General features: G+C 74.7%; 111 protein-coding genes (1 of these 111 cut by a window edge). 70 read left to right on the forward strand and 41 right to left on the reverse strand.

The window, feature by feature from the left end; translation table 11 throughout:
• Positions 1-817, forward strand: an 817-nt coding sequence (gene truA, locus E4P43_RS00895) for a tRNA pseudouridine(38-40) synthase TruA (protein ID WP_135143539.1), incomplete at its 5' end; no start/stop codon positions are given.
• A gap of 10 nt (positions 818-827) precedes the next feature.
• Here the strand turns inward: truA and E4P43_RS00900 are convergent.
• Together E4P43_RS00900 and E4P43_RS00905 are read right to left on the reverse strand one after the other, a co-directional pair.
• Positions 828-1,493: an NAD(P)H-binding protein gene (locus tag E4P43_RS00900; protein ID WP_135143540.1), complete on the reverse strand. Its 666-nt coding sequence runs from the start codon at positions 1,491-1,493 to the stop codon at positions 828-830.
• A gap of 9 nt (positions 1,494-1,502) precedes the next feature.
• Positions 1,503-2,093: an NTP transferase domain-containing protein gene (locus E4P43_RS00905; protein ID WP_135143541.1), complete on the reverse strand. Its 591-nt coding sequence runs from the start codon at positions 2,091-2,093 to the stop codon at positions 1,503-1,505.
• Between the two features lie 42 nt (positions 2,094-2,135).
• On the opposite strand from E4P43_RS00905, the gene fdhD reads away from it, so the two are divergent.
• Positions 2,136-2,966, forward strand: a complete 831-nt coding sequence (gene fdhD / locus E4P43_RS00910) for a formate dehydrogenase accessory sulfurtransferase FdhD (RefSeq protein ID WP_135143542.1) — start codon at positions 2,136-2,138, stop codon at positions 2,964-2,966.
• Here the strand turns inward: fdhD and E4P43_RS00915 are convergent, their stop codons facing one another.
• From E4P43_RS00915 to glp, 3 genes are read right to left on the reverse strand one after another with little or no spacing between them, the layout of a single operon-like run.
• Entirely contained in the window at positions 2,967-3,461 is a 495-nt protein-coding gene (locus tag E4P43_RS00915) for a MogA/MoaB family molybdenum cofactor biosynthesis protein (RefSeq protein ID WP_135143543.1), read from the reverse strand.
• Positions 3,458-3,931, reverse strand: coding sequence for a cyclic pyranopterin monophosphate synthase MoaC (gene moaC, locus E4P43_RS00920; RefSeq protein ID WP_135143544.1), 474 nt, complete (start codon positions 3,929-3,931; stop codon positions 3,458-3,460). Before moaC ends, E4P43_RS00915 begins: the two co-directional genes overlap by 4 nt.
• Positions 3,928-5,130, reverse strand: a complete 1,203-nt coding sequence (gene glp, locus E4P43_RS00925; RefSeq protein WP_135143545.1) for a gephyrin-like molybdotransferase Glp — start codon at positions 5,128-5,130, stop codon at positions 3,928-3,930. Before glp ends, moaC begins: the two co-directional genes overlap by 4 nt.
• An 88-nt stretch (positions 5,131-5,218) precedes the next feature.
• Between glp and E4P43_RS00930 the strand changes: the two genes are divergently transcribed.
• The 12 genes from E4P43_RS00930 (at position 5,219) to E4P43_RS00985 (ending at position 15,943) form a co-directional block, all read left to right on the forward strand.
• Positions 5,219-5,704: a carbonic anhydrase gene (locus E4P43_RS00930; RefSeq protein WP_135143546.1), complete on the forward strand. Its 486-nt coding sequence runs from the start codon at positions 5,219-5,221 to the stop codon at positions 5,702-5,704.
• Between the two features lie 162 nt (positions 5,705-5,866).
• Positions 5,867-6,310, forward strand: a complete 444-nt coding sequence (gene rplM, locus E4P43_RS00935; protein ID WP_135143547.1) for a 50S ribosomal protein L13 — start codon at positions 5,867-5,869, stop codon at positions 6,308-6,310.
• Complete coding sequence (gene rpsI, locus E4P43_RS00940; RefSeq protein WP_135143548.1) at positions 6,307-6,726, forward strand: 30S ribosomal protein S9; 420 nt, start codon at positions 6,307-6,309, stop codon at positions 6,724-6,726. The genes rplM and rpsI overlap by 4 nt, the downstream gene beginning before the upstream one ends.
• 20 nt (positions 6,727-6,746) lie before the next feature.
• Positions 6,747-8,090 carry a phosphoglucosamine mutase gene (gene glmM / locus E4P43_RS00945; RefSeq protein WP_135143549.1) on the forward strand — a complete coding sequence of 448 codons (1,344 nt, stop codon included), beginning with the start codon at positions 6,747-6,749 and terminating at the stop codon, positions 8,088-8,090.
• Between the two features lie 130 nt (positions 8,091-8,220).
• Positions 8,221-10,083: a glutamine--fructose-6-phosphate transaminase (isomerizing) gene (gene glmS, locus E4P43_RS00950; RefSeq protein ID WP_135143550.1), complete on the forward strand. Its 1,863-nt coding sequence runs from the start codon at positions 8,221-8,223 to the stop codon at positions 10,081-10,083.
• An 85-nt stretch (positions 10,084-10,168) separates the two neighbouring features.
• The gene (locus E4P43_RS00955) at positions 10,169-10,555 is read left to right on the forward strand and encodes a holo-ACP synthase (RefSeq protein ID WP_135143551.1); all 387 of its coding nucleotides are present in this window, start codon (positions 10,169-10,171) and stop codon (positions 10,553-10,555) included.
• On the forward strand, positions 10,552-12,018 hold the full coding sequence (locus E4P43_RS00960; protein ID WP_135143552.1) for an NAD(P)H-hydrate dehydratase: 1,467 nt from the start codon (positions 10,552-10,554) through the stop codon (positions 12,016-12,018). Before E4P43_RS00955 ends, E4P43_RS00960 begins: the two co-directional genes overlap by 4 nt.
• Positions 12,015-13,151: an alanine racemase gene (gene alr / locus E4P43_RS00965; RefSeq protein WP_135143553.1), complete on the forward strand. Its 1,137-nt coding sequence runs from the start codon at positions 12,015-12,017 to the stop codon at positions 13,149-13,151. Before E4P43_RS00960 ends, alr begins: the two co-directional genes overlap by 4 nt.
• Positions 13,151-14,344, forward strand: coding sequence for an alpha/beta hydrolase (locus E4P43_RS00970; RefSeq protein WP_135143554.1), 1,194 nt, complete (start codon positions 13,151-13,153; stop codon positions 14,342-14,344). The genes alr and E4P43_RS00970 overlap by 1 nt, the downstream gene beginning before the upstream one ends.
• The gene (locus tag E4P43_RS00975) at positions 14,341-14,970 is read left to right on the forward strand and encodes a uracil-DNA glycosylase (protein ID WP_135143555.1); all 630 of its coding nucleotides are present in this window, start codon (positions 14,341-14,343) and stop codon (positions 14,968-14,970) included. Before E4P43_RS00970 ends, E4P43_RS00975 begins: the two co-directional genes overlap by 4 nt.
• Positions 14,967-15,422, forward strand: a complete 456-nt coding sequence (gene tsaE, locus E4P43_RS00980; RefSeq protein ID WP_135143556.1) for a tRNA (adenosine(37)-N6)-threonylcarbamoyltransferase complex ATPase subunit type 1 TsaE — start codon at positions 14,967-14,969, stop codon at positions 15,420-15,422. Before E4P43_RS00975 ends, tsaE begins: the two co-directional genes overlap by 4 nt.
• Complete coding sequence (locus E4P43_RS00985) at positions 15,419-15,943, forward strand: GNAT family N-acetyltransferase (RefSeq protein WP_135143557.1); 525 nt, start codon at positions 15,419-15,421, stop codon at positions 15,941-15,943. The genes tsaE and E4P43_RS00985 overlap by 4 nt, the downstream gene beginning before the upstream one ends.
• On the opposite strand, the gene E4P43_RS00990 is transcribed toward E4P43_RS00985, so the two are convergent.
• The gene (locus tag E4P43_RS00990; RefSeq protein WP_135143558.1) at positions 15,903-16,310 is read right to left on the reverse strand and encodes a GtrA family protein; all 408 of its coding nucleotides are present in this window, start codon (positions 16,308-16,310) and stop codon (positions 15,903-15,905) included. The genes E4P43_RS00985 and E4P43_RS00990 overlap by 41 nt on opposite strands.
• A gap of 87 nt (positions 16,311-16,397) precedes the next feature.
• Here E4P43_RS00990 and E4P43_RS00995 point away from each other — a divergent pair, with 87 nt between their 5' ends.
• The 5 genes from E4P43_RS00995 to E4P43_RS01015 all read left to right on the forward strand — a co-directional run bounded on the left by E4P43_RS00995 (position 16,398) and on the right by E4P43_RS01015 (position 19,538).
• The gene (locus E4P43_RS00995) at positions 16,398-16,811 is read left to right on the forward strand and encodes a PPOX class F420-dependent oxidoreductase (protein WP_135143559.1); all 414 of its coding nucleotides are present in this window, start codon (positions 16,398-16,400) and stop codon (positions 16,809-16,811) included.
• A 62-nt stretch (positions 16,812-16,873) separates the two neighbouring features.
• The gene (gene tsaB / locus E4P43_RS01000; RefSeq protein ID WP_135143560.1) at positions 16,874-17,509 is read left to right on the forward strand and encodes a tRNA (adenosine(37)-N6)-threonylcarbamoyltransferase complex dimerization subunit type 1 TsaB; all 636 of its coding nucleotides are present in this window, start codon (positions 16,874-16,876) and stop codon (positions 17,507-17,509) included.
• On the forward strand, positions 17,506-17,952 hold the full coding sequence (rimI, locus tag E4P43_RS01005) for a ribosomal protein S18-alanine N-acetyltransferase (protein WP_245158859.1): 447 nt from the start codon (positions 17,506-17,508) through the stop codon (positions 17,950-17,952). The genes tsaB and rimI overlap by 4 nt, the downstream gene beginning before the upstream one ends.
• On the forward strand, positions 17,949-18,986 hold the full coding sequence (gene tsaD / locus E4P43_RS01010; protein ID WP_135143561.1) for a tRNA (adenosine(37)-N6)-threonylcarbamoyltransferase complex transferase subunit TsaD: 1,038 nt from the start codon (positions 17,949-17,951) through the stop codon (positions 18,984-18,986). Before rimI ends, tsaD begins: the two co-directional genes overlap by 4 nt.
• A 3-nt stretch (positions 18,987-18,989) precedes the next feature.
• On the forward strand, positions 18,990-19,538 hold the full coding sequence (locus E4P43_RS01015; protein WP_209313662.1) for a GNAT family N-acetyltransferase: 549 nt from the start codon (positions 18,990-18,992) through the stop codon (positions 19,536-19,538).
• 84 nt (positions 19,539-19,622) lie between these two features.
• Here the strand turns inward: E4P43_RS01015 and E4P43_RS01020 are convergent, their stop codons facing one another.
• Positions 19,623-20,855 carry a class I SAM-dependent methyltransferase gene (locus E4P43_RS01020; protein ID WP_135143562.1) on the reverse strand — a complete coding sequence of 411 codons (1,233 nt, stop codon included), beginning with the start codon at positions 20,853-20,855 and terminating at the stop codon, positions 19,623-19,625.
• A gap of 211 nt (positions 20,856-21,066) precedes the next feature.
• On the opposite strand from E4P43_RS01020, the gene groES reads away from it, so the two are divergent.
• A complete protein-coding gene (groES, locus tag E4P43_RS01025; protein WP_014377938.1) occupies positions 21,067-21,375 on the forward strand; it encodes a co-chaperone GroES in 309 nt (102 codons plus the stop codon).
• Between the two features lie 169 nt (positions 21,376-21,544).
• Entirely contained in the window at positions 21,545-23,191 is a 1,647-nt protein-coding gene (gene groL / locus E4P43_RS01030) for a chaperonin GroEL (protein WP_135143563.1), read from the forward strand.
• Positions 23,192-23,272: 81 nt separating this feature from the next.
• On the opposite strand, the gene E4P43_RS01035 is transcribed toward groL, so the two are convergent.
• Positions 23,273-23,572, reverse strand: a complete 300-nt coding sequence (locus tag E4P43_RS01035; protein WP_104527703.1) for a WhiB family transcriptional regulator — start codon at positions 23,570-23,572, stop codon at positions 23,273-23,275.
• 373 nt (positions 23,573-23,945) lie between these two features.
• Here E4P43_RS01035 and E4P43_RS01040 point away from each other — a divergent pair, with 373 nt between their 5' ends.
• Positions 23,946-24,644, forward strand: coding sequence for a response regulator transcription factor (locus tag E4P43_RS01040; protein WP_167759016.1), 699 nt, complete (start codon positions 23,946-23,948; stop codon positions 24,642-24,644).
• A gap of 69 nt (positions 24,645-24,713) precedes the next feature.
• Here the strand turns inward: E4P43_RS01040 and E4P43_RS01045 are convergent, their stop codons facing one another.
• A complete protein-coding gene (locus tag E4P43_RS01045) occupies positions 24,714-25,112 on the reverse strand; it encodes a DUF5319 family protein (protein WP_135143565.1) in 399 nt (132 codons plus the stop codon).
• 142 nt (positions 25,113-25,254) lie between these two features.
• Here E4P43_RS01045 and guaB point away from each other — a divergent pair, with 142 nt between their 5' ends.
• The 3 genes from guaB to guaA are packed head-to-tail and all read left to right on the forward strand — an operon-like array spanning position 25,255 to position 29,479.
• Complete coding sequence (gene guaB / locus E4P43_RS01050) at positions 25,255-26,772, forward strand: IMP dehydrogenase (protein WP_135143566.1); 1,518 nt, start codon at positions 25,255-25,257, stop codon at positions 26,770-26,772.
• Between the two features lie 2 nt (positions 26,773-26,774).
• Positions 26,775-27,902, forward strand: a complete 1,128-nt coding sequence (locus E4P43_RS01055) for a GuaB3 family IMP dehydrogenase-related protein (protein ID WP_209313663.1) — start codon at positions 26,775-26,777, stop codon at positions 27,900-27,902.
• 14 nt (positions 27,903-27,916) lie between these two features.
• Positions 27,917-29,479 (forward strand): glutamine-hydrolyzing GMP synthase, encoded by a 1,563-nt coding sequence (gene guaA, locus E4P43_RS01060; RefSeq protein ID WP_209313664.1) that lies wholly within the window; start codon positions 27,917-27,919, stop codon positions 29,477-29,479.
• A gap of 108 nt (positions 29,480-29,587) precedes the next feature.
• Here guaA and E4P43_RS01065 read toward each other — a convergent pair whose 3' ends face one another.
• A complete protein-coding gene (locus E4P43_RS01065) occupies positions 29,588-30,274 on the reverse strand; it encodes a WYL domain-containing protein (RefSeq protein WP_135143568.1) in 687 nt (228 codons plus the stop codon).
• A gap of 62 nt (positions 30,275-30,336) precedes the next feature.
• Between E4P43_RS01065 and E4P43_RS01070 the strand changes: the two genes are divergently transcribed.
• Positions 30,337-30,924, forward strand: a complete 588-nt coding sequence (locus E4P43_RS01070; RefSeq protein WP_135143569.1) for a dienelactone hydrolase family protein — start codon at positions 30,337-30,339, stop codon at positions 30,922-30,924.
• Here the strand turns inward: E4P43_RS01070 and E4P43_RS01075 are convergent.
• From E4P43_RS01075 to E4P43_RS01085, 3 genes are all read right to left on the reverse strand, one after another.
• On the reverse strand, positions 30,911-31,693 hold the full coding sequence (locus E4P43_RS01075) for an META domain-containing protein (protein ID WP_135143570.1): 783 nt from the start codon (positions 31,691-31,693) through the stop codon (positions 30,911-30,913). The two genes, E4P43_RS01070 and E4P43_RS01075, sit on opposite strands and share 14 nt — an antisense overlap.
• Before the next feature lie 95 nt (positions 31,694-31,788).
• Positions 31,789-32,082 (reverse strand): hypothetical protein, encoded by a 294-nt coding sequence (locus tag E4P43_RS01080; protein ID WP_135143571.1) that lies wholly within the window; start codon positions 32,080-32,082, stop codon positions 31,789-31,791.
• Positions 32,075-33,004: a PspC domain-containing protein gene (locus E4P43_RS01085; RefSeq protein WP_135143572.1), complete on the reverse strand. Its 930-nt coding sequence runs from the start codon at positions 33,002-33,004 to the stop codon at positions 32,075-32,077. The genes E4P43_RS01080 and E4P43_RS01085 overlap by 8 nt, the downstream gene beginning before the upstream one ends.
• Before the next feature lie 123 nt (positions 33,005-33,127).
• On the opposite strand from E4P43_RS01085, the gene E4P43_RS01090 reads away from it, so the two are divergent.
• Both E4P43_RS01090 and E4P43_RS01095 read left to right on the forward strand, forming a co-directional pair.
• Positions 33,128-34,309, forward strand: a complete 1,182-nt coding sequence (locus E4P43_RS01090) for an ATP-binding protein (RefSeq protein ID WP_135143573.1) — start codon at positions 33,128-33,130, stop codon at positions 34,307-34,309.
• The gene (locus E4P43_RS01095; RefSeq protein WP_135143574.1) at positions 34,306-34,962 is read left to right on the forward strand and encodes a response regulator transcription factor; all 657 of its coding nucleotides are present in this window, start codon (positions 34,306-34,308) and stop codon (positions 34,960-34,962) included. Before E4P43_RS01090 ends, E4P43_RS01095 begins: the two co-directional genes overlap by 4 nt.
• On the opposite strand, the gene E4P43_RS01100 is transcribed toward E4P43_RS01095, so the two are convergent.
• The 5 genes from E4P43_RS01100 to E4P43_RS20115 form a co-directional block, all read right to left on the reverse strand.
• On the reverse strand, positions 34,963-35,262 hold the full coding sequence (locus tag E4P43_RS01100; RefSeq protein WP_135143575.1) for a hypothetical protein: 300 nt from the start codon (positions 35,260-35,262) through the stop codon (positions 34,963-34,965).
• 52 nt (positions 35,263-35,314) lie between these two features.
• Positions 35,315-36,697: an acetamidase/formamidase family protein gene (locus tag E4P43_RS01105; RefSeq protein ID WP_135143576.1), complete on the reverse strand. Its 1,383-nt coding sequence runs from the start codon at positions 36,695-36,697 to the stop codon at positions 35,315-35,317.
• A 113-nt stretch (positions 36,698-36,810) separates the two neighbouring features.
• Entirely contained in the window at positions 36,811-37,545 is a 735-nt protein-coding gene (locus E4P43_RS01110) for a PIG-L deacetylase family protein (protein WP_135143577.1), read from the reverse strand.
• Between the two features lie 37 nt (positions 37,546-37,582).
• Positions 37,583-38,482, reverse strand: a complete 900-nt coding sequence (locus E4P43_RS20110; RefSeq protein WP_245158860.1) for an RNA polymerase sigma-70 factor — start codon at positions 38,480-38,482, stop codon at positions 37,583-37,585.
• Positions 38,479-39,027, reverse strand: coding sequence for a carboxymuconolactone decarboxylase family protein (locus E4P43_RS20115; protein WP_209313665.1), 549 nt, complete (start codon positions 39,025-39,027; stop codon positions 38,479-38,481). Before E4P43_RS20115 ends, E4P43_RS20110 begins: the two co-directional genes overlap by 4 nt.
• Before the next feature lie 108 nt (positions 39,028-39,135).
• On the opposite strand from E4P43_RS20115, the gene E4P43_RS01120 reads away from it, so the two are divergent.
• Complete coding sequence (locus tag E4P43_RS01120; RefSeq protein ID WP_135143579.1) at positions 39,136-39,429, forward strand: hypothetical protein; 294 nt, start codon at positions 39,136-39,138, stop codon at positions 39,427-39,429.
• A gap of 33 nt (positions 39,430-39,462) precedes the next feature.
• Here the strand turns inward: E4P43_RS01120 and E4P43_RS01125 are convergent, their stop codons facing one another.
• Positions 39,463-39,738, reverse strand: coding sequence for a chorismate mutase (locus E4P43_RS01125; protein WP_135143580.1), 276 nt, complete (start codon positions 39,736-39,738; stop codon positions 39,463-39,465).
• 261 nt (positions 39,739-39,999) lie between these two features.
• Between E4P43_RS01125 and pcrA the strand changes: the two genes are divergently transcribed.
• A complete protein-coding gene (gene pcrA / locus E4P43_RS01130; RefSeq protein WP_135143581.1) occupies positions 40,000-42,300 on the forward strand; it encodes a DNA helicase PcrA in 2,301 nt (766 codons plus the stop codon).
• 30 nt (positions 42,301-42,330) lie between these two features.
• Here the strand turns inward: pcrA and E4P43_RS01135 are convergent, their stop codons facing one another.
• Positions 42,331-43,158 (reverse strand): M23 family metallopeptidase, encoded by an 828-nt coding sequence (locus E4P43_RS01135; protein WP_245158861.1) that lies wholly within the window; start codon positions 43,156-43,158, stop codon positions 42,331-42,333.
• Positions 43,159-43,389: 231 nt separating this feature from the next.
• Positions 43,390-44,283 (reverse strand): alpha/beta fold hydrolase, encoded by an 894-nt coding sequence (locus tag E4P43_RS01140; RefSeq protein ID WP_135143582.1) that lies wholly within the window; start codon positions 44,281-44,283, stop codon positions 43,390-43,392.
• A 184-nt stretch (positions 44,284-44,467) separates the two neighbouring features.
• Here E4P43_RS01140 and E4P43_RS01145 point away from each other — a divergent pair, with 184 nt between their 5' ends.
• Both E4P43_RS01145 and E4P43_RS01150 read left to right on the forward strand, forming a co-directional pair.
• Complete coding sequence (locus E4P43_RS01145; RefSeq protein ID WP_135143583.1) at positions 44,468-45,478, forward strand: hypothetical protein; 1,011 nt, start codon at positions 44,468-44,470, stop codon at positions 45,476-45,478.
• Positions 45,479-45,521: 43 nt separating this feature from the next.
• On the forward strand, positions 45,522-45,932 hold the full coding sequence (locus E4P43_RS01150; RefSeq protein WP_135143584.1) for a cobalamin B12-binding domain-containing protein: 411 nt from the start codon (positions 45,522-45,524) through the stop codon (positions 45,930-45,932).
• Between the two features lie 4 nt (positions 45,933-45,936).
• Here the strand turns inward: E4P43_RS01150 and E4P43_RS01155 are convergent, their stop codons facing one another.
• On the reverse strand, positions 45,937-47,838 hold the full coding sequence (locus tag E4P43_RS01155; RefSeq protein WP_167759010.1) for a CocE/NonD family hydrolase: 1,902 nt from the start codon (positions 47,836-47,838) through the stop codon (positions 45,937-45,939).
• Between the two features lie 148 nt (positions 47,839-47,986).
• On the opposite strand from E4P43_RS01155, the gene sucC reads away from it, so the two are divergent.
• The 7 genes from sucC to E4P43_RS01190 all read left to right on the forward strand — a co-directional run bounded on the left by sucC (position 47,987) and on the right by E4P43_RS01190 (position 55,440).
• Positions 47,987-49,147 carry an ADP-forming succinate--CoA ligase subunit beta gene (gene sucC, locus E4P43_RS01160; RefSeq protein ID WP_135143586.1) on the forward strand — a complete coding sequence of 387 codons (1,161 nt, stop codon included), beginning with the start codon at positions 47,987-47,989 and terminating at the stop codon, positions 49,145-49,147.
• Positions 49,148-49,175: 28 nt separating this feature from the next.
• Positions 49,176-50,054: a succinate--CoA ligase subunit alpha gene (sucD, locus tag E4P43_RS01165; protein WP_135143587.1), complete on the forward strand. Its 879-nt coding sequence runs from the start codon at positions 49,176-49,178 to the stop codon at positions 50,052-50,054.
• Positions 50,055-50,226: 172 nt separating this feature from the next.
• A complete protein-coding gene (locus E4P43_RS01170) occupies positions 50,227-51,333 on the forward strand; it encodes a hypothetical protein (RefSeq protein ID WP_135143588.1) in 1,107 nt (368 codons plus the stop codon).
• 74 nt (positions 51,334-51,407) lie between these two features.
• The gene (locus E4P43_RS01175; protein WP_135143589.1) at positions 51,408-52,604 is read left to right on the forward strand and encodes a DUF6350 family protein; all 1,197 of its coding nucleotides are present in this window, start codon (positions 51,408-51,410) and stop codon (positions 52,602-52,604) included.
• 48 nt (positions 52,605-52,652) lie between these two features.
• Complete coding sequence (gene purN, locus E4P43_RS01180; protein ID WP_135143590.1) at positions 52,653-53,255, forward strand: phosphoribosylglycinamide formyltransferase; 603 nt, start codon at positions 52,653-52,655, stop codon at positions 53,253-53,255.
• Positions 53,255-54,808, forward strand: coding sequence for a bifunctional phosphoribosylaminoimidazolecarboxamide formyltransferase/IMP cyclohydrolase (gene purH, locus E4P43_RS01185; RefSeq protein WP_135143591.1), 1,554 nt, complete (start codon positions 53,255-53,257; stop codon positions 54,806-54,808). The genes purN and purH overlap by 1 nt, the downstream gene beginning before the upstream one ends.
• Entirely contained in the window at positions 54,808-55,440 is a 633-nt protein-coding gene (locus E4P43_RS01190; protein ID WP_135143592.1) for a pentapeptide repeat-containing protein, read from the forward strand. The genes purH and E4P43_RS01190 overlap by 1 nt, the downstream gene beginning before the upstream one ends.
• A gap of 3 nt (positions 55,441-55,443) precedes the next feature.
• Here E4P43_RS01190 and E4P43_RS01195 read toward each other — a convergent pair whose 3' ends face one another.
• Positions 55,444-55,971 carry a hypothetical protein gene (locus E4P43_RS01195; RefSeq protein WP_135143593.1) on the reverse strand — a complete coding sequence of 176 codons (528 nt, stop codon included), beginning with the start codon at positions 55,969-55,971 and terminating at the stop codon, positions 55,444-55,446.
• A 71-nt stretch (positions 55,972-56,042) separates the two neighbouring features.
• On the opposite strand from E4P43_RS01195, the gene E4P43_RS01200 reads away from it, so the two are divergent.
• The 4 genes from E4P43_RS01200 to E4P43_RS01215 all read left to right on the forward strand — a co-directional run bounded on the left by E4P43_RS01200 (position 56,043) and on the right by E4P43_RS01215 (position 59,487).
• Positions 56,043-56,897, forward strand: a complete 855-nt coding sequence (locus E4P43_RS01200) for a bifunctional methylenetetrahydrofolate dehydrogenase/methenyltetrahydrofolate cyclohydrolase (protein ID WP_135143594.1) — start codon at positions 56,043-56,045, stop codon at positions 56,895-56,897.
• The gene (locus E4P43_RS01205; RefSeq protein WP_135143595.1) at positions 56,894-57,193 is read left to right on the forward strand and encodes a DUF3017 domain-containing protein; all 300 of its coding nucleotides are present in this window, start codon (positions 56,894-56,896) and stop codon (positions 57,191-57,193) included. The genes E4P43_RS01200 and E4P43_RS01205 overlap by 4 nt, the downstream gene beginning before the upstream one ends.
• Positions 57,194-57,236: 43 nt before the next feature.
• Positions 57,237-58,190 (forward strand): malate dehydrogenase, encoded by a 954-nt coding sequence (gene mdh / locus E4P43_RS01210; RefSeq protein WP_135143596.1) that lies wholly within the window; start codon positions 57,237-57,239, stop codon positions 58,188-58,190.
• 82 nt (positions 58,191-58,272) lie between these two features.
• Positions 58,273-59,487, forward strand: a complete 1,215-nt coding sequence (locus E4P43_RS01215; protein WP_135143597.1) for an NADP-dependent isocitrate dehydrogenase — start codon at positions 58,273-58,275, stop codon at positions 59,485-59,487.
• 106 nt (positions 59,488-59,593) lie between these two features.
• On the opposite strand, the gene E4P43_RS20350 is transcribed toward E4P43_RS01215, so the two are convergent.
• Positions 59,594-60,313, reverse strand: a complete 720-nt coding sequence (locus tag E4P43_RS20350; RefSeq protein WP_245158862.1) for a CAP domain-containing protein — start codon at positions 60,311-60,313, stop codon at positions 59,594-59,596.
• Between the two features lie 195 nt (positions 60,314-60,508).
• On the opposite strand from E4P43_RS20350, the gene E4P43_RS01225 reads away from it, so the two are divergent.
• Positions 60,509-61,837 (forward strand): hemolysin family protein, encoded by a 1,329-nt coding sequence (locus tag E4P43_RS01225; protein WP_135143598.1) that lies wholly within the window; start codon positions 60,509-60,511, stop codon positions 61,835-61,837.
• A gap of 15 nt (positions 61,838-61,852) precedes the next feature.
• On the opposite strand, the gene galE is transcribed toward E4P43_RS01225, so the two are convergent.
• Entirely contained in the window at positions 61,853-62,812 is a 960-nt protein-coding gene (gene galE, locus E4P43_RS01230) for a UDP-glucose 4-epimerase GalE (protein WP_135143599.1), read from the reverse strand.
• Positions 62,813-62,853: 41 nt separating this feature from the next.
• On the opposite strand from galE, the gene hisC reads away from it, so the two are divergent.
• The 4 genes from hisC to E4P43_RS01250 all read left to right on the forward strand — a co-directional run bounded on the left by hisC (position 62,854) and on the right by E4P43_RS01250 (position 66,677).
• Entirely contained in the window at positions 62,854-63,954 is a 1,101-nt protein-coding gene (gene hisC / locus E4P43_RS01235) for a histidinol-phosphate transaminase (RefSeq protein ID WP_209313666.1), read from the forward strand.
• A gap of 83 nt (positions 63,955-64,037) precedes the next feature.
• The gene (trpS, locus tag E4P43_RS01240) at positions 64,038-65,060 is read left to right on the forward strand and encodes a tryptophan--tRNA ligase (RefSeq protein ID WP_135143601.1); all 1,023 of its coding nucleotides are present in this window, start codon (positions 64,038-64,040) and stop codon (positions 65,058-65,060) included.
• A complete protein-coding gene (locus tag E4P43_RS01245) occupies positions 65,057-65,626 on the forward strand; it encodes a 2'-5' RNA ligase family protein (protein WP_135143602.1) in 570 nt (189 codons plus the stop codon). Before trpS ends, E4P43_RS01245 begins: the two co-directional genes overlap by 4 nt.
• Before the next feature lie 58 nt (positions 65,627-65,684).
• Positions 65,685-66,677: a YihY/virulence factor BrkB family protein gene (locus E4P43_RS01250; protein ID WP_245158863.1), complete on the forward strand. Its 993-nt coding sequence runs from the start codon at positions 65,685-65,687 to the stop codon at positions 66,675-66,677.
• Here the strand turns inward: E4P43_RS01250 and E4P43_RS01255 are convergent.
• Entirely contained in the window at positions 66,568-67,839 is a 1,272-nt protein-coding gene (locus E4P43_RS01255; RefSeq protein WP_135143603.1) for a serine hydrolase, read from the reverse strand. The genes E4P43_RS01250 and E4P43_RS01255 overlap by 110 nt on opposite strands.
• Positions 67,840-68,082: 243 nt before the next feature.
• Here E4P43_RS01255 and E4P43_RS01260 point away from each other — a divergent pair, with 243 nt between their 5' ends.
• From E4P43_RS01260 to E4P43_RS01310, 11 genes are all read left to right on the forward strand, one after another.
• Positions 68,083-69,132: a BMP family ABC transporter substrate-binding protein gene (locus E4P43_RS01260; RefSeq protein WP_245158864.1), complete on the forward strand. Its 1,050-nt coding sequence runs from the start codon at positions 68,083-68,085 to the stop codon at positions 69,130-69,132.
• 286 nt (positions 69,133-69,418) lie between these two features.
• Positions 69,419-70,999, forward strand: coding sequence for an ABC transporter ATP-binding protein (locus E4P43_RS01265; RefSeq protein WP_135143604.1), 1,581 nt, complete (start codon positions 69,419-69,421; stop codon positions 70,997-70,999).
• Complete coding sequence (locus tag E4P43_RS01270) at positions 70,996-72,231, forward strand: ABC transporter permease (protein WP_135143605.1); 1,236 nt, start codon at positions 70,996-70,998, stop codon at positions 72,229-72,231. The genes E4P43_RS01265 and E4P43_RS01270 overlap by 4 nt, the downstream gene beginning before the upstream one ends.
• Positions 72,228-73,508: an ABC transporter permease gene (locus E4P43_RS01275; RefSeq protein WP_135143606.1), complete on the forward strand. Its 1,281-nt coding sequence runs from the start codon at positions 72,228-72,230 to the stop codon at positions 73,506-73,508. Before E4P43_RS01270 ends, E4P43_RS01275 begins: the two co-directional genes overlap by 4 nt.
• On the forward strand, positions 73,508-73,921 hold the full coding sequence (locus E4P43_RS01280; RefSeq protein WP_135143607.1) for a cytidine deaminase: 414 nt from the start codon (positions 73,508-73,510) through the stop codon (positions 73,919-73,921). The genes E4P43_RS01275 and E4P43_RS01280 overlap by 1 nt, the downstream gene beginning before the upstream one ends.
• Positions 73,921-75,201, forward strand: coding sequence for a thymidine phosphorylase (locus E4P43_RS01285; protein ID WP_135143608.1), 1,281 nt, complete (start codon positions 73,921-73,923; stop codon positions 75,199-75,201). The genes E4P43_RS01280 and E4P43_RS01285 overlap by 1 nt, the downstream gene beginning before the upstream one ends.
• A gap of 62 nt (positions 75,202-75,263) precedes the next feature.
• Entirely contained in the window at positions 75,264-76,172 is a 909-nt protein-coding gene (locus E4P43_RS01290) for an ABC transporter ATP-binding protein (RefSeq protein WP_135143609.1), read from the forward strand.
• Positions 76,169-76,999 (forward strand): ABC transporter permease, encoded by an 831-nt coding sequence (locus tag E4P43_RS01295; RefSeq protein WP_135143610.1) that lies wholly within the window; start codon positions 76,169-76,171, stop codon positions 76,997-76,999. The genes E4P43_RS01290 and E4P43_RS01295 overlap by 4 nt, the downstream gene beginning before the upstream one ends.
• A 34-nt stretch (positions 77,000-77,033) precedes the next feature.
• Positions 77,034-78,104, forward strand: coding sequence for an adenosine deaminase (locus E4P43_RS01300; protein WP_135143611.1), 1,071 nt, complete (start codon positions 77,034-77,036; stop codon positions 78,102-78,104).
• 3 nt (positions 78,105-78,107) lie between these two features.
• Positions 78,108-78,809: an MgtC/SapB family protein gene (locus E4P43_RS01305; protein ID WP_245158865.1), complete on the forward strand. Its 702-nt coding sequence runs from the start codon at positions 78,108-78,110 to the stop codon at positions 78,807-78,809.
• Positions 78,810-79,153: 344 nt separating this feature from the next.
• Positions 79,154-80,608, forward strand: a complete 1,455-nt coding sequence (locus E4P43_RS01310; RefSeq protein WP_245158866.1) for a DEAD/DEAH box helicase — start codon at positions 79,154-79,156, stop codon at positions 80,606-80,608.
• A gap of 126 nt (positions 80,609-80,734) precedes the next feature.
• Here E4P43_RS01310 and E4P43_RS01315 read toward each other — a convergent pair whose 3' ends face one another.
• The 5 genes from E4P43_RS01315 to deoC all read right to left on the reverse strand — a co-directional run bounded on the left by E4P43_RS01315 (position 80,735) and on the right by deoC (position 87,025).
• On the reverse strand, positions 80,735-82,144 hold the full coding sequence (locus E4P43_RS01315; protein ID WP_135143613.1) for a hypothetical protein: 1,410 nt from the start codon (positions 82,142-82,144) through the stop codon (positions 80,735-80,737).
• 94 nt (positions 82,145-82,238) lie between these two features.
• Entirely contained in the window at positions 82,239-83,645 is a 1,407-nt protein-coding gene (gene lpdA / locus E4P43_RS01320) for a dihydrolipoyl dehydrogenase (RefSeq protein WP_135143614.1), read from the reverse strand.
• A gap of 67 nt (positions 83,646-83,712) precedes the next feature.
• Positions 83,713-84,585, reverse strand: coding sequence for an aldehyde dehydrogenase family protein (locus tag E4P43_RS01325; RefSeq protein ID WP_245158867.1), 873 nt, complete (start codon positions 84,583-84,585; stop codon positions 83,713-83,715).
• The gene (locus E4P43_RS01330; protein ID WP_135143615.1) at positions 84,582-86,024 is read right to left on the reverse strand and encodes an aldehyde dehydrogenase family protein; all 1,443 of its coding nucleotides are present in this window, start codon (positions 86,022-86,024) and stop codon (positions 84,582-84,584) included. Before E4P43_RS01330 ends, E4P43_RS01325 begins: the two co-directional genes overlap by 4 nt.
• Positions 86,025-86,029: 5 nt before the next feature.
• Entirely contained in the window at positions 86,030-87,025 is a 996-nt protein-coding gene (gene deoC, locus E4P43_RS01335) for a deoxyribose-phosphate aldolase (protein ID WP_245158868.1), read from the reverse strand.
• A 233-nt stretch (positions 87,026-87,258) separates the two neighbouring features.
• Between deoC and upp the strand changes: the two genes are divergently transcribed.
• Genes upp through E4P43_RS01350 form a run of 3 tightly spaced genes read left to right on the forward strand, consistent with a single transcriptional unit; the run spans position 87,259 to position 89,185 of the window.
• Positions 87,259-87,882, forward strand: a complete 624-nt coding sequence (upp, locus tag E4P43_RS01340) for a uracil phosphoribosyltransferase (RefSeq protein ID WP_135143616.1) — start codon at positions 87,259-87,261, stop codon at positions 87,880-87,882.
• Between the two features lie 14 nt (positions 87,883-87,896).
• Complete coding sequence (locus E4P43_RS01345; RefSeq protein ID WP_245158869.1) at positions 87,897-88,775, forward strand: Gfo/Idh/MocA family oxidoreductase; 879 nt, start codon at positions 87,897-87,899, stop codon at positions 88,773-88,775.
• On the forward strand, positions 88,772-89,185 hold the full coding sequence (locus E4P43_RS01350; RefSeq protein ID WP_167759011.1) for a DUF805 domain-containing protein: 414 nt from the start codon (positions 88,772-88,774) through the stop codon (positions 89,183-89,185). The genes E4P43_RS01345 and E4P43_RS01350 overlap by 4 nt, the downstream gene beginning before the upstream one ends.
• A 7-nt stretch (positions 89,186-89,192) precedes the next feature.
• Here E4P43_RS01350 and E4P43_RS01355 read toward each other — a convergent pair whose 3' ends face one another.
• The 4 genes from E4P43_RS01355 to E4P43_RS01370 are packed head-to-tail and all read right to left on the reverse strand — an operon-like array spanning position 89,193 to position 93,069.
• Entirely contained in the window at positions 89,193-89,756 is a 564-nt protein-coding gene (locus tag E4P43_RS01355; RefSeq protein ID WP_135143619.1) for a dihydrofolate reductase family protein, read from the reverse strand.
• Positions 89,757-89,816: 60 nt separating this feature from the next.
• Entirely contained in the window at positions 89,817-91,448 is a 1,632-nt protein-coding gene (locus E4P43_RS01360; protein ID WP_135143620.1) for a phospho-sugar mutase, read from the reverse strand.
• The gene (locus E4P43_RS01365; RefSeq protein WP_135143621.1) at positions 91,445-92,263 is read right to left on the reverse strand and encodes an NAD(P)-dependent oxidoreductase; all 819 of its coding nucleotides are present in this window, start codon (positions 92,261-92,263) and stop codon (positions 91,445-91,447) included. The genes E4P43_RS01360 and E4P43_RS01365 overlap by 4 nt, the downstream gene beginning before the upstream one ends.
• Complete coding sequence (locus tag E4P43_RS01370; RefSeq protein WP_209313667.1) at positions 92,260-93,069, reverse strand: purine-nucleoside phosphorylase; 810 nt, start codon at positions 93,067-93,069, stop codon at positions 92,260-92,262. The genes E4P43_RS01365 and E4P43_RS01370 overlap by 4 nt, the downstream gene beginning before the upstream one ends.
• 126 nt (positions 93,070-93,195) lie before the next feature.
• Here E4P43_RS01370 and E4P43_RS01375 point away from each other — a divergent pair, with 126 nt between their 5' ends.
• The 5 genes from E4P43_RS01375 to meaB are packed head-to-tail and all read left to right on the forward strand — an operon-like array spanning position 93,196 to position 100,834.
• Positions 93,196-94,359, forward strand: a complete 1,164-nt coding sequence (locus E4P43_RS01375; protein WP_135143622.1) for a glutamate--cysteine ligase — start codon at positions 93,196-93,198, stop codon at positions 94,357-94,359.
• The gene (locus E4P43_RS01380; protein WP_135143623.1) at positions 94,356-95,645 is read left to right on the forward strand and encodes an amidohydrolase; all 1,290 of its coding nucleotides are present in this window, start codon (positions 94,356-94,358) and stop codon (positions 95,643-95,645) included. The genes E4P43_RS01375 and E4P43_RS01380 overlap by 4 nt, the downstream gene beginning before the upstream one ends.
• The gene (locus E4P43_RS01385; protein WP_135143624.1) at positions 95,642-97,570 is read left to right on the forward strand and encodes a methylmalonyl-CoA mutase subunit beta; all 1,929 of its coding nucleotides are present in this window, start codon (positions 95,642-95,644) and stop codon (positions 97,568-97,570) included. Before E4P43_RS01380 ends, E4P43_RS01385 begins: the two co-directional genes overlap by 4 nt.
• Positions 97,567-99,774, forward strand: a complete 2,208-nt coding sequence (gene scpA, locus E4P43_RS01390) for a methylmalonyl-CoA mutase (protein ID WP_135143625.1) — start codon at positions 97,567-97,569, stop codon at positions 99,772-99,774. Before E4P43_RS01385 ends, scpA begins: the two co-directional genes overlap by 4 nt.
• 46 nt (positions 99,775-99,820) lie before the next feature.
• Entirely contained in the window at positions 99,821-100,834 is a 1,014-nt protein-coding gene (gene meaB / locus E4P43_RS01395) for a methylmalonyl Co-A mutase-associated GTPase MeaB (RefSeq protein ID WP_135143626.1), read from the forward strand.
• Positions 100,835-100,846: 12 nt separating this feature from the next.
• On the opposite strand, the gene E4P43_RS01400 is transcribed toward meaB, so the two are convergent.
• On the reverse strand, positions 100,847-101,302 hold the full coding sequence (locus tag E4P43_RS01400; protein ID WP_135143627.1) for a gamma-glutamylcyclotransferase family protein: 456 nt from the start codon (positions 101,300-101,302) through the stop codon (positions 100,847-100,849).
• A 113-nt stretch (positions 101,303-101,415) separates the two neighbouring features.
• Here E4P43_RS01400 and E4P43_RS01405 point away from each other — a divergent pair, with 113 nt between their 5' ends.
• From E4P43_RS01405 to E4P43_RS01415, 3 genes are all read left to right on the forward strand, one after another.
• On the forward strand, positions 101,416-102,819 hold the full coding sequence (locus E4P43_RS01405; RefSeq protein ID WP_135143628.1) for an NAD(P)H-quinone dehydrogenase: 1,404 nt from the start codon (positions 101,416-101,418) through the stop codon (positions 102,817-102,819).
• 120 nt (positions 102,820-102,939) lie between these two features.
• Positions 102,940-104,652 carry a reprolysin-like metallopeptidase gene (locus E4P43_RS01410; protein WP_135143629.1) on the forward strand — a complete coding sequence of 571 codons (1,713 nt, stop codon included), beginning with the start codon at positions 102,940-102,942 and terminating at the stop codon, positions 104,650-104,652.
• A 61-nt stretch (positions 104,653-104,713) separates the two neighbouring features.
• The gene (locus tag E4P43_RS01415) at positions 104,714-108,745 is read left to right on the forward strand and encodes a S8 family serine peptidase (RefSeq protein WP_167759012.1); all 4,032 of its coding nucleotides are present in this window, start codon (positions 104,714-104,716) and stop codon (positions 108,743-108,745) included.
• Between the two features lie 49 nt (positions 108,746-108,794).
• Here E4P43_RS01415 and E4P43_RS01420 read toward each other — a convergent pair whose 3' ends face one another.
• The 5 genes from E4P43_RS01420 to E4P43_RS01440 all read right to left on the reverse strand — a co-directional run.
• A complete protein-coding gene (locus E4P43_RS01420) occupies positions 108,795-110,552 on the reverse strand; it encodes an acetyl/propionyl/methylcrotonyl-CoA carboxylase subunit alpha (protein ID WP_135143631.1) in 1,758 nt (585 codons plus the stop codon).
• Between the two features lie 111 nt (positions 110,553-110,663).
• The gene (locus E4P43_RS01425) at positions 110,664-112,022 is read right to left on the reverse strand and encodes an acyltransferase (RefSeq protein WP_135143632.1); all 1,359 of its coding nucleotides are present in this window, start codon (positions 112,020-112,022) and stop codon (positions 110,664-110,666) included.
• Positions 112,023-112,165: 143 nt separating this feature from the next.
• Positions 112,166-112,768 (reverse strand): nucleoside triphosphate pyrophosphatase, encoded by a 603-nt coding sequence (locus E4P43_RS01430; RefSeq protein ID WP_245158871.1) that lies wholly within the window; start codon positions 112,766-112,768, stop codon positions 112,166-112,168.
• A 2-nt stretch (positions 112,769-112,770) separates the two neighbouring features.
• Complete coding sequence (locus E4P43_RS01435) at positions 112,771-112,995, reverse strand: acyl-CoA carboxylase subunit epsilon (protein ID WP_245158872.1); 225 nt, start codon at positions 112,993-112,995, stop codon at positions 112,771-112,773.
• Positions 112,992-113,386, reverse strand: the 3' end of a protein-coding gene (locus E4P43_RS01440) for an acyl-CoA carboxylase subunit beta (RefSeq protein ID WP_135143634.1). It continues 1,234 nt past the right edge of the window; the window shows 395 of its 1,629 coding nt (coding positions 1,235-1,629); the start codon falls outside the window, past its right edge; it ends in the stop codon at positions 112,992-112,994. The genes E4P43_RS01435 and E4P43_RS01440 overlap by 4 nt, the downstream gene beginning before the upstream one ends.

Here is a 113,386-nt window from a genome sequence, read left to right on the forward strand (position 1 = left end):
GCTCGTCCGTCTTCGTCTCGCGGTCCAGTACGACGGGACCGCCTTCCACGGGTGGGCGCGCCAGCCGTCCCTGCGCACGGTCCAGGAGGAGCTGGAGCGGGGGCTGGCCACCGTGCTGCGCCGACCCGTCGAGCTGACCGTCGCCGGGCGGACCGACGCGGGGGTGCACGCCACCGGTCAGGTCGTGCACTGCGACGTGCCCGCCCCGCTGTGGGAGGAGCAGGCCCCGAAGCTCCTCCGCAGGCTGCGCGGGGTCCTGCCCTCCGACGTCGCCGTGCGCGCGGTCACCGAGGCGCACCCGGACTTCGACGCCCGGTTCGGCGCGCTGGCCCGGCACTACGTCTACCGGCTCACCGACGAGCCGGCCGGCGCCCCTCCGCTGCGCAGGTCGGACACCGTCGCCTGGCCCCGGCGGCTGGACGCAGCCGCCATGGACCTGGCCGCGGGCCTGCTGCTGGGCGAGAACGACTTCGCCGCCTACTGCAAGCGGCGCGAGGGGGCCACGACCGTGCGCACGCTGCTGCGGCTCACCGTCGAGCGCCGGCGCGAGGACGACGGCGGCGAGGTGGTGCGCATCGACGCCTCGGCCGACGCCTTCTGCCACTCGATGGTCCGCAGCCTCGTCGGCGGGCTGGTCGCCGTGGGGGAGGGGCGCCGCCCGCTGGACTGGCCCGCGGGCCTGCTGAGCCGCACCGAGCGGGCCAGCGAGGTGCCGGTGGCCCCCGCCCACGGGCTGACGCTGGTCGCGGTCGACTACCCGGCCGACGACGAGCTCGCCGCCCGCACCCGCGTCACCCGCGCCCGCCGGGGCGAGTGACCGCTCGGGTTCACGGCAGGGAGCGCACCGCGTCGTCGATCGGGGTGTCGCCGGAGACCAGCTCCACCACGGCCCCGTCGCGGCCGGCGTCGAGGAGCGCGAGGAGGACCGCGGCGACGTCGTCCCGCGGGATGCTGCCGCGGTCGGCGTGCCGGGCCAGGGTCACCCGGCCGGTGCCCGGGTCGTCGGTGAGCCCGCCGGGACGGACCACCGTGACGGCGAGCGCCTCCCGCGCCAGCAGGTCCTGCTCGGCGGCCAGCTTCGCGCGCAGGTAGGCGGTGAAGACCTCGTCGACGCCGTCGGGCTGAGCGCCGTCGGCGACCAGGTCCACGCCCATCGACGACACCAGTACGTACCGGCGGACGCCGGCCCGCTCGGCGGCGTCGGCGAGCAGGACGGCGGCGGCGCGGTCGACGGTGTCCTTGCGGCCGGTGCCGCTGCCCGGGCCCGCCCCGGCGGCGAACACGACGGCGTCGGCGCCCGAGACCACCGCGGCCACGTCCTCGACGCCGGCCTGCTCCAGGTCCAGCACCGCCGGGGCCGTGCCGTCGGCCTCCAGGTCGGCCCGGTGGTCGGGGTTGCGGACGATCCCGGTGACGGAGTCCCCGCGGGCGGACAGCAGGCGGCCGAGGCGGCGGGCGATCTGGCCGTGGGCCCCGGCGATGACGATGCGCATGGGGGCGCCCTACCCGGGGCGCCGGGCGGCTACCTCCCGGGCGCTCGCCAGCTCCTCAGGTGTGTCGCAGTCCACCCACGGCGGCACGGAGCCGGGGGCGACGGGCGGACGGTGCCGGTCCACCTCCAGCCCGCCCAGCGCGTGGTGCAGCGCGGCCGGGGCCCCGGGGGCCGCCACGGCGCGGCGCAGGGCCGCCGTCCGCCAGACGCCGAGCAGCAGCTGGTCACGGCCGGTGTCGTCGACGACGAGCACGCCGTCGGCCCGCAGGCCCCGGCGCAGCTCGGTGACCAGCTGCGCGGTGAGGAAGGGCAGGTCGGCGGCGAGCACGGCGACGACGTCCGTGTCGACGGCGGCGAGCCCCGCCCGCAGCGCGGCGACCGGTCCGCCTCCGGGCGGCTCCTCCCGGACGACCACGACGCCCGGGGCCGTGGGCTGCGGGGGCCCGACCACCACCCGGAGCGCCGCGTCCGCCGCGGCGGCGAGGACGGCGGCCAGCATGGTGCGGCCACCGACGTCCAGCTGCGGCTTCGCCTGCCCGCCCAGCCGCGCGGCACGGCCGCCGGCCAGCACCACGGCCGAGTACGGCGGCAGATCCTCCATGCGCAGCACCGTAGGCCGCCGGGCCTGGGTACCGTCGCCCCCGTGGGACGAGTCACCAGCCGCACCCCGGTGCTGCGCATCCGCGGGCCGCAGCACACCACCCGGCCCGACACCGTGGCGGCCGAGGAGCCGCTGGAGATCCGGCTGGGCGGCACAGCGCTCGCCGTGACCATGCGGACGCCCGGCGACGACTTCGACCTGGTGCACGGCTTCCTGGCCACCGAGGGGGTCATCACCGGGGCCGCCGACGTGGCCGGCCTGCGGTACTGCGACTCGGTCGACGCCGACGGCCGCAACACCTACAACGTGGTGGACGTCGACCTCGCGCCCGGCGTGCCCGTCCCGGACACCGGCCTGGAGCGGAACTTCTACACGTCGAGCTCGTGCGGGGTCTGCGGCAAGGCGAGCATCGACGCGATCCGCACCAGGACGACCTTCGACGTCGCCTCCGACGGGGCGCGGCTGCCGCTGGAGGTGCTGCTGGCCCTGCCGGACCGGCTGCGGGCCGAGCAGCAGGTGTTCGAGAAGACCGGCGGGCTGCACGCCGCGGGCCTGTTCACCGCCGAGGGCGAGCTGGTGGCGCTGCGCGAGGACGTCGGCCGGCACAACGCGGTGGACAAGGTGGTCGGCGACGGCGTGCGCGCCGGTCGGCTGCCGCTGGCGGGGCACGTGCTCATGGTCAGCGGGCGGGCCAGCTTCGAGCTCACCCAGAAGGCGGCCATGGCCGGCATCCCGGTGCTCGCCGCCGTCTCGGCGCCGTCGTCCCTGGCGGTGGAGCTCGCCCGCGAGGTCGGCATCACCCTGGTCGGCTTCCTGCGCGGCGACGGGTGCAACGTCTACACGCACCAGGAGCGGATCGTCCTCCCGGACTGATCAGTGGTCGCCGCCGCGGAGCTGGCTGACCACGTGCGGCAGCAGCGGCCCGAGGACCGCCAGGCCGTCCTTCACGCCGCCGGTCGACCCCGGCAGGTTCACGATCAGCGTGCGCCCGGCCGTGCCGGCCAGCCCCCGAGAGAGGACCGCGGTCGGCACCCCGTTCTCGGCTCCGTACCGGCGGACCGCCTCGGCGATGCCCGGTGCCTCCCGGTCGAGGACCGCCCGGGTGGCCTCCGGGGTCACGTCGGTGGGGGACAGGCCGGTGCCGCCGGTCGTGACCACCAGGTCGACGCCCAGGTCGACGGCGTCCCGCAGCACCGCGGCCAGCTCCTCGACGTCGTCCGGGCGCACGTGCGGGCCCTCGACGGCGAAGCCGAGCTCGCGCAGCCCGGCCGCCAGAGCCTGGCCGCTGCGGTCCTCGTAGACGCCCGCGGAGGCCCGGTTCGACGCGGTGACGACGACGGCGCGCGCACCGGCCAGGGGGCTGCTCACCGGGTCCACTCGCCGCTCTTGCCGCCGGTCTTCCGCAGCAGCCGGACGTCGGTGACGCTCGCCCGCGGGTCCACCGCCTTGACCATGTCGATCATGGTCAGGCCGGCCACGGAGACCGCAGTCAGCGCCTCCATCTCCACCCCGGTCCGGTCGGCGGTGCGGGCGGTGGCGGTGATCTCCACGGCGTCGTCGGTGACCTCGATGTCCACGGTGACGCCGTGCAGGGCGATCGGGTGGCACAGCGGCACGAGGTCCGGGGTCCGCTTGGCCCCGGCGATGCCGGCGATCCGCGCGACGGCGACGGCGTCGCCCTTGGGCACGCCCTTCCCGCGGAGCAGGTCGACGACCTCGGCGCTGACCAGCACCCGGCCGGCCGCGGTCGCCTCGCGGGCGGTGACCTGCTTGGCGCTGACGTCGACCATGCGGGCGGCGCCGGTCTCGTCCACGTGCGTGAGCCGCGGTCCGGTCATTGCAGGGCTCCTTCGATCAGCACCACGTCGACGTGCGCGCCGGCGGGCAGTTCGGTGACGTCCTCGGGGACCACCACGAGGCAGTTGGCGCGGGCGAGGTGCGCCACCAGGTGCGAGCCGGGCCCGCCGACCTGGGAGACCTCGCCGCCGTCGTACCGGCCGCGCAGGAACTGGCGCCTGCCCGCCGGGGAGCGCAGCGGCCCGGAGAGGCGCGCGGGGGCCCGCAGCCGGTCGGGGAAGGCGTGCCCGAGCGCCCGGCGCAGGGCCGGGCGGACGAACACCTCGAAGGACACGAAGGAGCTGACCGGGTTGCCCGGCAGCGTCACGACCGGGACGCCGTCGACGGTGCCGGCGCCCTGGGGACCGCCGGGCTGCATCGCCACCTTGCCGAACTCGACGGTACCCAGGGTGCGGAAGGCGTCCTTGACGACCTCGTACGCGCCGGCGCTCACCCCGCCGCTGGTGACCAGCAGGTCGGCCGAGGCCAGCTCCGCCCGGACGGTGGTGAGGAACTGGTCGACGTCGTCGGGCACGAAGTGCAGGCGCCGGGGGACGCCGCCGGCCTCCTCGACAGCGGCGGCCAGCAGCGTCGAGTTCGACTCGTAGATCTGCCCCCGCTGCAGCGGCCGGCCCGGCTCGACCAGCTCGCTGCCGGTGGACAGGACCAGCACGCGGGGCCGGCGCCGGACGGTGAGCGCGGTGACCCCGACCGCCGCGGCCAGGCCCAGCTGCGCCGCGCCCAGCGGCGCCCCGGCGGACAGCGCGACGGTGCCCGCCGCGATGTCCTCACCGGCTCCGCGCAGGTGGCTGCCGACGGGTGGGCGGTCCCGGATCTCGACGACGTCGGTGCCGCCGTCGGTGAGCTCCACCGGGACGACGACGTCGGCACCCGGCGGCAGCGGGGCACCGGTCATGATGCGGTGCACGGTGCCGGGTGCGAGCGCCACGACGTCGCTGCGGCCGGCGGGGATGTCCTCGGCGACCGGCAGCCGCACGGGGCCGCCGTCGGGGCCGGCCAGCTCGGCCCAGCGGCCGGCGTACCCGTCCATCGCGGAGTTGTCGAAGCCGGGCAGCGGGACCTGCGCCACGACGTCGCGGGCCAGCACCCGCCCGTGCGCCTCGGCCAGCGGGACGGTCTCCTCCGGCATGGCCGGCAGCAGGGCGTTCACCACCGCCTGGTGTTCCTCGACCGTGCGCACCCGCCCATCCTGGCCGATCGTCCCTGCTGCCGGCCCGGCGGCCGCCGGTTACTGTCCCCGGGCACCGACGGAGAGACGGAGGACGGACGTGGCGGAGATCGACCGGATGCTCGAGGCGAACGCAGCCTGGGCGGCGAGGTTCCCGGGCAGCAAGCCGGTGCGCCCGGCCCGCAAGGTGGCCGTGGTGGCCTGCATGGACGCGCGCATCCCGCTGTTCGGCGTCCTCGGCCTGGAGGTCGGCGACGCGCACGTGATCCGCAACGCCGGCGGGGTCGTCACCGAGGACGTCATCCGGTCGCTCACCATCAGCCAGCACGCGCTGGGCACCCGGGAGATCGTCCTGGTGCACCACACCGAGTGCGGCCTGCAGGCCACCGACGACATCTCCTTCGCCGACGCGGTCGAGAAGGCCACCGGCCGGCGCCCGCCGTGGGCGGCCCGGGCCTTCACCGACGTCGACGACGACGTCCGCGAGTCGATCCGGCTCATCAAGGAGAGCCCCTACCTGCTCTCGCACGAGGTGCGCGGCACGGTCTACGACGTCGACACGGGGCTGGTCCGCGAGGTCGCCTGACCCCTGCCCGCCGGCGGCGGGAGGGCGAGATCGCCCGGCTGGTATCGTGAACGGCTGGCGCGCGCGAGCCGGCTGGTGCTGCGCGCGTCGACCCACGTCTCCCGTGCTCGGTGAGGCGAACCCACCAGCCACCCCGACGACGACGCAAGGAGTCGAGCGCCCGTGCGCACGTACACCCCCAAGCCCGGCGAGGTCGCCCGGGCCTGGCACGTCATCGACGCCACCGATGTGGTGCTCGGTCGACTGGCCAGCCAGACCGCGCAGCTGCTGCGCGGCAAGCACAAGCCCCAGTACGCCCCGCACGTCGACGTCGGCGACTTCGTCGTCATCGTCAACGCCGGCAAGGTCGCCCTGACCGGGTCGAAGCGGGACGACAAGCTCGCCTACCGGCACTCCGGTCACCCGGGTGGTCTCAAGACCATCAACGTGGGCGACCAGCTGCGCACGCACCCCGACCGCGTCATCGAGCGCGCGATCAAGGGCATGCTGCCGCACAACACCCTCGGTCGGCAGATGCTCAAGAAGCTCAAGGTCTACGCCGGCCCCGAGCACCCGCACGCCGCGCAGGCGCCCACGAACTACGAGATCAAGCAGGTGGCCCAGTGACCAGCGCACTGACCGTGACCGACGCCGACGGGCGTCCGATCCAGACCGTCGGCCGCCGCAAGGAGGCCATCGTCCGGGTGCGCCTCCTGCCCGGCACCGGCCAGTTCAAGCTCAACGGCCGCACCCTCGAGGAGTACTTCCCGAACAAGGTGCACCAGCAGCTCATCCGTGAGCCGTTCGTGACCCTCGAGAAGGCCGAGCAGTACGACGTCGTCGGCCTGCTCAAGGGTGGCGGCGTCACCGGCCAGGCCGGTGCCCTCCGCCTGGCGATCGCCCGCGCCCTCATCGAGGTCGAGGCCGAGGACCGCCCGGCCCTCAAGAAGGCCGGCTTCCTGACCCGTGACGCTCGCGTCAAGGAGCGCAAGAAGTACGGGCTCAAGAAGGCCCGCAAGGCTCCTCAGTACTCCAAGCGCTGACCGGCACGGCGGCGTCGTCCATGGGGGGGAGACTCTTCGGGACCGACGGCGTCCGGGGTCGGGCCAACTCCGACCTCACGCCGGAGCTGGCCCTCTCGGTGGCTCGTGCCGCCGCAGGCGTGCTCGCCGACCGCGACGGGGCCTCGCGTCCCGTCGCGGTCGTCGGCCGCGACCCCCGCGCCAGCGGGGAGATGCTCGAGGCCGCGGTCGTCGCGGGCCTCACGAGCGCCGGAGCCGAGGTGCTCCTGGCCGGCGTGGTCCCCACGCCGGCGCTGGCCTACCTGACCGGCCGCAGCGACGCCGACCTCGGCGTCATGATCTCGGCCAGCCACAACCCGATGCCCGACAACGGCATCAAGCTCTTCAGCCGGGGCGGGCACAAGCTCCCCGACGCCGTCGAGGCCGCCATCGAGCAGGCCGTCACCTCCGGCGTGACCGACGGGCACCGCCCGACCGGCGCCGCGATCGGCCGCGTCCAGGCGCTCACCGACGGCGTCGACTCCTACGTCGAGCACCTGCTGTCGACCGTGGACCGGCCGCTGTCCGGCCTCTCCGTGGTCGTCGACGGGGCGCACGGCGCCGCCGCCGGTGCCGCTCCCGAGGTCTACCGCCGTGCCGGGGCCACCGTCCACGCCATCGGCTGCGAGCCCGACGGCTGGAACATCAACGACGGCATCGGCTCGACCCACCTGGGCCCGCTCGTCAGCGCGGTGCGCGAGCACGGCGCGGACATCGGCATCGCCCACGACGGCGACGCCGACCGCTGCCTGGCCGTGACCGCCTCCGGCGAGGTCGTCGACGGCGACGCGATCCTGGCCATCTGCGCGCTGGCGCTGCACGAGCGCGGCGAACTGAGGTCCGACACCGTCGTGGCGACGGTGATGAGCAACCTGGGCTTCCACCACACGATGCGCGACGCAGGCATCGCCGTGCACACCACCGCCGTGGGCGACCGCTACGTGCTGGAGGCCCTCCGCGCGCGGGGGCTGAGCCTCGGCGGCGAGCAGAGCGGCCACCTCGTGTTCCTCGAGCACGCCACCACCGGCGACGGTCTGCTCACCGGCCTGTCCCTGCTCTCCCGCATGGCCGCGACCGGCTCCTCGCTGGCCGAGCTCGCCTCCGTCGTGCAGCGGCTCCCGCAGGTGCTCATCAACGTGCCCGTGCAGGACCGGCTCGCCGTCGCCGAGAGCGACGAGGTCGCCGCCGCGGTGAACGCGGTGGAGGAGGAGCTCGGCGACTCCGGCCGGGTGCTGCTGCGCCCGTCCGGGACCGAGCAGCTGGTGCGCGTCATGGTCGAGGCGCCCACGCAGGAGCAGGCCGACGCGGTCGCCCAGCGGCTGGCCGCCGTCGTCGCCGTCGTCTGACGGGCGGCGCCCGCGGTCCCGCGGGTGGCTGGTGGGCCGCGTGTGACGCAGGGCGAGCCGAGCAGCGCCCGGGGGGCCTGCGACGGCGTCGTTGACGGATCGGTCCGCCTCCGGCGGTATCCTCGGACCAATGTGCGGCATCGTGGGTTACGTCGGTCCGCAGGGCGCGCTTGACGTCGTCCTGGAAGGACTCCGGAGGCTGGAGTACCGCGGGTACGACTCGGCAGGCGTCGCCCTCCTCTCGGACGGTGAGCTGAGCACGGCCAAGAAGGCCGGCAAGCTGGCCAACCTGGAGAAGGAGCTCGCCGAGCAGCCGCTGCCGGCGGCCACCATCGGCATCGGCCACACGCGCTGGGCCACGCACGGCGGCCCGAGCGACCGGAACGCCCACCCGCACGTCTCCGCGGACGGCACCGTCGCGGTGATCCACAACGGCATCATCGAGAACTTCGCCGCGCTGCGCGCCGAGTGCGAGGCCTCGGGCATCGAGTTCTCGTCTGAGACCGACACCGAGGTCGTCGCCCACCTGCTCGCGGCGGTCTACGAGGCCACCCCCGAGGGCGAGGGCCGCCTCGCCGAGGCGATGCGCGGCGTCTGCCAGCGGCTGGAGGGCGCCTTCACCCTCGTCGCCACGCACGTCGCCGAGCCCGACACCCTCGTCGCCGCCCGCCGCAGCAGCCCCCTGGTCGTGGGCGTCGGCGACGGCGAGTACTTCCTGGGGTCCGACGTCGCCGCCTTCATCGGGCACACCCGCGAGGCCCGCGAGCTCGGCCAGGACCAGGTCGTGGAGATCGACCGCACCCGCGGCCTCACCGTGACCGGCTTCGACGGCACGCCCGCCGAGCCCAAGGCCTACACCGTCGACTGGGACGCCGCGGCCGCCGAGAAGGGCGGCTACGACTGGTTCATGCTCAAGGAGATCGCCGAGCAGCCCCAGGCCGTCGCCGACACGCTGCTCGGCCGCCTCGGGGAGAACGGCGAGCTGCTCCTGGACGAGGTCCGCCTCTCCGACGAGGAGCTGCGCGACATCGACAAGATCTTCGTCGTCTCGTGCGGGACCTCCTACCACGCGGGCCTGATCGCCAAGTACGCCATCGAGCACTGGACCCGGATCCCGGTCGAGGTCGAGGTGGCCAGCGAGTTCCGCTACCGCGACCCGGTGCTCGACCGCTCCACGCTCGTGATCGTCATCAGCCAGTCCGGCGAGACCATGGACACCCTGATGGCCCTGCGGCACGCCAAGGAGCAGAAGGCCCGCGTCCTGGCGATCTGCAACGCCAACGGGTCGACCATCCCGCGCGAGTCCGACGCGGTGCTCTACACGCACGCCGGCCCCGAGATCGCCGTCGCCTCCACCAAGGCCTTCCTCAGCCAGATCGTCGCCTGCTACCTGGTGGGGCTCTTCCTCGCCCAGGTGCGCGGCATCAAGTACGAGGACGAGATCGCCGCCATCGTCGACGACCTCCGCCGCCTGCCCGAGGCGGTGGAGAAGGTGCTCGAGCAGATGGAGCCGGTCCGCGCGCTGGGCCGCTCGCTGGCCGACGCGAACACGATCCTCTTCCTCGGCCGGCACGTCGGGTTCCCCGTCGCGCTCGAGGGCGCGCTCAAGCTCAAGGAGCTCGCCTACATCCACGCCGAGGGCTTCGCCGCCGGCGAGCTCAAGCACGGGCCGATCGCCGTCATCGACCAGGGGACGCCGGTCGTGGTGATCGTGCCCTCGCCGCGCAGCCGCAACTCGGTGCACGGCAAGGTGGTCTCCAACATCCAGGAGGTGCGCGCCCGCGGGGCCCGCACCATCGTGATCGCGGAGGAGGGCGACGAGGACGTCGTCCCCTACGCCGACCACCTGATCCGGGTGCCCCGCACGCCGACGCTGATGGCTCCGGTGGTCACCACCGTGCCGCTGCAGGTCCTCTCCTGCGAGATCGCGGACACCCGCGGCTTCGACGTCGACCAGCCGCGCAACCTGGCCAAGTCCGTCACCGTCGAGTAGCAGAAGGACCCCTCCGCCTCCCCCCAGCACTCGCTCCGCTCGCGCCGGGACCCCTGCGGAGGGGCCGTTCCATACACTCGCCCAGGTGATCATCGGTGTCGGGATCGACGTGGTGCCGGTGGAGCGGTTCGCGGAGTCGCTCACCCGGACGCCCGGGCTGCGCGACCGGCTGTTCACCGCGGCCGAGCAGCGCACGCCCGCGGGCAACCCCCGCAGCGGTGAGTCCCTAGCCGCCCGGTTCGCGGCCAAGGAGGCGCTGGCCAAGGCGCTCGGCGCGCCCGGTGACCTGCACTGGCACGACGCCGAGGTGACCGTCGGCGAGCACGGCCGGCCGCACCTGGAGGTGCGCGGCTCGGTGGCCGGGCGCGCGGCGCAGCTGGGCGTCACGTCGTGGCACGTCTCGCTCAGCCACGACGGCGGCATCGCCTCGGCCGTGGTCGTCGCCGAGGGCTTCCCGCGGGAGGCGTCGTGATCGGGCTGCACACCGCCGACGAGGTGCGGGCCGCGGAGGCGCCGCTGCTCGCCGCGCTCCCGGACGGCGCCCTCATGCAGCGCGCCGCGACCGGGCTGGCCACGGTCTGCCTGCGGCTGCTCGGCCGCCCCTACGGCGCCCGCGTCGCCCTGCTGGTGGGTGCCGGCGGCAACGGCGGGGACGCGCTGCACGCCGGCGCCCTGCTCGCCGGGCGCGGGGCCCGCGTCACCGCCGTCCTGCTCAGCCCCGAGCGGGCGCACGCCCCGGGGCTGGCCGCCCTCCGCCGGGCGGGGGGACGCACCGTCGCGCCCGACGACGCCGGGCCCTTGCTCGACCGGGCCGACCTCGTGCTCGACGGGATCGTGGGCATCGGCGGTTCCGGAGGCCTCCGCCCGTCCGCCGCGGCGCTCGTCGAGCGGGCGGCCGGCGGGCCCGCGCTCATGGTCGCCGTCGACGTGCCGAGCGGCGTCGACGCGGACACCGGCGCGGTCGAGGGCGCCGCCTTCCCGGCCACCCACACCGTCACCTTCGGCGCGGTGAAGCCCGGCCTCGTCGTCGGTGCCGGGCGCGCGCACGCCGGCGAGGTGCACCTGGTCGACATCGGGCTGGGGGAGCACCTCCGGCCCGCGCGGGCGTGGCAGCTGACCGACGCCGACGTCGCGGGCCGGCTGCCGGTGCCCGAGGCCGGTGACGACAAGTACTCGCAGGGCGTGGTCGGCGTCGTCGCCGGCTCGGCGACCTACCCGGGTGCCGGCGTGCTCTGCACCGGGGCGGCGCTGCGCACCCGGCCGGGGCTGGTGCGCTACGCGGGGACCGCCGCCGAGGGGGTCCGCGCCGCGTGGCCCGAGGCGATCGTCACCGAGGGGCGGCCCTCCGACGCCGGGCGGGTGCAGGCGTGGGTGGTCGGGCCCGGCACGGGCACCGACGACGACGCCCGCGGCGTGCTGGCCGAGGTGCTGGCCACCGACCTCCCGGTGCTGGTCGACGCCGACGCGCTGACCCTGCTCGCGCGCGAGCCCGACCTGGTCCGGCAGCGCGCCGCCGCCACCGTGCTGACCCCGCACGACCGCGAGTTCGCCCGGTTCGGTGCGGAGGTGGGCGAGGACCGCATCGGTGCGGCCCGGCGGCTGGCCGCCGACCTCGGCGCCGTCGTCCTGCTCAAGGGCGAGGCCACGGTCGTCGCGGACCCCCGCGGCACGGCGTTCGTCAACGCCACGGGTACCCCCTGGCTGGCCACGGCCGGCACGGGCGACGTGCTCTCGGGCATCACCGGCGCGCTGCTGGCCACCGACCTCCCCGCGGCCGAGGCGGCGGCCGTGGCGGCGCACGTGCACGGCCGGGCCGGGCAGCTGGCGGCCGCCGAGGGGCCGCTGATCGCCGGTGACCTGGTGCGGCACCTGCCCGCGGCGATCGACCGGGTGCGCGGTGGCCGTCCGGTGCGCCTGCCAGACTCGGGACCGTGACGAACGGGACCGGGGCCGAGATCGTCGTCGACCTCGACGCGATCGCGGCCAACACCGCTGCGCTCCGCGAGCGCGTGCGCCGGCCGCTGATGGCGGTCGTCAAGGCCGACGCCTACGGCCACGGGCTGGTCCCGGCGGCTCGGGCCGCGCTGGCCGGCGGCGCCGACCAGCTGGGGGTCACCGTCCTGGAGGAGGGGCTGGCGCTGCGCGCCGCCGGGGTCACCGCCCCCGTGCTGACCTGGCTGAACGGGCCGGGCGCCGACTACGCCGCCGCGCTCACCGCCGACCTCGAGGTCTCGGTGAACGCGGTCTGGGCGCTGGCCGAGGTCGTGGCCGCGGCCCGGGCCACCGGACGGCCCGCGCGGCTGCACCTGTTCGTCGACACCGGGCTGTCCCGGGAGGGCGCCACGGCTGCCGAGTGGCCCGGGCTGGTGGCCGCAGCCGTCCGCGCGCAGGCCGACGGCGACGTGACCGTCGTCGGGCTGTGGAGCCACATGGCCTACGCCGACGCGCCCACCCACCCCACCATCGGCGCCCAGGTGCGTGCGTTCGAGGAGGCGGTGGGCATCGCGCGCTCGGCCGGCCTCACCGACGCCCGACGGCACCTCGCCAACTCCGCGGCGACCGTGGCGCTGCCCGACACCTGGTTCGACATGGTGCGGCCCGGGGTCGCCGTCTACGGCCTGGACCCGCTGGGCGGGGACGCCGCCGCGCACGGGCTGCGACCGGCGATGACCGTGCGGGCGCGGGTCGCGCTGGCCAAGCGCGTGCCCGCGGGGTCCGGCGTCTCCTACGGCCACACGTACACGACGCCGGCCGAGACGACGCTGGCCCTGGTGCCGGTCGGCTACGCCGACGGGGTGCCGCGCGCCGGGGGGAACAGCGCGCCGGTCCTGGCGGCCGGCGCTCAGCGCACCATCGCCGGCCGGGTGTGCATGGACCAGTTCGTCGTCGACGTCGGCGACGCGGCGGTCGCGCCCGGCGACGAGGTGGTCCTGTGGGGGCCGGGCGACGGCGGTGAGCCGACGGCCCAGCAGTGGGCCGACGCCACCGGCACCATCCACTACGAGCTGGTCACCCGGATCGGGGGACGGTTCGCCCGCCGGTACGTCGGCTCGGCGGGGGCGGTCTGATGGCCCGCGGGGGAGCTCCGCACAAGCACCCGAAGGCCCGCAAGGCCGGGGTGGTCGGCGCCCTGCTGGGCCTGGCCGCGGCCGGCACCGCCACGGGCGTCGCGGTCAGCAAGATCGCCGCCCGCCGGGTGCGCGCCGCGGAGCTCGGGCCGGCGGCGGAGCTGCCGGAGAACCTCACCGAGGCGCAGCTGCGCGAGGTCGACCCCCTCGGCCTGGAGGCGCGGCCGGCCGACCGCACGGCGCTGGTGCAGACCGACGACCGCGTCCTGCTGGCCGTCGAGGAGATCGGGCCGCGCGACGCCCCGCTGACCGTCGTCTTCGTGCACGGCTACACCCTCTCCATGGCCTCCTGGGCCTTCCAGCGGCGCACCCTGGCCGCCGAGCTCGCCACGGAGAACGGCCACCGGCCGGACGCCCGCCTGGTGTTCTACGACCAGCGCGGCCACGGGGCCTCCGGCCGCGGCAGGCCGGAGAACTCGACGATCGAGCAGCTCGCCCGCGACCTGCTCGCGGTGCTCGACGCCCGGGTCCCGCGTGGGCCGGTGGTGCTGGTCGGCCACTCCATGGGCGGCATGACGGTCATGGGCCTGGCGGCGCTGCGGCCGGAGCTGTTCGGCAGCCGCGTGGTGGGGGCCGCGCTCGTCTCGACCTCCAGCGGCAACCTCGCCGACCTGAACTTCGGCCTCCCCGAGATGCTCACCCGGGTGCGGGCCGCCGTCCTGCCGGTCGCCGCGTGGACCATGCGGCACCGCCCGGCGTTCGCCGAGCGCACCCGGCGGGTGGCCGCGGAGCTGGTGTCGGTCGCGACGCGCTCGCTGTCGTTCGGCTCCTCCGACGTCGACCCGGCGCTGGGGCGCTACGTGGACGCGATGATCGCCGGCACCCCGGTCGACGTGATCGCGGAGTTCTACCCGGCGCTGGCCGGCCTGGACGAGACCGGCTCGCTCGAGCCGCTGCGCGCCGTCCCCACGCTGGTGCTCACCGGCGACCGGGACAAGATGATCCCCAAGGAGCACAGCGACCTGATCGCGGAGCGGCTCGGGCGGGCCGGCGAGGCCTCGTCCGAGTACGTGGTCGTCCCCGGGGCCGGCCACATGGTGCAGCTGGAGCGACCCGACGAGGTCAGCGCCGCGATCACCGCGCTGCTCCGCCGCGCCGGGGCAGGGCAGCGGTCCGGGAGGGCGCCCCGATGAGCCCGGTCGGTGCCGACCACGACGCCCGGACCGTCGCCGCCACCGCGGAGGCGGCCCCGGACTGGGCGGCGCTGGCCGCGGCGGCGCGGACGTGCGTGGCCTGCCCCGAGCTGGCCGCGACCCGGCAGCACGTCGTCGTCGGCGACGTGCCGGTGACCGGACGTCCCCGGCTCGTGCTGGTCGGGGAGGCGCCCGGGGCCACCGAGGACGAGACCGGCCGGCCGTTCGTCGGGAAGTCGGGTGCGCTGCTGGACCTGCTGCTCGCCGAGGCCGGGCTGGACCGGGCCGAGGCCGCCGTGCTGAACGTGGTCAAGTGCCGCCCGCCGGCGAACCGCACCCCGAAGGCCCCCGAGGTCGCGCGGTGCAGCGGCTGGCTGCGGCGCCAGCTGGACCTGCTCGGCGCGCCGGTCGTCGTGGCGCTCGGGCTGTCGTCGGCCAAGTGGTTCCTCGGCCCCCGGACCGTCCTCGCCTCCGTCCGCGGCCGGCCGCACGAGGTCGACGGCCGTGCCGTGTGGGCGACCTACCACCCGTCGGCGGCCATCCGGTTCGGGCCGAACGGGGCGCCGCGGGCAGGGCTGCTCGCCGACCTCACCGCCGTCGCAGCGACCCTGGAGGGAACCGCGTGAAGCGCGAGCACGTGCTGCCGACGCTCGCCGACACCCACGAGCTCGGCCGGCAGCTGGCCGAGCTGGCGCGCCCGGGGGACCTGCTGGTCCTGGTCGGGCCGCTGGGGGCGGGCAAGACCGCGCTGACCCAGGGCATCGGCGCCGGGCTGGGCGTGCGCGAGCCGGTGACGTCGCCGACGTTCGTCATCGCCCGGGCCCACCGCGACGGGCGCATCCCGCTCGTGCACGTCGACGCCTACCGGCTGGGCGGCCACGCCGACGTCGACGACCTCGACCTGGACGCCTCGACGGAGGAGTCGGTGACCGTCGTCGAGTGGGGGCAGGGCCTGGTCGAGCAGCTGGCCGACGAGCACCTCGAGGTGCGGCTGGACCGGCGGGAGGACGACGTCCGCACCGCCGTCCTGCTGCCGCACGGCCCCGGCTGGGAGCAGCGGCTCGGCGGAGGCGCGTGACCGCCCCGGCGGTGCGGGTGGACGTGGCGCGCCACCCGCGGGAGGACGGCGGGCTCGCCGCGCGGCTCTGGCGGCTGCAGCGGGCGGCCTACGCGGTGGAGGCGGCGCTGATCGGTGACGACCGGATCCCCGCGCTGCACGAGAGCGTCGACGACATGGTCTCCGCGCCGCTGCGCTGGGCGGTCGCCGAGGAGGACGGAGCCGTCCTCGGTGCCCTGGCCTGGGCGGAGTCGCCGGACGTGCTGCAGGTCGACCGGCTCGTCGTCGACCCGGCGGCGCACCGGCGCGGCGTGGGCCGGGCGCTGGTCGGCGTGCTCCTGGACCACGCCGCCGGCCGCGACGTCGTCGTCTCCACCGGCCGGGACAACGCTCCGGCCCGCGCGCTGTACGAGCGCGCCGGGTTCCGGCCGCGCGGGGACCGCGAGGTCCTCGCCGGGCTGTGGGTGACCGACTACCGCCGCGCGGGCCGGCCCACCGGGGTCACGCGCGGAAGACCACCAGCCGCAGCACCACGAAGTTGACCGCCGTCCCGAGCCCCTGCGAGAGCGCCCAGGCCAGCGTCACCCGCCACGAGGAGCCGGGCAGGGTGGCCAGGGCGAGGGCGTTGGTGGCCAGGATGACGACGAACGTGGTGCCGTAGAGCAGCGCGAACGACGCGGCCCGGCGGCGCCCGCCGGAGACCCCGAACGCCCACCGCCGGTTCAGCACGTACGCCGTCGTCGTGCCGGCCGCGAAGCTGATCGCGCGCGCCGCGTACGTGGGCAGGCCCAGGTGCAGCCCGAGCGTGTAGACGCCGAGGTCCACCAGGGCGCTCACCGCGCCCACGGCCGCGAACCGGACGAGCTGGCCGACCCACTCGGGGCGGCCGGGGCCGGTACCGCCGCTCATCGCCCACCCCGTCCGTTCCCGCGGCACCCGCTGCCGGTCGCCGCCAGCCTGCCGCATGGCCGCGGCACGCGCGGGTACGGCGCGGTCGTGGCAGACACCCAGGACGGTCCCGAGCTCCACCCGGTCACCCGCGAGCTGGCGGAGGGCGCGAACTACGCGGCGATGAGCACGCTGCTGCCGAGCGGCCGCATCCAGACGCAGTACGTGTGGGTGCACACCGACGGCGCGCGGGTGTGCGTGAACACCGAGGTACACCGGCAGAAGTACAAGGACCTCGAGCGCGACCCCCGCGTCACCCTGGCGATCCTCGACGCCGGCAACCCCTACCGGTACGCCGAGGTGCGCGGCCGGGTCGTGGAGACCGAGCGCGGGGAGCGGGCGCGCGCCCAGATCGACGAGCTGTCCCAGAAGTACGACGGTCGGCCCTACCCGGCGGAGAACATCCACAGCGAGCGGGTCATCGTCTGGATCGAGCCGGAGCGGCAGACGATCGCCGGCTGACAGCCGGCCGTGCCATCGCCGGCTGACACCCCGGCGGGCGGCGCGCACTACCCTGGCCCTCCGTGCTGGTCCTCGCGCTCGACACCGCCACCCCGACCCTCGTCGCGGGCGTGGCGCGGTGGACACCCGACGGTGGCGCCGAGGTCCTGGCCGAGCGCGCCGTCCCCTCGGGCACGAAGCACGCCGAGCTGCTGACGCCCGCGGTCCGGGGTGCGCTGGCCGACGCCGGGCTGTCGCTGGCCGACGTCGAGGCCGTCGTCACCGGGCTGGGCCCCGGGCCCTTCACCGGCCTGCGGGTCGGCGTGGTCACCGCCGCCGCGATCGCCGACGCCCGGGGGCTGCCCGTCGTGGGCGTCTGCTCGCTGGACGCGGTGGGCTCGGGCGCGCGGACCGTCGTCACCGACGCCCGCCGCAAGGAGGTCTACTGGGCCACCTACGCCGCCGACGGCTCGCGCACCGACGGCCCGGCGGTCGTCCGGCCGGAGGAGCTGGGCCTGCCCGGCCCGTTCGTCGGTGACCCCGCCTTCGAGCAGCGGCTGGGCGCGGAGGTGGCCCGGGCCGACGTCACGACCGCAGGGCTGCTGCGCGCCGCCGCCGACCAGCTGGCCGACCCGGGCTCCGCGGCGCCGCTGGTCCCGCTGTACCTGCGCCGGCCCGACGCGGTGCCCCCGACGTCGATCAAGGCCGTGACGCAGTGACCCGGCTGCGGCCGATGCGGCTGGCCGACATCCCCGCGGTGATGGTGCTGGAGGAGGAGCTCTTCGCCCCCGACACGTGGACGGCGGCGATGTACCGGGAGGAGCTGGCGCAGACCGGGACCCGGCACTACCTGGTCGCCGAGGACGGCGAGTCGGTCGTCGGGTACGCCGGGCTGATCGCCTACTCCGACGAGGCGCACGTGGCGACGATCGGCGTCACGGGGGCACGGCAGGGCGAGGGCATCGGGGCGCAGCTGCTGGACGCGCTGCTCGCCGAGGCCGACCGGCGGCGGAGCCCCGTGGTGCTGCTCGAGGTGCGGGCGGACAACGAGCTGGCCCAGGGGCTGTACCGGCGGCGCGGGTTCGCCGAGATCGGCCGGCGGCCGAGGTACTACCAACCGAGCGGCACGGACGCGGTCGTCATGAGGCGGGAGAAGCCGTGAAGCAGGAACCGATCGTCCTGGGGTTCGAGACCTCGTGCGACGAGACCGGTGTCGGCATCGTCCGCGGGCACACCCTGCTCGCCGACGCGCTGGCCACCTCGATGGCCGAGCACGAGCGGTTCGGCGGGGTCGTGCCCGAGATCGCCTCGCGGGCGCACCTCGAGGCGATGGTGCCCACCGTGCACCGCGCACTCGCCGAGGCCGGCCTGCAGGCCTCCGACGTCGACGCCGTGGCGGTGACCAGCGGCCCCGGCCTCACCGGCGCGCTGCTGGTGGGCGTGGCGGCGGCCAAGGCCTACGCGCTGGCGCTGGACAAGCCGCTGTACGGCGTCAACCACCTGGCCGCGCACGTCGCCGTCGACGAGCTGCAGCACGGCCCGCTGGCCGAGCCGTCGATCGCGATGCTGGTCTCGGGTGGGCACAGCTCGCTGCTGCTGGTGCCCGACCTGGCGCAGGAGGTGCAGTCGCTCGGCCGCACCATCGACGACGCGGCGGGGGAGGCCTTCGACAAGGTCGCCCGCGTGCTCGGTCTGCCGTTCCCGGGCGGGCCGCCGATCGACCGCGCCGCCCGCGAGGGCGACCCGGACGCGATCGCCTTCCCGCGCGGGCTCACCGGGCCGCGGGACCCGGTCTACGACTTCTCGTTCTCCGGGCTGAAGACCGCCGTCGCCCGCTGGATCGAGGCGCGCGAGCGGGCGGGGGAGCCGGTGCCGGTCGCCGACGTCGCGGCCTCGTTCCAGGAGGCGGTCGCCGACGTGCTGACCGCCAAGGCAGTGCGGGCGTGCAAGGACCACGGCGTGGACCACCTGGTGCTCGGCGGGGGAGTGGCGGCCAACTCGCGGCTGCGCGCCCTGGCCGAGGAGCGGTGCGCCGCGGCCGGCATCGTGCTCCGGGTGCCCAGCCCCAAGCTGTGCACCGACAACGGCGCCATGGTGGCCGCGCTCGGCTCCCGGCTGGTCGCCGCCGGTGTCGCGCCGTCGGCCCCCGACCTGGGCGCGGACAGCTCGCTGCCGATCGACGTCGTCAGCCGCTGAGCCGTGCGCCCGCCCCCGGTGATCCGCCTCCTCGCCCCGGGGGAGCTGAGCACGGCGCAGGAGATCGAGCGGGCCGCGGGGCGGGCGTTCGCGGACGTCGGCATGCCGGAGATAGCCACCGACGACCCGCTGCCGGCGGCCGAGCTGGATCGGTACCGGCGGGCCGGACTGGCCTGGGCGGCGGCCGATGCGGACGACGAGCCGGTCGGCTACCTGCTCGCCGAGCCGGTGGACGGCGCGCTGCACGTCGAGCAGGTCTCGGTGCACCCCCGGGCCGCCCGCCGGGGAGTCGGGCGGGCGCTGCTCGAGCACGCCGCCATGCACGCCGCGGAGGCCGGCCTCACGTCGCTGACCCTCACCACCTTCGAGGACGTGCCGTGGAACGCGCCCTACTACCGCCGGTGCGGCTTCCGCGTGCTGGACGAGCGCGAGTGGACGCCGGGGCTGCGGGCGATCCGGGAGCGCGAGGCGGCGCACGGCCTGGACCGGTGGCGCCGCGTGTGCATGCGCCGGGACCTGGCCTCCGCGGCCGGGGGCGTCGTCAGCCGTTGACGTTCGGCCGGGTTGAGCCGCCCGGGCGACCGTGAGGCCGCACCGTGGCCCGGCTACAGGTCCGGTGGTGCGGGTCGACCCGCCCTACGTGAGGTCGCAGACGAGCGCGGTGGGTGCACCAGCCACGCGGGTGACGACGACGGTCGCCGTCCCGGAGCCGTCGCCGCGCAGCTGGCGGGCCAGCGTCTCCGGCTCGATCGCGGAGCCGCGCTTCTTCACGACCACCCGGCCCACGCCGCGGGAGCGCAGCAGCGCCTTCAGCTTCTTGAGGTTGAACGGCAGCACCTCGTCCACCCGGTAGGAGCGCACCCACGGGCCGTCGGCGGGCGCGTCGGAGGTGAGGTAGGCGATCGTCGGGTCGACCAGCGTCGCGCCGAGGTCGGCGGCGACCAGCGACACGAGGCCCGAGCGGATCACCGCCGGGTCCGGCTCGTGCAGCCAGCCGCGCACCGGCCCCGGAGCTGCCGGGCCGGGGTCCGCGTCGGCGGTCAGCTCGTGCGCGGCGCCGTCGCGCACGACCGTGGCGCGGCGCCAGGTGGAGGAGACCGCGCGGCCCCACAGCAGCGCCTCGACGATCGAGCCGCCGACGGAGACCCACTCGGCCTCCACGCCGTCGGGGACGCGGTCGTGGTCGAGGCCGGGGGCGACCTTCACGACCGAGGTCGGCATCCGGTCGAGCAGCTGGGCCACGGTCGACCACGGCGGGGACCAGTGGTCGGGGTCGAGCTGGCGTCGGCCGCCCGCGCGCCTGGCCGGGTCCAGGACGGCGGCGCCGCACCCCGCGACCTCGCCGCCGCGCGCCGCCGCCACCAGCTCGACGGCGTCGCCGGCCACCACCCACACGTCGTCGGCGACCCCCATGGCCTCGACGTTGAGGGCGGTGAGCTCGCGGGCGACGGGGTCGACGTCGACGGCGAGCACGCGCGCGCCGGCGCGGGCGAGCGCGATCGTGTCGGTGCCCGCCGCGCACCCGAGGTCGGCGACGGAGTCCGCACCGCCGGCGAGGAGCCGGGCGGCGCGACGGGCCGCGAGCTCCGGGCGGCCGGCCTGCTCGAGCGCGTCGGAGGTGAACAGCAGCCGGTCGGCGTCGGCCCCGAACGTCGCCCGGGCCCGCTGCCGCTGGCGCGCGATGCCCCAGGCCGGTCCGGCCAGGTCCGCGCCCACCTCGGCGCGCAGCCGGGTCAGGGCGGCGACCGCGTCCACCCTCTCGTCCAGGAGCACCGACGCCCGGGACAGCGCCGCCGCACCCTCCGGCGTCGCCAGCGCGCGCAGCTGGCGCACCGTCTCGGCGGTCTGCTCCTCGGGTTCCCGGTCCACCGGCACAGCGTGGCGTACGGGCCGGTCCGTCCCGTCGTCACCCACCCCGGGGACCAGGTTGAGCGGCTGGCACTCTCGTAGGTAGAGTGCCAAGCGACACGGGCTGGCGCCCGACCCCCGCGACGGCGGGTGCCCGGATCCCGTGCCACAGCATCAGCACCACAGCACGAACATCCACCAGCCGTCCGACACCGAAGGGGGCGTCACCGACGTGACGACCGCTACCAAGGTCAGCATCAAGCCGCTGGAGGACCGGGTCGTGGTCCAGGCCAACGAGGCCGAGACCACCACCGCCTCCGGTCTGGTCATCCCGGACACCGCCAAGGAGAAGCCCCAGGAGGGCACCGTCGTCGCCGTCGGCCCCGGCCGCATCGACGACAACGGCAACCGCGTCCCGCTCGACGTGAACGTCGGCGACGTGGTCATCTACTCGAAGTACGGCGGCACCGAGGTCAAGTACGCTGGCGAGGAGTACCTCGTGCTCTCCGCCCGCGACCTGCTCGCCGTCGTGGAGAAGTAGAAGGACCTCGTCCTCCTCATCCCTCGCGAGCTCGGGACGAGCCTCTGGACGAGGCCGTCCCAGCACGGCGAGAAGCTCCACCAGTAGTTCCCTCGACCGCCCCGGGCGACCCGAACTCGGGTCCCGGGGCGGTCGTCTTTCGCCCTGCACTTACTGATCGGACAAGCCCATGGCCAAGATCATCAAGTTCAACGAGGACGCCCGTCGGGCCCTCGAGCGCGGTGTCGACAAGCTCGCCGACGCCGTCAAGGTGACGATCGGCCCCCGCGGCCGCAACGTCGTCCTCGACAAGAAGTTCGGCGCCCCGACCATCACCAACGACGGCGTCACCATCGCCCGTGAGGTCGAGCTCGACGACCCCTACGAGAACCTCGGCGCGCAGCTCGCCAAGAGCGTCGCGACCAAGACCAACGACGTCGCCGGCGACGGCACGACCACCGCGACCGTGCTCGCCCAGGCGCTGGTCCACGAGGGCATGCGCAACGTCGCCGCCGGTGCCAGCCCCCTCGGCCTCGGCCGCGGCATGCGCGCGGCCGTCGACGCCGTGCACGCCGCCCTCGACGCCGCCGCCATCCCGGTGGAGAAGCGCGAGGCCATCGCCGGCGTCGCCACCATCTCCGCCCAGGACGCCGAGGTCGGCGAGCTGATCGGCGAGGCGATGGAGCGCGTCGGCAAGGACGGCGTCATCACCGTCGAGGAGAGCAACACCCTGCACACCGAGCTCGACGTCACCGAGGGCGTCCAGTTCGACAAGGGCTACCTCTCGCCGTACTTCGTCACCGACCAGGAGGCCATGGAGGCCGTCCTGGACGACGCCCTCGTGCTGCTGGTCAGCGGCAAGGTCAGCGCGCTGGCCGAGCTGCTCCCGCTGCTGGAGAAGGTCCTCTCCACCGGCGGCCGGCCGCTGCTGATCGTCGCCGAGGACGTCGAGGGCGAGGCGCTGTCGACCCTGGTCGTGAACTCGATCCGCAAGACCATCAAGGTCGTCGCGGTGAAGTCGCCGTACTTCGGCGACCGGCGCAAGGCGTTCATGGCCGACCTCGCCGTCGTCACCGGCGGGCAGGTCGTCACCGAGGACGTCGGCCTCAAGCTCGACCAGGTCGGCCTCGAGGTGCTCGGCACCGCCCGCCGGGTCACCGTCACCAAGGACGCCACCACGATCGTCGACGGCGGCGGCACCTCCGACGGCATCGCCGACCGGGTGGCGCAGATCCGCCGCGAGATCGACGCCACCGACTCCGACTGGGACCGCGAGAAGCTCCAGGAGCGCCTCGCGAAGCTGGCCGGTGGCATCGGCGTCATCCGCGTCGGCGCGGCCACCGAGGTCGAGCTCAAGGAGCGCAAGCACCGCATCGAGGACGCCATCGCGGCCACCCGCGCGGCGGTCGAGGAGGGGGTCATCCCCGGCGGCGGCTCTGCGCTGGTGCACGCCGCCTCGGCGATCGACGGCCTCTCGCTCGAGGGCGACGAGCTGACCGGTGCCCGCGCGGTCCGCGCGGCGCTGGACGCCCCGATGGTGCAGATCGCCGAGAACGCCGGCTTCGAGGGCCGCGTCGTCGTCGCCAAGGTGCGCGAGGCCGGCGCCGGTCAGGGCTTCAACGCCGCGACCGGTGAGTACGGCGACCTGGCCGCCCAAGGCGTCATCGACCCGGTCAAGGTCACCAAGGCCGCGCTGGGCAACGCCGTCTCGATCGCGGCGATGGTGCTCACCACCGACTCCGCCGTCGTCGAGGCTCCCGAGGAGGAGCACGACCACGGCGCCGGTGGGCACCACACCCACGGCCACTCGCACGGCGGGCACGGCCACAGCCACTAGGCCCCGCCGGCTCGATCGCACACGCGAGAGGGCCCGGTCCAGGAATCCTGGACCGGGCCCTCTCGGCGTTCGTAGGGGGTGTCAGACCCCGGCTGCGACGGCGGCCGGCTCGGCGGCGATCAGCCGGGCCCGCTCCTCCTCGCTCATCCCGCCCCAGACCCCGTAGGGCTCCCGCACCGCCAGGGCGTGCTTGAGGCACGCCTCGACGACCGGGCACCGCGCGCACACGGCCTTGGCTGCGGTCTGCCGACGCGCCCGGGCCGGCCCGCGCTCGCCGTCGGGGTGGAAGAAGAGGGACGTGTTCTCGCCACGGCAGGCGCCGTGGAGCTGCCAGTCCCAGACCTCGGCGACGGGCGTCGGGAGTCTGCGGATGTCGGCCATGTCTCCTCCAGGACTCGATCGAGCCGGGGGGCGTCCGGCTGCAAGGGGCCGGTGCCCTCGGCATCCCGCCGTCAAACCCTGCGGATTCGCAACTTTTTGGCGATGTGTGCTGCGTCACCGCTGTTCGGGGCCGCTCACCCCCCGGGGTGAGGGCGTCTGTCGGAGGCCCCGGGAGTCGATCAAGGTGGCTGCAGGTCGCGCCGACGACCGGGTGGGGGAGATACCCGGATCCGGTGCGCGACCCGCGCAGAGGTGGAGGGCCCCCCGGGTGGGAGCCCTCCACCCGAGCGACAGCCGGTCGGGCCTCCCGACCGGTCGGGGGACCCCCGGCGCAGGCCGGGAAGAGCGAGGAGCAGGCGTGATCGAGGACAGGATGCGTGCCCCGGTGCACGGCGCGACCGTGTGGGTCTACGACGAGCGACGGCGGGTCCGTGACGACGTCGCCTCGCGGCTGGTCGCCCTGCCCTTCGTCGGTCGCGTCGAGGTGGTCGGCGACGGGCAGTCGCTGATGTCGCGCCTGGCCACCCGCAGCCCCGACGTCCTCGTCGTCGGCACGCAGCGCGCCGTCGACACCGGCCTCTCGGCCGCCACCCAGGCGCTGCGCGCCCACCCGGGTCTCCCGGTGCTGGTGCTCGGTGCCCCCGACGACGCCGAGAGCGTGCGCGCCGCCGTCGCCTTCGGTGCCCGCGGCTACCTCCGCTGGGACGCCACCCCCATCGAGATGGGCCTGGGCCTCTCCCGGGTCGGCCTGCGGGCCGACGGCCGCATCCCGGTGCAGCAGGCGCCGCAGCCGGCCATGGCCTGGAGCGGTGCCGCGCCGCTGGCGGGCTCGGCGCCGACCACGGTGCGCTCGACCGTCCGGGAGGCCACCCCGTCCCCGGCGCTGTCCATGCGCGAGATGCAGGTGCTCACCGGCATGAGCCAGGGCAAGAGCAACGCCCAGATCGGCCGCGAGCTCTACCTGTCCGAGGACACCATCAAGACCCACGCCCGCCGGCTGTTCCGGAAGCTGGGCGCCAAGGACCGCGCCGAGGCGGTCGCCCTCGGCTTCCGCCGCGGCATCATGGCCTGACCCGCGACACCCGTCGCACGCCGAGGGCCCCTCCCGATCGTCGGGAGGGGCCCTCGGTCCGTGCTGGGCTCAGTCGTCGCGGGCGTGGCGGCCGGTGCGTCGGCCGCTGGGCTCGTCGCGCTCGGCCAGGGCGGCGATGCCGTCGGCGTACCCGCTCGCGTAGTCCCAGCTGACGTAGTCGTCCGGGTTCGGCTCGAACGGCGGCTCGTGCCGGCCGGTCTGCCCCTCCTCCAGGAGCTGGCGCAGGTTCGCCTGCATCAGCGCCCAGTCGACGTGGTGCTCCTCCTCGCAGTCGGGGCAGTCCACGACGATGCCCTTGATGCCGGTGGGCTCGAGCAGGGTGCGGAACACCTCGAGCTCGGCGAGGTCGTCGAGGACTCCCGCGCGCTCCTCCATCGTGAGCGGTGGCGGAGCGGGACGGTCGGTGGAACCGAAGTCCGGCCCGAAGGCGTCGTCGAACGGGGACACGGCTCACACGGTAGTCGTCGTACAGGCGGAAGGCCGCCTCCTCATCCCCGCCGCCTACGATCAGTACAGGCCCGCCACCTCTCTGCCCGGGGTGAGCCGGCCGGGAACAGTCCCCGATCTGCCCCGAAGGGTGGCCGCGCACATGCAGCCCGACGACCGCACCATGGAGCTGCCGGCGAAGTTCGCCCGCCTCGGCCTCACCTACGACGACGTCCTCCTCGTCCCCGGGGCGTCCGACGTGGTCCCGGCCGAGGTGGACACCAGCAGCCGGGTGACCCGCCGCATCACGCTGGCCGTGCCGCTGCTCTCCAGCGCCATGGACACCGTCACCGAGGCGCGGATGGCGATCGCCATGGCCCGGGTCGGCGGCATGGGCGTGCTCCACCGCAACCTCTCCGCCGAGGAGCAGGCCGGCCAGGTCGACCTGGTGAAGCGCTCCGAGGCCGGCATGGTGACCAACCCGGTCACCTGCTCGCCCGACAGCACGCTCGCCGAGGTCGACGCGCTGTCGGCCCGCTACCGCATCTCCGGCGCCCCGGTGGTGGACGCCGACGGCGTCCTGCTGGGCATCGTCACCAACCGCGACATGCGGTTCGAGACCGACCAGAACCGGCTCGTGCGCGACGTCATGACGCCGATGCCGCTGGTGACCGCGCCCGTCGGCGTGGACCCCGACACCGCGCTGTCCCTGCTGTCCAAGCACAAGATCGAGAAGCTCCCCCTGGTCGACGACGCCGGCCGCCTGCGCGGGCTGATCACCGTCAAGGACTTCGTCAAGCGCGACCAGTTCCCGCTGAGCACCAAGGACGCCGACGGCCGCCTCGTCGTCGGCGCCGCCCTCGGCGTCGGCGAGGACGCGTTCAAGCGCGCCGGGCTGCTGGTCGACGCCGGTGTCGACGTGCTCGTCGTCGACACCGCGCACGGCCACCAGCGCGCGGTGCTCGACATGGTCGCCCGCGTGAAGAAGGAGTTCGGCGGCGACAACGGCGTCGAGGTGGTCGGCGGCAACGTCGCCACCCGCGCCGGTGCCCAGGCCCTGGTCGAGGCCGGCGTGGACGCGGTCAAGGTCGGCGTCGGACCGGGCTCGATCTGCACCACCCGCGTCGTCGCCGGAGTCGGCGTCCCGCAGATCACCGCGATCTACGAGGCCTGGCTCGCGGCCGGCCCGGCCGGGATCCCGGTCATCGCCGACGGCGGGCTGCAGTACTCCGGTGACATCGCCAAGGCGATGGTCGCCGGCGCCGACACCGTGATGATCGGCGGCCTGTTCGCCGGCGTCGAGGAGGCGCCGGGCGAGCTGGTCTTCATGAACGGCAAGCAGTACAAGACCTACCGCGGCATGGGGTCCCTGGGCGCCATGCAGAAGCGCGGCAACCAGTCGTTCAGCCGCGACCGCTACTTCGCCGACGACGTGCTCTCCGACGACAAGCTCGTCCCCGAGGGCATCGAGGGCCAGGTGCCCTACCGCGGCGCGCTGTCGGGCGTCGCCCACCAGCTCGTCGGCGGCCTGCGCGCCTCGATGGGCTACGCGGGCGCGGCCACCATCGCCGACCTCAAGGAGCGCGGCCAGCTGACCCGCATCACGTCGGCCGGCCTGGTGGAGAGCCACCCGCACGACATCCAGATGACCGTCGAGGCACCGAACTACCGAGGGCGCTGAGCATGAGCGTGCGTGACACCGTCGAGATCGGGCTGAACCGCTTCGCCCGCCGTGGCTACGACCTGGACGAGGTCTCCATCGTCCCGTCCCGCCGCACCCGGGACGTCGACGACGTCTCGACCGCCTGGCAGATCGACGCCTTCCGGTTCGACATCCCGCTGATCGCCAGCCCCAGCGACGCCGTGATGAGCCCGGCCACGGCGATCGCCGTCGGCCAGGCCGGCGGGCTCGGCGTGCTCAACGGCGAGGGCCTCTGGACCCGCTACGACGACCCGGCCCCGGTCTACCGGGAGATCGCCGCGGCGGCCGCCGCCGGCGCCCCGCCGGTCGCGCTCCTGCAGAAGGTCTACGCCGAGCCGGTGAAGACCGACCTGATCACCGCGCGGATCAAGGAGATGAGCGACGCCGGGGTGACCACGGCGATCCGGGTCTCCCCGCAGCACACCCAGCAGCTGGCGCCCGCCGCGCTGTCCGCGGGCGTGGACCTGCTGGTCATCCAGGGCACGATCGTCTCGGCCGAGCACGTGACCAGCCAGGGCGACGCGCTCAACCTCAAGGAGTTCATCGCCGACCTCGACGTGCCGGTGATCGTCGGGGGTGCGGCGAACTACACGACCGCGCTGCACCTGATGCGCACCGGCGCGGCCGGCGTGATCGTCGGCGTGGGTGCCGACACCTACTCGACCACCGACGCCGTCATGGGCATCCGGGTGCCGCTGGCCAGCGCGATCGCCGACGCCGCCGCGGCCCGCCGCGACTACCTCGACGAGACCGGCGGCCGGTACGTGCACGTCATCGCCAACGGCGCGATCGAGACCAGCGGCGCCATCGCCCGGGCCCTGGCCTGCGGTGCCGACGCCGTCCAGCTGGGCGAGCCGCTGCGGATCGCCGCCGAGGCGCCCGCCGGCGGCGTGTGGTGGGACTCCGTCGCCGCGCACCCGCGCCTGCCGCGCGGTGCCACCTCCGCGCCGGTCGAGCCCGCCGGCTCGCTGGCCGACGTGCTCAACGGGGCGGCGGAGTCCGCCGACGGCCGCACCAACCTCTTCGGGGCGCTGGCCCGCACGATGGCCAAGACCGGCTACCGGGACCTCAAGGAGTTCCAGCGGGTCGACCTGGTCATCGGGGGCTGAGCCACGTCATGGGTATGGACTTCCCGACCGTCCTGGTCGTCGACTTCGGCGCCCAGTACGCCCAGCTGATCGCCCGGCGGATCCGGGAGGCCGGCGTCTACTCCGAGATCGTGTCGTCGGAGGTGCCGGTCGAGGAGATCCTCGCCCGCAAGCCCGCCGCCATCGTCCTCTCCGGCGGGCCCTCCAGCGTCTACGCGCCGGAGGCCCCGAAGGTCGACCCGACCCTCTTCGAGGCCGGCGTCCCCGCCTTCGGCATCTGCTACGGCTTCCAGGCGATGGCCGCCTCGCTGGGCGGCACGGTCGCCCGCACCGGCGACCGCGAGTACGGCGGGACGCCGCTGACGGTCACCACCGGCGCGCGGCTGTTCGGCTCGCTGCCGGTGGAGCAGAACGTCTGGATGAGCCACGGCGACGCCGTCAGCGAGGCGCCCCCCGGGTTCACCGTCACCGCCACCTCCACCGGCGCCCCCGTCGCGGCCTTCGAGGACGTCGACCGGCGGCTGGCCGGCGTGCAGTTCCACCCCGAGGTGCGGCACACCGCGCACGGGCAGACGGTGCTCGAGCACTTCCTGTTCGACATCGCGGGCCTGGAGCCCACCTGGACGATGAGCAACGTCGTCGACGAGCAGGTCGCGCTGATCCGGGAGCAGATCGGCGACCGGCGGGCGCTGTGCGCGCTGTCCGGCGGCGTCGACTCCGCCGTCGCCGCGGCCCTGGTCCAGCGGGCCATCGGCGACCGGCTCACCTGCGTCTACGTCGACCACGGCCTGATGCGCCAGGGCGAGACCGAGCAGATCGAGCGCGACTTCGCCGCCACCACCGGCGCGGACCTGCGCGTGGTCGACGCCAGCGAGCAGTTCCTCTCCGCGCTCGCCGGGGTCAGCGACCCCGAGCAGAAGCGGAAGATCATCGGCCGCGAGTTCATCCGGGTGTTCGAGCAGGCGGCCACCGACGTCGTCGCCGACGCCCAGGCGCACGGGGAGACCGTCGACTTCCTCGTGCAGGGGACGCTCTACCCCGACGTCGTCGAGTCCGGCGGCGGCACCGGGACGGCGAACATCAAGAGCCACCACAACGTCGGCGGGCTGCCCGAGGACCTGCAGTTCACCCTGGTCGAGCCGCTGCGCACCCTGTTCAAGGACGAGGTGCGCGAGGTCGGCCGGCAGCTGGGCCTGCCCGACACCCTCGTGCAGCGGCAGCCGTTCCCCGGGCCGGGGCTGGGCATCCGCATCGTCGGCGAGGTGACCCGCGAGCGGCTCGACGTGCTGCGCAAGGCCGACGCGATCGCCCGCGAGGAGCTCACCACGGCGAAGCTGGACACCGAGATCTGGCAGTGCCCCGTGGTCCTGCTGGCCGACGTCCGCTCCGTCGGGGTGCAGGGCGACGGGCGCACCTACGGCCACCCGGTCGTGCTGCGGCCGGTGTCCAGCGAGGACGCCATGACCGCCGACTGGACGCGGCTGCCCTACGACGTGCTGGCCAGGATCTCCACCCGCATCACCAACGAGGTGGAAGAGGTCAACCGCGTGGTCCTCGACGTGACGAGCAAGCCCCCGGGCACCATCGAGTGGGAATGAGGACCTCGTCGCCCCCCACCCGCTCGCTGACGCTCGCGGGCGGGACCCTGCGACGAGGCCGTTCCATCCCGTTGCTTCGACGCCCCTCGCTGCGCTCGGGGCGTCGCGTCACCTCAGGGGATGCGCGTCGTCGGGCGGGGTTCCGAAGATGGCGGGGTCGTGGGCCGGGGCCGGCTCGGTCGTGAGGTCTGCGGCCTCGATGCGGTCCCACCGGAACCAGCGCGGTGCCCGGCGCTCCTGGCACCAGGCGGCCAGGAGCCAGCGGCCGCCCGTGCGGGCCAGGAAGACCGGCTCCACGCGGCGGCGCGAGACCTCCCCGGTGCCGCTCCGGTAGCGGATCGCCACGACCCGGCGGCGCAGCACCGCCTCCTCGACCACTGCGGCCGCGGGCGGCCGCCGGCTCTCCGGCCCCCGCACCCAGACCTGGCCGCCGAGCCGCTCGGCATCGGCCCGCGCGGCGGGGCCGAGCACGTCGAGGACCTTCTCCAGCGCCGCCCGCGCGTCGACGGCGAAGGGCGCCTCCGGGCTGCCCGCGACCGCCACGGCGAGGGCGATCGCCTGGGACGGCGTGAGGTTCACCGGGGGCAGCGACGCCGAAGCCTCCAGCACGTAGCCGCCACCCGGCCCGCCGGACGCCCAGATCGGTGCGCCGGCCTGCTGCAGCGCCGAGATGTCGCGCTTGATCGTGCGCGGGGACACCTCGAGCCACTCGGCCAGCCGCTGGGCGGTGCGGCCACGCCGGCCGGCCCGGCGGAGCTCCTCGGAGACGGCGTGCAGCCGGTCGGTGCGGTTCACGCCCGAAGACTGGCAGAAACGGTGACAGGACGGTGTCACCGGAGGGGCGGGACAGTCCTCCCATGACTCAGATCGCGCTCTTCCACTCCGCCCTCGACGTCCGTCCCGGCGTCCTCGACGCCGCCGACCGGCTGCGCTCCGCCGGCCACGAGGTGCTGGTCGTCGACCAGTACGACGGCCTGGTCTTCGACGACTACGCCGAGGCGGGCGCGCACGTCGAGCGGGTCGGGTTCCCGGCGCTCATGGCGGCGGCTCTCGACGGCGTCGCGGACCTGCCCGACGGGTTCGTCGCCGCCGGCTTCTCCAACGGCGCCGGCATGGCGGAGCTGGTGGCGACGCAGCGGCGGTGCGCGGGGCTGGTGATGTTCTCCGGCGCCCTGCCGCTGGCGATGCTCGGTGTCGGCTCCTGGCCCGACGGGGTGCCGGTCCAGCTGCACGTCGCCGAGGGCGACCCCCTGCGCAACCCGGAGTGGGACGAGGCCTTCCTGGCCGACGTGGGGGACGCCCCGGTCGAGGTCTTCGAGTACCCGGTCGCCGGGCACCTCTTCACCGACCCGTCCCTGCCCGGCGAGTTCGACGCGGCCGCGACGGAGCTGCTGTGGTCGCGGACGCTGGACTTCTGCGGCCGCACGGCCCTCAGCCGGTCGTGAACTGCAGCCCCGTCCCGTCGGGAGCGGTCAGGGCGAGGCGGTCCCGCGCGATGCGCAGCGCCCCGCCCTGGTGGAGCACGTGCAGCACCTGACCGTCCTGCTCGGCCAGGTCCGCCGGGCACTCGCCGTCGGTGACCACGTCGGTGGTGGTGAGCCGCTCGTCGGCCACCTGCCACGTGCCGCGCACCGGCCGGCAGCCGGTGCTGCCCGTGAAGGTGCCGTCGGACCGGAACTCGACCGCGGCGGGCTGGAGCGGCGAGGCCGCGGTCTCCCGGTCGACCAGTGCGGCGAGCTGCCAGGTGCCGGCGAGGTCGGCGTCGGCCACCGGCGGGCGGGGGAGCAGGTGGACATCCACCCCGCCGCCGCGGACGACCAGCCGGTCGCCGTCACGCGCCAGCCGGACGTCGGAGGCGCTCAGCGCGGCGAGGTAGCGGCTCTCGGCGGTGGTGACGCCGTCGTCCAGGCAGGCCATCGCGGTCACCCCCAGGTCCTCGACCGTCAGCCGGTCGCCCTCGATCCGGTACCCGGTGAAGAAGCTGTTGCAGAAGGCCTGGCCGAGCAGCCGCGCGTCCTCCACCGCGAGGGTGCCGTCGACACCGGCGGGCAGCGGCACCACCTCGCCGTCGCGGCGGAGCTCGGTGACCACCCACTCGCCGCGCACGTCGCCGGGGCCCTCGCCCGGCGGCTCCGCCGGCGGGGCGCCGGTCCCGCCCCCGCCGCAGGCGGCGACGGCCAGCGCCACGAGGAGCAGCAGGGCGGTCCGGGCCATGCCCTCCAGACGTCCGGGTGGACCGGAGGGTTCCGGACGACGACGGGGCCCGGGGAGCGGTCGCTCCCCGGGCCCCGCGGCTCCGCGTCCTCGCCTCAGCTCTGGCGGCGTGACCTCCGCAGCTCCCTGACCAGCAGGGCCACGCCGGCCGCGATGACGGCGACCCAGATGATGCCGCCGTCGGCGAGGAAGCCCAGCCGCAGGTCCACGCCGGCCATCGCGGTGACCGCGAGGAGGACGAACAGCACCCCGGGGACGAGGGCGACGAGGTCGACCCGCCTGCGCGGGGCCGGCTCGGGCCGGTCCTCGGTCTGCAGAGCGCGGACCTCCTCCCACTGCTGCTCCTGCCACGCTGTCGGCGTGGTCGGGAACTCGCTGTAGTCAGCCACGGGACACCTCCACCTCTCCGACACCCGCGTGGATGTCCAGGTCGAACTCGAGCTCGCCGTCGTCGGACCAGGCGGCGGAGCCGCTGCCCGGGTAGGTGCGCGGCCCGGCGTCGCTCTCACCGAAGACGTCGATGTCGCCCAGACCGTTCATCACCTCGACGCGCACGTCCGCGGAGCGCGGCACGACCACCTCCACGTTGCCGATGCCGTGCTGGACCTCGATCTCCAGCACCTCGTCGAGGTCGGCCAGCGGCACGTCGGAGAGGTCGATCGTGAGGTCGCCGACCCCGCCCTCGTAGACCTCCCGGACGCCTGCCGCGGTCTGCGGCGCGAAGGTGCGGTCGCCGACCTGGGCGTCGGCCGGCCACGGGTCGGTCGCCTCGACGGCGACGGCGACCGACAGGGCCACGCCCAGCGCGATCAGCCCGCCGCGGGCCCGGCGTCCGCCGGTGAAGGCGGCCGCGACGAGCCCCAGGCCCACCAGCAGCAGCGCCGTCCCGAGGAAGTAGCCGGCGTCGAGGTCCCAGTCGGTGAAGCGGGCGAGGAGCGCCCCCGTGCCGAGCACGATGAGCAGCGCGGCGAGGGTGATGCCCGGGACGGGGGAGCGGGGCTCGGCCGGCCGCCTGGCCCGCACGGCGGGAGCGGAGCCCGGGCCGGCGTCCGGGCCGGCGGGCAGCAGCACCCACAGCAGCAGGTAGACCAGGACGCCGGAGCCGGCGGCGAGCGTGAGGGCGACGAAGCCGACCCGCCAGAGCAGGGCGTCGATCCCGGTGTACTCGGCCAGGCCACCGTTCACGCCGCCTAGCACCTTGTCGGTGCGGCTGCGGCGCAGCTGCGGTCGGTCCGGGAGGCCGGAGGGCGGCGGGGGCTGCCAGGCCGGCGGCTGCACCGTCGGCGGTGGAGGAGGAGGTGCGGAGGTCATGGCAGCAAGCGTGCCGACGATCCGGCCCGGGAACCATCAGGGAACCCCCCGAACCGACCCTGGTTCCTCTTCCGGGGTGTCACCGGTGTCGGTCGCCCTCCTCCCGGTGCGACGATCGACACCGTGACCACGTCCCTCGCCGCGCCGCCGCGCCCACCGTTGGCGCGCCCGCGCTCCGGCCGGGTCATCTCGGGCGTGGCAGCGGGGACCGCGGCGCACCTGCGGCAGGACGCCGTCGTGGTCCGCGTGGGCTTCGTGCTCCTGGCGGTGGCCGGCATCGGCCTCATCGTCTACGCCCTGCTGTGGCTGACCATGCCGGTCGCCGCGCCGGGGGAGGACCCGGCCCCGAACGCGGCCGCGTGGCGTCCGTCGGGCACCGGGCAGTGGGTGGTCACCGGGGTGCTGGGCCTGGTCGCGGTCTCGCTGCTCGGCGAGCTCACCAGGTGGACCAGCAGCGACGTCGTCCTGCCGCTGCTGCTGGTGGGCGCCGGTCTGGCCGTCATCTGGCGGCAGCTGGACACCGACCGGACCCTCGCCGTCCGCGGGGCGCGATGGGCCCTGGCCGGCGGCGTCGCGCTCGCCGGCGGCGGGCTGTTCATCCTGCTGGCCACCACCGGCCAGCTGGCCAACGCGCGCAACGGGTTCGCCGCGACCCTGGTCATCCTGACCGGCGTCGTGCTGGCGACGGCGCCGCTGTGGCGCCGGCTGCTCGACTCGCGGGCCGAGGAGCGTGCCGCGCGCATCCGGTCCGAGGAGCGGGCCGCGGTCGCCGCGCACCTGCACGACTCGGTGCTGCAGACCCTCGCGCTCATCCAGCGCAACGCCGACGAGCCGCAGGCGGTCAGCCGCCTGGCCCGCAGCCAGGAGCGCGAGCTGCGCGCCTGGCTCTACGACCCCGCGGCGGTCCGCGAGGGCGGCACGTGGGCCGGCCTGGTCGCCGGGATGGTCGCCGAGGTCGAGGCCGACCACGCGTTCACCGTCGACCCGGTCGTCGTCGGTGACGCCCCCGTCGACGACGCGGTCGCCGCGCTCGGCGCAGCCACGCGCGAGGCGCTGGTCAACGCGGCCAAGCACTCCGGTGCCGACTCCGCCGACCTCTACACCGAGGTGACCCCGCAGCAGGTGTCGGTCTTCGTCCGCGACCGCGGGAAGGGCTTCGACCCCGAGACCGTGCCCGACGACCGCCGCGGCCTCCGCGACTCGGTGCGGGGCCGGCTGGCCCGGCTCGGTGGCACGACGCTCGTGCGCTCCGCGGCCGGTGAGGGCACCGAGATCGAGCTCGTCCTGCCGAGGAGCAACCCGTGAGCCCACGCGTCTTCCTGGTCGACGACCACGCCATGGTGCGGGCGGGGGTGCGCGCCGAGCTGGGCGACGCCGTCGACGTCGTGGGCGAGGCGTTCGACGTGCCGACCGCGGTCGAGGGGATCCGCGCGACCCGGCCCGACGTCGTCCTGCTCGACGTGCACCTCCCCGGCGGCGACGGGCGCGCGGTGCTGGAGACGCTGCGCGGCGAGCTGCCCGACGTCCGCTGGCTGGCGCTGTCGGTCTCCGACGCCGCCGAGGACGTCATCGCCGTCATCCGGGCCGGCGCCCGCGGCTACGTCACCAAGACCATCTCCGGGCCCGACCTGCTCGACGCCGTCCGCCGGGTGGCCGACGGCGACGTGGTGTTCAGCCCCCGGCTGGCCGGCTTCGTGCTCGACGCGTTCTCGGCCGGGCCGGGTGCCGCGCCCGCGCCCGCCGAGGAGGTGACCGACCCCGGCCTGGACCTGCTCAGCGCGCGCGAGCGCGAGGTGATGCAGCTGCTGGCCCGCGGCTACACCTACCGCGAGATCGGCTCCCGGCTGTTCATCTCGGTGAAGACCGTGGAGTCCCACGCCTCGAACGTGCTCCGCAAGCTCCAGCTGTCCAACCGCAACGAGCTCACCCGCTGGGCGGCGACCAACCGCCTGCTCTAGCTACTGCGCGGCGACGTACGCGCGGGCCTCCTCGACCAGCGGAGCCGGGTCGGCCGAGGGCCCCAGCACGACCCAGCCGTTCATGCGGCGCCCCTCCATGGGCTCGAACGGCGTGCCGGCGCCGTCCTCGACCAGCCGGGCGAGCCGGGTCGGCGGCAGCTTGAGCACCAGCTGCCCCTCCCAGCGGATCGTGAAGAACCTCCGGCCGGTCCGCAGCCCCTGGCACCCGAACATGTGCCCGCGCGTGACCTCGCCGTCGGTGAACCGGTCGACCAGGTCCTCCCAGGCGTCCTCCGTCATGGGCCCAGATCCTGCCCGCGGGCGGCCTCCCGCGGGAGGCCGCCCGCGCGCCTCACGCGAAGCGGCTCTTCGGGATCACGGCGTGCACGCCGACCGTGCGGTCGACCACCTGGGAGACCTCGAAGTCCACGGCGGCCGACAGGTAGGCGTAGGCCACCATCCGGTCCATCCCGAGGTCGTTCTGCAGGAAGTCCAGGGCGTGGATCACCGCCCGGCGGTTGGCCACGTCGAGGTCGCCGCCCTGCCCGTTGCGGGCGCCGTCCGGGTCGGACAGGCCGATCGGCACCCAGGACTCCGGGGTCTCCCCGAACGGGTAGCGGTAGGCCACCGACGGCGCGGCCTTCGAGCCCTTCTTGCACACCGTGAGGCGGAAGGTCAGCCGCAGCGACCCCTCCAGCGCGGTGAGCGCGACCTCGCCGCTGCCCATGGACATGTGCGGGTCGCCGACGGAGAACAGCGCCCCCTCGGCGACCACCGGCAGGTAGAAGGCCGAGCCGACGCCCAGCAGGTTCACGTCGATGTTGCCGCCACCCACGGTGGGCGGGATGGAGTTGACCAGGGGGTCGTTCAGCGTCGGTGCGTCGGCGACGGTCGCGACCGCCATCAGCCCGGCGAAGGGGTCCACCGGCCACGCCACCGACCCGTGCCGGCCCCGCGGGAGGGCGGCCCGGACGACGCCCCGGCTGGTCGACAGCGGCGTGAAGTGGGAGAGGTTGCCGTACCGCATCGGGTCCTTGGTGGCGCGACCGTCGGTGGCGGCGGCGGGCAGGACCTCGGTGGTGCTGATGTCGCCGGGGTTGGCCGCGAACGCAGCGGAGAGCGCACCCTTGCCGTGCCGGCTGCTGATCACGCCGTAGGGCACCCGGGGGAGGGCGGACAGCGGCTCGATCTTGAGCACGTCACCGGGCCGCGCGCCCTCGACGTACACCGGGCCGGTGACCACGTGCGGGCCGTCGGCGTCGAAGTTCCGCGGATGCCGCGAGTACTCCTTCGCGATGGCGACGGCGTCGTCCAGCACCCGGTTGCGGGGCACGCCCTTGCTGCCGAACCAGGCGACCGGGTCGCGTCCCTGGTCCTCGAGGATGCCCTCGTGGCTGACCGTGTCGATCGTGATCGTGCGGCCCGAGCGGACGCGGACCACCGGCGCGTCGGTCGTGCGGGGCAGGTAGCCCCAGCGGACCTGGTCGGGCCGGGAGGGCAGGTAGACGTCGCCGTCGATGGGGCCCTTGCCCGGCTGCAGCACCTCCCCGGGCAGCCGGGTGCGGTTCGGGGTGGCCGCCGCGGGAGCCGCCGTCGCCACCCCGGCCGCCATCAGGGCGCCGGTCGCCAGCGCGGCCTGCACGAACCCGCGCCGGCCCAGCCCCCGCTCCAGGCGCTCGGCGGCCTCCTGCGGGTCGGGTGCGGGGGCGGTGTGGTCGTGCGAGGACGTGGTCATGAGTGCTCTCTCCCGGGGCCGTGATCAGCGGTCGGGCGAGTTCTACGTGCTCGGTGTTGCGTCCCCGTGCCGATCGGGGACCGCGGTGTTGCGTCCTCGTTTCGGCTGCCGGGTCAGGCCGTGTGGACGACGTGGAACGTCTCGGCCAGCCGGCCCTCGGGCAGCCCGTGCGTCCGCGCGTTCTGCGCCATCCAGGCGCGGACGAACCCGTCGAGGTCGGGCATGTGGCTGACCTGGGTGACGTGGCAGCGCAGCGCGGCCATCTTGCGGTCGGCGACCTCGGTGACGTCGACGGCGTGGTCGGCCCGCGGGCTGGCGCCCAGCCACACCTCGGGCACCGTCCACGCCTCCAGTCCCTCGTCGGCGAGCAGCTCGGGGAAGGCGAAGGGGTTGCGCGCGTCGGGGTAGACCGCGCGCAGGGTCGACTCACCGACCGTCATGTGGTCGGGGTGGCTGGCGCCGATCCGCTCCCAGTACCGCTCCGGCGAGCTGGTCAGCACCCGCTGCGGCCGGACCTGGCGGATGACCCGGCTGATGTCGCGGCGGAGGTCCAGGGTCAGCTCCAGCCGCCCGTCGGGGTAGCCGAGGAACCGGACGTCGGTGACGCCGACCTCCGCGGCCGCCGCCCGCTGCTCGGCCCGGCGCAGCGGCCCCATCTGGTCCCGCGGCGTCTCGTCGAACCCGCCGGCGTCGCCGTCGGTGACGATCAGGTAGGTCACCTCGGTGCCCGCCGCGGTCCAGGTGGCGACCGTCCCCGCGCTGCCGAAGTCGACGTCGTCGGGGTGGGCGAGCACGCACAGCGCGCGCTCGACGTGCTCGGCGGGGTGCTGGGGGATGGGTCCGGTCACCCGCGGGAGCCTAGGAGAAGGAGCCTCGTGCAGGCCGTCACCACCGTTCGAGCCCGGCCAGCTTGTCGGGGTTGCGCACCATGAGCACCTGCTCGACCAGGCCGTCGCCGGAGACCACCACGGTCGCGGCCATGAACGGCCGCCCGTCCTGCCAGGCCGCGACGCCGGGACGCCCGTTCACCTCCGCCGGAAGCACCACGAACGACGGGTCGGCCCCGGTGGCGGCGATCGCCAGGAGGAAGCGGGCGACCTTCTCGGCACCGGTGATCGGCCGCAGCGCGGCGCGCGCCTTGCCCCCGCCGTCGCTCACCAGCACGGCGGACGGCGCCAGCACCGCGAGCAGGGCCGACACGTCGCCACCCGCGCAGGCGGCCAGGAACCGGTCGGTCACCTCCCGCTGCACGGCTGCCGAGGGCTCGAAGCGGGGGCGGCGGGCCTGCACGTGCTCGCGCGCCCGGTGCCCCATCTGCCGGACCGCGGCCTCGCTGCGGCCCAGCGCCTGCGCCACCTCGGCGGCCGGCATGCCGAAGACCTCGCGCAGCACGAACACCGCGCGCTCTGCGGGGGAGAGGGTCTCCAGCACCACGAGCACCGCCAGGGACACCTCCTCGCCCAGCTCCGCGCTGTCGGCCGGGTCCCGCGGGGCGGGCGCGCCGGCCAGGGGGGCGGCCGCGGTCACCAGGGGCTCGGGCAGCCACGGTCCGACGTAGCTCTCCCGGCGGGCCCGGGCGGACCCGAGCCGGTCCAGGGCGAGGTTGGTGGCGATCCGCACGAGGTAGGCGCGCGCGTCGGTGACCTCGCCCCGGTCCGCCGCCGACCACCGCAGCCAGGTGTCCTGGACGACGTCCTCGGCGTCGGCGACGCTGCCCAGCAGCTGGTAGGCCACCGAGAAGAGCAGCCCGCGGTGCTGGTCGAACGGGGCGAGGCCCTCGCTCACGCCGGGAGCTCGCAGCGGTCCTTGAACCCCTGGCTGGTCAGCCCCAGGGCGCTGTTGAAGCGGGAACGGGAGTTCTCCACGGACACCATCATCGTCAGCTCGACGAGCTCGGCGTCGTCCAGGTGCCGCCGCAGACCGGCCACCATCTCGTCGGTGACCTGCAGGGGCGTGGTCGTCATCGCCTCGGCGTAGGCCATGACCTGCCGCTCCACGTCGGAGTACACGTCGCTGTCGCGCCACCGCGGCACGTCGCGCAGCTTGCGCGGGTCCACCCCGCGCTGGGCGGACTCCCAGTAGCCGAAGTCCAGGCACCAGGAGCAGCCGATGGTCACGGCCGAGGACATCACGGCCAGCGCCTTCAGCGTCGGGTCCAGCCGGTCCCACCGGGCCAGGGACGTCTCGTGCCGCACGTAGGTGCGCAGCACGCGGCCGTTGTGGGCCATCGCGGCGCCGGGGTCCAGGACCGCCCCGTACGTCCGCCGCGAGTACCACTCGGCGAGGCGGGTCAGCAGGGTGCGGGGCGGGTCGAGCGGGATGCGGGCCATGGTCGGCTCCTTCTCGGGAGGGGGTCTCGGCCATGGGACGACGCAGCCCCGGCAGGTGTGACACGGCCCGGTGGCCGCGCCGGGGGAGCGGTCGCGCAGACTCGCTGCGTGCCCTCGTTCACCCTCTCCGTCGCGCTGCGCTCCTCGGCGCCGCTGGACGACGACGCGATCGAACGCATCCGCGCCGCGGTGCGCCCCGGCGACCCCGAGCTGCGCGCGTGGCGGGAGCCCGACCGTGCGGTGCTGCGGGTCGCCACCGAGTGCGAGGCCCCCGACCTCGACGCCGCGCTCGACCTCGGCAAGGACCTCGCCGACGAGGCGAACGCCGTGTGCCCCGGCCGGGTGTTCGAGGTGGCCGCGATGGGCGACGACGACTCGCAGGTGTGGCGCAGCGGCCCCTGACCCCGGCGGCCCCTGGCTCCGGCGGCCCCTGGGTCAGAGCCTGCCGCGCCCCTGGCGGAGCAGCAGCATCCCGAGGGCGGCGCCGTCGTCGCCGAGGGCCTCGCGGAAGCGGTCGAGCACCTGCTGCTCGCGGGAGAGGTTCAGCCGGGTGCCGCCGGTCGCCTTGCGGAGGGCGCCGATCTCCCGCGACACGGCCAGGCGGCGCCGGACCAGCTCGATGATCTCGGCGTCGCAGGCGTCGATCTCACCGCGCAGCTCGGTGATGCGGTCGACGGCGGAGCCGGTGACGGTGACGGGTGCGGTGCTCATGGGGTCTCCCTCGGTCGTCCGGCCCGGGACCCCTGGGAACGAGAAACGCCCCGGGCTCCTCGGGCCCGGGGCGTCTGTTGCGGCGTGTGCTCAGCCAGCGGTGACGGACACCGGATCCCGGTGGCCGTAGTAAAAGCTGACGGTGGCGAGCACGGGCCGGAGTCTGCCACAGCGGCCGTCGGGCGCGCCACGGCCGCACCCGTGGTGCAGGTGGTGCGTGCGGTCCGGACCGTCACCCGTCCGGCCTACAGTGGCTTCGTCATGAGCAGCAGCCTCCAGCAGTCCCTGCCCGGTACCGCCGCCCTGCAGCGTTCCGCTCCCGGCTCGCTCGGGCGGGAGCTGGACCGCATGCTCGCCGGCCTCAACGGGCCGCAGCGCGACGCCGTGGTCCACGAGGGCGGCCCGCTGCTCATCGTGGCCGGCGCCGGGTCGGGCAAGACGCGGGTGCTCACCCACCGGATCGCCTACCTGCTGGGCGCCCGCGGCGTGCAGCCGGGCGAGATCCTCGCGATCACCTTCACCAACAAGGCCGCCGGCGAGATGAAGGACCGGGTCGCCGCGCTCGTCGGGCCGCGCGCCCGGTCGATGTGGGTGTCGACCTTCCACTCGATGTGCGTGCGGATCCTGCGCGCCGAGGCCGCGAAGCTGGGCCTGAAGTCGTCGTTCACGATCTACGACCAGGGCGACTCGGTCCGGCTCATGACGATGGTCGCTCGCGACCTGGACCTCGACGCCAAGCGCTTCCCGGGCCGCAGCCTCGCCGCCCAGGTGTCCAACCTGAAGAACGAGCTGGTCGACGAGGAGGAGTTCAGCCCCCAGACGGCGCCGGAGAAGGTGCTGAAGGAGGCGTACACGCTCTACCAGCGGCGGCTGCGCGAGGCGCACGCCATGGACTTCGACGACCTGATCATGAACACCGCGCACCTGCTGCAGGCGTTCCCGGACGTGGCCGAGCACTACCGGCGGCGGTTCCGGCACGTGCTGGTCGACGAGTACCAGGACACCAACCATGCGCAGTACGTGCTGATCCGCGAGCTCGTGGGCCCGGAGGGCGGTGCGGTGCCGCCGGCGGAGCTGTGCGTCGTCGGTGACGCCGACCAGTCCATCTACGCCTTCCGCGGCGCCACGATCCGCAACATCGACGAGTTCGAGCGGGACTACCCGCAGGCGACGACGATCCTGCTGGAGCAGAACTACCGCTCGACGCAGCGGATCCTCAAGGCCGCCAACACCGTCATCGCGAAGAACACCAGCCGCCGGCCGAAGAACCTGTGGACCGACTCCGGCGACGGCGAGCTGATCGAGGGCTACGTCGCCGACAACGAGCACGACGAGGCCGCCTGGGTCGCCGAGCAGATCGACAAGCTGGTCGACGCCGGCGACGCCCGACCCGCGGACATCGCGGTCTTCTACCGGACCAACAACGCCTCGCGCGTGTTCGAAGAGGTCTTCATCCGGGTCGGCATGCCCTACAAGGTCGTCGGCGGCGTCCGGTTCTACGAGCGCAAGGAGGTCCGCGACGCGCTGGCCTACCTCAAGCTGGTGGCCAACCCGGCCGACGTGGTGAGCCTGCGCCGGATCATCAACGTGCCCAAGCGCGGGATCGGCGACAAGGCCGAGTCCTGCATCGAGGCCTTCGCCGACCGGGAGCGGATCGCCTTCGGGTCGGCGCTGCGGCGGTGCAGCGAGATCGGCACGCTGGCCACCCGGTCGCTCAAGGCGCTGCAGGAGTTCGTCGCGCTGCTGGAGGAGTTCGAGCGGCTGGTCGAGACCGGCTCGGGCCCGGCCGCGCTGCTGGAGAGCATCCTGGACCGGACCGGCTACCTCGCCGAGCTGCAGGCCAGCACCGACCCGCAGGACGAGGGCCGCGTCGACAACCTCAACGAGCTCATCTCGGTGGCGGCCGAGTTCGAGGCGGCCAACCCCGAGGGCACCGTCACCGACTTCCTCGAGCAGGTCTCCCTGGTGGCCGACGCCGACCAGATCCCGGTGTCCGGCGACGAGGCGGGCGTCGTCACGATGATGACCCTGCACACGGCCAAGGGCCTGGAGTTCCCGGTCGTCTTCCTCACCGGCATGGAGGACGGCGTCTTCCCGCACCTGCGCGCGCTCGGTGACCCGCGGGAGCTGGAGGAGGAGCGCCGGCTGGCCTACGTGGGGATCACCCGCGCCCGGCAGCGGCTGTTCATCTCCCGGGCCACGGTGCGCACCAGCTGGGGGCAGCCGGCCTACAACCCGCCGTCCCGGTTCCTCGACGAGATCCCGGGCGAGACGATCCACTGGGAGCGGCTGGACCCGGCGCCGGCCCCGTCCACCGGCTACCGCTCGGCGCAGACGAGGGTCGCGGCCACCGGGCTGTCCACGGGCGGCCTGCGGGGTGGCCTGGGCAACCGGCAGGTCATCTCGGTGGAGGTCGGTGACCGCGTCAGCCACGACGCGTTCGGCCTCGGCACCGTGGTGGAGGTGACCGGCGTCGGCGACAAGGCCCAGGCGACGGTCGACTTCGGCTCGGGCGGCACCAAGCGCCTGGTCCTGCGCTACGCCCCGCTCGTCAAGCTCTGACCGGAGCGGGACCGGAGGGTCCCCGACGGGTCAGACGGCTACGCCGCGCTCGGCGAGGTACCTCGCGGGGTCGATCGGCCGGCCGTCCATGCCGCCACGGTGGATCTCGTAGTGCAGGTGCGGTCCGGTGGATTGGCCCTCGTTGCCGACCTTGGCGATCTGGTCGCCGGCGGTGACGATGTCGCCGTCCTTCACGTTGTAGTACCGCATGTGCCCGTAGATGTGGACGTTGCCGTCCGCGTCCTGGATGTAGACGGCGTTGCCGTAGCCCGAGGCGCGGCCGGCGCGGACGACGACGCCGTCGGTGGCCGCGTAGATCGGGGTGCCCGACGGGGCAGCCAGGTCCAGGCCGTAGTGCATGGTGCCCCAGCGCATGCAGAAGCAGGTGGTGAGCGTGCCCTGGACCGGCAGCGCGGTCTTCGGCTGGCGGGCGGCCCGGGAGGCGGCCAGCTCGTTCAGGCGGGCCTGGGCCTCGGCCTCGGAGATGCCGCGGCGGGCGTCGGCCCCCTCCAGGCCCCCGGCGAAGCTGACCTCGGTGCTCTGGCCGAGCCCGTAGTCGGAGGCGGTGGCGGAGACGCTCGGGGCCTCGCCGAACGCGGCGGGCACACCGGCGACCAGGGCGCCGGCCACGAGGGCGGCGAACCACATCGGCGCCCGGCGGCCGGGCGGGTGCGGGAGGCGGCGCCCGGCGAGCAGGCGGCCCAGCAGGGACGGCTTCCCGGCGGTGGGCCCAGTGTCGGCGTCCTCGGCCCCGCGGGCGGCGCGGCGGGCGGCCAGCGCCCGAGCGGCGGCCGAGGTCTGCTCCTCGCCGGCGTCGGCCGCCGGGCGCTCCAGCACATGTGCACTGCTGAGAGACACGGCGAACCTTCCGGGACGGACTGTCCGGCGAGCGCCCGGGAGCGATCGTCGGGGGAGCGACGACGGCGTGGACGCCGTGGTGGCGTCCGCCGGTGTCCACCGGCGCCGTGACCGAACCGTAACGATCCGTCAGGACCGGTCCAAGTACCGAACGCTGCGTGTCGCGATATGTGCAAACCGTGAAGTCGACGAGTCGACCCGGCCCCGCGCCGGGGCCAGGACGCTGCGCCGTCAGGCGACGGCGGCGACCTGCTGGTGCGGACGCGGGGCGCTGCGGACGCCGGCCAGGGTGGCGGCCACCTCGTCGAGGACCCCGCGGTGGATGGGCAGCGACATGTGCCCGACGCCCCGGAACAGCAGGTTGCGGGCGCGGAGGTCCGGGTGGTCGCACCGGCCGGAGTGCGTGGGCAGCACCATCTGGTCCAGGTCGCTGTAGACGGCGGTGATGCTGGTCCGACAGCCCGGCGCCGGCTCTTCCAGCTCGCGCAGCACGGGGGAGCCCGGGCGCAGCTGGCGGACCAGCGGGGTGGGCAGCACGTGGGCGAGGACCGAGCCCTGGTGCGGCGTGCCGAGGGTGACCAGGGAGTCGACGTGACGGTCGCCGCCCTGGCGCTGCACGTGGTAGCGGGCGATCAGGCCGCCGAGGCTGTGGCCGACGACGTGCAGCCGGTCGTGCCCGGTCTGCTCGCAGATCCGGTCGATCTGGGCGCCGAGGTCCGTGGCCGCCCGGCTGATGTCGGTCAGGAAGGGGCTGTAGTTCCAGGAGCAGACGTGGGCGAAGCCGCGTCGGCGCAAGCTCCGGCGCATGACGGCGAAGACCGACCGGTTGTCGACCAGCCCGTGCACGAGCAGGACCGGGGTCCGCGCGGCCAGCGGGTCGGCGGAGAACAGGGCCCGGACGGCGGGCGGCTGCTCTCCGGTCCGGCGGCGCGGGTCGGGGCGGAGGGCCTCCATCCGGGTGCCCAGGGGGTACATCAGGACGTGCGCGCCGACCCAGGCGAGCTCGGTCAGCCCGCCGGTCAGCGTGGTCGGTGAACACAGTCCGCGCAGCCCCCGTGGCGCGGCCTCGGCCGGCTCCCCGGTGTGCGACTCTGGAACGGAGACCGGATCGATCGATGGCCCCATCGCCTGCTCCCCCCGTCGGTACCTCCGGCGGAGCGCGGGCTCGTGCCGTCCCGCCGGTGGCGGTCGCACCTCCTGTGCTCCGTTCACCCGAAGGTAATGCCTGCGTGTGGCGGGCGTCACACATCCGTGACCGGCGCGTGCTCGATCGAGGCCGGTTCGTGACCGTTCCAGCCGAGGGGGAACCGTGCCCGCCCGCGACGCCCGCACCGGGACCGACCGAGCCACCGCCCGCCGCGAGAGGGGGCGGGCGGTGCCCGAGGCCCCGCCGGCCCACGACGACCGGCTGGTCGTCGGCACCATCCCGCCGCTGGTGCCGGTGACGGGGGTGCTCCTGCTGCTCGCCGGCCTCGCCGGCGTCGCCGCCGCGTTCACCCCGTACCTCACCGTCGACGGCCAGGAGCTGCGCCAGGTGGGGAGCGTCGGCGGGGCCCTGGTGGCGCTCCTCGTCCCGGTCGTGCAGCTGGCGGTGGGGGCGACGCTGGTGCTCCGGCGCGTCCCCAAGTTCGGGCTGGCCTACGCGGGTGTCGCGGGGGCGCTGGCCGTCGGGCAGCTCCTCATCGAGGTCTACCGCGGCAGCAGCTCCACCTCCCGTCCCGGTGTGGAGGTGCTCGCCGGCGAGGTGGTGCTCACCAGCGGCATCCGGATCGGCGCCGGCTGGGTGCTCGGCGTCTGCGCGCTGGGGCTGACGGTGCTCGCCGCCCTGACCGGCACGGCCGCCTGGGGCCGGACCGTGATGGAGGACCGCGGGGCGCTCGACGCCGTCCGCTCGGTCCTGGCCGGGGCGGCCGTGCTCCTCGGGGTGGCCACCGTCATCTGCCTGACGGTGCCGGCCGCCGACGTCCCCGACACGCTGGCCACCGACCCGGCCACCGGGATGCAGACCGTCGTCACGCAGGAGGGCCCGCAGGCCCTGCTCGAGCGCCCGGGGCTTGCGCTGCTGGGCGGGCTGCTCCTCGCGGGGATCCTCCTGCTCTGCTCGGCGGTGGCCCCCTCGCTGCGGCCGCGCCTGGCCGTGGTCGGTGGGCTGCTCGCCCTCGCCGTCGCCGTCCTGGCAGCGGGGCTCGGTGGCCTGGACGACGCCGCCTCGTCCGACGAGCTGGAGTGGACCGTGCCCGGCGCCGGGCTGCTCGTCCTAGGCGTGGCCTTCCTCGTCCTCACCGCCGCTGCCTGGCGGGTGCGCCGCACGGCGGGCTGACGAGCGGTGGGGGAGTGCTTCCCTCCCTCACTAAGCTCCGGCCGTGGTCGACGAACGCATCCGAGTGGTCATCGCCAAGCCGGGCCTCGACGGGCACGACCGCGGGGCCAAGGTGGTCGCGCGAGCGCTCCGCGACGCCGGCATGGAGGTCGTCTACACCGGTCTCCACCAGACGCCCGAGCAGATCGTCGAGACCGTCGTGCAGGAGGACGCCGACGCGGTCGGGCTGTCGGTGCTCTCGGGCGCCCACATGACCCTCTTCGCGCGTCTGACCGAGCTCATGCGCGAGCGCGGGATCGACGACGTCGTCGTCTTCGGCGGCGGGATCATCCCGGAGGAGGACGTGCCCGAGCTCCGGCGCCTCGGCGTCGAGGGCGTCTTCACGCCGGGCGCGACCACCACCGACATCGTGGACTGGGTGCGCACCCACGTGGGCGCGCCCGCCGGTCCCTGAGCGGTCAGCGCAGCCGGCTGCCGTCCTCCACCGGGACGGTCAGCGACTGGGTGACCCCCGGCCCCGTGCTGAGCGCGACCGGCTGGGGGAGCGTCGCGCCGCGGTAGGCGAGGTCGCCCCCGGCGAGCACGACCGCCAGCCGGTGCCCGGGGGCAAAGCGGTGCACGACCGCCGGCAGCTCGATGGTCACCGGCCGGCCGACGTCGGTGATGCGCACCGGCGAGATCAACCGGTTGGGCAGCTCGATCGTCGTCCCGTCGGCGGCGATGTCGTAGACCTTCGCGTAGGCGACGAGCTGGCCGGCCGGGCCTCCGCCCTGCGTCACCTCGACGGCGGGCGAGGTCAGCTGCACGGTCAGCCGCGGCGACCCGACGACGTCCAGCGGCTCGTCCAGCGGAGGGGTCGCGAAGCTGATGGCGGTCCCCGGCGGGTCGACGACCGGGGAGCGCTGGTCGAGGAACGAGGTCTCGGTGAAGTTGGGGCCCACCGGCGCGACGCTGCTGTAGGCGCTGGTGCCCGTCCGCACGTCCGCCGGGCTGGTCACGAGGTCCCCACCTGCCGTGCCCGTGCTCGACAGCAGGAACGTGCTGCTGGTCGAGGCGGGGAAGGCGTCGGCCTCGGCATAGGCGTCCTCGATCGATCCGCCCGCCTGCTGCACCCAGTCGCGGTGGTAGGAGAAGCTCGGACGGGGCTCCTCGCCCACGCCCCGGACGTAGTGGTCCAGCCAGGCCAGCGCCTGCCTGCCGAGGTGGGTGCTCTCCGGGTTGCTGAGGTCCATCTCGCCGGGGGCCGGGGTCCCGTCGCTGTGCCCGAAGGACTGCCAGACCAGGGAGACGTCGGTGCCCTGCGCCTTGAGCGCGGTGTACGTGGCGACCGACTCCTGCAGGTTGAACAGCGTGTCGGCCTGCCCCTGCATGAGGAGGGTGGGCACCCGCATCTGGTGCACGTAGCCGGCCACAGAGTTCGAGCGCAGGTAGTCGATCGACGCCCTGCTCGGGTGGCCCTGGACCGCCACCTCGGCGAGGGCCCGGCACACCTCGGGCTCGAAGTTCAGGCAGTTGTTCCTCACGAACTCCTGCGATCGCGCCGGGTCGGCCAGCGCCGTGAGGTCCTGCACACCGGTGGCCACGCCGAGCGCGGTGAACAGCGCCGCCCACTGGTACTTGAAGACGCCGGTGCCCGTGGAGCTGACCGAGCCCGACTCCGCGGTGCCGCCGGGCAGCGCGCTGTTCTCCGGCGCCAGCGAGTAGGAGAGGTCGTTCCAGGTGATCGTGGGGACGATGGCGTCCAGCCGGTTCGTACCGGCCCGGTGCTCCGCGGCCGCGGCCGCGAACTGGATCTGGCCGCCGTAGGAACCGCCGATCATGCCGACCTGCGGGTCGTGCGTCGGCTTCGCCTTCTTGCCCTTCCCCCTGCCCTTCGCGGGGGTGTCCTCGCGGACGACCTGGTCGACGACGACCCGCTCCTGGGTCGCGTCGTCCACGGCGACGACCGAGGGGTCACCGCCGAGGAACCGCAGCAGCTGGCTGGCGGCCGCGCCGTCGTGCTCGACGTCGTCGAGGGTGATCGGGCACAGGTCGCCGTCGACGAACCCGAGGCCGGTGTAGGAGAGGACGACGTAGCCCTGCTCGCCGAACCCGCGGGCCAGCCCCGCCTGGTCGGTCTTGTCGCCCCCGAAGCCGTTCGTGACCAGCAGCGCCGGCGCCGGGTCCGCCGCCGTGACGCCGGGCGGGACGTGCAGGTCGGCGTCGATCCGGCAGGTCCGCTTCTCCGGCCCCAGCCCGGTCACCGTGATGGTCAGGTCGCGCACGGAGGGCTGCGTCGTCGCGGTGGCCGCGGGCGCGACCGTGACCAGACCTCCGGCGGCCAGCGCGGAGGAGAGCAGGACGGTCGCGGTGCGGCGCACGGGGGCTCCTCGGTTCGGGACACGCGGTGGTCCCGGCGCCGTTCCTGCTGCGAACGGGTGAGGCATCGTGTGATGCACCGCACGCAGGACCCATCTCCGTAACGCCCGGGGCAGCGGTGTGGTTACGGGCGGGCTACGGTGCCTGATCGTGGATCTCTTCGAGTACCAGGCCCGTGACCTGTTGGCCTCGCACGGCGTGCCCGTGCTCCCCGGTGGTGTGGCGGAGACGCCCGAGCAGGCGGAGGCGATCGCCCGCGAGATCGGGCAGCAGGTCGTCGTCAAGGCGCAGGTGAAGGTCGGTGGCCGCGGCAAGGCCGGCGGCGTGAAGCTGGCGGCCGACGCCGACGAGGCGCGGGCCCGCGCCCAGGACATCCTCGGGCTGGACATCAAGGGGCACATCACGCACCGCGTGATGGTGGCCCAGGCCAGCGACATCGCCGAGGAGTACTACTTCTCCTACCTGCTCGACCGTTCCAACCGCACCTTCCTGGCCATGGCCTCGAAGGAGGGCGGCATGGAGATCGAGCAGCTCGCCGTCGAGCGCCCGGAGGCGCTGGCCCGCATCCCCGTCGACGCCAGCGTCGGTGTGGACAGCCAGAAGGCCGCCGAGATCGTCGACGCCGCCGGCTTCCCGGCCGAGGTGCGCGACCAGGTGATCGCCATCGCCGTCCAGCTGTGGGACGTCTTCTCCAAGGAGGACGCCACCCTGGTCGAGGTGAACCCGCTGGCCAAGGCCCCGGACGGCACCGTCCTGGCCCTGGACGCGAAGATCACCCTCGACGAGAACGCCGGCTTCCGGCACACCGAGCACGCCGCTCTGGAGGACGCCGCCGCCGCCGACCCGCTCGAGGCGCGCGCCAAGGAGAAGGACCTCAACTACGTCAAGCTCGAGGGCGAGGTCGGGATCATCGGCAACGGTGCCGGCCTGGTCATGAGCACCCTCGACGTCGTCGCCTACGCCGGCGAGGAGTTCGGTGGCGTCAAGCCCGCCAACTTCCTCGACATCGGTGGCGGTGCCTCGGCCGAGGTCATGGCCAACGGCCTGGAGATCATCCTCTCCGACCCGGCCGTGAAGAGCGTGTTCGTCAACGTCTTCGGTGGCATCACCGCCTGCGACGCCGTCGCCAACGGCATCGTCTCCGCGCTGAGCATCCTCGGCGACGAGGCCACCAAGCCCCTGGTCGTCCGGCTCGACGGCAACAACGTCGAGGAGGGCCGGCGGATCCTCGCCGAGGCCAACCACCCCCTGGTGACCGTGGTCGACACGATGGACGGCGCCGCCCGCCGCGCCGCCGAGCTCGCCGCCTAAGCGCCCCGAAAACGACAGGACTCCAGAGATGTCGATCTTCCTCAACGAGAACAGCAAGGTCATCGTCCAGGGCATGACCGGCTCCGAGGGCAGCAAGCACACCCAGCGCATGCTCGCCTCCGGCACCGCGATCGTCGGTGGCGTGAACCCGCGCAAGGCCGGCACCAGCGTCGACTTCGACGGCACCAGCGTCCCGGTCTTCGGCGGCGTCGCCGACGCCATGAAGGAGACCGGCGCCGACGTCAGCGTCATCTTCGTGCCGCCGCCGTTCGCCAAGGCCGCCGTCATCGAGGCCGTCGACGCCGGCATCGGCCTGGCCGTCGTCATCACCGAGGGCATCCCGGTGCACGACTCGACCTACTTCTGGGCGCACGCCCAGGGTGGCTCGACCCGCATCATCGGCCCCAACTGCCCCGGCCTCATCAGCCCCGGGCGCTCGAACGCGGGCATCATCCCGGCCAACATCACCAAGCAGGGCAAGATCGGCCTGGTGTCGAAGTCGGGCACGCTGACCTACCAGATGATGTACGAGCTGCGGGACATCGGTTTCTCCACCGCGATCGGCATCGGCGGTGACCCGGTCATCGGCACCACGCACATCGACGCGCTCCAGGCGTTCCAGGACGACCCGGAGACCGAGGCCATCGTGATGATCGGTGAGATCGGTGGCGACGCCGAGGAGCGGGCCGCCGACTTCATCAAGGCCAACGTGACCAAGCCGGTCGTCGGCTACGTCGCGGGCTTCACCGCCCCCGAGGGCAAGACGATGGGCCACGCCGGCGCCATCGTGTCCGGCTCCGCCGGCACCGCCCAGGCCAAGCAGGAGGCCCTCGAGGCCGCCGGTGTCCGCGTGGGCAAGACCCCCTCGGAGACCGCGAAGCTGATGCGGGAGATCGTCGGCGCCTGATCCTCCTCGGAGGACGTCCCGGTACGCCACCTCGCTGCCCGGCACCCCACTACGGGGTGCCGGGCAGCGTCGTCCCACCCCGGTGCGGCGCGACGCGCCGCCTGCAGCCGTTGCGGGCCCGTGTCGTCCCCCCGCACGATCACGGGGACCCGTCAGACCCGGAGGAGAGCCTGTGACCGCCAGCCAGCCCCCGCAGCCGCCCGAGGGCGGGCAGCCGCCTGCCGGGGGCCCTCCGCCGGAGGCGCACGGGTCCTCTGCCGCCGGCGGCCGGCCCCCTCAGCCGGGCCAGCAGCCGTACGCCCAGCAGCCGTACGCCCAGCAGCCTGCCCAGGGCCAGCAGCCCTACGGGCAGCCCCCGTACGGGCAGCCCCAGTACGGGCAGCCCCCTTACGGGCAGCCCTCGTACGGGCAGCCCCCGTACGGGCAGCCTCCGCACGGGCAGCCTCCGCACGGGCAGCCTCCGTACGGGCAGCCTCCGTACGGCCAGCCTCCCTACGGTGGGCCGCCGCAAGGGCAGCAGCACTACGGCCAGCAGCACTACGGCCAGCAGCACTACGGACAGCCCGGGTACGGCCAGCCCTACGGCCCGTACCAGCAGCCGCCCTACGGCGGCCCCAACCCCTACCGCCGTCCGCCCGGCGCGGGAGCGGAGTTCTCCGTCGACCTCACGCGGGTGCGGGTGCTCGACTGGGCCCTCGCCGGCGGCGTGCTGCTCTTCCTGGGCCTGGGCTTCCTGCCGTGGTGGCGCTTCGGGGACGACACCTTCGGGGTCTCGTTCAGCGGGTTCGAGGACAGCATGGTGGTCTCGGCCTTCGTGCTCCTCCTGCTGGCCGCCACCTGGGCCGTGCTGCCCGGCTTCGTCAAGGCGCAGGTCACCTTCCCGCGGGCGGGGGTGACCGTCGTCCTCGCGTCGCTCGGGCTCGTGCTCACGCTGTTCGCCTGGATGGACACGCTGCGGTACGCCTTCTCGCCGTGGGCCCTGCTCGGCTTCCTGACGGCGGTCGCCGTCACGGTGCTGGCCGCGCTGGCGCTGCGCCGCGACCTGCGGGACAGGCCTGCGCGGCCCAGCGCCCCGGCCGCCGGCCCCTACTGGCCGGGCGGCCCGGCCCAGCCCTACGGGTACCCGCAGCAGCCTCCGGGTGGCCCCGGTGGCGCGCCGTGGCAGTCGCCCCCGGCCGCGCCGGCACCGGGTGCCCCGCACCGGACCGACGGCGCACCCGCGCGCCCGGCCGACCCGCCGCCGGCTGCGCAGGGTGAGCAGCCCAGCACGGACACCTGATCCTCTCCGGATCCCGACCCGCAGCCCGGCGCGTGCACCCGGCATCGGCGGGAGCGGCTTGGGAGAGTGGGGGCGTGGTCGCACTGCTCGCACGCCTGCCCTTCCGGCGGGACGACGGCGAGGCCGCGCGACCGGCCCCGTCGGCCCTGCTTGCCGTCGTCGCCGCGGCGGCCGTCACGGTCGTCGGGCTGCTCGGGCTCGGGCTCGCGCTCGTCGTCGTCCAGACCCTCGACCCCGCCGGGGGCATGTCCACCGGCGCCTCCGCCGTCCTCGCGGCCCGGCTGTGGCTGCTGGCCCAGGGCGGCGAGCTCACGCTCGGCTCGGGCCCGCTGGTCCTGGCCCCGCTGCTGCTCACCCTCCTGCTGGCACGGGGGCTGTCCTGGGCCGGGCGGGTGGCCGTGCGCGCGCTCGGCGAGGACACCGGAGTGCCGCGGGTGGTCCGGGCCGCGGCCGGCGTGGTGGCCCTGCACGTCGGGCTGACCCAGCTGGTCGCCCTGCTGGCCGGTGGCGACGGCGTGGGCGTCGGCTGGCTGCGCACCGTGCTCGGGCCCCTCGTCCTGGCGCTGCTCGCCGTCGGCTGGGGTGCCGGACGGGAGTCGGAGCTGCTCGACGCCGGTGCCGACCGGCTCCCCGGCATGCTCCGGCCCGCGCTGAGGGGCGTCCTCGCGGGGCTGTTCACCGCCCTCGCGCTCTCCTCGTGCGTGGTCGCCATCGCCCTCGCCAGCGACACGTCGGGGTACGCGGCCGTCTCCGGGTCCCTGGGCGGGGCCGCGGCCGGCGCGGTGGGCCTCACCGGCCTCGGCGCCCTCCTGCTGCCGAACGCCTCGCTCGCCGCCCTCGGTCTCGCCGCCGGGCCCGGCTTCCACGTCGGCGCCGGCACGCTGGTGTCGGTGCAGGGGGTGACGCTGGGCCCGGTCCCCGCGCTGCCCCTGCTGGCGGCGCTCCCCGACACCCAGGCGGTGCCGCTGGTGGCCTTCGTCTCCCAGGTCGTCCCGGTCCTCGCCGGGCTGGTCGCCGGGACGACGGTCGGCCGCCGGCTCCGCGACACCGACGGCGGCTCGGTGAGCGCGGGCCTGGCCGGCGTGCTCACCGGCTGCCTGCTCGGCGTCGTCGTCGGTCTGCTGTGCTGGGTGGGAGGTGGCCGGCTCGGCGACGGCGCCCTGGCGGTCGTGGGCGCCCCCGCCGTGGCCACCGGCATCGCCGTTGCCGCGCAGAGCGGGATCGCCGCCGCGGTGGCCGCCGCCGTGACCCGCTGGCGGGCGCTCGGCTGAGCGGGGACGGTTCCCGGCAGCTCCGGCGCCCCGGCTAGTGTCGCTGCCGTGCCCGTCGACGAGCCTGCCCAGCGGGCGCGCGTCGTCGTCCTGCTCTCCGGGACCGGGTCGCTGTGCGCCGCCCTGCTGGCCGCCACCGACGACCCCGCCTACCCGGCCACCGTCGTCGCCGTCGGGGCCGACCGCGAGGCTGCCGGGCTCGAGGAGCCGCGCCGGCGCGGCATCCCGACCTTCGTCTGCGCGCTGGGCGAGCACCCCGACCGGGCCGCGTGGGACCGCGCGCTGGCCGAGCGGATCGCCTCCGCCGAGCCGGACCTGGTCGTGTCGGCCGGCTTCATGAAGATCGTCGGGCCGGCGGTGCTGGCCCGGTACGAGGGCCGGCTGCTCAACACCCACCCCGCGCTGCTGCCGCTGTTCCCCGGCGCCCACGCGGTGCGCGACGCGCTGGCCGCCGGTGCCACGGTGACCGGCTCGACGGTGCACCTGGTCGACGCCGGGGTGGACACCGGGCCGGTGCTGGCCCAGCGCGAGGTGCCGGTCCTGCCCGGCGACGACGAGCCGCGCCTGCACGAGCGGATCAAGGACGTGGAGCGCGAGCTCCTGGTGGAGACGGTGGCGGAGTTCGTCACCCGGACGAGGAAGAGCCCCTGATGAGCGAGCGCAGCCCCATCCGTCGTGCCCTGCTGGGCGTGTACGACAAGACCGGGATCGAGGACCTGGCCCGTGGGCTGGCCGCGGCCGGCGTCGAGCTGGTGAGCACGGGGGCGACCGCCCGCCGCATCGCCGAGGCCGGCGTCCCGGTGACCCCGGTGGAGCAGGTCACCGGCTTCCCCGAGTGCCTCGACGGCCGGGTGAAGACCCTGCACCCCGCGGTGCACGCCGGGATCCTGGCCGACCGGCGCAAGCCGGAGCACGTGGCGCAGCTGGAGGAGCTCGGCATCGCCGCGTTCGACCTCGTGGTCGTCAACCTCTACCCGTTCACCGAGACCGTCGCCTCGGGCGCCTCGCCGGACGAGTGCGTCGAGCAGATCGACATCGGCGGCCCCGCGATGGTGCGTGCGGCGGCGAAGAACCACCCGTCGGTCGCCGTCGTCGTCGACCCGGCCCGCTACGACGACGTCCTCGCCGCGGTCTCCGCCGGCGGCTTCACCCTCGCCGGCCGGCAGAAACTGGCGGCCGCGGCGTTCCGGCACACGGCGAGCTACGACATCGCCGTCGCCTCCTGGATGAGCAGCGTGCTCGCCCCCGAGGAGGACACCGTGTTCCCGACCTGGGTGGGCGCCACCTGGGAGCGCGCCGACGTCCTCCGCTACGGCGAGAACCCGCACCAGCAGGCCGCCCTCTACCGCGGTGGCGCGCTGCCCGGTCTGGCGCACGCCGAGCAGCTGCACGGCAAGGCGATGTCCTACAACAACTACGTCGACACCGACGCCGCCTGGCGGGCCGCGCACGACCACGACGAGCCGACCGTCGCGATCATCAAGCACGCCAACCCGTGCGGGATCGCGGTCGGTGCCGACATCGCCGCCGCGCACCGCAAGGCGCACGCCTGCGACCCGCTGTCGGCGTTCGGCGGCGTCATCGCGGCCAACCGCGAGGTCGACCTGACGATGGCCGAGCAGGTCGCCGAGGTGTTCACCGAGGTGGTCGTGGCCCCCGCGTTCACCGACGACGCCCTGCGCGTGCTGACGGCGAAGAAGAACGTGCGGCTCCTGCGGCTGCCGCACCCCCCCGCGGGCGGTGCCGAGATCCGCCCGGTCGGCGGCGGGCTGCTCATGCAGACGGTGGACCGGATCGACGCCGCGGGCGACGACCCCACGACCTGGACGCTGGCGACCGGTGAGCCGCTGGACGCCGCGGGGCTGGACGACCTGGTCTTCGCCTGGCGGGCGGTGCGCGCGGTCAAGAGCAACGCCATCCTGCTGGCCCACGACCGGGCCACCGTCGGCGTCGGCATGGGCCAGGTGAACCGCGTCGACTCGGCGCGGCTCGCCGTCGCCCGTGCCGGGGAGCGCGCCGCCGGGTCCGTCGCGGCGTCGGACGCCTTCTTCCCGTTCGCCGACGGCCTGCAGGTGCTGCTGGACGCCGGGGTGCGCGCCGTCGTCCAGCCCGGCGGCTCGGTCCGGGACGAGGAGGTCGTCGCCGCGGCGGCCGCCGCGGGCGTGCCGCTCTACCTGACCGGCACCCGCCACTTCGCGCACTGATGCGGGGGACCCGGCCCCACGTCGGCCCGCCGGAGGCCGGCGCGGAGATCGAGGGAGAGGACTTCGCCCGCGTCGACTGGTGGGGCGCCGAGCTCGACGGCGTCACGTTCGTCCGCTGCCGGTTCGACGACGCCGGGCTGGAGGAGCTGGTCACCCGGCGCTGCGTCTTCGAGGACTGCGTCCTCACCGGGGTGCGGATGGCCGGCGCGCGGCACCACGGCTCGGCGTTCCTGTCCTGCCGGTTCGACCGCGCCCGGCTGATCGACGTCACCTGGGACGGCTGCAAGCTGACCGGCTCGCAGTTCCCGGGTGCGCACCTGCGGCCCATGACGGCGACCGAGTGCGACTGGAGCTTCACCTCGCTCCGGGGTGCGGACCTCTCGGGGCTGGACCTGTCCGGGCAGCGGTTCCGGGAGGCCGACCTGACCGACGCCGACCTGCGCGAGTGCGACCTGACCCGCGCCGCGCTGGACCGCAGCCGCCTGCAGGGCACGAAGCTGCGCGGGGCCGACCTGCGCGGTGCCTCCACCGACGGGGTCAACTGGCGGGCCTTCGAGCTCACCGGCGTGCGGCTGGACCTGGCCCAGGCCGTGCAGTTCACCAGCTCCCACGGCGCCCACGTCGGCGACTGAGGCTCAGCCGGTCCGGGGCGGGCTGAGCAGCGCCTTGGCGGCACCGAGCAGGCCGAGGACGGCGACGGCGATCGCGCACCAGAAGCCGGCGTCGAAGAACCCGAGGTCGAAGCCGGCGGCGACCAGCGGCACGAGCACCGCCCAGACGACCAGGCCGCTCACCACGAGCGCGAGCACGCCCCACGGCCGGTGCGTGCGGGCCGGCAGGAACACCAGCACGCCGGCCACGAGCAGCAGCGCGCCGCCGAGCACGATCACCAGCGGCTGCCAGAGCCCGGTGTCGACGACGTCGCCCAGGCCGCCGAAGCCGCGGCGCACGAGGTCGAGGCCGGTGGCGTCGTCGTCGGCCAGCCAGGGGAGCAGCAGGCTGACCCCCGCGGCCGCCCCGGCGAGCAGCAGCAGGAGCCCGGCCACCGGGTCCGAGCGGCGGAACACGGCCCGCTCGGTGGACCAGGGCGGCGCCGTGGCACCACCCGGCCCCTGGACGGCGGAGATCTCGGTCGTGGCGGGGTCCTGCTGGCGCTCGGTCATCGCGGGGCACCTCCTCCCGCGAGCCTAGGACCGCGGCGCCGCCGGCGGGGAGGCTCCGGCACACTGTCGGCGTGCCCGCGACGACTCTGGACGGCAAGGCCACCGCAGCGGCGATCCGCACCGAGCTGACCGAGCGGGTGGCCGCGCTGACCGCGGCGGGCCACCGCCCCGGTCTCGGCACGCTGCTCGTCGGCGACGACCCGGGCAGCCGCTGGTACGTCAACGCCAAGCACTCCGACTGCGCCCAGGTCGGCATCGCCAGCATCCAGCGGGAGCTGCCGGCCGACGCCACCCAGCAGGACGTGCTGGACGTCGTCGCCGAGCTCAACGCCGACCCGGCCTGCACCGGCTACATCGTCCAGCTGCCGCTGCCCCGGCACATCGACGAGTCCGCCGTCCTGGAGGCCATGGACCCGGCCAAGGACGCCGACGGGCTGCACCCGGTCAACCTCGGCCGCCTGGTGCTCGGCGTGCCCGGGCCGCTGCCGTGCACTCCCGTCGGCATCGTCGAGCTGCTCCGCCGCTACGAGGTGCCGGTCGCCGGTGCCGAGGTCGTGGTCGTCGGCCGCGGCATCACCGTCGGCCGGCCGCTGGGGCTGCTGCTCACCCGGCGCAGCGAGAACGCCACGGTGACCCTCTGCCACACCGGCACCCGCGACCTGGCCGCGCACGTGCGCACCGCCGACGTCGTCGTCGCCGCGGCCGGCGTGCCCGGGCTGATCACCGCGGAGATGGTCAAGCCCGGTGCCGCCGTGCTCGACGTCGGCGTCAGCCGGGTCGACGGGAAGATCGCCGGTGACGTCGCGGCCGACGTCGTGCAGGTGGCCGGGCACGTGGCGCCGAACCCCGGGGGAGTGGGGCCCATGACCCGGGCGATGCTGCTGCAGAACGTCGTCCTGGCCGCCGAGCAGGCAGCCTCGGCGTGACCCGCCCGCCCCTCTACGTCCGCCGGCCGTTCCTGGCCGGCCTGGTCCGCCAGCTGCCGCTGCTGGCGGTGCTGGTCGCGGTCGGGACCGGGCTGCTGCTGGTGACCGTCGAGCACTGGCGGCTGGGGCTGGTCGTGGTGGGGCTGTCGCTGGTCGGCGCCGCGCTGCTGCGGCTGCTGCTGCCGGTCCGGCGGGTCGGGTTCCTCGCCGTGCGCAGCCGTGCGGTCGACGTCGTCCTGCTCTCCGGGGCCGGGCTGGTGCTGACGGCGGTCGCGCTGGCCATCCCCGGCGCGTGACCCGCGGCAGCGCTGGGAGCCGGTGAGGGCTAGGTTGGCGGCCATGGCAGCGCAGCCCAGGAACGGCAAGGTCACCGTGGTCGGTGCCGGCTTCTACGGCTCCACCACCGCACTCCGCCTCGCGGAGTACGACATCTTCGACACCGTGGTCCTCACCGACATCGTCGAGGGCAAGCCCGAGGGCCTCGCCCTCGACATGAACCAGTCCCGCCCCATCGAGGGGTTCGAGACGAAGGTCGTCGGGGTCGGCGGCGGCTCCTACGAGGGCACCGAGGGGTCCGACGTCGTCGTCGTGACCGCCGGGCTGCCCCGCAAGCCGGGCATGAGCCGCATGGACCTCATCGAGACCAACGCCGGGATCGTCCGGCAGGTCTCGGAGAACATCGCGAAGACCTCGCCCGACGCCGTCGTCATCGTCGTCTCCAACCCGCTGGACGAGATGACCGCCCTGGCCCAGATCGCCACCGGCTTCCCGCACCACAAGGTGATGGGGCAGGCCGGCATGCTGGACACGGCGCGCTTCTCCAACTTCGTGGCCGAGGAGTGCGGTGTGCCCGTCGCCTCGGTGCGGACGCTGACCCTGGGCTCGCACGGCGACACGATGGTGCCGGTGCCCTCCCGCTGCACCGTCGACGGCAAGCCGCTGGCCGACGTGCTGCCCGCCGACCGCATCGAGCACCTCGTGCAGCGCACCCGCAACGGTGGCGCCGAGGTGGTCGCGCTGCTCAAGACCGGGTCGGCCTACTACGCTCCGTCCGCCGCGGCCGCCCGCATGGCGCGTGCGGTCATGGAGGACTCCGGCGCCGTGATGCCGGTGTGCACCTGGGTGGACGGCGAGTACGGCATCTCCGGGGTGTACCTGGGGGTGGAGGCCGAGATCGGCCGGGGCGGCGTGACGCGCGTCGTCGAGAGCAACCTGTCCGACGACGAGCTGGCGGGCCTGCGCGAGGCGGCCGAAGCGGTGCGCGCGAAGCAGGCCGACGTAGCCGACCTCTGAAGAAGGACCCCGCTGCCCCCCTCCGCTCGCACGCTCGCGGCGGGACCCTGCAACGGGGCCACGACAGCAACAAGGAGAACGCGTGAGCAAGATCAAGGTCGAGGGCACCGTCGTCGAGCTCGACGGCGACGAGATGACCCGGATCATCTGGCAGTTCATCAAAGACCAGCTGATCCTCCCGTACCTCGACGTCAACCTCGAGTACTACGACCTCGGCATCGAGCACCGCGACGCCACCGACGACCAGGTGACGATCGACTCCGCCACCGCCATCAAGAAGCACGGCGTCGGCGTCAAGTGCGCGACCATCACGCCCGACGAGGCGCGGGTCGAGGAGTTCGGCCTGAAGAAGATGTGGCGGTCCCCGAACGGGACGATCCGCAACATCCTCGGCGGCGTGATCTTCCGCGAGCCGATCATCATGCAGAACGTGCCGCGCCTGGTGCCGGGCTGGACCAAGCCGATCATCGTCGGCCGCCACGCCTACGGCGACCAGTACCGCGCCACCGACTTCAAGTTCCCGTCGGCGGGCAAGCTCACCGTCACCTTCACCCCGGACGACGGCTCGCAGCCCATCGAGCACGAGGTCTTCCAGGCCCCCGGCGCCGGCGTCTCGCTGTCGATGTACAACCTCGACGACTCGATCCGCGACTTCGCGCGGGCCTCGCTGAACTACGGCCTGGCGCGCAAGTACCCGGTCTACCTGTCCACGAAGAACACGATCCTCAAGGCCTACGACGGCCGGTTCAAGGACATCTTCGAGGAGACCTTCCAGGCGGAGTTCGCCGACAAGTTCTCCGAGGCCGGCATCACCTACGAGCACCGGCTCATCGACGACATGGTCGCCGCCTCGCTCAAGTGGGAGGGCGGCTACGTCTGGGCCTGCAAGAACTACGACGGTGACGTGCAGTCCGACACCGTCGCGCAGGGCTTCGGCTCGCTCGGCCTCATGACCTCGGTGCTCGCGACCCCGGACGGCCGCACGGTCGAGGCCGAGGCCGCCCACGGCACGGTGACCCGCCACTACCGGCAGCACCAGCAGGGCAAGGAGACCTCGACCAACCCGATCGCGTCGATCTTCGCCTGGACCCGGGGCCTGGCCCACCGCGGCAAGCTCGACAACACCCCCGAGGTCACCCGGTTCGCCGAGACCCTCGAGCGGGTCTGCATCGAGACCGTCGAGAGCGGCCAGATGACCAAGGACCTCGCGCTGCTGATCTCCAAGGACCAGCCGTGGCTGAACACCCAGGACTTCCTGGCGGCCATCGACACCAACCTGCAGAAGGCCATGGCCTGACCCAGGGCTGACACGACGGCCCCCTCGCCTCCGGGCGAGGGGGCCGTCGTGCGTCCGGCGCCGGCGGCGAGCGCCGCTGACCGCCGTGCCGCGCCCGGGCGGTGCGTCAGCCGAAGAGCTGCGTCCACCAGGGGCCGTTGCCGCCGTCGGCGACGCCCACCCCGAGCCTCGACAGGTCGCAGTCGAGGATGTTCGCCCGGTGCCCGGCGCTGTTCATCCACGCGTCCATGACCGCCGCGGCGTCCCGCTGCCCCATGGCGATGTTCTCCGCACGGGCGGCCTGGCCGGCCGAGCGGGCCCGGTCGAAGGGGTCCTGGCCGGAGGGGTCCACGTGGTCGAAGTAGCCGCGGTCCCGCATGTCCGCGCTGTGCGCGGCGGCGACGGCCGCCAGCCCCGCGTCGGCCACCAGCGGGCCGCAGCCGGCAGCGGCACGCTGCTGGTTGACCAGCGCGATCACCGCGGCCTCCCGGGAGCTGCCCGACGGCGCCGGAGCGGGGGCAGCCGCGGCCACCCGGGGGGCCTGGGCCACCGGGGCGGCGGCGGTCGTGGGAGCCGTGGGTTCCGGGGCCGGCTCCTCGACGGGGGCGGGGGCCTCCGCCGGTGGGGGCGGGACCGCCGCTGGGGCCTCCGGCACGGGGGCCGCGGTCGGGGCGCCGGCGACGAGCGGCTCGGGGGTAAGGGCGAACACCGAGGTCGACGACTCGGGTGCGGTCCCGGAGGCCTCCTCGGCCGGCGTGCTGGTCGGCGCGGTCAGCCAGAACCCGGCCGCCGCGAGCGCGAGGGCCAGGCCGGTGCCGAAGCGTCGGCCGGCGGAGGGCTGGTGCAAGGAGGTGCTCCCCGGATCACTTTTCGTTATCGAGCCGGGACCAACGGTAAGCGCAACGACACGGTCCGTTGTTATGAGCTGGGTCACATCTAGCGTCCGCGGGTGCGGGGGCCGCCCGCCCCCGCGCCGGCCCGCCGCGAGCAGGCACCATGGTGAGGTCCCAGCACCCGAGAACCCCCGAGGAGCACGCCGCCGGTGAGCGACGTATGGCTCAACATCGTCATGGTCGTGGTCTTCGTCCTGGTCGGCGGAGCGTTCGCCGGCGCGGAGATCGCCCTGGTCTCGCTGCGCGAGGGCCAGGTGCGGGCCATGGCCGACCAGGGACGACGCGGCAAGGCCGTCCAGAAGCTGCTCCAGGACCCCAACCAGTTCCTCGCGGCGGTCCAGGTCGGCGTCACGCTGGCCGGGTTCTTCTCCGCGGCGTTCGGCGCCAGCACCCTCTCCCGCCCGCTGGCCACCTGGCTGGAGGCCCAGGGCGTGAGCCAGGGCCTCGCGGGCACGCTGGCGCTGGTCCTGGTCACCATCGTGATCAGCTACCTGTCGCTGGTGGTCGGCGAGCTGACGCCCAAGCGGCTGGCGCTGCAGCGGGCCGAGGGCTTCTCGCTGCTGGTCGCCGCGCCGCTGAACACGATCGCGAAGCTGTCCCGGCCGGTCATCTGGCTGCTGTCGAAGTCGACGAACGGCCTGGTCCGGCTCCTCGGCGGTGACCCCAAGGCCAGCGGCGAGGCGATCAGCCAGGAGGAGCTGCGCGACCTGGTGGCCGCGCACGAGTCGCTGAGCAGCGACGAGCGCCGCCTCATCGACGAGGTCTTCCGCGCCGGCGAGCGCGAGGTCCGCGAGGTCATGACGCCGCGCACCGAGGTGCAGTTCCTCGACGCGTCGATGACCGCCAGCCGCGCGGCCAAGCTCGTGGCGGAGTCCAACTGGTCGCGGTTCCCGGTCGCCGGGCGGGACCAGGACGACGTCGTCGGCTTCGTCCACGTCCGCGACCTGTTCCTGCCGACCCACCCCGCCGGGCGCGCGGCGACCGTGGGCGACCTCGCCCGCGAGGTCAAGCGGCTGCCCGGCACCGCCGCCGTCCTCACCGTGCTGAGCGAGATGCGCCGGGAGAACCAGCACCTGGCCATCGTCGTCGACGAGTACGGCGGCACCGACGGCATCGTCACCCTCGAGGACCTCATCGAGGAGGTCATCGGGGAGATCTACGACGAGTACGACGAGGAGGTCGAGCCCGACGCGAAGCAGTCCCCGGACGCCCCGCGCGAGGTCGACGGCCTGCTCAACCTCGACGACTTCACCGAGGCCACCGGCCTGGAGCTGCCGGAGGGCCCGTACGAGACGGCGGCCGGCTACGTCCTCGCCGAGCTCGGCCGGCTCCCCGAGGTCGGCGACGCCGTCGAGGTCGAGGGGCGCCGGATCGAGGTGCTCGAGCTCGACGGCCGGCGCATCGCCCGGCTGCGCGTCAGCCCTCCGCCGGCCACCGACGTCCCCGAGGGCGCCGAGGACGTGCCCGCGGCGGGCTGAGCGCGCGCGGGCCGGTCAGGAGCGGCGGGCCTGCGCGACCTCCCACGCGTCGCGGACGATGCCGACCAGGTCGGTGTGCTTCGGCGCCCAGCCGAGGTCGGCGCGGATCCGGTCGCTGGAGGCCACCAGCTGCGCCGGGTCGCCCGCCCGCCGCTCGCCGACGGTGACCGGGATGGCGTGGCCGGTGACCTCGCGGGCCGCCTCCACGACCTCCTGCACCGAGAAGCCGGTGCCGTTGCCCAGGTTGTAGATCCGGTGCTCGCCCGCAGCGGGCGCCGGCAGCGCGAGCAGGTGGGCGTCGGAGAGGTCCTCGACGTGCACGTAGTCGCGGATGCAGGTGCCGTCCGGCGTGGGGTAGTCCTGCCCGTACACCGTGAGCGACTCCCGCTGGCCCGCCGCCACCTGGAGCGCGATCGGGATGAGGTGGGTCTCGGTGGCGTGCCGCTCGCCGAGCCCGTAGGCGGCGCCCGCGACGTTGAAGTACCGCAGGCTCACCGCGGCGAAGCCGTGCGCGACGGCGTACGAGGTGAGCATGTGGTCGACGGCCAGCTTCGAGGCGCCGTAGGTGTTCGTCGGCCGGGTCGGCGCGTCCTCGCGGATCGGCACCTGGTCGGGCTCGCCGTAGGTGGCCGCCGTGGAGGAGAAGACGATCCGCCGGCAGTCGGCCGCCCGCATCGCCTCCAGCAGCGCGAAGGAGCCGCCCACGTTGGTGTGCCAGTAGTCCTCGGGCTGCTGCTGGGAGACGCCGACCAGCGACTTGGCCGCGAAGTGCAGCACCGCCTCGGGGCGGAACTCGGCCAGCACCGGCGCGGAGTCGTGCAGGGACACCTCGGCCAGCGTGGCGCCCTCGGGGACCGCGTCGGCGTGCCCGGTCGAGAGGTCGTCGAGGACGGTCACCTCGTGGCCGTCGGCCAGCAGGGCAGCCGTCACTACGCTGCCGATGTAGCCGGCTCCGCCGGCGACGAGTACGCGCATGGCCCCACCCTATGAGGCCGCTCGCACAGGTGGAGGATCCCGTGGTCAGTGCCCGTCCGGCGGTGCAGTCGCTCCCGGCCTACAAGCCGGGCCGCAACCCGGCCGACCTCGCCCGGGAGATCGGTGTCGAGCGGGCCGTCAAGCTGGCCAGCAACGAGGTCGCCTTCCCGCCGCTGCCCGCCGTCGTCGAGGCGGTCACCGCGGCGGTCGCCGAGACCAACCGGTACCCCGACAACGGCGCCGTCGTCCTGACCCGCGCCCTCGCCGACCGCTACGGCGTCGACCCGGGGCAGGTCGCGACCGGCTGCGGGGCGGTGGCGATCTGCCAGGAGCTCGCCCAGGCCTACAACGACCCCGGCACCAGCATCGCGTTCGCCTGGCGCTCGTTCGAGATGTACCCGCTGCTGGCCCGCGTCGCCGGTGCGCGTGCGGTCCAGGTGCCGCTGCGGCCGGGCCGGGACGGCGGCTCCGCCGACACCCACGACCTCGACGCGCTCGCCGCGGCGGTCGACGGCACCACCCGGCTGGTGTTCGTCTGCAACCCGAACAACCCCACCGGGACGGCGGTGCGGCGGGCGGAGCTGGAGCGGTTCCTCGACGCCGTCCCCACCGACACCCTGGTCGTGCTCGACGAGGCCTACCGCGAGTTCGTGACCGACCCCGGGGTCCCGGACGGCGTGGAGCTCATGCGCGGGCGGCCCAACGTCGCCGTCCTCCGCACGTTCTCCAAGGCGTGGGGGCTGGCCGGCCTGCGCGTCGGCTACCTGCTCGCCGAGGACCCGGCCGTGGCCGAGGCGGTGCGCAAGACGCACCTGCCGTTCAGCGTCGGCATGGTGGCCCAGGCCGCGGCGGTGGCCGCGCTGGCCAGCGAGGACGAGGTGCGCCGCCGCTGCGCCGCGGTCACCACCGAGCGCGAGCGGCTGACGGCCGCCCTGCGCGAGCGCGGGCTGGAGGTCGCGGACAGCCAGGCGAACTTCGTCTGGCTGCCGGTGGGGGAGCGGACGGCGGGGCTCGCGGCGGCCCTCGAGGCCCGCGCGGTGATCACCCGGCCGTTCGCCGGCGAGGGGATCCGGGTCACCGTCGGCACCCCCGAGGAGGACGACGTCTTCCTCGCCGCGCTGGACGACGCGCTGGCCTCCTGACCAGCGCCGGTGCACCCGGGAGCGGCCGCCGGGTGCCGGCGGGACGGGGGAGCCCGGAACGTGCGGGGGCCTCGGCTGGTTTGATGGCCGACGTGGCTCTTCCCCGTGTCCTCTCCGGCATCCAGCCGACGGCGGGCTCGTTCCACCTCGGCAACCACCTCGGCGCGCTGCGCCAGTGGGTCGCCCTGCAGGACGGGCACGACGCGTTCTACTGCGTCGTCGACCTGCACGCCATCACGGTCGCGCAGGACCCGGCCGAGCTCCGCCGCAACACCCTGGTCTCGGCCGCGCAGCTGATCGCGCTGGGCGTCGACCCCTCGCGCAGCGCCCTGTTCGTCCAGAGCCACGTGCCCGAGCACCTGCAGCTGTCCTGGGTCCTCGAGTGCCTCACCGGGTTCGGCGAGGCCAGCCGGATGACGCAGTTCAAGGACAAGAGCCAGCGCGAGGGCACGGCCGGGACGACGGTCGGCCTGTTCACCTACCCGGTCCTGATGGCCGCCGACATCCTGATCTACCAGGCCGAGCGCGTCCCGGTGGGCGACGACCAGCGCCAGCACCTGGAGCTGACCCGCGACCTCGCGCTGCGCTTCAACGGCCGCTACGGCGACACGTTCCGCATCCCCGAGGGGTTCATCCCTGAGGGCGCTGCGCGGGTCATGGACCTGCAGTCGCCGGAGAAGAAGATGAGCAAGAGCCTGCCCCCGGCCGGCTGCATCCAGCTGCTCGACGACCCGAAGGTGACGGCGAAGAAGATCCGGTCGGCCGTCACCGACACGGGCCGGGAGATCGTCGCCGACCGGGAGAACAAGCCCGGCATCACCAACCTGCTGACCATCCACAGCGCGCTCTCGGGCACGCCGGTCGCCGCCCTCGAGGAGAGCTTCGCCGGGCGCGGCTACGGCGACCTCAAGAAGGAGCTCGCCGAGGTCGTCGTCGAGTTCGTGACGCCGGTCCAGCAGCGCACCCACGAGCTCCTGGACGACCGCGCGGAGCTGGAGCGGATCCTCGCCTCCGGTGCCGCCCGTGCCCGGGAGGTCGCCGCGCGCACCGTGGCCGACGTCTACGAGCGGGTGGGCTTCCTGCCTCCGGCAGGGTCCGCGGCATGAACGACGACACGTTCGTCGGCCGGCTGGCCGGCCCGCCCGAGACGGCGGTGCTCGGCGTGATCGTGCCGGTCCCCGAGCCGTGGGCGAGCCTGCTGGTCGACTGGCGCACCAAGGTGGGCGACCCCCAGGCCACGCTGGTGCCCCCGCACGTGACCCTGCTGCCGCCGACCGAGGTACCGGTCGCCGACCGGGACGCCGTCGCCGAGCACCTCGCCGCGGTCGCGGCCAGCCACCCCCCGTTCCCGATGCACCTGGCGGGCACGGGCACCTTCAAGCCGGTCTCCGACGTCGTCTTCGTGACCGTCGCCCGCGGCATCGGCAACTGCGAGCTCCTCGCCAACGACGTGCGCCAGGGGCCGCTGGGCCGCGACCTGTCGTTCCCGTACCACCCGCACGTGACCGTGGCCCACGACGTCCCCGCCGACATGCTGGAGCTCGCCTACAGCGGTCTCCAGGAGCTGTCCGCCGAGTTCGTCGTGGAGCACTTCACCGAGTTCGAGCAGACCCCGACCGGCGCCTGGGCGGTCGCCCGCGAGTACCGGCTCACCGGCCCCGAGCACGCCTGACCCGCCCCGTCCCGGTACCTGACCAGCGCGGGAGCCGGGCAGCCCGCAGAATCGGGCGGTGAGCTCCGCCAGCTCCGGGAACGCGCCGGCCCGCCCGGCCTGGCCGGCCCGCATCTGGTCCCGCGTGGAGTCCGTCGTCGACGCCGGCCGCGCGCGCTTCCCCTGGTTCGACCACCTGGCACGGGCCGGCGGCCGCTACCAGCGCACCCAGGGCGACCTCATGGCGGCCGGGGTCACCTACTTCGCGTTCCTGGCCCTGTTCCCGGTCCTCCTGCTGGTCGCCGCCGTCATCGGGCTGGTGATCGCCGGCGACGAGCTGCTCCAGCGGGAGCTGTTCGCCGCGATCCGCGAGACCTTCCCCGGCGGGCTGGGCCGCCGGCTGGTCGAGCAGCTGTCCGGGGCGATCGACTCGGCCGGGTTCGCCGGCCTGGTCGGCCTCGCCGGGTTCCTCTACGCCGGGCTGCGGACCATGGACAAGCTCCGCGTCGGCATGGAGCGGATCTGGAAGGGCCGCGTCGACGAGCCCGAGTTCGTCCGGGACAACGTGCAGGACGTCGTCGCCCTGGTCGCGCTGGGCGCCGTCGGCGTCGCCAGCCTGGGGCTCACCGGGCTGGTCAGCCAGGCGACGTCGCGGGTGCTCACCTTCCTCGACCTCGCCGACGAGCCGGGCTACGGCGCGCTCACCTGGCTGCTGGGCATCACGCTGGCGATGGCCGGCGACGTCGTCGTCTTCCTCTGGCTGCTGCGCGTGGTGCCCGGCGTGGCCACCCCGGTGCGCCGGCTGCTGCCGGGCGCCCTCTTCGGGGCGGTGGGCTTCGAGGTGCTCAAGCTGATCGGCGGCTACTACCTGTCGCTCATCTCCGACAGCGTCACCGCCTCGGCGTTCGGCGGGGCGGTCGGCGTCCTGGTCTGGATCAACCTGGTGGCGCGGTTCGCCTTCTTCACCGCCGCCTGGACGGCCACCGGCCTCGCGGCGGACGTCCCGGCGGCAGCGGAGGACCGGCCCGTCGGCGGCGACGAGCCAGCCCCGCACCCAGCAGCGTCGCGCTGAGCACGCCCGCCGCCCCGACGGCGGGCAGCGCCCAGGGGCTCCCCGGGTCCGCGGGCGGTGCGGCCGTCCGGTCCCGCGGCGGGGGCGTGGTGGTGCCCGCCGGCGTGGTGGGCGCGGGGGTGGCGGTCGGCAGGAGGTCGCCGGGGCGGACCAGCCGGCCCACCCCGCTCGTCCCGGCCGGGACGGAGAACCCCCAGTCGAGCAGGAGCGCCGCCTGGTCGGCCGCCCGCAGGGGCACGTTCTCCGTGGCGAGGACGCTCACGACCAGCCGGCGGCCGTCCCGCTCGGCAGCGGTCACGAAGGTGTGCCGGGCGGCGTCGGTGAACCCCGTCTTGCCGCCCAGCCCACCCGGGTAGCCGGCCAGCGGGTTCTGGTTCTGGATCTGGTAGCCCGGGGAGCGCCCCTCCACCGGCGGCATCGTCGCGACCGGGACCCGCAGCACCGCCGCGGCCGCCGGGTCCTCGAGCACGGCGCGGAGGACCAGGGCCAGGTCGTAGGCCGAGCTGGTCTGACCGGCCACGTCCAGGCCCGAGGGCGAGCCGGCCACCGTGTCGTGGGCACCGAGCGAGGCGGCCGTCGCGTTCATCGCCGCGACGGTCGCCCGCTCCCCACCGGCGGCGCGGGCCAGCGCGGACGCCGCGTCGTTGCCCGACTGCAGGACCAGCGCCTCGAACAGCAGGGAGACCGGGTAGCGCCCGCCGGCGACGAGCCCGACCCGGCTGCCCTCGACCTGCTCGTCCTCCACCGTCCCCTCCACCACCTGGGCCGGGTCCAGCCGGGGCAGCAGCGTGAGCAGCGTGAGCAGCTTGAGCGTGCTGGCCGGGTAGTGCCGGCCGTGGGCGTCCCGGGCGGCGAGCACCTGTCCGGAGGTCGCGTCGGCGACCAGCCACGCGCCCGCGACGACCTCGGGCGGCAGCGGCGGCGTGCCCTCGGCCGCCACGGTCCCGCGGGCGCCGAGGTGCCCACCGCCGACCGTGCTGCCGTCGGGGGCGGTGCCCCGCGCCGGCAGGCCGGTGAGCGGTGCCGACGGCGTGGGTGCGGCGGGGTCCGCGGTCGGCCGGGACGACGCGGTCGCGGTGGGCGACGGCGCGGCCGCGGCGGTGCCCGGCAGCAGGAGCAGCACCACGCAGCCCAGGAACGCGGTCGTGCCGCCTCGTCGCATGGGGGCACCGTAGGGGGCGTGACCTGGGACACGGGCCGGCAGCTCTGCGGCCCCGAACGGATGAGCCTTCGCAACGATCGTGTCTCAGTCCGGGTCAGAGGTTGTAGCCCGCTCGGGGCGCGCGGTTAGCGTCGCTGCGGTGCCTCGCGCGGTCCGCCCGGCGGGCCGCTGGCACCGGCAATCCCGACCCCCCGGGATGCGCCCCACGAGGTGGTCGCGCGTCCCCCCAGAGAGGAGATCGTCTTGCGCCGAGCGCGGATGACGAAGGCCGCGGCGCTGCTGCTGGCCGGCAGCCTGGCCCTGGCGGCCTGTGCCAGCGACGAGGAGGGTGGCTCCGGCGGCGACGCCGGCAGCGACGGCCCCAAGATCGGCCTGGCGTTCGACACCGGCGGCGAGGGCGACCGTTCGTTCAACGACTCGGCCGTGGCCGGCGTCGAGGCGGCGATCAAGGAGCACGGCGGCGAGGTCGCCAAGCTCAGCCCCAACAACGACAACTCCAACCGCGCCGACCTGCTGACCCAGCTGGCCGACGACGGCTACGACCCGATCATCGCCGTGGGCTTCGCCTACAGCGACGTGATCGGCGAGGTCGCCGAGCAGTACCCGGACATCACCTTCGCCCAGGTCGACGGCTCGGTCGAGGACGCGGGCAGCCCGGACAACCTCACCGGCCTGCTCTTCGCCGAGGAGGAGGGCTCCTTCCTCGCCGGTGTCGCGGCGGCCCTGAAGACCGAGACCGACCACGTCGGCTTCGTCGGCGGCGTCGAGACCCCGCTGATCCAGAAGTTCCAGGCGGGCTTCGAGGCCGGTGTCGAGGCGGTCAACCCCGCCATCCGCATCGACTCGCAGTACATCTCCCCGGCCGGTGACTTCTCGGGCTTCAACGACCCGGCCCGCGGCAAGATCGTGGCCGAGGGCATGTACGACGCCGGCGCCGACATCGTCTACCACGCTGCCGGCGGCTCGGGCATCGGCGTCTTCCAGGCCGCTGCCGAGTCCGAGGGTCGCGCCATCGGCGTCGACTCCGACCAGTTCCAGACCGTCGAGGACCCGGCCCTGCAGGCCGTGATCATGACCTCGATGCTCAAGCGGGTCGACAACGCGGTCGAGCAGTTCATCGGCGAGTTCGTCGAGGGCAACGTCGCCGGCGGCGAGAACGAGGTGTTCAACCTCGAGAGCGAGGGCGTCGGCCTGTCGGAGAGCGGCGGGTTCATCGACGACATCCAGGGCGACCTGGACACCTACCGCCAGCAGATCGTCGACGGCGAGGTCGACGTCCCCACCACCCCGTGACGTCGGGTGCGGGCCCGCTCCGGCGGGCCCGCACCGATGGTGGACCCCGACGGCGGGTCCGGGTTCCGGCCCGGGCCCGCCGTCGTCGCGCCGGATGTCGGCCCCGCTGCGCGGGGCCGGTCTCCTCGGGAGCCGGCGCGTGCGACATCATGCGCAGCACGTCACCCGCGGCGGCCCGGACCGGGCCCGGCCGGGGAGTCGATGGGCGACGACCGACCGTCGTCGCCACTGGACCAGAGCAGAGGTGCGCCGCACACCCGTGGCCGCACACGAGGGAGAGGCCACCATGGCCGCAACAGGAGCGACCGGTGCCAGCGCACCGGGCGCCGGCGCGGGGACCGAGGGCGTCCCCTACGCGGTGGAGCTGCGCGGCATCACCAAGCGCTTCCCCGGCGTGGTCGCCAACAAGGACATCGAGCTCCGCGTCCGCCGCGGCGAGGTCCACGCGATCGTGGGCGAGAACGGCGCCGGCAAGTCCACGCTGATGAAGACGCTCTACGGCATGCACCGCCCCGACGAGGGGCAGATCCTGCTGGACGGCCGCGAGGTCCGCTTCCGCAGCCCGGCCGACGCCATCGAGGCCGGCATCGGCATGGTCCACCAGCACTTCATGCTGGCCGACAACTTCACGGTCCTGGAGAACATCGTCCTGGGCAGCGAGCCCACCCGGGGCGGGCGGCTGGACCGGGCCGAGGCCCGTCGCCGCATCCTCGAGATCTCCGACCGCTACGCGCTCGGGCTGGCCCCCGACGTGCTGGTCGAGGACCTCGGCGTCGGTGACCGCCAGCGGGTGGAGATCGCGAAGGTCCTCTACCGCGGCGCCACGACGCTGATCCTCGACGAGCCCACCGCCGTGCTGGTCCCGCAGGAGGTCGACGAGCTCTTCGGCAACCTCGGCGAGCTCAAGCGCGAGGGCCTCACCGTCATCTTCATCTCCCACAAGCTGGACGAGGTCCGGAAGGTCGCCGACGCGATCACCGTGATCCGCCGCGGCACCACCGTGGGGGAGGCCGACCCCCGCACCACGACCAGCCGCCAGCTGGCCGAGCTCATGGTCGGCTCGGAGCTCCCGTCGCCGGAGACCCGCGCCTCCACGGTGCGCGACCGGGCCGTGCTGGAGGTCCGCGACCTCACCGTCCTGTCGGCCATCGGGCGGCCGGTCGTCGACGAGGTCTCCCTGACCATCCGCGAGGGCGAGGTCGTCGGGATCGCCGGCGTCGAGGGCAACGGCCAGGCCGAGCTCGTCGACGCGCTCATGGGGCTGCGCACGCCGGCCGGCGGCACCCTGCTGCTGGGCGACGACGACGTGACCGGCTGGACCACCCGCGCCCGCCGCGACGCCGGCATCGGGTTCATCCCCGAGGACCGGCACCGCCAGGGCATGCTGCTGGACGCGACGCTCTGGGAGAACCGGATCCTCGGCCACCAGAACCGGCCCCCGGCGGTGAAGGGCCCCTTCATCGACCGGCGGGGCGCGCGCACGGACACCGAGCGCATCATGCGTGAGTACGACGTCCGCGCCCCCGGGCCGGACACCCTCGCCGTCGCCCTGTCCGGCGGCAACCAGCAGAAGCTGATCGTCGGCCGGGAGATGAGCGCCGGGCCGCGCCTGCTCGTGGCGGCGCACCCGACCCGCGGGGTCGACGTCGGCGCCCAGGCCGTCATCTGGGAGCTGCTCAAGGACGCCCGCGCGGAAGGGATGGGGATCCTGCTGATCTCGGCCGACCTCGACGAGCTGATCGGGCTCTCCGACACGCTCCAGGTCATGCTCCGCGGGCGGCTGGTCGCCACCCTCGACCCGGCGCAGGTCACCCCCGACGAGCTCGGCGGGTACATGACCGGCGCCCGGGTGGGGGGTGCGGCATGAGCCTGCTCCGCCGCTTCGGGCCCACCGTGCTGGTGCCCGTCTTCGCCGTCCTGGTCGCCATGGTCATCTCCGCCCTGGTGATGGCGGCCCTCCAGGTCGACCCCTTCGAGGTCTTCCGGGTCATGTTCGACCTGGGCGACAAGCCGTCGCAGCAGATGACGGCGGTCGTCGTGGTGCTCAACCGCGCCGTCCCGCTGTTCCTCGCCGGGCTCGCCGTGGCGGTCGCCTTCCGGATGGGCCTGTTCAACATCGGCGTGGAGGGCCAGTACCGCCTCGCCACCATCGTGGCGGCGGCGGTCGGTGCGGCCGTGGTGCTGCCCGGCCCGCTGCACCTGCTGCTGATCGTCGTGGTCGCCGTCGTCGTCGGCGCGCTCTGGGCCGGCATCGTCGCCGTCCTCAAGATCACGCGGGGCGTCAGCGAGGTCATCAGCTCGATCATGCTGAACTTCATCGCGCTGGGGATCGCCTCCTTCCTGCTCACCGGGCCGTTCCGGGGGAGCGCGCCGGGGGCCTCGATCATCAGCACGTCGGAGATCCCCGAGTCCGGCTGGATGCCCAGCCTGAACGGCGTGTTCGACCTGCTCGGCCTGGCGAACCCGCCGCGCCAGCTCTACGGCTTCCTGATCGTGGCCGTGGTCGTGGGCATCGCGCTGGCGGTGCTGCTGGACCGCACCCGCTTCGGCTTCGACCTCAAGGCCAGCGGGCTCTCGCCGTCGGCGGCCAGCGCGAGCGGCGTCAACGCCCGGGCGATGGTGCTGAAGACGATGCTGCTGTCCGGCGCCGTCGCCGGCCTCATCGGCCTGCCGGACCTGCTCGGTGACAAGCACTCGTACACCACCGATTTCACCGCCGGGCTCGGCTTCCTGGGCATCGCGGTCGCGCTGCTCGGGCGGAACAACCCGATCGGCATCGCCTTCGCCGCCCTGCTGTTCTCCTTCCTCGACCGGGCGCTGGTCCCGCTGCAGATCCAGGGGCTGCCGGCGTCGGTCATCACGATCATCCAGGGGACGATCGTGCTCGCCGTCGTCATCGCCAACGAGGTGGCGCGACGGATCGCCCGGCGCACCGCCGAGCGCGGCGGCGCGGCCGTCGCCGGGGCCGCGACCCCGGGTGACGGGAGCACCGGGACGGGGCAGACCGCCGGGGACGCGGACGCGCAGGGCACCGGAGCCGGGGTCAGCCGCACCGCCGGCGCCGGGCAGGCAGACGACCACAAGGGGGCCGGGGCATGAGCGCCACCGTCTCGACTCGTACCGCCCCGACGGGCCGCGGCCCGCTGACCGAGCTGTTCCTCGGCGGCAGCCGCGCCCGCCGGGTCACCCTGATCGTGGCCGGCGCGCTGGTCCTGCTCTCGGCGGTCCGCGTGATCAGCGGCGAGCAGTCGCTCACCTCCAGCAGCACCATCGCCGCGGCCCTGCTGCTGGCCGTCCCGATCGGGCTGGCGGCGCTCGGCGGCCTCTTCGCCGAGCGGGCCGGCGTGGTCAACATCGGCCTCGACGGCATGATGACCCTCGGCACCTGGGGGGCCGGCTTCTGCGGCTACCAGTGGGGCTGGCAGGCCGCGATCGTCGGCGGCATGCTCTTCGGCGCCCTCGGCGGCCTGCTGCACGCCCTCGCGACCGTCACCTTCGGGGTCGACCACGTCGTCTCGGGCGTCGCGATCAACATCCTCGCCGCCGGCCTGGTGCGGTTCCTCTCCGAGCTGCTCTACACGGACAACCCGGCCGGTGGTGGCGTGACGCAGTCGCCCGCGCTGGACTCCCGGCCGCCGGAGCTCTCGCTGCCGGTCCTGTCCTCCGGGCCGGACCTGCTGGGCGACCTCGAGCGGCTGAATTGGTTCCTGCTCAGCGACCTCGCGGGGATCCTCCGCGGCCTGACCAGCGGCGTCGGCTTCACCACGCTCCTGGCCGTGCTGCTGGTCCCGGCCTCCTACCTGTTGCTCTGGCGGACGGCGTTCGGTCTCCGGCTCCGCTGCTGCGGTGAGAACCCGGCCGCCGCGGACTCGCTCGGCGTCGCGGTCTACCGCATGAAGTACATCGCGGTGGTCATCTCCGGCGCGCTGGCCGGCCTCGGCGGTGTCTTCCTCGTGTTCATCGCGGGCATCTACCGCGAGGGGCAGACCAACGGGCGAGGCTTCATCGGCCTCGCGGCGCTGATCTTCGGCAACTGGCGGCCGGGCGGGCTGGCCGCCGGTGCCGGCGTCTTCGGCTTCGCCGACGCGCTGCAGCTGCGCAGCCGGACCGCCGTCGTGGCGCTGTTCCTGCTGCTGGCGGTCGTGCTCGCCGCGGTCGCGATCTGGCAGGCCACCCGCCGCAGGCTCGTGCAGGCGGTGGCCGCGCTGGTCTTCGCCGGCGGGGCGCTCACCGCGTTCCTGACCATCGAGGAGCTCGCGCCGGGCCTGGTGTCCTTCACGCCGCACCTGACCACGCTGCTGGTGCTCTCGCTGGCGTCCCAACGACTACGGATGCCGAAGGCCGACGGCCTCGTGTACCGACGAGGAGAGCACTAGTGCAGATCGACTGGGACGCCCTGCGTGCCGCCGCCCGCGAGGCGATGACGCACGCCTACGCCCCGTACTCGAAGTTCCCGGTGGGCGTCGCCGGCCTGGTCGACGACGGCCGCGTCGTCACCGGCTGCAACGTCGAGAACGCCTCCTACGGGCTGGCGCTGTGCGCGGAGTGCGGCATGGTCAGCGACCTGGCGCGCACCGGCGGCGGACGGCTCGTGGCCGTCGCCTGCGTCGGCGGTGACGGGCAGCCGCTCATGCCCTGCGGCCGCTGCCGCCAGCTGCTCTGGGAGCACGGCGGCGCCGACATGCTCATCGAGACCGTGTCGCTGGGCATCGTGGCCATGCGCGAGGTGCTGCCCGACGCCTTCGGGCCCGAGGACCTGGTCGCCGCGGCGGAGCGGGGGCAGGGCTGATGGGCGCGTTCGACGCCATCGACGTCATCCGCACCAAGCGGGACGGCGGCCGGCTGTCGGCCGACCAGATCCGCTGGGTCATCGACGCCTACACCCAGGGCGTCGTCCCCGACGAGCAGGTCAGCGCGCTGCTGATGGCCGTCTTCTTCAACGGCATGTCGCCCGAGGAGCTCGCCGCCTGGACCCAGGCGATGATCGACTCCGGGGAGCGCAAGGACCTCTCGCCGCTGGGCCGGCCCACCGCCGACAAGCACTCCACCGGCGGCGTGGGCGACAAGATCACCCTGCCGCTGGCGCCGCTCGTGGCCGCCTGCGGGGTCGCCGTGCCCCAGCTGTCGGGCCGCGGGCTGGGCCACACCGGGGGCACCCTCGACAAGCTCGAGGCGATCCCGGGCTGGCGGGCGGACGTGCACGAGGAGGCGTACCTGGCGCAGCTGCGCGACGTCGGTGCGGTCATCTGCGCGGCCGGCCACGACCTGGCGCCGGCGGACAAGAAGCTCTACGCGCTGCGCGACGTCACCGGCACCGTCGAGTCGATCCCGCTGATCGCCAGCTCGATCATGAGCAAGAAGATCGCCGAGGGCGCCGACGCCCTGGTCCTGGACGTCAAGACCGGGTCGGGCGCGTTCATGAAGGACGCCGACGACGCGCGCACCCTGGCCCGCACGATGGTCGGCCTCGGCGAGGCCGCCGGCGTGCGCACCGTGGCCCTGGTGACGGCGATGGACCGCCCGCTGGGCCGCACCGCGGGCAACGCCGTCGAGGTGGCCGAGTCCGTCGAGGTGCTCGCCGGGGGCGGGCCGGCCGACGTCGTCGAGCTGACGCTGGCCCTCGCCCGCGAGATGCTGGCCGGGGTCGGCCGGGACGACGTCGACCCCGCGGACGCCCTGCGCGACGGCCGGGCCATGGACGTGTGGCGCCGCATGATCGCCGCCCAGGGCGGGGACCCCGACGCCCCGCTGCCGAAGCCGGCGGAGACCCACGTGGTGACCGCGCCGGCCACCGGCACGCTGACCCGGCTGGACGCCTACGCGCTCGGCGTCGCGGCGTGGCGGCTCGGTGCCGGCCGCGCCCGCAAGGAGGACCCGGTGCAGGCCGCGGCGGGCATCACCTGGACCGCCGGCGTGGGAGAGCAGGTGACCGCCGGGCAGCCGCTGCTGGAGCTGCAGACCGACGACGCCGCCCGCATCCCGCGCGCCCTGGAGGCGCTCGAGGGTGCCATCGGCGTCGACACCGACGACCGCCCGCTGCCGCTGGTCATCGACCGCATCACGGCCTGAGCGCGCACCCCCTCCCGGGGTCCGGGAGGGGGTGCCAGGCCGATGGAGGACACTGGTCCCTCGTGACGAGTTCTCCCGCGGCCACGGTGGCCGGCGCCCGGCCGCAGCCCGGTGACCCGCTCGACCCGGAGGCGGCGATCTCGGTCCGCGGGGTGGTCAAGCGCTACGGCGACTTCACCGCCGTCGACGGGCTGGACCTCGACATCCGCCGCGGCGAGATCTTCGCCCTGCTCGGCCCGAACGGCGCCGGCAAGACCACGACGGTCGAGATCTGCGAGGGCTACCGCCGGCGGGACGCCGGCGAGGTGCGGGTGCTGGGTGCCGACCCCGCCGACGGCGACCGGCGCTGGAAGTCCCGCCTGGGCATCGTGCTGCAGTCCGGCGCCGGGGACAGCCAGCTCACCGTGCGCGAGCTGGTCCGCGCCCAGGCGTCCTACTTCCCGGACCCGCGGGGCACCGACGAGGTGCTGGAGCTGGTCGGGCTCACCGAGAAGGCCGGGGTGCGCGGCCGGTCCCTGTCCGGGGGCCAGCGCCGCCGGCTGGACGTGGCGCTGGGCATCGTCGGCCGGCCGGAGCTGCTCTTCCTCGACGAGCCGACCACCGGTTTCGACCCGGAGGCGCGCCGGCAGTTCTGGTCGCTGATCCGCTCGCTGCGCGACCTGGGCACCACGATGCTGCTCACCACGCACTACCTGGACGAGGCCGAGGCGCTCGCCGACCGCGTCGGCGTCATCGCCCGGGGGCGGCTGGCCGAGGTGGCCGTGCCGAGCATGCTGGGCGGCCGGGAGACCGCGCCGGCCGTCGTCAGCTGGACCGAGCACGGCGCCCGCCGCACCGAGGCCACCGCGACGCCCACCGCGTTCGTGCGCGACCTCGCGGCCCGGTTCGACGGCGAGGTCCCCGACCTCGCGGTCGCCCGCCCCACCCTCGAGGACGTGTACCTGCAGATGATCGGGGAGGCCGGCCGATGACCGCCGTGCGCGAGACGTCCGGGCAGCGGACGGCCCTGCCGTCGCTGGCCTCCGTCTACCGGTCCCGGGCCTCGGTGGAGCTCAAGGAGTTCTTCCGCCAGCGCGAGTCCGTCGTCTTCACGATCCTGCTGCCGGTGCTGCTGCTGGTCGTCTTCGGCGCGGTGCTCGACTACGAGGTCGGCGGCGGCGTCGCCTTCACCCAGATGTTCATCGCCGGCATCATCGCCGCGGGCATCCTGGGCGCGAGCCTGCAGAACATGGCGATCAGCATCGCCACCGAGCGCTCCGACGGGACGCTCAAGGGCCTGGCCGGCACGCCGATGCCCCGCAGCGCCTTCTTCGTCGGCAAGGTGGTGCAGGTCCTCGCCGTCACGGTCCTGATCATCGTGGTGCTGCTGCTGATCGCCGTCGCCTTCTACGACGTCGACCTGCCCTCGGGCAGCGACTGGCTCACCTTCGCCTGGGTGACCGCCCTGGGTGCCGCGGCCTGCACCCTGCTCGGCATCGCGCTGTCCAGCCTGGCGAAGAACGGCCGCTCGGCCTCGGCGACGGTCACCCCGTTCGCGCTGCTGCTGCAGTTCATCTCCGGCGTCTTCTTCCAGTTCAGCCAGATCCCGGACTGGATGCAGACCTTCGCCGCGATCTTCCCGCTCAAGTGGATGGCGCAGGGCTTCCGCTCGGTCTTCCTGCCCGACGCCCTCGCCGCGCAGGAGCCGGCCGGCAGCTGGGAGCTGGGCCGGGTGGCGCTGGTGCTGGGGGCCTGGTGCGTCGTGGGGCTGGTGCTGTGCGTGCGCACGTTCCGCTGGCAGGACCGCGGGAGCCGGTGACGGGGCCGTCGGCCCGGAGGCCGACAATGTCCCGGTGCCTGCACCGCTGAACGCCGAGAACGTCCGCCGCGCCCCCAAGGTCCTCCTGCACGACCACCTCGACGGTGGCCTGCGCCCGCAGACGGTTCTGGAGCTCGCCGACGACCTCGGCTACCGCGACCTGCCGGCCGGTGACGCCGAGAGCCTCGGCCGCTGGTTCCGCGAGGCCGCGGACTCCGGCTCGCTGGAGTCCTACCTGGAGACGTTCGCGCACACCGTCGCCGTGATGCAGAGCCCCGAGGCGGTGCAGCGGGTCGCCCGGGAGTGCGCGCTGGACCTGGCCGCCGACGGCGTGGTCCACGCCGAGGTGCGGATGGCGCCCGAGCTGCTGACCGGCATGCCGCTGGAGGCCGCCGTCGAGGCGATGCTCGACGGCTACGCCCAGGGCTCGCGCGAGGCCGCGGAGGCCGGCACCCCCATCCGCGTCGGCACGCTGCTGTGCGCCATGCGGCAGGACGACCGGTGGGACGAGGTCGCCGGTCTCGTCGTCCGGTACCGCGACGCCGGCGTCGTCGGCTTCGACCTGGCCGGCCCCGAGGACGGGTTCCCGCCCGACCGCATCCCCTCGGCGCTCGCGCTCCTGGACCGGGAGGGTGCGCACCGCACCGTCCACGCCGGTGAGGCCGCCGGGGTCGACAGCATCCGCGCCGCCCTCGACGGGGCCCGCGCCGAGCGCCTGGGCCACGGAGTGCGGATCGCCGACGAGCTCGCCGGCGACGGCTCGCTCGGGCCGGTGGCGCAGCGGGTGCGCGACGGGCGGGTGACCCTCGAGGTCGCGCCGTCGTCCAACGTGCAGACCGGCGCCTACCCCTCCCTGGCCGAGCACCCGGTGGACCGGCTGCACCGCGCCGGCTTCGCCGTCACCCTGAACACCGACAACCGGCTGATGAGCGGGGTGTCGGTCACCAGCGAGGTCACCGACGTGGCGACGACGTTCGGCTGGACGTGGGAGGACGTGCAGACCGTGACCGAGCGGGCGGTCGCCGGCGCCTTCCTGGACGAGGACGAGCGGCGCCGGCTGCTGGACGGCGTCGTCCGCCCCGGCTACGCGGCGCTGCGGGGCTGACCCGTGGACCTGCTGCTCGCCGAGCCGACCGGGCAGTCGCTGGAGCAGGTCCGGGACCTGGGGATCGCGTTCGTCCTGTCGGCGCTGATGGGGCTCGAGCGCGAGCTGCGGCAGAAGGCCGCCGGCCTGCGGACGCTCACGATCGTCGGGTTCGCGGCCGCCCTGTTCATGGTGATCAGCGAGGCGGAGTTCGGTGACTCCCGGATCGCCGCCCAGGTGGTGTCCGGGCTCGGCTTCATCGGCGGCGGGCTGATCTTCGTGCGCCGGGACGCCGTCCGTGGCCTGACGACGGCCGCGGTGGTGTGGCTGACCGCGGCGATCGGCATGGCCGCGGGTGCCGGGCTCTGGCTGCTCGCGGTCGTCGCCGTCGCGGCCCACTTCCTGGTCTCCTACGGGTTCACGCCGATGGCCCGCCGGCTCTCCGGCCGGGTGGAGCGGGTGCACTCGCTGGTCCTGACCTACCGCGACGGCGAGGGGGTGCTCCGCCGCGCGCTCGCCGAGTGCACCCAGCGCGGGTTCCGGGTCCGCGACCTGGCGACGACGGCGGAGGACCTCGGTGGCCACGCGGCCCCCGGCGGCAGGCAGGCCACGGTGCGGGTCACGGTGGAGGGCACGGGCTCGCCCACGGACCTCGCCGCCTGGCTCTCCGACCTCGACGGCGTCCTGGCCATCACCGCCGGCGCGACGGACGAACAGGCCGACTGACGGACGAACAGGCCGACTGACCTCGCCGTCCGCGGGCCCGGGGGTGGGGCCGGTCACCCTCGAAGGCGGGAACAGCCCGACGATCTTCGCTGCTACCCTCGGTGTACCGGCACAAGGCCGGTCATCCTCCCGGACGGTTTGTCCGGGCATGAGCGCATCCGTGCAGATCCCGCGTTCCACACCTGGGCGCAAAGCGATCGCCACTAGGAACGCGGCCACTCGCCGTGACCTCCTTTTCCACGGGACGCGCTCCGGGCAGTATCGGAGTCCCACCCCGCATGACCTTGGTCCACCCTGCCTCGTTCGAGTCTGCTTCGGACGACACCGCAGTCGAGAACACCATCGTGAACGTCGAGAACACCGAGGCCGAGAAGGCCCCCGAGGGCCCGACCTTCGGCCAGCTGGGTCTGCCCCAGCTGCTCGTGACCGCCCTGGAGCGGCGCGGCATCCACCGCCCGTTCGCCATCCAGACCTCCGCCCTCCCGGACGCCCTCGCCGGGCGTGACGTGCTGGGCAAGGCCGCGACCGGCTCGGGCAAGACGCTGGCCTTCGGCCTGCCGCTGCTCGCCCGCATCGGTGCCGAGGTCAAGCAGGGCCGCCGCGCCCCGCGTGGCCTGGTGCTCGTGCCGACCCGCGAGCTGGCCCAGCAGGTGCACGACAACCTGGCGCCCCTCGGCCAGGCCACCGGCGTGCAGCTGGCCACTGTCTACGGCGGTGCGCCCATGGACCGCCAGATCCAGCAGCTCCGTCGTGGCGTCGACGTCATCATCGCCACGCCCGGCCGTCTGCAGGACCTGATCAACCAGGGCGAGGCCACCCTCGCCGAGGTCGTCATCACCGTGCTGGACGAGGCCGACTTCATGGCCGACCTGGGCTTCCTCCCGGTCGTCAAGGAGCTGCTCGACCAGACCGCCCGCGACGCCCAGCGGCTGCTGTTCTCGGCCACGCTGGACGGCGAGGTCGACAGCCTGGTCCGCCGCTACCTCAAGGACCCGGCCCGGCACGAGGTCAAGCGCGCCGGCGACGACGCGCCGCCGGCCGAGCACCTGGCCTTCAGCCTCGCCTTCCGCGACAAGCTGCAGGTGGCGACCGAGCTGGCCTCCCGCCCGGGCCGGACGATCATCTTCGCCCGCACCCAGCTGGGCGTCGACCGTCTCGCCGAGAACCTGAAGGCCGCCGGCATCAGGGCCGAGGCGATCCACGGTGGTCTCCCGCAGTCCGCGCGCAAGCGCGCCCTCGAGGAGTTCACCGACGCCCGGTCGCCGGTGCTCGTCGCCACGGACGTCGCCGCGCGCGGCATCCACGTCGACGACGTCTCGCTGGTCCTGCACTACGACCCGCCGGCCGACGCCAAGACCTACCTGCACCGTTCGGGCCGCACCGCCCGCGCGGGTGCCGCCGGTGTCGTCGTGTCGCTGCTCCTGCCCGACCAGGTGGGCCAGTCCAAGCGCCGGTTCCGCACGGCCAAGGTGGACCCGCAGATCGACCGCATCCGGCCCAGCGACCAGGTCATCCTCGACCTGGTGGCCTCCGGTGTGCCGGTGGAGCCGAAGGAGCGCACCCAGCGCGACATGCGCCGCGGCGGCGGTGGCCCCGGTGGCCGCCCGCGTCGTGACGGCGACCGCCCCGGCGGTCACCGAGGTGGCCCGCGTCGGTCGTCCGGCGAGCGTCCGCGCGGTGAGCGCTCCTCGGGTGAGCGCTCGTACGGCGAGCGGTCCTCCGGTGGCGGCTCGTACGGCGAGCGCGGCTCGCGCTCCGGTGGGCGGCCCGGTGGCCGTCCCTCGCGCTACGGCAGCTGACACCCTGAACGACGAAGCGGCCCGTCCCGGATCCCCGGGGCGGGCCGCTTCCGCGTTCCCGTGACGAGATCTGCACACTCGCCCCTCCAGGGCGCCTGATGGGGGCGAGTGTGCAGATCTCGTGCGTCAGCTGCGGAAGACCAGCGCTCCGCTGACGGTGGTGACGACCTCGTCCCACGCCGGCCGGAGCGTGGCGGCGTCGGAGGCGGTGAGCGCGGCGCCGGGCTCCCGGTCGGCGCGGGCGAGGGCCCGGCCCAGCGGCGCGGACGGCGACAGCAGCTCCTCGACGCGGGTGAGACCGGCGTACTCGGCGAGGTCGCGCACCCCCTCCACCGGCTGCGCGAGCGCTCCGTGCGTCACCAGCCCGGGTGCGCCGTCGGCGACCTCGCCGAGGACCTCCGACAGCTCGGTGAGGTCGTAGCGGTCCTGGTCGGCCGGCAGCGGCGGCGTGTCGGTGTCGCCCACCTCCGGCCAGGAGGCGATCTCGCTGAGGTCGTGCCGCTCGTCGCCGGCGATGTAGCGCGCCAGGTCGGCAGGGGTGTCGAAGAGGAAGACCTCCCCGTCGCGGCCGAGGAAGCGGGCGACGTCGTCGACGTAGCAGCGGAGGGTGACCCCGGCGCCGTCGGGGACGACGACCTCCACCGGGAGGATGCCGACGGCCTCCCAGAACTCCGCGGCCGCGGCGACGGCGGCGGGGGAGGCGGTCACCCTGCTGCCGCGGGCGATGGTGCTGACGCCGGCCGCGGAGGTCGCGGAGGCCGCGGAGGCCGCGGTGGCACCGGCGGGCACGCCCTCGTCCGCCTCGTCGGCCGGCTCCTCGTCCTCGACCGGCTCGTCCTGGGCCTCGGAGGCCGACGGGTAGTCGTCGGGCGAGACGGTGCCGCCGCCGGTCCAGTCGAAGTGCTCCGAGAGCTCCTCGACGACGTCCTCCCACAGGTCGTCCAGGATGCTGCCGACGCCGATCCAGGCGTCCTCGCCGGAGCGCCCGACGAAGGCCTCGACCCCGAGCCCCAGCGAGCCGATCTCCGGCTTGGCGACGAGCTCGGCGACGGCCTCGAACTCCGTCTCGTCCTCGTCCAGGTCGTCGTCGTCCTCGTCGTCGGTCGCGTCGAGGCACTCGGCCAGCCGGCCGACGATGTCGACCGTGGCGGCAAGCTCGTCGACCGCCCAGCGGTCCGGGTTCTCCGCGGCGATGTCGTAGACGCCGTCGAGGTCGAAGCGGTGGTCCTCGTCCGGCGTCAGGTCCGCGGCGCCCAGGCCCGCGACGACGGGCCACACCGGGTGGTCGGCGAGGTCGTGGTCACCGCGGCTGCGGCAGAACGCGGCCAGCGCGGCGGGGGAGGGGAAGAGGTGGACGACGGCCCGCTGGGTCGGGCTGTCAGGGTCGTCGTCGTTGATGTCGGCGCGGACCTCGACGGTCGTGCCGAGGAACGCCTGCCACTCCTCGCCGTCCTCCTCCCACGGCGGGGCCCAGAGGGTGTACCCCGTGCGGTCGTCGAGGGTGAGGGCGATCGGGACGATGCTCGGCCTGGCCACCCGACCATCCTGCCCTGTCGACTCCGCGGCGCATCCCCGGGGCGGAACCGCCACCCCACCCGTTCCGGTACGGAGCGGGTGGGGTGGCGCGCCGTCAGAGGTTGATCATGTGGCCGGCGAGGCCGTGGATGGCCTCCTGCAGGCCCTCGCTGAGGGTCGGGTGGGCGTGCACGTTGCGGGCCAGCTCGGTGGCCGTGAGGTCCCACTTCTGCGCGAGGGTGAGCTCGGGCAGCAGCTCGGTGACCTCGGGGCCGACCAGGTGCCCGCCGAGCAGCTCGCCGTAGGTGTCGTCGGCGATGAGCTTGACGAAGCCGGTCGGCTCGGCGAGGCCGTGCGCCTTGCCGTTGGCGGTGAAGGGGAACTGGGAGACCTTGACCTTCCAGCCCTTCTCGTCGGCGAGCTCGCGGGCCTGCTTCTCGGTGTAGCCGAAGCTGGCGACCTGCGGCGAGCAGAACGTGGCCCGCGGCATCATCACGTAGTCCAGCTCCATGGTCTCCGCGCCGGCGATGGTCTCGGCGGCGACGACCCCCTGGGCCTCGGCGACGTGGGCGAGCATGAGCTTGGCGGTGACGTCGCCGATCGCGTAGACGTGCGGCACGTTGGTGCGCATGCGCTCGTCGACGGCGATGGCGCGGACCCGGTCGGTCAGCTCGACGCCGAGCTTCTCCAGGCCGTAGCCCTCGACCCGCGGGGTGAAGCCGATCGCCTGCATCACCTTGTCGGCGGTGAGCTCGCGGCTGCCCTTGGCGTCGGACACCGTGACGACGACCGAGGAGCCGGTGTCCTCGATCTTCTCCACCTTGGTGGAGGTGAGGACGTCGACACCGAGCTTGCGGTAGGCCTTGGCCAGCTCCTTGGAGACCGCCTCGTCCTCCAGCGGCAGCACGCGGTCGGCGAACTCGACGATGGTCACCTGCACGCCGAAGTTGCGGAGCACGAACGCGAACTCGACGCCGATCGCGCCGGCGCCGGCGATGACGATGCTCTTCGGCAGGTCGCGGGTGAGGATCTGCTCCTCGTAGGTGACCACGCGCTCGGAGAGCTCGGTCCCGGGCAGCAGCCGGGTGTGCGCGCCGGGCGCGAGGATCACGTTGTCGAAGGTGACGGTCTCCTCGCCGCCCGCGTTCAGGGCCACCTGCAGCGTGTGCGGGTCGGTGAAGGTGCCCCAGCCGTCGAACTCGGTGATCTTGTTCTTCTTCATCAGGAAGTGCACGCCCTTGACCCGCCCCTCGGCGACCGAGCGGCTGCGGTCGAAGGCGGCGCCGAAGTCGAACGAGACGTCACCGGAGATCCCGAAGGTCTTGGCCTCGTCGCGGACGAGGTGGGCGAGCTCGGCGTTGCGCAGGAGCGCCTTGGAGGGGATGCAACCGACGTTGAGGCACACCCCGCCCCAGTACTTGGACTCGACCACGGCCACGCTCTTGCCGAGCTGGGCGGCGCGGATTGCGGCGACGTACCCACCAGGGCCGGCACCGAGGACGACGACGTCGAAATGAGGCACGGACCGAGGGTAGTGCGACGGCGGCCGGTGCCCCCGAGGAGGCACCGGCCGCCGGATGTTCCGTCGTTCACACCCCCATGGGATGCCACACCGTCTTCGTCTCGAGGAACGGCGTCATGCGGGACAGACCCGGGTCGGCGGTCCAGTCCGGCTCGGTCGCCGGCGGGCGGACCACGCGCTTGATGGTGCCGGCGGCCTCCCGCTCGAACTCCATCGCCCGGCTCGCGGGCGCGCCGGTCAGGTCGATGCCGTCGACGTCGGCGTGCTCGGCCAGCCAGGGGCCCAGCTCTTCGGCGTCGCCGGTGAGCAGGTTGACCACGCCGCCGGGGACGTCGCTGGTGGCCAGCACCTCGGCGAGGGTGACGGCCGGGACCGGCCGCTCCTCGGACGTGACGACGACGGCGGTGTTGCCGGTCGCGAGCACCGGGGCGAGCACGCTCACCAGTCCGAGCAGGCTGGACTGCTGGGGCGCGAGGACGGCGACCACGCCGCTGGGCTCCGGCGTCGAGAAGCCGAAGTACGGCCCCGCGACCGGGTTGGACCCGCCCAGGACGGCGGCCAGCTTGTCGGTCCAGCCGGCGTACCAGACCCAGCGGTCGATGGCGGCGTCCACCGCGGCCCGCGCCTTCGACGTCGACAGGCCCTCGGCGGCGGCGACCTCCTCGCAGAACTGGACGTGCCGGCCCTCCATCACCTCGGCGACGCGGTAGAGCACCTGGCCGCGGTTGTAGGCGGTGGCGCCGGACCACTTCGCGAAGGCGCCGCGGGCGGCGACGACGGCGTCGCGGGCGTCCTTGCGGCTGGCCCGGGCGACGTTGGCGACGAAGTGGCCCTTGGCGTCGGTGACCTCGTAGGTGCGGCCGCTCTCCGAGCGCGGGAAGGCGCCGCCCACGTAGAGCTTGTAGGTCTTGCGGACGGCGAGACGGTCGTTGCCGATCACTGGTCAGCACCCTTCAGGTACGCGGCCAGGCCGTGGCGGCCGCCCTCGCGGCCGTAGCCGGACTGCTTGTAGCCGCCGAACGGCGACGTCGGGTCGAACTTGTTGAAGGTGTTGGCCCACACCACGCCGGCGCGAAGCTGGTCGGCGATCTTCAGGATCCGCGACCCCTTCTCGCTCCAGATGCCGGCCGACAGGCCGTAGGTGGTGTTGTTCGCCTTGGCGACGGCCTCGTCGGGCGTCCGGAAGGTCAGCACCGACAGCACCGGGCCGAACACCTCGTCCCGGGCGATGCGGTGCGCGGGGGAGACGTCGGTGAAGACCGTCGGCGGGAACCAGAAGCCGCGGTCGGGCAGCTCGCAGGCCGGCTGCCAGCGGTTCGCGCCCTCGGCCTCGCCGATGTCGGACAGCTCGCGGATGCGGGCGAGCTGCTCCGCGGAGTTGATCGCGCCGATGTCGGTGTTCTTGTCCAGCGGGTCGCCGACGCGCAGGGTGCCGATCCGCCGCTGGAGGCTGGCGATCACCTCGTCGTGGATGGACTCCTGGACCAGCAGGCGGGAGCCGGCGCAGCAGACGTGGCCCTGGTTGAAGAAGATGCCCTGCACGATGCCCTCGACGGCCTGGTCGATCGGGGCGTCGTCGAAGACGATGTTGGCCGCCTTGCCGCCGAGCTCCAGCGTCAGCTTCTTGCGGGTGCCGGCGACCGCGCGGGCGATCTGCTTGCCCACCTCCGTGGACCCGGTGAACGCGACCTTGTCGACGTCGCCGTGCTCGACGACCGCGCGGCCGGTGTCGCCGGCGCCGGTGACGATGTTGACCACGCCGGCGGGGAGGTCGGCCTGGCGGCAGATCTCGGCGAACAGCAGTGCCGACAGCGGGGTGGTCTCCGCCGGCTTGAGCACGACGGTGTTGCCCGCGGCCAGGGCCGGGGCGACCTTCCACGCCAGCATGAGCAGCGGGAAGTTCCAGGGGATGACCTGGCCGGCGACGCCCAGCGGGCGCGGCTGGGTGCCGAGGCCGGCGTGCTCGAGCTTGTCGGCCCAGCCGGCGTAGTAGAAGAAGTGCGCCGCGGCCTGGGGGACGTCGACGTCGCGGGACTCCCGGATCGGCTTGCCGTTGTCCAGGGACTCCAGGACGGCGAACTCCCTCGCCCGCTCCTGCAGGAGGCGGGCGATGCGGAACAGGTACTTGCCGCGGTCGGCGGGGCGCATCGGGCCCCAGGTCCGCTCGAAGGCCTTCCGGGCGGCCCGGACGGCGCGGTCGACGTCGGCCTCGCTGGCGGCGGAGACCTCGGTGAGGACCTCCTCGGTGGCCGGGTTGACCGTCTTGAACGGCTCGCCGGTGCCGTCGACGAACTCCCCGTCGATGAACAGGCCGTAGGAGGGGGCGATGTCGACGATCGACCGCGACTCGGGGGCGGGGGCGTACTCGAAAACGGACATCTCGTTCAGTCCACCGTGACGTAGTCGGGGCCGGAGTAGTGGCCGGTGCGCAGCTTCTGCCGCTGCAGGATCAGGTCGTTGAGGAGGCTGGAGGCGCCGAAGCGGAACCAGTCGGGGTCCAGCCAGTCGGGGCCGACCGTCTCGTTGATCAGCACCAGGTGCTTGACGGCGTCCTTCGTCGTCCTGATGCCGCCGGCGGGCTTGAAGCCGACCTGGCGGCCGGTGGCGATGCGGAAGTCGCGGACCGCCTCCAGCATCACCAGCGAGACCGGCAGCGTGGCGGCCGGGCTCACCTTGCCGGTGGAGGTCTTGATGAAGTCGCCGCCGGCGAGCATGGCGATCCAGCTGGCGCGGCGGACGTTGTCCAGCGTGGTGAGCTCGCCGGTCTCGAGGATGACCTTGAGGTGCGCGTCTCCGCAGGCCTCCTTGACGGCGACGATCTCCTCGTAGACGTCGAGGTAGCGACCGGTGAGGAACGCGCCGCGGTCGATGACCATGTCGATCTCGTCGGCGCCGTTCTCCACGGCGTCCCGGACGTCGGCGATCTTGACCGCGCGGCTCGCGCGCCCGCTGGGGAACGCGGTGGCGACGGCGGCGACGTGGATGCCGGTGCCGACCAGGGCGTCCCGGGCCACGCCGGCCAGGTCGCCGTAGACGCAGACCGCCGCGACGCGGGGCGTGGTCGGGTCGCCCGGGTCGGGCTGCTTGGCCTTGGCGGCCAGGCTGCGGACCTTGCCGGGGGTGTCGGCGCCCTCCAGCGTGGTCAGGTCGACCATCGAGATGGCCGTGTCGATCGCCCACGCCTTCGAGGTGGTCTTGATCGACCGGGTGCCCAGCTGGGCGACGCGGGCCTCGGCGCCGACCTGGTCCACGCCCGACAGGCCGTGCAGGAAGGCGCGGAAGGCCGAGTCCGAGCGGGTCACGTCGTCGTACGGCGGCAGCGGCGCGTGCACCGCGGGGGTCGCCCCGGGCAGCGCGTCGGGGTCGAGCACGTGGGTCATGCCGGCCATTCTCCACTGGCGGCGACCGCTTCCCGACCACCGCTCACCCGCCCGGAGCAGGCGGACGTCGGTCGGGCCGGTTTCCTGCGGCCACGCCGGGCCGCCCGCGCCGGCCCCCGCTTCCGTCAACCCGCTTCGGACTTCTGTGGACCGGGGTGCCGGACCCAGGCGTACGGGTGGCCGGTGCGGGCGCGGCACCCGCGGGGCCCGCGGTGGCCGATACCGTGTCGTCCGTGCAGCTCACCGTCGTCGACCACCCGTTGGCCCGTGCCCGCCTCTCCCGCATGCGGGACGAGCGCACGGACAACGCCATGTTCCGGGCCGCCCTGCGCGAGCTCACGCAGATGCTGGTCTACGAGGCCACCCGCGACCTGACCGTCGCCGAGGAGCAGATCACCACCCCGGTCACGACGACCACGGGGTACCGGCTGGCCGCCCCGCCGCTGATCGTGCCGGTGCTGCGGGCCGGCCTCGGCATGGCCGACACCGCGCACGGGATGCTGCCCGAGTCGCAGATGGGCTTCGTCGGCCTGGCCCGCAACGAGGAGACCTTCCAGCCCGAGGCCTACATGGCCTCGCTGCCGGAGTCCCTGGTCGGCCGCGACGTCTTCGTGCTCGACCCGATGCTGGCCACCGGTGGCTCGCTGGTGCACTGCTGCGAGCTGCTCGTCGCCCGCGGGACGACGTCGATCACCGTGCTCTGCGCGCTGGCCGCCCCCGAGGGCATCCGGCGGCTGGAGGAGAGCGGCCTGCCGCTGCGGGTGTTCACCGCGAGCCTGGAGGAGGGCCTGAACGACAAGGCCTACATCGTCCCGGGCCTCGGCGACGCCGGCGACCGCCAGTTCGGCGCGGTCTGACCGTGCGGTTCGGGGTGCTCGGCACCGGTCACTGGGCCAGGGCGGTGCACGCGACCGCGCTGGCCGAGCACCCGTCCGCCGAGCTGGTGGGCGTGTGGGGCCGCGACCTGGCCAGGGCGAAGGCGTTCGGGGCGGAGTTCGACGTCCCGGGCCACGCCGACGTCGACGCGCTGCTCGCCGAGGTCGACGCCGTGGCGATCGCCCTCCCGCCGGACGTGCAGGCGCCGCTGGCGGTGCGCGCCGCCGAGGCCGGCAAGCACCTGCTGCTGGAGAAGCCGATCGCCCTCGACGTCGCCGGCGCCGACCGCGTGGTCGACGCCGTCCGCGCCGCGGGGGTGGCCTCCGTCGTCTTCTTCACCTTCCGGTTCCAGACGGCGACCTCCACCTGGCTGACGCAGGCGGCGCGGACCCAGCTCGCCGGCGGCTCCGGCTCCTGGCTCTCCTCGCTCGCCGGGACGCCGTTCGCCGCCTCGCCCTGGCGGCAGGAGCACGGCGCGCTGTGGGACATCGGCCCGCATGCGCTCTCCCTGCTGGTGCCGGCGCTCGGCCCGGTCGTCGCGGTGCAGGCAACCGCCGGCCTCCGCGACACCGTGCACCTCGCGCTCACGCACGGGTCCGGCGCCGCCTCGACCGTGACGCTGTCGCACACCGTGGCGCCGATGTCGACCGGCATCGAGTTCTACGTGCACGGCGACGCCGGCCGGCTGGTGCTGCTGCCCGAGGTCGACGAGCCGGTGGCGGCCTTCCAGGTCGCCGTGGACGAGCTCACCGCCGCGGCCGTCGCCGGTGGGGTGCACCCGTGCGACGCCGGCTTCGGCCGGGACGTCGTGGCGGTCCTGGCCGCCGCCGCCCGCGCGCTGGGGAGCGGCTGCCGGGAGCCGGTCGGGGAGTGACCGTCCCGCGCCGCCCAGGTCCGGTCGGCTGGCTGGTCCCCGTCGGCCGACTGCGTCGACGCGACTGGTGGCTGAGGTACGTGCTGGTGATCGCCCTCATCGGGGTCGTCACCACCTGGGTCGACGCGCGGTGGTTCCCCGAGAGCTATCCCCGGCTGGAAGGCGGCGAGGGCGTCGACGTCCTGTGGCCCTTCGCCGACTCCGGGGGGCCGGTCACCGCCGTCGCCGCGCTGGTGCTGTTCGTGCCCAACGTCGCGGCGATGGTGACGCGGCTCCACGACCGCGACCACTCCGCCTGGTGGCTGCTGTGGAACCTCCTGCCGGGCATCGGCTGGCTGGTCCTCGTGGTGACCGTCGGCCTGCTGGGCACCGAGCAGCGGGCCAACCGGTACGGCCCGCCACCGCACTGACCGCCGGTCAGCGGACGCGCTCGTACCGGAGCAGGACGACGCCGTTGTCGAAGCGGCGCACCTCGACCTGGCGAAGCCCGGCCGGTGCACCGACGTCGCCGAAGAGCCGCCGGCCCCGGCCGAGGAGGACGGGGCTGACGAAGAGCCGGTACTCGTCGACCAGGTCGTGCCGCCGGAACTCGTGGACCAGGTCGCCGCCCCCGACGGTCATGTCACCGCCGGGCTGCTGCTGCAGGGCCCGGATCGCCTCAGGGTCGACCTCGCGGTGGATGACGGTGGCCCACTCGTCCTGCTCGAGCGTGCGCGAGAAGACGATCCGGGGTATCCGCCGGTAGATCTCGGCGAACTCCCGCATCCGCTCGCTCATCCCCGGGTCCTGGTCGGCGGTCGGCCAGACCTCCGCCATCAGCTGGTGGGTGACCCGCCCGAAGAGGAAGGCGCTCGTCGTCGCCAGGTACTCGTTGAACAGCGCGTGGAGCTCGTCGTCCACGTGGTGCCAGCCGATGTCCCGGTCGGGCCCTTCGAAGTAGCCGTCGAGGGACACGGCCATGTGCACGACGATCTTCCGCACGGTTCCTCCAGTGGTGGGCGTCTCCGGTAGGACCGCCCGGGCCGGGGGAACTGAGCGGCCTCAGAGCCCGAGCGCTACCGACATCTCCGCGCGGAGCTGGTCGAGCTCGTCGGCCCCGCGGCCGCGGGCGGCGATCATGCCCGCGTCGTCGTGCACCGGCACGACCGTCTCGAGGTAGGCCTTGAGCTTCGGCTCGGTCCCGGACGGCCGCACGATCACCCGCACGCCGTCGCCCAGCAGGCGCACGGCGTCGACCGACGGCGTCCCGAGCGCCAGGTCGGCGAACTCCACCGGGCGGCCGAGCAGGGTGGCCGGCGGCGTGGCGCGCACCCGCGCCATGGCGTCGGAGATGAGCGTGAGGTCATCGACCCGGACCGACAGCTGCCCGGTCACGAACAGCCCGTGCTCCTCGGCCAGCTCGTCGAGCCGGTCCAGCACCGTGCGCCCCTCGGCCTTGAGCTCCGCGGCGAGCAGCGCGACCGCGAGCGCGGCGGAGATGCCGTCCTTGTCCTTCACGACCGTGGGGGCCACCGAGTAGCCGAGCGCCTCCTCGTAGCCGTACACCAGCGGCGCGGCGTCGGAGCCGGCGCGCATGATCCACTTGAAGCCGGTCGGCGTCTCCTCCGACGGCACGCCGCCCGCCTCCGCGACCACGTGCATGAGCGACCCGCTGACCAGCGAGGACGCGTACGTGCCGCGCACCCCGCGCCGGACCAGCCAGTCGGCCAGCAGCGCGCCTACCTCGTCGCCGGTGAGCTGCCGGCCGCCGGCCACCACCGAGCAGCGGTCGGCGTCGGGGTCCTCGGCGATCGCGACGTCGGCGCCGACGCGGTCGGCCAGCGCCAGGAGCAGGTCCACCGCGCCCGGCTCCTCCGGGTTCGGGAAGGAGACGGTGGGGAAGCGGGGGTCGGGGGCGTCCTGCTCCGGCACGCTCACCGGCTCCCGCAGCCCCGCGGCCGCGAAGACCGCGCGGGTCGTCCCGGCGCCCACGCCATGCATGGCCGTGTAGGCCACCGTCAGCGCGGAGCGCGCGTCGGCCGGCACCCGGGACGGGTCGACGGCGCGCACGACCGCGTCGACGTAGTCGGTCTCGACGTCGTCGCCGAGGGTGACCCACTCGTCGGACACCGGCACCTCGCGCGCCGGGCCGACCGCCCCGATGGCGGCCTCGATCTCCCGGTCGGCCGGCGGCACCAGCTGGGCGCCGTCGCCGAGGTAGACCTTGTAGCCGTTGTCGTCGGGCGGGTTGTGGCTGGCGGTCACCATCACGCCGGCCACGCACCCCAGGTGCCGGACGGCGAAGGCGAGCACCGGCGTCGGCAGCGGCCGGGGCAGCACCTGGACGGCGAAGCCCGCCGCGGCGAGCACCTCCGCGGAGATGCGGGCGAACTCGTCGGACCGGCGGCGTGCGTCGAAGCCGATGACCACGCCGCCGCCCGCGTGCCCGGACGCGGCCAGCCAGGCACCCAGCCCGGCGGCCGCGCGGGTGACGACGGCGGCGTTCATCCCGGCCGGGCCGGCGCGCAGCGGCCCGCGCAGCCCCGCCGTCCCGAAGGTGAGCGGCCCGGAGAACCGGCGGCCCAGCTCCTCGGTGTTCCCGGCCTCGACCAGCGCCAGGACCTCCGCGCGGTCGCCCTCGTGCGGGTCCGCCTCGGCCCAGGCGCGGGCCGTGTCGAGCAGGTCGTGCGTCATGCCGTGAAGTTCTCCGCGTCGAAGTCGGCGGTCGTGTACTCACCGCCGACCCGGCGGTGGACCGGGTCGGACAGGTCGGGCTCGCCGTGGGCCTCGACGAGCGCCTCGGCGTACACCTCGGCGTCGTCGGCCGGCTCGTAGCCGAGCTCCTGGGCGGCGGTGAGGTCCCACCAGCGGCGGGTGTTGGCCGAGACGCCCCACACCACGCGGAAGCCCGGCGCGGGCGCGCTGAGCGCGGCGTGGACCAGCGAGACGGTGTCGGCGGGGGAGAGCCAGGTCGACAGCTGCCGGGTGGTGGTGGGCTCGGCGAAGGCGCTGCCGATCCGCAGGCAGACGACGTCGAGGCCGTAGCGGTCGGCGTACAGCGAGCCGAGCGCCTCCATCGTGACCTTCGAGACGCCGTAGTAGGTGTCCGGCCGCGGCGGCGCGTCGGCCTCGCGGAGCAGGCTGCCGTCGGCCGGCCGCTCGGTCCAGCCGGTGGCGTGGTTGCTGCTGGCGAGCACCACCCGGGGGACGCCGGCCAGCCGGGCCGCCTCGAGCGCGCAGAAGGTCGACTGGATGTTGGTGTCCCGGATCGCCGGCCAGGTGGACTCACCGGAGATGCCGGCCATGTGCACGACCGCCGACGCGCCCTGGGCGGCGTCGGTCATCGCGGCGAGGTCGGCGGCGTCGGCGACGAGCTGCTCCTCGCCGGGGCGCACGTCGGTGATCGGCACGACGTCGAGGGAGCGCAGCGCCCACCCGCGCTCGGGCAGCCCGCCCCGCAGCACGGTGCCGATCCGCCCGGCCGCGCCGGTGAGGAGGACCAGGCTCACGGCAGGCGCCCGATCAGCTCGACCAGGAACTCGCCCAGCCGGCCCGCGGCGGCCTTGCCGGCGGCGAGGACCTCCTCGTGGTCGAGCTTCTCGCCGGTGATCCCGGCGGCAGCGTTGGTGACCATCGACAGGCCGAGGATCTCCAGCCCGGCGGCGCGGGCGGCGATCGCCTCCAGCGCCGTGGACATGCCGACGAGGTCGGCGCCCATCGTGCGCAGCATCCGGATCTCCGCGGGCGTCTCGTAGTGCGGGCCGGGCAGCTGCGCGTAGACGCCCTCGGCGAGGGAGGGGTCGAGCTTGCGGGCCAGCTGCCGCAGCCGCGAGGAGTACAGGTCGGTGAGGTCCACGAAGTTCGCGCCGACCAGCGGCGAGCGCGCCGTCAGGTTGAGGTGGTCGGAGATGACGACGGCCTGGCCCACCCGGTGCTCGGGGGCGAGGCCGCCGGCGGCGTTGGTGAGGATCACCGTGCGCACCCCGGCGGCGGCCGCGGTGCGGACGCCGTGGACGACGGGCTCGACGCCGCGGCCCTCGTAGAAGTGGGTGCGGCCCAGGAAGAGCAGCACCTTGCGGTCGCCGACGCGGACCGAGCGGACCTCGCCGCCGTGCCCGACGGCGGTGGGTGCGGCGAAGCCGGGGAGGTCGCCGATCGCCACGGACGCCTCGCCGGCGCCGAACGCGTCGGCCGCGGGGGCCCACCCGGAGCCCATGACGACGGCCACGTCGTGCGGTCCGCCGAGCGCGCCGGTCAGGGCCTGCGCGGCCTGCTCGGCCAGGGTGGTGGGGTCGGTGCCAGGGTGCTCGCTCACGCACGGACGCTAGCGCAGCCGGGGCGTGCGCCGGTGCCGAAGGCCCCGTCCACCGGCCGGGTGATCGTGCTCGCGGGCCCGCATCTCGGGCGGTGGGCAGGGGTGTTCCTCCCTAGACTCCCCGAGGTGGAGATCCCCTTCCGTAGCTCGGAGCGCGCCAGTCTCGGTGTGGAGTGGGAGCTGCAGCTCGTCGACCGGGAGACCCGGGAGCTGGCGTCCGGCGCCGTCGAGATCCTGGAGGAGATCCGGCCCGAGGGCGCCGAGGAGCACCCCAAGGCCAAGCACGAGCTGCTGCAGTCGACCGTCGAGATCATCACCGGCGTCTGCACGACGGTGCGCGAGGCCAAGGCCGACCTCGCCGGCACCCTCGCCGAGGTCGTGGCCGCGGCCGACCGGCACGGGCGCGGGGTGATGTGCGCCGGCAGCCACCCGTTCACCCGCTGGGACTCGCAGGAGATCTCGCCCAAGGAGCGCTACCACCAGCTCGTCGAGCGGATGCAGTGGCCGGCCCGCCGGCTGCAGATCTTCGGCGTGCACGTGCACGTCGGCATCCGGTCGCCGGAGAAGGCCATCCCGGTGGTCAACGCGCTGACGCAGTACCTGCCGTACTTCCTCGCCCTGTCGGCGTCCTCCCCGTTCTGGTCCGGCTGCGACACCGGGCTGGCCTCGGCCCGCACCAAGGTCTTCGAGGCGATGCCCACCGGCGGGCTGCCGCACCAGCTCGCCGACTGGGCCGAGTTCGAGGAGTACATGGAGACCCTCATCCGGGCCGGCGCCATCGAGAGCGTCCGCGAGGTGTGGTGGGACGTCCGGCCGCACCCGGACTTCGGCACCGTCGAGCTGCGGGTGTGCGACGGGCTGCCCACCCTCGACGAGATCGGTGCCGTCGCGGCGCTCACCCAGTGCCTGGTCGAGCAGTTCGACACCCAGCTCGACCGCGGCTACACGCTGCCCACGCCCACCGAGTGGGTGGTGCGGGAGAACAAGTGGCGTGCCGTCCGCTACGGCCTCGACGCCCGGATCGTGGTCGACGACCAGGGCACCGTCCGGCCGGTCCGCGAGGCGATCACCGAGCTGGTCGAGGAGCTGGTGCCCACGGCCAAGCGGCTGGACTGCGAGGCCGAGCTGCGCGACGTGCTCCGGATCCTGGAGACCGGCGCCTCCTACGAGCGCCAGCGCGCCGTCGCCCAGCGGCACGACGGGCAGCTCGCGCCGGTGGTCGACAGCCTGCTCGCCGAGATGCGCGAGGGGCTGCCCTCCCCGGCCTCCGCGGGCGGGCACGCCGCATGACCCCGGTCGTCGAGAAGCTGTCGGCGCAGGTCGACGAGTGGGCCGGCGCGCACCGCCAGGAGCTGGTGTCCGTGCGCCGGCACCTGCACGCCCACCCCGAGCTGGCGTTCGCCGAGTTCGAGACGACGGCCTTCCTCGAGCAGCGGCTGCGCGCCGCCGGGCTGAAGCCGCGCCGGCTGCCCACCGGCACCGGGCTGGTCTGCGACGTCGGCAGCGGGCCCGGGCCGACGGTCGTGCTGCGCGCCGACATCGACGCGCTGCCGCTGGCCGACCTCAAGGACGTGCCCTACGCCTCGACCCGCGAGGGCCTGTGCCACGCCTGCGGCCACGACGTGCACACCACCGTCGTCCTCGGGGTGGCGCTCGCGCTCGCCGGCCTGGACGGCCTGCCGGGACGGGTGCGCATCGTCTTCCAGCCGGCCGAGGAGAGCGTGCCCGGGGGTGCCACCGAGGTGGTGGCCTCCGGCGTCCTCGACGGGGCCTCCCGCGCCTTCGCGGTGCACTGCGACCCCTCGGTCCCGGTCGGCAAGGTCGGCCTGCGGACGGGTGCCATCACCGCCGCCTGCGACCGCATGGACGTCACCCTCACCGGGCCGGGCGGGCACACCGCGCGGCCGCAGATGACCGTCGACCTCGTCGACGCCCTCGGCCGGCTGATCACCGACCTGCCGGGCCTGCTCTCCCGCCAGGTCGACCCGCGGTCGGGGATGAGCCTGGTCTGGGGCGCGGTCAACGCCGGGGTCGCCGCCAACGCGATCCCGCAGCGCGGCACCCTGCGCGGCACCGTCCGGGTGCTCGACCGGGAGGCGTGGAAGGGCGCCGAGGAGCTGCTGACGGCGCTGGTCGAGCGGGTCGCGGCCACCACCGGCGCCGAGGTCGGCGTCGACTACATCCGCGGCGTCCCGCCGGTGGTCAACGACCCGCGCTGCGTCGCGCTCCTGCGCTCGGCCGCCATCGGCTCGGTGGGCAGCGACAACCTCGTCCTCTCGCAGCAGAGCATGGGGGGCGAGGACTTCGGCTGGTTCGCCGACCTGATGCCCATCGCCCTGGCCCGGCTCGGCACGCACGGCGGGGGCGCCCCGCTGGACCTGCACCGGGGCACCTTCGACGTCGACGAGCGCGCGATCGGCGTCGGCGTCCGCCTGCTGGCGCGGACCGCGCTGCTCGCCCTCGAGGCCGACGCCGAACCGCCTTCGGGCAGCTCAGGGGCACCCCCTCGCACGCGGCGACCTGCGCCCGGAGACACTTCTGCCCGACCGACCGGCGAGGAGGCCCCCCGAGGATGAGCACGACCGACCAGCCGACCGGCCAGGGGCCGGCGGCGGCTGACGCCGAGGTGCCGGCCGAGCACGCCGTCCCCGAGGACCTGGCGCTCGCCGGCGAGTTCGACGCGGTCACCCGCGACCAGTGGCGCGAGCTGGTCGCCGGAGTGCTGCGCAAGGCCGGCCGCGAGGACCTGCCCGAGCCGGTCGAGGACGCGCTGCGCCGTCCGGTGGCCCCGGGCGTGACCGTGGCCCCCCTCTACACCGCCGAGGACGCCGGCGACCTGCCGGCCGGTGTCGGCGTGCCCGGGCTGCCGCCGTTCGTCCGCGGTGCCCGCCCCGGTGGTGGACCGGCCGGCTCGGCCGAGGTCACCGCGGCCGGCGGCGCCGACGGAGGGGCCTCGGGCGGCTGGGACGTCCGGCAGCGGCACGCGCACCCCGACGTCGCGGTCACCAAGGAGGCCATCGCGGCCGACCTGGAGAACGGCGTCACCTCGCTGTGGCTCGTCCTCGGCGAGGGCGCGATCCCCGTCGGCTCGCTCGGCGACGTGCTCTCCGACGTCTTCCTCGACCTCGCCCCGGTCAGCGTCTCCGGGGGTGCGCCGGCCGCGGAGGCGTTCCTGCAGCTGGTCGAGGGGCGCACCGACCTGGCGCCCGGCGGCTCCCTGGGCCTCGACCCGCTGGGCGTCGAGGCCGCCTCGGGGGAGCCGCAGGACCTCTCCGGGCTGGCCGACGTCGCCCGTCGCGCCGCCGCCCACCCCGGACTGCGCACCGTCGTCGTCGACGGCACCGTCTTCGCCGACGCGGGCGCCTCCGTGGTGGAGGAGCTGGGCTGCTCGCTGGCCGCGGGCGTCGCCTACCTGCGGGCGCTCACCGGCGCCGGCCTGTCGGTCGACGAGGCCGCCGCACAGCTGGAGTTCCGCTTCTCCGCGACCGCGGACCAGTTCACGACGATCGCCGCCCTGCGCGCCGCCCGCCGCCTCTGGGACCGCGTGGGCGAGGTCAGCGGGGTCTCGCCCGAGGCCCGCGGCCAGCGCCAGCACGCCGTCACCTCCTCGGTGATGACGACGAGGCGCGACCCGTGGGTGAACATGCTGCGCACGACCGTCGCCTGCTTTGCCGCGGGCGTCGGCGGCGCGGACGCGGTGACCGTGCAGCCGTTCGACGCCGCGCTCGGCCTGCCCGACTCCTTCTCCCGCCGGATCGCGCGCAACACGCAGAACCTGCTGGTGGAGGAGGGGCACCTCGGCCGCGTGCTCGACCCGGCCGGCGGCTCCTGGTACGTCGAGTCGCTCTCCGACGACCTGGCGCGTGCCGCCTGGGACTGGTTCACCGAGATCGAGCGCGCCGGCGGGCTGCAGGCCGCGCTGGCCTCCGGGCTGGTGCGCGACCGGGTCGCGCAGGCGTGGGACGCCCGCGCGAAGCGGCTGGCCACCCGCGCCGAGGCGATCACCGGCGTCAGCGAGTTCCCCAACCTGGCCGAGAAGCTGCCCGAGCGGCAGCCCGCGGCGGACCTGCACTCGACCGGCGGCCTGCCGCGGGTGCGGGCGGCGCAGGAGTACGAGGCGCTGCGCGACGCGGCCGACGCCGCGGCCACCCGCCCGTCGGTCTACCTGGCCACCCTCGGCCCGATCGCCCGGCACACGGCGCGGGCCACCTTCGCCGGGAACCTCTTCCAGGCCGGCGGGCTCGCGACGCCGTCCGGGAACGGGGCGAGCGGGCTGGCCGAGGCGGGCACCACGGTCGCCTGCATCTGCGGCACCGACAAGGACTACGCCTCCGACGCGGCGGCGCTGGCCGCGGAGCTCAGGGCGGCCGGGGCCACCACGGTGTGGCTGGCCGGCAAGCCCGATCTGGCCGTCGACGGGGTCGACGGGTACGTCTTCGCCGGGTGCGACGCCCTCGCGGCGCTCCGGACGGTGCACGAGCAGCTGGAGGTCCAGGCATGACCGCGATCCCCGACTTCGGCGACGTCGAGCTGGGCACCCCCTCGGCCCAGGTGTCGGCCGACGACTGGGCCAAGGCGTTCGAGGAGACGACCGGCCGCGGCGTGGAGGAGGCGGCCTGGGAGACCCCCGAGGGCATCACCGTCCCCCCGCTGTACACCCCGGCCGACCTCGAGGGCCTGGACTTCCTCGAGACGCTGCCCGGGCTGCCGCCGTTCCTGCGCGGCCCCTACCCGACGATGTACACGACCCAGCCGTGGACGGTCCGCCAGTACGCGGGCTTCTCCACCGCCGCGGAGTCCAACGCGTTCTACCGGCGCAACCTGGCCGCCGGGCAGAAGGGCCTGTCGATCGCCTTCGACCTGCCCACCCACCGCGGCTACGACTCCGACCACCCGCGCGTCGTCGGCGACGTCGGCATGGCCGGTGTCGCGATCGACTCGATCCTGGACATGCGGCAGCTGTTCGACGGCATCCCGCTGGACAGGATGTCGGTCTCCATGACCATGAACGGCGCCGTGCTCCCGGTGCTCGCGCTCTACATCGTCGCGGCGGAGGAGCAGGGGGTGGAGCCGGAGCAGCTGACCGGCACCATCCAGAACGACATCCTCAAAGAGTTCATGGTGCGGAACACCTACATCTACCCGCCCAAGCCCTCGATGCAGATCATCAGCGACATCTTCAGCTTCACGTCGCAGCGGATGCCGAAGTTCAACTCGATCTCGATCTCCGGCTACCACATCCAGGAGGCCGGGGCGACGGCCGACCTGGAGCTGGCCTACACGCTGGCCGACGGCGTCGAGTACCTGAAGGCCGGCCAGGCCGCCGGGATGGACGTCGACAAGTTCGCACCGCGGCTGAGCTTCTTCTGGGCCATCGGCATGAACTTCTTCATGGAGGTCGCCAAGCTCCGGGCCGGGCGCCTGCTGTGGGCGAAGCTGGTGAAGGAGGCGGGCGCGCAGAACCCGAAGTCGCTGTCGCTGCGCACCCACTCGCAGACCTCGGGCTGGTCGCTGACCGCGCAGGACGTCTACAACAACGTCGTCCGCACCTGCCTGGAGGCGATGGCGGCGACCCAGGGGCACACCCAGTCGCTGCACACCAACGCCCTCGACGAGGCGCTCGCGCTGCCGACGGACTTCTCCGCCCGCATCGCCCGCAACACCCAGCTGATGCTGCAGCAGGAGTCGGGGACCACCCGCGTCGTCGACCCGTGGGGCGGCTCGGCCTACGTCGAGAAGCTCACCTACGACCTCGCCCGCCGGGCCTGGGCGCACATCCAGGAGGTCGCCGAGCACGGCGGCATGGCCCAGGCGATCGACGACGGCATCCCGAAGCTGCGCATCGAGGAGGCCGCCGCCCGCACCCAGGCGCGCATCGACTCCGGCCGCCAGCCGGTGATCGGCGTCAACAAGTACCGGGTCGACGCCGACGAGGCCATCGAGGTCCTCAAGGTCGACAACAAGGACGTGCTGGCTCAGCAGAAGGCCAAGCTCGAGCAGCTGCGCGGCGAGCGCGACGCGAAGGCCGTCGAGGAGACCCTCGCCCGCCTCACCGACGCCGCCCGCGCCGCCGCCGAGGGCCGCCGGGGCAACGACCTCGACTCCAACCTGCTCAAGCTCGCGGTCGACGCCGCGCGGGCCAAGGCGACGGTGGGGGAGATCTCCGACGCGCTGGAGGCGGTCTACGGCCGGCACGCCGGCCAGGTCCGCACGATCTCCGGCGTCTACCGCGACGAGGCAGGAGCATCCGGGCCGATGGAGGAGACGCGCCGGCTGGCCGAGGAGTTCGCCGAGGCCGAGGGCCGCCGGCCGCGCATCCTCGTGGCCAAGATGGGCCAGGACGGGCACGACCGCGGGCAGAAGGTCATCGCCACCGCGTTCGCCGACCTCGGCTTCGACGTCGACGTGGGCCCGCTGTTCCAGACGCCGGAGGAGGTCGCCCGGCAGGCGGTCGAGGCCGACGTGCACGTCGTCGGCGTCTCGTCGCTGGCCGCCGGGCACCTCACGCTGGTCCCGGCGCTCAAGGACGCGCTGGCCGAGCTCGGCGCCGAGGACGTGCTGATCGTCGTCGGCGGGGTCATCCCGCCCGACGACGTCCCGACGCTCAGGGAGATGGGCGCGGCGGCGGTCTTCCCGCCCGGCACCGTCATCGCCGAGGCGGCCCAGGAGCTGCTGCGGACGCTGTCCTCGCGTCTCGGGCACTGATGGAGAGGGCAGAAATGGCCATTTCTGCCCCGGGGGGTGGGCGCTGATGGCGCGGGAGGTCGACGTACCCGCGCTCGTCGAGGGGGTGCTCGCCGGGGACCGCCGGGTGGTGGCGCGCGCGATCACCCTGGTGGAGTCCCGGCGCGCCGACCACCGCGAGCGGGCGCAGGAGCTGCTGGTCGAGCTGCTGCCGCACGCCGGGGGAGCGCGCCGGGTCGGCATCAGCGGCGTGCCAGGCGTCGGCAAGTCCACCTTCATCGACCAGCTGGGCGTGGACCTGACGGCCGCGGGCTCGAAGGTCGCGGTCCTCGCCGTCGACCCGTCCTCGGCCCGGTCCGGCGGCTCGATCCTCGGTGACAAGACCCGCATGGCCCGGCTGGCCGTCGACCCGGACGCCTTCATCCGCCCCTCGCCGACGTCGGGCACGCTCGGCGGCGTCGCGCAGGCGACGCGGGAGTCGATGGTCGTGGTCGAGGCGGCCGGCTACGACGTCGTCCTGGTCGAGACCGTCGGCGTGGGGCAGTCGGAGATCACCGTCGCCGAGATGGTCGACTCGTTCCTGTTCCTGACCATCGCCCGCACCGGCGACCAGCTGCAGGGCATCAAGCGCGGCATCCTCGAGATCGCCGACGTCATCGCGGTGAACAAGGCGGACGGCCCGGCGGCGGCCGACGCCCGCAAGGCCGCGCGCGAGCTCTCCTCGGCGATCCGGATGCTCCGCGGCCGCGGCGAGCCGTGGGACGTCCCGGTGCTCACCTGCGCCGGCCTGACCGGCGAGGGCCTGGACGAGGTCTGGGCCAAGCTGGTCGAGCACCAGGAGCGGGCCAAGCTCGACGGCAGCTTCGACGAGCGCCGGCGCACCCAGCAGGTGCGCTGGACCTGGCAGCTGGTCCGGGACGGGCTGGAGCACTCGCTGCGTGCGCACCCGGGTGTGCGGTCGGCCGTCCCGGACCTGGAGAAGCAGGTGCTGGCCGGCGAGCTCACCCCGGCGCTGGCCGCGCGGCAGATCCTCGACACCTTCCTCGACGCCCCCGGCTCCCCGACGACCGCGGGGCCCTGACCACCGGAGGGGTCAGAAGGCCGAGCGGCAGGGGCGGGCGCGCAGCTCGCGGACGTAGTCGTCGGGCGCTCCGGCGGCCTCGGCGGCGTCGGCGATCCCGCCCAGGTGGCGGGCCGAGGGCAGCCCGCCCTCGAAGGCGTCGAGCACGTACACGTAGGCGACCACGTCGCCCGAGAGCGTGTGCACCCGCAGGTGCACCCGGCGGTAGAGGCCGTGGTCGGCGCCCTCCCAGGCGTCCAGCGACCGCTCGTCGGCCTCGGTCAGGTCGTAGAGCGCCACGAAGACGCCCGGCGCGTCGCCGTCGTCGGGCACGAGGGTCGCCAGCGCCCCCTCCCAGCCCAGCTCCTCGCCGCCGAACGTCAGCCGCCAGCCGCGCACCCAGCCGGTGCCGGTGTGCGGGGACGACGGACAGCGGCGCAGCATCTGCGCGGGATCCATGTTCGAGCCGTAGGCGGCGTAGAGGCCCATCGCCGCCGAGGTTAACCACTGGCCCCCGCGAGCCGATGCACCTGTGAGGGCATCGCCGGCACCGACCGGGGACAATGGCCCTGACCGACCGCACAGCAACGGAGAAGGACCCCATGACCCGCATCGTGATCATCGGCGGCGGACCGGCCGGCTACGAGGCCGCACTGGTCGCTGCCCAGCTCGGTGCGCAGGTCACCGTCATCGAACGCGACGGCATCGGCGGGGCCAGCGTGCTCACCGACTGCGTCCCCTCCAAGGCCCTCATCGCCGCCGCCGGGGCCATGACCTCGGTGCGCGACTCCGCCGTCCTGGGCGTGCACGGCGCCGAGTTCGCCACCGCGAGCCTCGACCTCACCGCCGCCAACCAGCGGGTGAAGAACCTGTCGCTGGCGCAGTCGGCCGACATCCACGCCCGGCTCGAGGCCGAGGGCGTGCGGATCGTCCGCGGCCAGGGGCGGCTCGCCGACGACGTCCCGGGCCTCGCCGCCCACGAGGTGGAGATCCTCGACGAGTCCGGTGCGGTGCTCGACGAGATCGAGGGCGACGTCGTCCTCATCGCCACCGGCGCCGACCCGCGGGTGCTGCCCGGGGCCGAGCCCGACCACGAGCGGATCCTCGACTGGCGCGACGTCTACGACCTCGACCAGATGCCCGACCACCTCGTCGTCGTCGGCTCCGGTGTCACCGGCGCCGAGTTCGCCTCCGGCTACCTGGAGGCGGGCGTTCCGGTCACGCTGGTGTCCTCCCGCGACCGGGTGCTGCCCGGCGAGGACTCCGACGCCGCCGAGGTGCTGGAGGAGGTCTTCCAGTCCCGCGGTGGGCGCCTCGAGCGCGGCCGCGCCGCCGGGGTGCGCCGGACCGACAAGGGCGTCGTCGTCGAGCTGACCGGCGGGCGCACCGTCGAGGGCTCGCACGCGCTGATGACCGTGGGCACCGTGCCGAACACCGCCGGCCTGAACCTGGAGTCCCACGGCATCCAGGTGACCGAGTCCGGCCACATCGTCGTCGACCGGGTGTCGCGGACCTCGGTGCCCGGCATCTACGCCGCCGGCGACGTCACCGGTGTCTTCCAGCTCGCCTCGGTCGCCGCCATGCAGGGCCGGATTGCCATGTGGCACGCCCTCGGCGAGGCCGTGGCGCCGATCAAGCTGAAGACCGTGGCCGCCAACGTGTTCACCCACCCCGAGATCGCGACCGTCGGCGTCCAGGAGAAGTCGCTGGCCGACGACGCCGACGTCGAGGTGGTCCGGCTGCCGCTGGCCACCAACGCCCGGGCCAAGATGAGCGACCTGCGGGCGGGCTTCGTGAAGCTCTTCGCCCGCCGCTCGACCGGCGTGATCGTCGGCGGCGTGGTCGTCTCCCCGGGCGCCTCGGAGCTGGTGCTGCCGATCGCCCTGGCGGTGACCAAGGGCCTGACCGTGGCCGACCTCGCGCAGACCTTCGCGATCTACCCGTCGCTGTCGGGCTCCATCACCGAGGCCGGACGCCGGCTGATGGGGTCCGACGACCTCGCCTGACCCTCCGCCCGGCGGGGCGGGTGAGCGGGGTGGGACCGCTGTGACGGGAGTGCCGCGGATCTCGGCTCAACAACGCGGATCCGGTGCCGACTCGGCACCAGGCCGCCGATGCACGAGTCGATGTCTGCTGACCGCGACCTGCGTCGTCCCCGTGGCTCCCGTGCCCGGCTGCGTTCGCTCGCCCTCACCGGCGCGCTGACCACCTCGGTCCTCGGCACGGTCGCCCTGCCCGGCGTCGCCGCGGCCGAGGCGGCCACCACGGTCACCGGCGAGCTCGTGCACGCCATGGTCGAGGCCGAGCCGGGGGAGGACCACGGCTCCGACGGCCGGGTCAGCTGGCTCGTCACCGCCGACGGCGAGATCCCGGTCGAGACCGACAAGGTCGCCGACGTGCCGACCGGCTCGCAGGTCGAGCTGACCCTCGGCCGCGCCGAGGATGCGGAGGACGGCGAGGACGGCGACGGCGCCCAGGGCACCGACGGCACCGCTCCCGCGCTCCCGGTCCTCGGCAGCGACGTCAAGCAGGAGGAGCGGCCGCCCGCCGCGCCGGCCCCCGCCCCCGCTCCGGTCGGCGGGCTCACCAACCAGGTGACCGTCGTCCAGGTCGCCCCGGCCGGCACCTCGCCCGACCGGACCCGCCTCGGCGACCTCGTCGCCACCGTCGACGGCCCGGTCGCGGGGTTCTGGGCCGAGCAGACCGGCGGCGCCGTCCGCCTGGGCGTCACCGTGGCCCGCGACTGGGTGCGCACCGCCGCCGACTGCGCGACCCCCGAGGCGCTGTGGGACGAGGTCGCGGCCGCCGTCGGCTTCACGGCCGGCCCCGGCAAGCACCTGCTCCTGCGGCTGAGCGCCGAGACGGCCGGGCGCCCGGGCTGCTCCTACGCGCTCGCGCAGGTCGGCGGCGGGCCCACCTCCGGCGGCCGCCTCTACGTCCGGGAGAACCTCGCCTCGGTCATCGCCCACGAGCTGGGCCACAACTTCGGGCTCGGGCACTCCTCGGCCCTGCAGTGCGACGGCGCCGTCGAGGGCGCGTCCTGCCGCACCGAGGGCTACCGCGACTACTACGACGTCATGGGCGCCTCGTGGTCGCAGATGGGCGCGCTGAACGCCCCGCAGGCCGCGGCCCTGGGCGTGCTCCCGGCCGCCGCGCAGCCGACGGTCGCCGTCGGGGACGCCGCCGCCACGGTCACCCTCGCCCCGATCGCCGGCACCGACGGTGTGCGGGCGCTGCGGCTGGTCGACCGCGAGGGCTCGGTCTACTGGCTGGAGCACCGCGCTGCCACCGGCCGGGACGCCTGGCTCGGGACGCGCGACAACGTCTACCGGCTCGACTCCGGCGTGCTGCTGCACCGCAGCGGCACCTTCCCCGACACCTCCCTGCTGCTGGACGGCACGCCCAGCCCCGCGGCGCGCTGGGACGCCGACCTGCAGTCCGCCGTCGCCGTCGGACGGCCGGTCGCCCTCTCCGGCGGCGACTTCACGGTGACGGTGGAGAGCACCTCGGCCGCCGGCGCCGTCGTCCGGGTCGTCCCCGCGCCCGCCACCGAGGGCTCCGGGCGGGCCGCGGCGCGGCCGGCCGGCTCCGGCCGCGGCGCCACCATGCCCGCCGACGCCGCTGCCGTGGCCCCGGTCGACGAGACCGCGGCGACCGGGCCCGCGCTCTGGGTGCCCTCGGCGCCGGTGACCGCTCCGCGCAGCCAGGTGGCGCTGGAGCCGGTCGGGGAGTCCACGAGCTCCCTGGGCGGGCTGCTCATGCCGCTGGCCGGCAGCGTGCTGGTGGCCGCGACGGTGCTGGTCATGCGGACGATGCGCCGGGGACGCGTGCGTCGCTGAGGTCCGGGCCGTCCTGGCCCGTCGCGTCAACAACGGACGGTCCCGTGCCGATGATGGCGCCGTGCCCTCCGTCATGACCCGTCCGCGCCTGGGCGCGGCCCTGGCCGGGGCGCTCGTCCCCGCCCTGCTGCTGCTCTCCGCACCCCCGGCCGGAGCGGCCGACCAGGTCGTCCTGGACGTGCTGAGGATCGTCGACGGCCGCTACGTCGTCGAGACGGTGGGCGTCGCCGCGGCCACCGCCGACGCCACCGAGGCCTCGCTGGAGGCGCGCGCCGACGTCGTCGACGCCGGGCCCGCCGTCACCTACCGGGTGCAGGGAGCCGTCGACCCCTGGTGGGAGGCGGACGACCCGCAGGCGGTCAGCCGCGTCCGGGACGTCTGGCCGCGCACCCGGGGCGCCGGCCAGGTCGTGGCGGTCCTCGACACGGCGGTCGAGACGACGCACCCGGACCTCGCGGGCGCCTTCGTGCCGGGCACCGACACCACGGGCCTGCCCGCCGACCCGTCGGAGTCCCACGGCACCGGTGTGGCCGGGGTCGTCGCGGCCCGGGCCGACAACGGGCAGGGCAGCGCCGGCATGGCCCCCGAGGCGCGCATCATGCCGATCCGGGTCTGCACCAACACCGACTGCTCGTCGGCCGCCGTCGCCCGCGGGATCCTCTGGGCCGCCGACCACGGCGCCGACGTCATCAACATGTCCCTCGCCGGCGCCGGCTACTCCGACGTGACCGCCGTGGCCATCCGGTACGCCCTCGACAAGAACATCTCGGTCGTGGCGTCGACCGGCAACGACGGGAACAACGGCAACCCGGTGATGTACCCGGCGGCCAACAGCGGCGTCATCGCCGTCTCGGCGACGACCCCCACCGGTGCGGTCGCCGACTGGGCCGTGCACGGCTGGCAGGCGGACATCGCGACCGTCGGGGAGTCGCTCCTCGTGCCCCTCCCGGGCGGCCAGTACGGCTGGGCGAGCGGGACCTCCTTCTCCGGGCCGGCCGTCGCCGGCGCGGTCGCGCTGCTGCGTGCCGCCCGGCCGGGCATCGCCCCCGAGCAGGTGCAGGCGGCGCTGCAGGCCGCGGCCGACACCGCCGGCGGCTGGGACCGTGCCTGGGGCGCCGGTCGGCTGGACGTCCCCGCGGCCGTCGCCGCGGCGGAGCGGACGGTCCCGGCCGTCACCGCCGTCCCCTCGGCGGGGAGCGTCTCCGCCAGCTGGGACGCCGTGCCGGGTGCCACCTCCTACGCGGTGCGGGTCGACGGCGTCCAGCGGGCCACGGTGGCGGGCACCACCGCCACCGTCAGCGGGCTCACCGACGGCAACCAGGTCGCGGTCGACGTCATGCCGAGCAACGGCCAGCGGGGCCGACCGGTGCTCGCCACCGTCGGGGCCGGCGCGCCGGCGACCCCGGTGCTGCACTCGGCCACCCTCGGCGGGACCAGCAGCAGCGCGTCGGTCACGCTGTCCGCGTCGGTGAACGGCACGCCGAGCAGCCGCTACTCGGTCCTGCGCAACGGGGTGAGCATCGGGACCTACACCGTCAGCCTCTCCGGGACGCCGCGGTCCTTCACCGTCGGCATCGGCGCGATGCCCGCGCAGGAGACCCGCTGGCAGCTGCGGGGCGCGGACGACCTCGGGCGGACCACCGCCGACTCCAACGCGGTCGTGACGGGCAGCGGCCGCCCCGCCCCGCCGGGCGCGGTCGCCGGCCTGGCCGGCCGGGCCGACGCGGGGAGGGTCTTCCTCACGTGGGACGACCTCGGCAGCGCCTACACCTACCGGGTGACCCTGGACGGCGCGGTCGTCGCCGAGCCCCCGACGGCCGGCGCCACGCTCTCCGCGCCCGCCGGCGTCGCGCGCACCTACGCCGTCTCGGCCGTCGACGCCTGGGGCCAGGCCGGTCCCTCGCGGCAGGTCAGCGTCACCGCCACCGGTGCCGCCGTGCCGGGCGCGCCCACGCAGGTGACGGCGGCTGCCGGGGACCGCAGCGCCGCCGTGACGTGGGCCCCGGCCGCCGCGAACGGCAGCGCGGTCACCGGGTACACGGTCACCGCCGCACCGGGTGGCGCCACGGTCAGCACGGGCGGCGCCACGAGCGCGACGGTCACGGGCCTGACCAACGGCACCGCCTACACCTTCACGGTCACCGCGACCAACGGCGTCGGCACCGGGCCGGCCTCCGCGCCGAGCCCCGGCGTGACCCCCTCGTCCGCCGGCACGGACGCCATCGAGGCCGCCTACCAGCGGGCCGGTGGCGCTGCGGGGCTGCTCGGCTCCCGGCTGGGGCCGGTCAGCCACGTCGCCGACGGGCTCGTCCAGGTCTACGCGCGCGGCCGGGTCTACTGGTCGCAGGCGGCCGGGGCGCACGTGGTCCGGGGCGCGGTCCTGACCCGGTGGCTGGCCGTCGGCGGCCCGTCGGGCGCCCTCGGGTGGCCGGTGGCCGGTGAGGAGGGGGTCGCCGGTGGCGCTCGGGCGCGGTTCGCCGGCGGCTCGCTGTTCTGGTCGGAGGCGACCGGCGCGCAGATGGTCCGCGGGGCGATCCTGGCGCGCTACGAGGCGGCCGGCGGCCCGGCGGCGCTGGGCTTCCCGGTGGCCGACGACGGTGCGACGGCGGCCGGGGACGGATCCCTCGTCCGGCTGCAGCGGGCCGTCATCTACTGGTCGGAGGCGACCGGTGCGCACGTGGTGCGCGGCGCGGTGCTGGCGCGGTGGCGCGAGCTGGGCGCCCAGACCGGGCTGCTGGGCTTCCCGGTGGCCGACGAGGAGGCCGTCGCCGGTGGTGCCCGGGCGCGGTTCGCCGGCGGCTCGCTGTACTGGTCGGAGGCGACCGGCGCCCAGATGGTCCGCGGGGCGATCCTGGCGCGCTACGAGGCGGCCGGCGGTCCGGCGGCGCTGGGCTTCCCGGTGGCCGACGACGGCGGGACCGCGGCGGGCGACGGTGCCCTCGTCCGGCTGCAGCGGGCCGTCATCTACTGGTCGCAGTCGACCGGCGCGCACGTGGTGCGCGGCGCGGTGCTGGCCCGGTGGCGTGCACTGGGCGCCCAGACCGGGCTGCTGGGCTTCCCGGTGGCCGACGAGGAGGCCGTCGCCGGCGGGGCCCGGGCGCGGTTCACCGGCGGCTCGATCTACTGGTCGGAGGCGACCGGCGCCCAGATGGTCCGCGGGGCGATCCTGGGCAAGTACACGCTGGCCGGCGGGCCGGAGGCGCTGGGCTTCCCGGTCTCCGACGAGCAGGGCGTCGCGGGCGGTGCGGTCGGCCGGTTCACCTCCGCGTCGATCTACTGGTCGGAGAGGACCGGGGCGCAGGTCGTGCGGGGCGGCATCCTGAGCCGCTGGCTGTCCGCGGGCGGGCCGTCGGGGATCCTCGGGTTCCCCGTGGCCGACGAGCAGGGGGTCGCCGGTGGCGCGGTGGGCCGGTTCGCGGGCGGCTCGCTGTACTGGTCGCCGTCGACGGGCACGCGGGTCGTGCGCGGGGCGATCCTGGGCAAATACCTGGTGGCCGGCGGGCCGGAGGCGCTGGGCTTCCCGGTCTCCGACGAGGAGGGCGTCGCCGGCGGTGCGGTCGGCCGGTTCACCTCCGCGTCGATCTACTGGTCGGAGAGGACCGGGGCGCAGGTCGTGCGGGGCGGGATCCTGAGCCGCTGGCTGTCCGCGGGCGGGCCGTCGGGGATCCTCGGTTTCCCCGTGGCCGACGAGCAGGGGGTCGCCGGTGGCGCGGTGGGCCGGTTCGCGGGCGGCTCGCTGTACTGGTCGCCGTCGACGGGCACGCGGGTCGTGCGCGGGGCGATCCTGGGCAAGTACCTGGTGGCCGGCGGGCCGGAGGCGCTGGGCTTCCCGGTCTCCGACGAGGAGGGCGTCGCCGGCGGCGCGGTCAGCCGGTTCACCGGCGCCTCGATCTACTGGTCCGAGCGGACCGGGGCGCAGGTGGTGCGGGGCGCGACCCTGAGCCACTGGCTGGGCACGGGCGGGCCGTCGGGGGCGCTCGGCTTCCCGACCGGCGACACCGTCGCCCGGGGCGGGGGCGGGTTCGAGACGAGCTTCGCCCGCGGCCGGGTCGTCGACCACGGCGACGGCCGGGTCGAGGTCCTCACCAGCTGAGGAGAGGGCCCTCGGGCCGCCGGTTGGGTCCGGCGGCCCGAGGCCTCGCTCAGTCCGTGATCTCGCAGATGACGGCGCCGCTGGTGACGGCGGCACCCACCTCGGCGGACAGGCCCGACACCGTGCCGGCCTTGTGCGCGGTGATGGGCTGCTCCATCTTCATCGCCTCGAGGACGACGACGAGGTCACCCGCCTCGACCGTGGCGCCGTCCTCGACGGCGACCTTGACGATCGTGCCCTGCATCGGCGAGGTCAGGGAGTCGCCCGACGCGGCCGAGCCGCTGCCGCCACCGCCGCGCTTGCGCGGCTTGGCCGCCGCCCCCGCGGGAGCAGCGCCGCCACCGCCGGCGGCCAGGCCGGCCGGGAGGGAGACCTCCAGGCGCCGGCCGCCCACCTCGACGACGACGGTCTGCCGCGGGGCCTGCTCGTCCTGCTCGGCAGGTGCGGCGTCGTACGGCGGGACCTGGTTGTCCCACTCGGTCTCGATCCAGCGGGTGTGGACCGTGAACGGCTCGGTCGTGAACGCCTCGTCGCGGACGACGGCGCGGTGGAACGGGATGACCGTGGGCATGCCCTCGACGACCAGCTCGTCCAGGGCCCGCCGCGCGCGCTGCAGCGCCTCCTCGCGGGTGGCGCCGGTGACGATGAGCTTGGCGAGCATCGAGTCGAACGCGCCCGCGACCTCGCCGCCGGTCTCCACGCCGGAGTCCCAGCGGACGCCGGGCCCCTGCGGGATCTCGAGGCGGTTCACCGGGCCGGGGGCCGGCATGAAGTTGCGCCCGGCGTCCTCGGCGTTGATCCGGAACTCGATGCTGTGCCCGCGCGGCGTCGGGTCCTCGGTGATCTCGAGGGGGAGGCCGTCGGCGATGCGGAACTGCTGGCGCACCAGGTCGATGCCGCTGGTCTCCTCCGAGACCGGGTGCTCCACCTGCAGGCGGGTGTTGACCTCGAGGAAGGAGATCGAGCCGTCCGCGCCGACCAGGTACTCGACGGTGCCGGCGCCGTAGTAGCCGGCCTCGGCGCAGATCGCCTTGGCCGACTCGTGGATGCGGGCCCGCTGCTCGTCGGTGAGGAACGGCGCCGGGGCCTCCTCGACCAGCTTCTGGTTGCGGCGCTGGAGCGAGCAGTCGCGGGTGCCGACGACGATGACGTTGCCGTGCTGGTCGGCCAGCACCTGGGCCTCGACGTGCCGGGGCTTGTCGAGGAACCGCTCGACGAAGCACTCGCCGCGGCCGAAGGCCGAGACGGCCTCGCGGACGGCGGAGTCGAACAGCTCGGGGATCTCCTGCTCGGTGCGGGCGACCTTGAGCCCGCGGCCGCCACCGCCGAACGCCGCCTTGATCGCGACGGGCAGGCCGTGCTCCTTGGCGAACGCGAGGACCTCGTCGGCGTCCTTGACCGGGTCCTTGGTGCCGGGCACGAGGGGCGCGCCGGCCTTGGTCGCGATGTGCCGGGCCTGCACCTTGTCGCCGAGGGCGATGATCGCCTCGGGGGAGGGGCCGATCCACGTCAGCCCGGCGTCGATGACCGCCTGGGCGAAGTCGGCGTTCTCCGAGAGGAAGCCGTAGCCGGGGTGGACCGCGTCGGCGCCGGACTGCTTGGCGGCGTCCAGGATCTTGTCGATCACCAGGTACGAGTCGCCGGGGGTGGTGCCGCCGAGGGCGAAGGCCTCGTCCGCCGCGCGGACGTGCAGCGCGTCGCGGTCGGGGTCGGCGTAGACCGCCACACTGGTGAGGCCCGCGTCCTTGCAGGCACGGGCAACACGGACGGCGATCTCACCGCGGTTGGCGATCAGGACCTTCTGCACCAGTGCTCCTTCGTCAGACGTGTGCTGGACTCTAGCCAGCGCGGCCCGACCGTGATCGCCCAGGTCGCCCTCGCGAGGGATCCTCGCGGGGCCCGCTGCGGGGCGGGTGCCTCAGCCGAGCGGCACCCGCGGGGTGGCGCTGTGGCGAGGCGGGGCGGCGTGCCGCCGGTGCGGGGGGTGCGTCGCGTGCGCGCCGTGCGAGCCGTGCGCGGGGAGGTGGCGGGCCCGGGGCGGGGGGACCGAGCCGGCCAGGGGTCCGGGACGTGCGCCGATGGCGGGCATCGACTCGGTCACCGCATCGGCCGGGAGGGGCCGCTCGGCGGCCCGGGCCGGCTCGGGTGCCTTGGCGGCGGCCTGGTTCGAGCGGCGCACCTTCTCGTTGATCGGGCACTCGATCCACCGGTAGAAGGCGAACCCGGCACCGACGGCGACGGCGACGCTGAACAGGAGCACGAGGTCGGCCAGCGGGAGGCCCATCGCCGGGACGCGGGCGTACACCGCGGCCAGGAAGAGGAACACGAGCGGGTGCACCAGGTAGAGCGAGTAGGAGCTGTCGCCCAGGCGCCGGGCGAACTGCCCGGACGGGGTCACCGGGCCCTGCGCGGTGGGCAGCAGGGCGACGAAGACGAAGAACAGGGGGAGGCCCCACATCAGCACCCGCTCGGCGCTGGTGGTGGCGTCCAGGACGCCGCGCGCCTCGGAGACGGCGCCGAAGCCGACCGCGGCCTGGTAGAGGAGGTACCCGGCCGCGACGGCGCCCAGCACCCACTGCACCACCCGGGCCCGGTTCAGCAGGCCCTTCTCCCAGAGCCGGTAGGCGACGATGCCGAGGACGAACTCGAGCATGATCGGGTTGGTCACCCAGCGGAGCAGGAAGTGCTGCGGGTCGGTCGCCATGCCCACCGCGACGGCGAGCACGATGAAGGCCGCCAGGATCTCCGGCCGGCGGCTCAGGCCCAGGACCACCAGCGCCGCGACGCCGAGGTAGAAGGTGAACTCGAACGACAGCGACCAGCCGACCTCGAGCACCGGGATCGTGTAGCCGAGCCCGTCCACGACGGGCACGAAGAGGACCGCGTTGGCCAGGGCCCGCCACGGCAGCGGGTGCGGGGCGCCGAAGAAGGCCTGCAGGCAGATGAACAGGCCGCACGCGATGAGGAACGGCGGGGCGATGCGCGCCCAGCGGAGGCGCAGGAAGCGCCGGGCCGCCACGGAGCCGGACAGCCGGGTCACCGACAGGGCCATGACGAAGCCGCTGATGATGAAGAAGAGGTCCACGCCGATCGCGCCGAAGTTCTCCAGCGCGCCGAGGCCGACGATGTGGGAGGTACCGAGGTGCGGGTTGACCTGGACGAGGTCGACCGCGTGGGCGAAGACCACGAGGGCGGCCGCCACGCCGCGCATGATCTGGATGCTGTCCAGCCGGCGCTGGCCGGTTGTCGGCTGCGACTGCGCGGTTCTCAAGGCCACGGCGCAACGGTAGTTGAATCGTTACCAAGAGCTACCCCACGCCACGGCGTGTCGGGAGGGCACTCTTTGTGCGTCCCTGACCAGCATCCGGCCGTGCGTTGGCAACCCCCACCGAGCCGGTCCCCGCGACCTGCGGGAACGGCTCAGCGGTGCCAGAGGTCGGTGATCGTGAGGCCGCGCTTGCCCAGCTGGGTGCGGAGCACCGTCAGCGAGAGGCCGACGACCGCGGCCGGGTCGCCCTCCACGCGGCGGACGAACGGTGCGCCCAGCCCGTCGAGGGTGAACGCGCCCGCCACGGCCAGCGGCTCGCCGGTGGCCAGGTAGGCCTCGACCTCCGCCGGCGTGGGCTCGGCGAAGTAGACGACGGTGGAGGCCACCGCGATGTCGCGGCCGACCACCACGCCGTCCTGCACGTCGAACAGCGCCTGGCCGGTGTGCAGCACGCCGGACCGGCCGGCCATGCGCCGCCACCGGTCACGGGCCTCGGCGGCGTCGGCCGGCTTGCCCTGCGGCCTGCCGCCGAACTCCAGCAGCGAGTCGGCGCCGATGACCAGGGCGTCGGTCTCCCGCTTGGCGACCTCGGCAGCCTTGGCCGAGGCCAGCAGCGCGACCTGCTCGGCGACCCGGGGCGCGGAGTAGGCCGACTCGTCGACCCCGCTCACGACGACCTCGGGGGCGAGCCCGGCCTGGCGCAGCAGCGAGAGGCGGGCGGGGGAGGCCGAGGCCAGCACGAGCCTGCGGTCCACGGTCACTGGGCGAACCTCCCGGCGGCGCGCCAGCCACCGGGGCCGGCCTGGGCCGGCCGGCGGTGCGCGTCGGCGTAGGACGCCCACGCGCCGACCGGGGTGGGCCGGCGGCGGGACCGGCGCTGCGACAGCGCCGCCACCACCACGGTGAGCGCGGCCAGCTCCTCGGCGCTGGGCTCGCCCTTGACCACCCGGAGGAGCGGCCGCACCGGCTCCTGCTCGCTCACAGCGGGATGTTCCCGTGCTTCTTCGGCGGGAGCGTCTGCCGCTTGTTGGCCAGGACGCGCAGCGCCTTGGTGACCTGCACGCGGGTGTGCGACGGCGGGATGACGGCGTCGACGTAGCCGCGGTCGGCCGCGATGTAGGGGTTGGCCAGCGTGTCCTCGTACTCCGCGATCAGCTCCGCGCGACGGGACTCGGGGTCCTCGGCCGCGGCCAGCTCCTTGCGGTAGAGGATCCCGACCGCGCCCTGGGCGCCGACGACGGCGATCTGCGCGGTCGGCCACGCCAGGTTCACGTCGGCGCCGAGGTGCTTGGAGCCCATGACGTCGTAGGCGCCGCCGTAGGCCTTGCGGGTGATCACGGTGACCTTGGGGACGGTGGCCTCGGCGTAGGCGT

The organism is Blastococcus sp. TF02A-35, assembly GCF_004571075.1.
Lineage (GTDB): Bacteria > Actinomycetota > Actinomycetes > Mycobacteriales > Geodermatophilaceae > Blastococcus.

What these genes read in the sequence shown, in the direction of transcription:
- guaA (WP_209313664.1), top strand. Translation starts at nt 27,917, where the DNA reads ATGGACTTCCCGACCGTCCTGGTCGTCGACTTCGGCGCCCAGTACGCC.
- E4P43_RS01140 (WP_135143582.1), bottom strand. Translation starts at nt 44,283, where the DNA reads ATGGGGCCATCGATCGATCCGGTCTCCGTTCCAGAGTCGCACACCGGG.
- E4P43_RS01075 (WP_135143570.1), bottom strand. Translation starts at nt 31,693, where the DNA reads ATGGCCCGGACCGCCCTGCTGCTCCTCGTGGCGCTGGCCGTCGCCGCC.
- groL (WP_135143563.1), top strand. Translation starts at nt 21,545, where the DNA reads ATGGCCAAGATCATCAAGTTCAACGAGGACGCCCGTCGGGCCCTCGAG.
- scpA (WP_135143625.1), top strand. Translation starts at nt 97,567, where the DNA reads ATGACCGCGATCCCCGACTTCGGCGACGTCGAGCTGGGCACCCCCTCG.
- E4P43_RS01285 (WP_135143608.1), top strand. Translation starts at nt 73,921, where the DNA reads ATGGGCGCGTTCGACGCCATCGACGTCATCCGCACCAAGCGGGACGGC.
- E4P43_RS01385 (WP_135143624.1), top strand. Translation starts at nt 95,642, where the DNA reads ATGAGCACGACCGACCAGCCGACCGGCCAGGGGCCGGCGGCGGCTGAC.
- E4P43_RS01410 (WP_135143629.1), top strand. Translation starts at nt 102,940, where the DNA reads ATGTCTGCTGACCGCGACCTGCGTCGTCCCCGTGGCTCCCGTGCCCGG.
- E4P43_RS01405 (WP_135143628.1), top strand. Translation starts at nt 101,416, where the DNA reads ATGACCCGCATCGTGATCATCGGCGGCGGACCGGCCGGCTACGAGGCC.
- E4P43_RS01380 (WP_135143623.1), top strand. Translation starts at nt 94,356, where the DNA reads ATGACCCCGGTCGTCGAGAAGCTGTCGGCGCAGGTCGACGAGTGGGCC.
- E4P43_RS01100 (WP_135143575.1), bottom strand. Translation starts at nt 35,262, where the DNA reads ATGACGGAGGACGCCTGGGAGGACCTGGTCGACCGGTTCACCGACGGC.
- purH (WP_135143591.1), top strand. Translation starts at nt 53,255, where the DNA reads ATGAGCGAGCGCAGCCCCATCCGTCGTGCCCTGCTGGGCGTGTACGAC.
- glmS (WP_135143550.1), top strand. Translation starts at nt 8,221, where the DNA reads ATGTGCGGCATCGTGGGTTACGTCGGTCCGCAGGGCGCGCTTGACGTC.
- E4P43_RS01190 (WP_135143592.1), top strand. Translation starts at nt 54,808, where the DNA reads ATGCGGGGGACCCGGCCCCACGTCGGCCCGCCGGAGGCCGGCGCGGAG.
- E4P43_RS01040 (WP_167759016.1), top strand. Translation starts at nt 23,946, where the DNA reads ATGCGTGCCCCGGTGCACGGCGCGACCGTGTGGGTCTACGACGAGCGA.
- E4P43_RS00990 (WP_135143558.1), bottom strand. Translation starts at nt 16,310, where the DNA reads ATGAGCGGCGGTACCGGCCCCGGCCGCCCCGAGTGGGTCGGCCAGCTC.
- E4P43_RS01265 (WP_135143604.1), top strand. Translation starts at nt 69,419, where the DNA reads ATGGCCGCAACAGGAGCGACCGGTGCCAGCGCACCGGGCGCCGGCGCG.
- E4P43_RS01245 (WP_135143602.1), top strand. Translation starts at nt 65,057, where the DNA reads ATGAACGACGACACGTTCGTCGGCCGGCTGGCCGGCCCGCCCGAGACG.
- E4P43_RS20115 (WP_209313665.1), bottom strand. Translation starts at nt 39,027, where the DNA reads ATGGCCCGCATCCCGCTCGACCCGCCCCGCACCCTGCTGACCCGCCTC.
- E4P43_RS01255 (WP_135143603.1), bottom strand. Translation starts at nt 67,839, where the DNA reads ATGCGACGAGGCGGCACGACCGCGTTCCTGGGCTGCGTGGTGCTGCTC.
- E4P43_RS00905 (WP_135143541.1), bottom strand. Translation starts at nt 2,093, where the DNA reads ATGGAGGATCTGCCGCCGTACTCGGCCGTGGTGCTGGCCGGCGGCCGT.
- meaB (WP_135143626.1), top strand. Translation starts at nt 99,821, where the DNA reads ATGGCGCGGGAGGTCGACGTACCCGCGCTCGTCGAGGGGGTGCTCGCC.
- E4P43_RS01400 (WP_135143627.1), bottom strand. Translation starts at nt 101,302, where the DNA reads ATGGGCCTCTACGCCGCCTACGGCTCGAACATGGATCCCGCGCAGATG.
- E4P43_RS01275 (WP_135143606.1), top strand. Translation starts at nt 72,228, where the DNA reads ATGAGCGCCACCGTCTCGACTCGTACCGCCCCGACGGGCCGCGGCCCG.
- deoC (WP_245158868.1), bottom strand. Translation starts at nt 87,025, where the DNA reads ATGACCCACGTGCTCGACCCCGACGCGCTGCCCGGGGCGACCCCCGCG.
- E4P43_RS00975 (WP_135143555.1), top strand. Translation starts at nt 14,341, where the DNA reads ATGAGCCCGGTCGGTGCCGACCACGACGCCCGGACCGTCGCCGCCACC.
- E4P43_RS01085 (WP_135143572.1), bottom strand. Translation starts at nt 33,004, where the DNA reads ATGACCTCCGCACCTCCTCCTCCACCGCCGACGGTGCAGCCGCCGGCC.
- E4P43_RS01360 (WP_135143620.1), bottom strand. Translation starts at nt 91,448, where the DNA reads ATGACGCACGACCTGCTCGACACGGCCCGCGCCTGGGCCGAGGCGGAC.
- pcrA (WP_135143581.1), top strand. Translation starts at nt 40,000, where the DNA reads ATGAGCAGCAGCCTCCAGCAGTCCCTGCCCGGTACCGCCGCCCTGCAG.
- trpS (WP_135143601.1), top strand. Translation starts at nt 64,038, where the DNA reads ATGGCCGACGTGGCTCTTCCCCGTGTCCTCTCCGGCATCCAGCCGACG.
- E4P43_RS01070 (WP_135143569.1), top strand. Translation starts at nt 30,337, where the DNA reads ATGACTCAGATCGCGCTCTTCCACTCCGCCCTCGACGTCCGTCCCGGC.
- E4P43_RS01295 (WP_135143610.1), top strand. Translation starts at nt 76,169, where the DNA reads ATGACCGCCGTGCGCGAGACGTCCGGGCAGCGGACGGCCCTGCCGTCG.
- E4P43_RS01125 (WP_135143580.1), bottom strand. Translation starts at nt 39,738, where the DNA reads ATGAGCACCGCACCCGTCACCGTCACCGGCTCCGCCGTCGACCGCATC.
- guaB (WP_135143566.1), top strand. Translation starts at nt 25,255, where the DNA reads ATGCAGCCCGACGACCGCACCATGGAGCTGCCGGCGAAGTTCGCCCGC.
- E4P43_RS00900 (WP_135143540.1), bottom strand. Translation starts at nt 1,493, where the DNA reads ATGCGCATCGTCATCGCCGGGGCCCACGGCCAGATCGCCCGCCGCCTC.
- mdh (WP_135143596.1), top strand. Translation starts at nt 57,237, where the DNA reads ATGGCAGCGCAGCCCAGGAACGGCAAGGTCACCGTGGTCGGTGCCGGC.
- moaC (WP_135143544.1), bottom strand. Translation starts at nt 3,931, where the DNA reads ATGACCGGACCGCGGCTCACGCACGTGGACGAGACCGGCGCCGCCCGC.
- E4P43_RS01330 (WP_135143615.1), bottom strand. Translation starts at nt 86,024, where the DNA reads ATGTCCGTTTTCGAGTACGCCCCCGCCCCCGAGTCGCGGTCGATCGTC.
- E4P43_RS01035 (WP_104527703.1), bottom strand. Translation starts at nt 23,572, where the DNA reads ATGGCCGACATCCGCAGACTCCCGACGCCCGTCGCCGAGGTCTGGGAC.
- E4P43_RS01105 (WP_135143576.1), bottom strand. Translation starts at nt 36,697, where the DNA reads ATGACCACGTCCTCGCACGACCACACCGCCCCCGCACCCGACCCGCAG.
- sucD (WP_135143587.1), top strand. Translation starts at nt 49,176, where the DNA reads ATGTCGATCTTCCTCAACGAGAACAGCAAGGTCATCGTCCAGGGCATG.
- E4P43_RS01270 (WP_135143605.1), top strand. Translation starts at nt 70,996, where the DNA reads ATGAGCCTGCTCCGCCGCTTCGGGCCCACCGTGCTGGTGCCCGTCTTC.
- glmM (WP_135143549.1), top strand. Translation starts at nt 6,747, where the DNA reads ATGGGGGGGAGACTCTTCGGGACCGACGGCGTCCGGGGTCGGGCCAAC.
- E4P43_RS01055 (WP_209313663.1), top strand. Translation starts at nt 26,775, where the DNA reads ATGAGCGTGCGTGACACCGTCGAGATCGGGCTGAACCGCTTCGCCCGC.
- E4P43_RS01195 (WP_135143593.1), bottom strand. Translation starts at nt 55,971, where the DNA reads ATGACCGAGCGCCAGCAGGACCCCGCCACGACCGAGATCTCCGCCGTC.
- galE (WP_135143599.1), bottom strand. Translation starts at nt 62,812, where the DNA reads ATGCGCGTACTCGTCGCCGGCGGAGCCGGCTACATCGGCAGCGTAGTG.
- E4P43_RS00970 (WP_135143554.1), top strand. Translation starts at nt 13,151, where the DNA reads ATGGCCCGCGGGGGAGCTCCGCACAAGCACCCGAAGGCCCGCAAGGCC.